The sequence below is a fragment of the Halorubrum sp. GN12_10-3_MGM genome, from assembly GCF_005435235.1.
In the GTDB taxonomy this organism is placed as follows: domain Archaea; phylum Halobacteriota; class Halobacteria; order Halobacteriales; family Haloferacaceae; genus Halorubrum; species Halorubrum ezzemoulense.
This window is the reverse complement of record NZ_SGUB01000007.1, coordinates 1-108,819: the sequence shown is the minus strand read 5'-3', so window position 1 is coordinate 108,819 and position 108,819 is coordinate 1. Positions and strand designations below refer to the sequence as shown.

115 protein-coding genes, 3 tRNA genes and 2 pseudogenes (1 of these 120 only partly in view) are annotated in these 108,819 nt (G+C 70.9%); 56 read left to right on the top strand and 64 right to left on the bottom strand.

What is annotated here, in order from left to right:
- A protein-coding gene (locus EXE47_RS07535) for a hypothetical protein (protein ID WP_049931677.1) crosses the window boundary here: on the bottom strand, window positions 1–83 show its 5' portion. It extends 481 nt beyond the left edge of the window; 83 of the gene's 564 nt are visible here — the first part of the coding sequence; it begins with the start codon at window positions 81–83; its stop codon lies off the left edge, out of view.
- Window positions 84–162: 79 nt separating this feature from the next.
- On the opposite strand from EXE47_RS07535, the gene EXE47_RS07530 reads away from it, so the two are divergent.
- On the top strand, window positions 163–816 hold the full coding sequence (locus tag EXE47_RS07530; RefSeq protein WP_089308180.1) for an undecaprenyl diphosphate synthase family protein: 654 nt from the start codon (window positions 163–165) through the stop codon (window positions 814–816).
- Window positions 817–845: 29 nt separating this feature from the next.
- Here the strand turns inward: EXE47_RS07530 and EXE47_RS07525 are convergent, their stop codons facing one another.
- The 7 genes from EXE47_RS07525 to EXE47_RS07495 all read right to left on the bottom strand — a co-directional run bounded on the left by EXE47_RS07525 (window position 846) and on the right by EXE47_RS07495 (window position 8,518).
- Entirely contained in the window at window positions 846–2,012 is a 1,167-nt protein-coding gene (locus EXE47_RS07525) for an inorganic phosphate transporter (protein WP_049931675.1), read from the bottom strand.
- 116 nt (window positions 2,013–2,128) lie between these two features.
- Window positions 2,129–2,950: an ABC transporter ATP-binding protein gene (locus tag EXE47_RS07520; RefSeq protein WP_176450659.1), complete on the bottom strand. Its 822-nt coding sequence runs from the start codon at window positions 2,948–2,950 to the stop codon at window positions 2,129–2,131.
- On the bottom strand, window positions 2,947–3,900 hold the full coding sequence (locus tag EXE47_RS07515) for an ABC transporter ATP-binding protein (RefSeq protein WP_089308179.1): 954 nt from the start codon (window positions 3,898–3,900) through the stop codon (window positions 2,947–2,949). The genes EXE47_RS07520 and EXE47_RS07515 overlap by 4 nt, the downstream gene beginning before the upstream one ends.
- Window positions 3,893–5,242, bottom strand: a complete 1,350-nt coding sequence (locus EXE47_RS07510) for a branched-chain amino acid ABC transporter permease (protein ID WP_049931673.1) — start codon at window positions 5,240–5,242, stop codon at window positions 3,893–3,895. Before EXE47_RS07510 ends, EXE47_RS07515 begins: the two co-directional genes overlap by 8 nt.
- Window positions 5,239–6,360 carry a branched-chain amino acid ABC transporter permease gene (locus tag EXE47_RS07505; RefSeq protein ID WP_049931671.1) on the bottom strand — a complete coding sequence of 374 codons (1,122 nt, stop codon included), beginning with the start codon at window positions 6,358–6,360 and terminating at the stop codon, window positions 5,239–5,241. The genes EXE47_RS07510 and EXE47_RS07505 overlap by 4 nt, the downstream gene beginning before the upstream one ends.
- 121 nt (window positions 6,361–6,481) lie before the next feature.
- Window positions 6,482–7,420, bottom strand: a complete 939-nt coding sequence (lipA, locus tag EXE47_RS07500) for a lipoyl synthase (protein WP_089308178.1) — start codon at window positions 7,418–7,420, stop codon at window positions 6,482–6,484.
- Window positions 7,421–7,516: 96 nt separating this feature from the next.
- A complete protein-coding gene (locus EXE47_RS07495; RefSeq protein WP_089308177.1) occupies window positions 7,517–8,518 on the bottom strand; it encodes a hypothetical protein in 1,002 nt (333 codons plus the stop codon).
- A gap of 148 nt (window positions 8,519–8,666) precedes the next feature.
- Between EXE47_RS07495 and EXE47_RS07490 the strand changes: the two genes are divergently transcribed.
- Entirely contained in the window at window positions 8,667–9,083 is a 417-nt protein-coding gene (locus tag EXE47_RS07490; RefSeq protein ID WP_089308176.1) for a dual specificity protein phosphatase, read from the top strand.
- A 19-nt stretch (window positions 9,084–9,102) separates the two neighbouring features.
- Here the strand turns inward: EXE47_RS07490 and EXE47_RS07485 are convergent.
- Window positions 9,103–9,174, bottom strand: a tRNA-Thr gene (locus EXE47_RS07485).
- Between the two features lie 98 nt (window positions 9,175–9,272).
- The gene (locus EXE47_RS07480) at window positions 9,273–9,935 is read right to left on the bottom strand and encodes a hypothetical protein (protein ID WP_049931667.1); all 663 of its coding nucleotides are present in this window, start codon (window positions 9,933–9,935) and stop codon (window positions 9,273–9,275) included.
- 59 nt (window positions 9,936–9,994) lie between these two features.
- Between EXE47_RS07480 and EXE47_RS07475 the strand changes: the two genes are divergently transcribed.
- Together EXE47_RS07475 and EXE47_RS07470 are read left to right on the top strand one after the other, a co-directional pair.
- A complete protein-coding gene (locus EXE47_RS07475) occupies window positions 9,995–10,702 on the top strand; it encodes an enoyl-CoA hydratase/isomerase family protein (RefSeq protein ID WP_089308175.1) in 708 nt (235 codons plus the stop codon).
- A 98-nt stretch (window positions 10,703–10,800) separates the two neighbouring features.
- Window positions 10,801–10,871 (top strand) — tRNA-Gly (locus EXE47_RS07470).
- Between the two features lie 190 nt (window positions 10,872–11,061).
- Here EXE47_RS07470 and EXE47_RS07465 read toward each other — a convergent pair.
- Together EXE47_RS07465 and EXE47_RS07460 are read right to left on the bottom strand one after the other, a co-directional pair.
- Complete coding sequence (locus EXE47_RS07465; protein WP_089308174.1) at window positions 11,062–12,453, bottom strand: ABC transporter substrate-binding protein; 1,392 nt, start codon at window positions 12,451–12,453, stop codon at window positions 11,062–11,064.
- Window positions 12,454–12,728: 275 nt separating this feature from the next.
- Window positions 12,729–14,387 carry a gamma-glutamyltransferase family protein gene (locus tag EXE47_RS07460; RefSeq protein ID WP_089308173.1) on the bottom strand — a complete coding sequence of 553 codons (1,659 nt, stop codon included), beginning with the start codon at window positions 14,385–14,387 and terminating at the stop codon, window positions 12,729–12,731.
- 232 nt (window positions 14,388–14,619) lie between these two features.
- Between EXE47_RS07460 and EXE47_RS07455 the strand changes: the two genes are divergently transcribed.
- The 6 genes from EXE47_RS07455 (at window position 14,620) to EXE47_RS07430 (ending at window position 21,405) form a co-directional block, all read left to right on the top strand.
- Complete coding sequence (locus EXE47_RS07455; protein WP_089308172.1) at window positions 14,620–16,311, top strand: ABC transporter substrate-binding protein; 1,692 nt, start codon at window positions 14,620–14,622, stop codon at window positions 16,309–16,311.
- A gap of 38 nt (window positions 16,312–16,349) precedes the next feature.
- Window positions 16,350–17,300 carry an ABC transporter permease gene (locus EXE47_RS07450; protein ID WP_049931661.1) on the top strand — a complete coding sequence of 317 codons (951 nt, stop codon included), beginning with the start codon at window positions 16,350–16,352 and terminating at the stop codon, window positions 17,298–17,300.
- Between the two features lie 3 nt (window positions 17,301–17,303).
- Window positions 17,304–18,389: an ABC transporter permease gene (locus tag EXE47_RS07445; protein ID WP_049931660.1), complete on the top strand. Its 1,086-nt coding sequence runs from the start codon at window positions 17,304–17,306 to the stop codon at window positions 18,387–18,389.
- Window positions 18,389–19,480, top strand: coding sequence for an ABC transporter ATP-binding protein (locus tag EXE47_RS07440; RefSeq protein WP_049931659.1), 1,092 nt, complete (start codon window positions 18,389–18,391; stop codon window positions 19,478–19,480). The genes EXE47_RS07445 and EXE47_RS07440 overlap by 1 nt, the downstream gene beginning before the upstream one ends.
- Complete coding sequence (locus EXE47_RS07435) at window positions 19,477–20,796, top strand: ABC transporter ATP-binding protein (protein WP_089308171.1); 1,320 nt, start codon at window positions 19,477–19,479, stop codon at window positions 20,794–20,796. Before EXE47_RS07440 ends, EXE47_RS07435 begins: the two co-directional genes overlap by 4 nt.
- A gap of 75 nt (window positions 20,797–20,871) precedes the next feature.
- A complete protein-coding gene (locus EXE47_RS07430) occupies window positions 20,872–21,405 on the top strand; it encodes a hypothetical protein (RefSeq protein ID WP_049931658.1) in 534 nt (177 codons plus the stop codon).
- 25 nt (window positions 21,406–21,430) lie between these two features.
- On the opposite strand, the gene EXE47_RS07425 is transcribed toward EXE47_RS07430, so the two are convergent.
- Both EXE47_RS07425 and EXE47_RS07420 read right to left on the bottom strand, forming a co-directional pair.
- Window positions 21,431–21,787, bottom strand: a complete 357-nt coding sequence (locus EXE47_RS07425; protein WP_049931657.1) for a GntR family transcriptional regulator — start codon at window positions 21,785–21,787, stop codon at window positions 21,431–21,433.
- 74 nt (window positions 21,788–21,861) lie between these two features.
- The gene (locus tag EXE47_RS07420; protein WP_049931656.1) at window positions 21,862–22,065 is read right to left on the bottom strand and encodes a hypothetical protein; all 204 of its coding nucleotides are present in this window, start codon (window positions 22,063–22,065) and stop codon (window positions 21,862–21,864) included.
- 132 nt (window positions 22,066–22,197) lie between these two features.
- Between EXE47_RS07420 and EXE47_RS19350 the strand changes: the two genes are divergently transcribed.
- Window positions 22,198–22,365, top strand: coding sequence for a hypothetical protein (locus EXE47_RS19350; RefSeq protein ID WP_241988244.1), 168 nt, complete (start codon window positions 22,198–22,200; stop codon window positions 22,363–22,365).
- A gap of 30 nt (window positions 22,366–22,395) precedes the next feature.
- Entirely contained in the window at window positions 22,396–22,926 is a 531-nt protein-coding gene (locus tag EXE47_RS07415) for a hypothetical protein (protein ID WP_241988245.1), read from the top strand.
- Window positions 22,927–23,585: 659 nt separating this feature from the next.
- On the opposite strand, the gene EXE47_RS07410 is transcribed toward EXE47_RS07415, so the two are convergent.
- Window positions 23,586–24,242 carry an HVO_0476 family zinc finger protein gene (locus EXE47_RS07410; RefSeq protein WP_089308170.1) on the bottom strand — a complete coding sequence of 219 codons (657 nt, stop codon included), beginning with the start codon at window positions 24,240–24,242 and terminating at the stop codon, window positions 23,586–23,588.
- Window positions 24,243–24,369: 127 nt separating this feature from the next.
- Between EXE47_RS07410 and prs the strand changes: the two genes are divergently transcribed.
- Window positions 24,370–25,224, top strand: coding sequence for a ribose-phosphate diphosphokinase (gene prs / locus EXE47_RS07405; RefSeq protein WP_049931651.1), 855 nt, complete (start codon window positions 24,370–24,372; stop codon window positions 25,222–25,224).
- A gap of 13 nt (window positions 25,225–25,237) precedes the next feature.
- Here prs and EXE47_RS07400 read toward each other — a convergent pair whose 3' ends face one another.
- From EXE47_RS07400 to EXE47_RS07375, 6 genes are all read right to left on the bottom strand, one after another.
- Window positions 25,238–25,801, bottom strand: coding sequence for a maltose acetyltransferase domain-containing protein (locus tag EXE47_RS07400; protein WP_049931649.1), 564 nt, complete (start codon window positions 25,799–25,801; stop codon window positions 25,238–25,240).
- Window positions 25,802–25,888: 87 nt separating this feature from the next.
- Entirely contained in the window at window positions 25,889–27,028 is a 1,140-nt protein-coding gene (locus tag EXE47_RS07395; protein WP_089308169.1) for an ATP-NAD kinase family protein, read from the bottom strand.
- Between the two features lie 488 nt (window positions 27,029–27,516).
- The gene (locus EXE47_RS07390) at window positions 27,517–28,215 is read right to left on the bottom strand and encodes a molybdopterin-binding protein (RefSeq protein ID WP_089308168.1); all 699 of its coding nucleotides are present in this window, start codon (window positions 28,213–28,215) and stop codon (window positions 27,517–27,519) included.
- Window positions 28,216–28,293: 78 nt separating this feature from the next.
- Window positions 28,294–29,076: a DUF5803 family protein gene (locus EXE47_RS07385; protein WP_086215454.1), complete on the bottom strand. Its 783-nt coding sequence runs from the start codon at window positions 29,074–29,076 to the stop codon at window positions 28,294–28,296.
- Between the two features lie 11 nt (window positions 29,077–29,087).
- Entirely contained in the window at window positions 29,088–29,783 is a 696-nt protein-coding gene (locus EXE47_RS07380; protein WP_049931645.1) for a DUF2110 family protein, read from the bottom strand.
- Complete coding sequence (locus EXE47_RS07375; protein WP_049931644.1) at window positions 29,783–30,307, bottom strand: transcription factor; 525 nt, start codon at window positions 30,305–30,307, stop codon at window positions 29,783–29,785. The genes EXE47_RS07380 and EXE47_RS07375 overlap by 1 nt, the downstream gene beginning before the upstream one ends.
- 149 nt (window positions 30,308–30,456) lie before the next feature.
- Here EXE47_RS07375 and EXE47_RS07370 point away from each other — a divergent pair, with 149 nt between their 5' ends.
- Window positions 30,457–31,422: a hypothetical protein gene (locus tag EXE47_RS07370; RefSeq protein WP_089308167.1), complete on the top strand. Its 966-nt coding sequence runs from the start codon at window positions 30,457–30,459 to the stop codon at window positions 31,420–31,422.
- Window positions 31,423–31,449: 27 nt separating this feature from the next.
- Here the strand turns inward: EXE47_RS07370 and EXE47_RS07365 are convergent, their stop codons facing one another.
- The gene (locus EXE47_RS07365; protein WP_089308166.1) at window positions 31,450–32,955 is read right to left on the bottom strand and encodes a PAS domain-containing protein; all 1,506 of its coding nucleotides are present in this window, start codon (window positions 32,953–32,955) and stop codon (window positions 31,450–31,452) included.
- Window positions 32,956–33,028: 73 nt separating this feature from the next.
- Here EXE47_RS07365 and EXE47_RS07360 point away from each other — a divergent pair, with 73 nt between their 5' ends.
- Window positions 33,029–34,507, top strand: a complete 1,479-nt coding sequence (locus EXE47_RS07360; RefSeq protein ID WP_086215450.1) for an ATPase domain-containing protein — start codon at window positions 33,029–33,031, stop codon at window positions 34,505–34,507.
- Window positions 34,508–34,512: 5 nt separating this feature from the next.
- Here the strand turns inward: EXE47_RS07360 and EXE47_RS07355 are convergent, their stop codons facing one another.
- A complete protein-coding gene (locus EXE47_RS07355; protein WP_089308400.1) occupies window positions 34,513–35,163 on the bottom strand; it encodes a tRNA (cytidine(56)-2'-O)-methyltransferase in 651 nt (216 codons plus the stop codon).
- A gap of 168 nt (window positions 35,164–35,331) precedes the next feature.
- On the opposite strand from EXE47_RS07355, the gene EXE47_RS07350 reads away from it, so the two are divergent.
- Together EXE47_RS07350 and EXE47_RS07345 are read left to right on the top strand one after the other, a co-directional pair.
- Window positions 35,332–36,393 carry a phosphoribosylaminoimidazolesuccinocarboxamide synthase gene (locus EXE47_RS07350; RefSeq protein ID WP_086215449.1) on the top strand — a complete coding sequence of 354 codons (1,062 nt, stop codon included), beginning with the start codon at window positions 35,332–35,334 and terminating at the stop codon, window positions 36,391–36,393.
- Between the two features lie 106 nt (window positions 36,394–36,499).
- Window positions 36,500–37,204 carry a DUF47 domain-containing protein gene (locus EXE47_RS07345; RefSeq protein WP_089308165.1) on the top strand — a complete coding sequence of 235 codons (705 nt, stop codon included), beginning with the start codon at window positions 36,500–36,502 and terminating at the stop codon, window positions 37,202–37,204.
- Window positions 37,205–37,213: 9 nt separating this feature from the next.
- On the opposite strand, the gene EXE47_RS07340 is transcribed toward EXE47_RS07345, so the two are convergent.
- The 5 genes from EXE47_RS07340 to EXE47_RS07320 all read right to left on the bottom strand — a co-directional run bounded on the left by EXE47_RS07340 (window position 37,214) and on the right by EXE47_RS07320 (window position 43,393).
- Window positions 37,214–39,934 carry an AAA domain-containing protein gene (locus EXE47_RS07340; protein WP_089308164.1) on the bottom strand — a complete coding sequence of 907 codons (2,721 nt, stop codon included), beginning with the start codon at window positions 39,932–39,934 and terminating at the stop codon, window positions 37,214–37,216.
- Window positions 39,935–40,008: 74 nt separating this feature from the next.
- Window positions 40,009–40,830: a fumarylacetoacetate hydrolase family protein gene (locus EXE47_RS07335; protein WP_089308163.1), complete on the bottom strand. Its 822-nt coding sequence runs from the start codon at window positions 40,828–40,830 to the stop codon at window positions 40,009–40,011.
- Window positions 40,831–40,851: 21 nt separating this feature from the next.
- A complete protein-coding gene (locus tag EXE47_RS07330; protein ID WP_089308162.1) occupies window positions 40,852–41,199 on the bottom strand; it encodes a cupin domain-containing protein in 348 nt (115 codons plus the stop codon).
- A complete protein-coding gene (locus EXE47_RS07325; RefSeq protein WP_089308161.1) occupies window positions 41,196–41,984 on the bottom strand; it encodes an SDR family oxidoreductase in 789 nt (262 codons plus the stop codon). The genes EXE47_RS07330 and EXE47_RS07325 overlap by 4 nt, the downstream gene beginning before the upstream one ends.
- Before the next feature lie 89 nt (window positions 41,985–42,073).
- Window positions 42,074–43,393: a DUF362 domain-containing protein gene (locus EXE47_RS07320; RefSeq protein ID WP_089308160.1), complete on the bottom strand. Its 1,320-nt coding sequence runs from the start codon at window positions 43,391–43,393 to the stop codon at window positions 42,074–42,076.
- 234 nt (window positions 43,394–43,627) lie between these two features.
- Here EXE47_RS07320 and EXE47_RS07315 point away from each other — a divergent pair, with 234 nt between their 5' ends.
- The 3 genes from EXE47_RS07315 to EXE47_RS18700 all read left to right on the top strand — a co-directional run bounded on the left by EXE47_RS07315 (window position 43,628) and on the right by EXE47_RS18700 (window position 45,711).
- The gene (locus EXE47_RS07315; protein ID WP_089308159.1) at window positions 43,628–44,788 is read left to right on the top strand and encodes an acyl-CoA dehydrogenase family protein; all 1,161 of its coding nucleotides are present in this window, start codon (window positions 43,628–43,630) and stop codon (window positions 44,786–44,788) included.
- A 103-nt stretch (window positions 44,789–44,891) separates the two neighbouring features.
- Window positions 44,892–45,443: a hypothetical protein gene (locus EXE47_RS07310; RefSeq protein WP_049931633.1), complete on the top strand. Its 552-nt coding sequence runs from the start codon at window positions 44,892–44,894 to the stop codon at window positions 45,441–45,443.
- 100 nt (window positions 45,444–45,543) lie between these two features.
- Window positions 45,544–45,711, top strand: a complete 168-nt coding sequence (locus EXE47_RS18700; protein WP_167373073.1) for a hypothetical protein — start codon at window positions 45,544–45,546, stop codon at window positions 45,709–45,711.
- 72 nt (window positions 45,712–45,783) lie between these two features.
- On the opposite strand, the gene EXE47_RS07305 is transcribed toward EXE47_RS18700, so the two are convergent.
- The 6 genes from EXE47_RS07305 to EXE47_RS07280 all read right to left on the bottom strand — a co-directional run bounded on the left by EXE47_RS07305 (window position 45,784) and on the right by EXE47_RS07280 (window position 50,824).
- The gene (locus tag EXE47_RS07305) at window positions 45,784–46,182 is read right to left on the bottom strand and encodes a hypothetical protein (protein WP_086215441.1); all 399 of its coding nucleotides are present in this window, start codon (window positions 46,180–46,182) and stop codon (window positions 45,784–45,786) included.
- Window positions 46,183–46,255: 73 nt separating this feature from the next.
- Window positions 46,256–47,431, bottom strand: a complete 1,176-nt coding sequence (locus tag EXE47_RS07300; RefSeq protein WP_137703723.1) for a hypothetical protein — start codon at window positions 47,429–47,431, stop codon at window positions 46,256–46,258.
- 3 nt (window positions 47,432–47,434) lie between these two features.
- Window positions 47,435–47,818, bottom strand: a complete 384-nt coding sequence (hisI, locus tag EXE47_RS07295) for a phosphoribosyl-AMP cyclohydrolase (RefSeq protein ID WP_049931630.1) — start codon at window positions 47,816–47,818, stop codon at window positions 47,435–47,437.
- 73 nt (window positions 47,819–47,891) lie between these two features.
- The gene (locus EXE47_RS07290; protein WP_049931629.1) at window positions 47,892–48,359 is read right to left on the bottom strand and encodes an N-acetyltransferase; all 468 of its coding nucleotides are present in this window, start codon (window positions 48,357–48,359) and stop codon (window positions 47,892–47,894) included.
- A 1-nt stretch (window position 48,360) separates the two neighbouring features.
- Window positions 48,361–49,695, bottom strand: coding sequence for a DUF92 domain-containing protein (locus EXE47_RS07285; protein WP_089308157.1), 1,335 nt, complete (start codon window positions 49,693–49,695; stop codon window positions 48,361–48,363).
- Between the two features lie 349 nt (window positions 49,696–50,044).
- The gene (locus EXE47_RS07280; RefSeq protein WP_089308156.1) at window positions 50,045–50,824 is read right to left on the bottom strand and encodes an HAD-IIA family hydrolase; all 780 of its coding nucleotides are present in this window, start codon (window positions 50,822–50,824) and stop codon (window positions 50,045–50,047) included.
- A 150-nt stretch (window positions 50,825–50,974) separates the two neighbouring features.
- Between EXE47_RS07280 and EXE47_RS07275 the strand changes: the two genes are divergently transcribed.
- The 5 genes from EXE47_RS07275 to EXE47_RS07255 all read left to right on the top strand — a co-directional run bounded on the left by EXE47_RS07275 (window position 50,975) and on the right by EXE47_RS07255 (window position 54,336).
- Complete coding sequence (locus EXE47_RS07275; RefSeq protein ID WP_049931625.1) at window positions 50,975–51,748, top strand: GTP cyclohydrolase III; 774 nt, start codon at window positions 50,975–50,977, stop codon at window positions 51,746–51,748.
- Window positions 51,749–51,849: 101 nt separating this feature from the next.
- Complete coding sequence (locus tag EXE47_RS07270) at window positions 51,850–52,089, top strand: hypothetical protein (RefSeq protein ID WP_137708103.1); 240 nt, start codon at window positions 51,850–51,852, stop codon at window positions 52,087–52,089.
- A 196-nt stretch (window positions 52,090–52,285) separates the two neighbouring features.
- Window positions 52,286–53,197: a 1,4-dihydroxy-2-naphthoyl-CoA synthase gene (locus EXE47_RS07265; protein WP_049931623.1), complete on the top strand. Its 912-nt coding sequence runs from the start codon at window positions 52,286–52,288 to the stop codon at window positions 53,195–53,197.
- Between the two features lie 122 nt (window positions 53,198–53,319).
- Window positions 53,320–53,763 carry a CBS domain-containing protein gene (locus EXE47_RS07260; RefSeq protein WP_049931622.1) on the top strand — a complete coding sequence of 148 codons (444 nt, stop codon included), beginning with the start codon at window positions 53,320–53,322 and terminating at the stop codon, window positions 53,761–53,763.
- Window positions 53,764–53,883: 120 nt separating this feature from the next.
- Window positions 53,884–54,336, top strand: a complete 453-nt coding sequence (locus EXE47_RS07255) for a MoaD/ThiS family protein (protein ID WP_089308155.1) — start codon at window positions 53,884–53,886, stop codon at window positions 54,334–54,336.
- Between the two features lie 171 nt (window positions 54,337–54,507).
- Here the strand turns inward: EXE47_RS07255 and EXE47_RS07250 are convergent, their stop codons facing one another.
- The 5 genes from EXE47_RS07250 to EXE47_RS07230 all read right to left on the bottom strand — a co-directional run bounded on the left by EXE47_RS07250 (window position 54,508) and on the right by EXE47_RS07230 (window position 57,289).
- Complete coding sequence (locus tag EXE47_RS07250) at window positions 54,508–55,638, bottom strand: ATP-binding protein (protein ID WP_089308154.1); 1,131 nt, start codon at window positions 55,636–55,638, stop codon at window positions 54,508–54,510.
- Window positions 55,639–55,993: 355 nt separating this feature from the next.
- Window positions 55,994–56,078, bottom strand: a tRNA-Leu gene (locus EXE47_RS07245).
- Window positions 56,079–56,129: 51 nt separating this feature from the next.
- A complete protein-coding gene (locus EXE47_RS07240; protein ID WP_089308153.1) occupies window positions 56,130–56,486 on the bottom strand; it encodes a ferredoxin in 357 nt (118 codons plus the stop codon).
- A 79-nt stretch (window positions 56,487–56,565) separates the two neighbouring features.
- Window positions 56,566–56,805 (bottom strand): hypothetical protein, encoded by a 240-nt coding sequence (locus EXE47_RS07235; protein WP_049931617.1) that lies wholly within the window; start codon window positions 56,803–56,805, stop codon window positions 56,566–56,568.
- Between the two features lie 25 nt (window positions 56,806–56,830).
- Complete coding sequence (locus EXE47_RS07230) at window positions 56,831–57,289, bottom strand: DUF5796 family protein (RefSeq protein ID WP_049931616.1); 459 nt, start codon at window positions 57,287–57,289, stop codon at window positions 56,831–56,833.
- Window positions 57,290–57,446: 157 nt separating this feature from the next.
- Between EXE47_RS07230 and EXE47_RS07225 the strand changes: the two genes are divergently transcribed.
- The 5 genes from EXE47_RS07225 (at window position 57,447) to EXE47_RS07205 (ending at window position 61,302) form a co-directional block, all read left to right on the top strand.
- A complete protein-coding gene (locus tag EXE47_RS07225; protein WP_089308152.1) occupies window positions 57,447–58,829 on the top strand; it encodes a hypothetical protein in 1,383 nt (460 codons plus the stop codon).
- On the top strand, window positions 58,826–59,287 hold the full coding sequence (locus tag EXE47_RS07220; protein WP_049931614.1) for a hypothetical protein: 462 nt from the start codon (window positions 58,826–58,828) through the stop codon (window positions 59,285–59,287). Before EXE47_RS07225 ends, EXE47_RS07220 begins: the two co-directional genes overlap by 4 nt.
- Window positions 59,284–59,895: a hypothetical protein gene (locus EXE47_RS07215; protein ID WP_089308151.1), complete on the top strand. Its 612-nt coding sequence runs from the start codon at window positions 59,284–59,286 to the stop codon at window positions 59,893–59,895. Before EXE47_RS07220 ends, EXE47_RS07215 begins: the two co-directional genes overlap by 4 nt.
- A gap of 88 nt (window positions 59,896–59,983) precedes the next feature.
- Window positions 59,984–60,976, top strand: coding sequence for a shikimate kinase (locus EXE47_RS07210; protein ID WP_089308150.1), 993 nt, complete (start codon window positions 59,984–59,986; stop codon window positions 60,974–60,976).
- Between the two features lie 32 nt (window positions 60,977–61,008).
- Window positions 61,009–61,302 carry a chorismate mutase gene (locus EXE47_RS07205; RefSeq protein WP_049931610.1) on the top strand — a complete coding sequence of 98 codons (294 nt, stop codon included), beginning with the start codon at window positions 61,009–61,011 and terminating at the stop codon, window positions 61,300–61,302.
- On the opposite strand, the pseudogene EXE47_RS07200 reads toward EXE47_RS07205, so the two are convergent.
- Together EXE47_RS07200 and EXE47_RS07195 are read right to left on the bottom strand one after the other, a co-directional pair.
- Window positions 61,299–61,649: pseudogene (locus EXE47_RS07200) on the bottom strand (type II toxin-antitoxin system PemK/MazF family toxin); the annotation flags it as partial. The gene EXE47_RS07205 and the pseudogene EXE47_RS07200 overlap by 4 nt on opposite strands.
- Before the next feature lie 31 nt (window positions 61,650–61,680).
- Window positions 61,681–62,076 (bottom strand): CopG family ribbon-helix-helix protein, encoded by a 396-nt coding sequence (locus EXE47_RS07195; RefSeq protein WP_089308148.1) that lies wholly within the window; start codon window positions 62,074–62,076, stop codon window positions 61,681–61,683.
- Between the two features lie 100 nt (window positions 62,077–62,176).
- Here EXE47_RS07195 and EXE47_RS07190 point away from each other — a divergent pair, with 100 nt between their 5' ends.
- Entirely contained in the window at window positions 62,177–62,989 is an 813-nt protein-coding gene (locus EXE47_RS07190) for a hypothetical protein (RefSeq protein WP_049931608.1), read from the top strand.
- A gap of 82 nt (window positions 62,990–63,071) precedes the next feature.
- The gene (locus EXE47_RS07185; protein ID WP_089308147.1) at window positions 63,072–63,974 is read left to right on the top strand and encodes an MOSC domain-containing protein; all 903 of its coding nucleotides are present in this window, start codon (window positions 63,072–63,074) and stop codon (window positions 63,972–63,974) included.
- Window positions 63,975–64,092: 118 nt separating this feature from the next.
- On the opposite strand, the gene EXE47_RS07180 is transcribed toward EXE47_RS07185, so the two are convergent.
- Together EXE47_RS07180 and EXE47_RS07175 are read right to left on the bottom strand one after the other, a co-directional pair.
- Window positions 64,093–65,007, bottom strand: coding sequence for a hypothetical protein (locus tag EXE47_RS07180; protein WP_049931606.1), 915 nt, complete (start codon window positions 65,005–65,007; stop codon window positions 64,093–64,095).
- A 79-nt stretch (window positions 65,008–65,086) separates the two neighbouring features.
- Window positions 65,087–65,956, bottom strand: a complete 870-nt coding sequence (locus tag EXE47_RS07175; RefSeq protein ID WP_049931605.1) for a CheF family chemotaxis protein — start codon at window positions 65,954–65,956, stop codon at window positions 65,087–65,089.
- 264 nt (window positions 65,957–66,220) lie between these two features.
- Between EXE47_RS07175 and fer the strand changes: the two genes are divergently transcribed.
- The 3 genes from fer to EXE47_RS07160 all read left to right on the top strand — a co-directional run bounded on the left by fer (window position 66,221) and on the right by EXE47_RS07160 (window position 68,453).
- Window positions 66,221–66,610, top strand: coding sequence for a ferredoxin Fer (fer, locus tag EXE47_RS07170; RefSeq protein WP_049931604.1), 390 nt, complete (start codon window positions 66,221–66,223; stop codon window positions 66,608–66,610).
- 215 nt (window positions 66,611–66,825) lie between these two features.
- The gene (locus tag EXE47_RS07165; protein ID WP_089308146.1) at window positions 66,826–67,221 is read left to right on the top strand and encodes an Htur_1727 family rSAM-partnered candidate RiPP; all 396 of its coding nucleotides are present in this window, start codon (window positions 66,826–66,828) and stop codon (window positions 67,219–67,221) included.
- Window positions 67,218–68,453 carry a TIGR04347 family pseudo-SAM/SPASM protein gene (locus tag EXE47_RS07160; protein WP_089308145.1) on the top strand — a complete coding sequence of 412 codons (1,236 nt, stop codon included), beginning with the start codon at window positions 67,218–67,220 and terminating at the stop codon, window positions 68,451–68,453. The genes EXE47_RS07165 and EXE47_RS07160 overlap by 4 nt, the downstream gene beginning before the upstream one ends.
- A gap of 21 nt (window positions 68,454–68,474) precedes the next feature.
- Here EXE47_RS07160 and EXE47_RS18415 read toward each other — a convergent pair whose 3' ends face one another.
- Both EXE47_RS18415 and EXE47_RS07155 read right to left on the bottom strand, forming a co-directional pair.
- Window positions 68,475–68,633 (bottom strand): hypothetical protein, encoded by a 159-nt coding sequence (locus EXE47_RS18415; protein ID WP_155120037.1) that lies wholly within the window; start codon window positions 68,631–68,633, stop codon window positions 68,475–68,477.
- A 70-nt stretch (window positions 68,634–68,703) separates the two neighbouring features.
- Window positions 68,704–69,309, bottom strand: a complete 606-nt coding sequence (locus EXE47_RS07155; RefSeq protein WP_089308144.1) for a helix-turn-helix domain-containing protein — start codon at window positions 69,307–69,309, stop codon at window positions 68,704–68,706.
- Window positions 69,310–69,447: 138 nt separating this feature from the next.
- Between EXE47_RS07155 and EXE47_RS07150 the strand changes: the two genes are divergently transcribed.
- On the top strand, window positions 69,448–70,281 hold the full coding sequence (locus EXE47_RS07150) for a geranylgeranylglycerol-phosphate geranylgeranyltransferase (protein WP_089308143.1): 834 nt from the start codon (window positions 69,448–69,450) through the stop codon (window positions 70,279–70,281).
- A gap of 119 nt (window positions 70,282–70,400) precedes the next feature.
- Here EXE47_RS07150 and yciH read toward each other — a convergent pair whose 3' ends face one another.
- The 5 genes from yciH to EXE47_RS07125 form a co-directional block, all read right to left on the bottom strand.
- A complete protein-coding gene (yciH, locus tag EXE47_RS07145; RefSeq protein WP_004596695.1) occupies window positions 70,401–70,694 on the bottom strand; it encodes a stress response translation initiation inhibitor YciH in 294 nt (97 codons plus the stop codon).
- 54 nt (window positions 70,695–70,748) lie between these two features.
- Entirely contained in the window at window positions 70,749–73,025 is a 2,277-nt protein-coding gene (locus tag EXE47_RS07140; RefSeq protein ID WP_089308142.1) for a transglutaminase domain-containing protein, read from the bottom strand.
- Window positions 73,022–74,164, bottom strand: a complete 1,143-nt coding sequence (locus EXE47_RS07135) for a DUF58 domain-containing protein (protein WP_089308141.1) — start codon at window positions 74,162–74,164, stop codon at window positions 73,022–73,024. The genes EXE47_RS07140 and EXE47_RS07135 overlap by 4 nt, the downstream gene beginning before the upstream one ends.
- Window positions 74,165–74,191: 27 nt before the next feature.
- Window positions 74,192–75,232 (bottom strand): MoxR family ATPase, encoded by a 1,041-nt coding sequence (locus tag EXE47_RS07130; protein ID WP_137708102.1) that lies wholly within the window; start codon window positions 75,230–75,232, stop codon window positions 74,192–74,194.
- A gap of 215 nt (window positions 75,233–75,447) precedes the next feature.
- Window positions 75,448–76,815, bottom strand: a complete 1,368-nt coding sequence (locus tag EXE47_RS07125; protein WP_089308139.1) for a dihydroorotase — start codon at window positions 76,813–76,815, stop codon at window positions 75,448–75,450.
- A 127-nt stretch (window positions 76,816–76,942) separates the two neighbouring features.
- Between EXE47_RS07125 and EXE47_RS07120 the strand changes: the two genes are divergently transcribed.
- The 3 genes from EXE47_RS07120 to serS all read left to right on the top strand — a co-directional run bounded on the left by EXE47_RS07120 (window position 76,943) and on the right by serS (window position 79,253).
- Entirely contained in the window at window positions 76,943–77,464 is a 522-nt protein-coding gene (locus EXE47_RS07120) for a hypothetical protein (protein ID WP_089308138.1), read from the top strand.
- Window positions 77,465–77,551: 87 nt separating this feature from the next.
- Window positions 77,552–77,791, top strand: coding sequence for a hypothetical protein (locus tag EXE47_RS07115; RefSeq protein WP_049931593.1), 240 nt, complete (start codon window positions 77,552–77,554; stop codon window positions 77,789–77,791).
- 91 nt (window positions 77,792–77,882) lie between these two features.
- A complete protein-coding gene (gene serS, locus EXE47_RS07110; protein WP_089308137.1) occupies window positions 77,883–79,253 on the top strand; it encodes a serine--tRNA ligase in 1,371 nt (456 codons plus the stop codon).
- A 27-nt stretch (window positions 79,254–79,280) separates the two neighbouring features.
- On the opposite strand, the gene EXE47_RS07105 is transcribed toward serS, so the two are convergent.
- Window positions 79,281–79,883: a hypothetical protein gene (locus EXE47_RS07105; RefSeq protein WP_086215414.1), complete on the bottom strand. Its 603-nt coding sequence runs from the start codon at window positions 79,881–79,883 to the stop codon at window positions 79,281–79,283.
- A 130-nt stretch (window positions 79,884–80,013) separates the two neighbouring features.
- Here EXE47_RS07105 and EXE47_RS07100 point away from each other — a divergent pair, with 130 nt between their 5' ends.
- Window positions 80,014–80,505, top strand: a complete 492-nt coding sequence (locus EXE47_RS07100) for a hypothetical protein (protein ID WP_089308136.1) — start codon at window positions 80,014–80,016, stop codon at window positions 80,503–80,505.
- Between the two features lie 17 nt (window positions 80,506–80,522).
- On the opposite strand, the pseudogene EXE47_RS07095 reads toward EXE47_RS07100, so the two are convergent.
- Window positions 80,523–81,057 (bottom strand): annotated as a pseudogene (locus EXE47_RS07095) (P-loop NTPase); the annotation flags it as partial.
- Between the two features lie 12 nt (window positions 81,058–81,069).
- On the opposite strand from EXE47_RS07095, the gene EXE47_RS07090 reads away from it, so the two are divergent.
- Entirely contained in the window at window positions 81,070–81,237 is a 168-nt protein-coding gene (locus tag EXE47_RS07090; RefSeq protein ID WP_394334811.1) for a helix-turn-helix domain-containing protein, read from the top strand.
- A 96-nt stretch (window positions 81,238–81,333) separates the two neighbouring features.
- Here EXE47_RS07090 and endA read toward each other — a convergent pair whose 3' ends face one another.
- The gene (endA, locus tag EXE47_RS07085) at window positions 81,334–82,497 is read right to left on the bottom strand and encodes a tRNA-intron lyase (RefSeq protein WP_089308135.1); all 1,164 of its coding nucleotides are present in this window, start codon (window positions 82,495–82,497) and stop codon (window positions 81,334–81,336) included.
- Between the two features lie 55 nt (window positions 82,498–82,552).
- A complete protein-coding gene (locus EXE47_RS07080) occupies window positions 82,553–84,220 on the bottom strand; it encodes an HTTM domain-containing protein (protein ID WP_089308399.1) in 1,668 nt (555 codons plus the stop codon).
- A gap of 214 nt (window positions 84,221–84,434) precedes the next feature.
- On the opposite strand from EXE47_RS07080, the gene EXE47_RS07075 reads away from it, so the two are divergent.
- Window positions 84,435–84,851: a thiol-disulfide oxidoreductase DCC family protein gene (locus tag EXE47_RS07075; protein ID WP_086215411.1), complete on the top strand. Its 417-nt coding sequence runs from the start codon at window positions 84,435–84,437 to the stop codon at window positions 84,849–84,851.
- Between the two features lie 23 nt (window positions 84,852–84,874).
- Here EXE47_RS07075 and EXE47_RS07070 read toward each other — a convergent pair whose 3' ends face one another.
- The 3 genes from EXE47_RS07070 to EXE47_RS07060 all read right to left on the bottom strand — a co-directional run bounded on the left by EXE47_RS07070 (window position 84,875) and on the right by EXE47_RS07060 (window position 87,130).
- Window positions 84,875–85,408: a dihydrofolate reductase gene (locus EXE47_RS07070; RefSeq protein WP_089308134.1), complete on the bottom strand. Its 534-nt coding sequence runs from the start codon at window positions 85,406–85,408 to the stop codon at window positions 84,875–84,877.
- Window positions 85,408–86,436: a thymidylate synthase gene (thyA, locus tag EXE47_RS07065; protein WP_049931586.1), complete on the bottom strand. Its 1,029-nt coding sequence runs from the start codon at window positions 86,434–86,436 to the stop codon at window positions 85,408–85,410. Before thyA ends, EXE47_RS07070 begins: the two co-directional genes overlap by 1 nt.
- Before the next feature lie 97 nt (window positions 86,437–86,533).
- Window positions 86,534–87,130, bottom strand: coding sequence for a metal-dependent hydrolase (locus EXE47_RS07060; protein ID WP_176450665.1), 597 nt, complete (start codon window positions 87,128–87,130; stop codon window positions 86,534–86,536).
- A 144-nt stretch (window positions 87,131–87,274) separates the two neighbouring features.
- Between EXE47_RS07060 and EXE47_RS07055 the strand changes: the two genes are divergently transcribed.
- Together EXE47_RS07055 and EXE47_RS07050 are read left to right on the top strand one after the other, a co-directional pair.
- On the top strand, window positions 87,275–88,357 hold the full coding sequence (locus tag EXE47_RS07055) for an alanine--glyoxylate aminotransferase family protein (RefSeq protein ID WP_086215408.1): 1,083 nt from the start codon (window positions 87,275–87,277) through the stop codon (window positions 88,355–88,357).
- 65 nt (window positions 88,358–88,422) lie between these two features.
- A complete protein-coding gene (locus tag EXE47_RS07050; protein WP_089308133.1) occupies window positions 88,423–88,845 on the top strand; it encodes a hypothetical protein in 423 nt (140 codons plus the stop codon).
- Here EXE47_RS07050 and EXE47_RS07045 read toward each other — a convergent pair.
- Window positions 88,805–89,032, bottom strand: a complete 228-nt coding sequence (locus tag EXE47_RS07045) for a hypothetical protein (RefSeq protein WP_233127177.1) — start codon at window positions 89,030–89,032, stop codon at window positions 88,805–88,807. The two genes, EXE47_RS07050 and EXE47_RS07045, sit on opposite strands and share 41 nt — an antisense overlap.
- Window positions 89,033–89,123: 91 nt before the next feature.
- Here EXE47_RS07045 and EXE47_RS07040 point away from each other — a divergent pair, with 91 nt between their 5' ends.
- The 3 genes from EXE47_RS07040 to EXE47_RS07030 all read left to right on the top strand — a co-directional run bounded on the left by EXE47_RS07040 (window position 89,124) and on the right by EXE47_RS07030 (window position 92,738).
- Window positions 89,124–90,110 carry an aldo/keto reductase gene (locus EXE47_RS07040; protein WP_089308132.1) on the top strand — a complete coding sequence of 329 codons (987 nt, stop codon included), beginning with the start codon at window positions 89,124–89,126 and terminating at the stop codon, window positions 90,108–90,110.
- A 91-nt stretch (window positions 90,111–90,201) separates the two neighbouring features.
- Window positions 90,202–91,773: a lipopolysaccharide biosynthesis protein gene (locus EXE47_RS07035; RefSeq protein ID WP_137703724.1), complete on the top strand. Its 1,572-nt coding sequence runs from the start codon at window positions 90,202–90,204 to the stop codon at window positions 91,771–91,773.
- A gap of 56 nt (window positions 91,774–91,829) precedes the next feature.
- Window positions 91,830–92,738: a succinylglutamate desuccinylase/aspartoacylase family protein gene (locus EXE47_RS07030; protein WP_049931580.1), complete on the top strand. Its 909-nt coding sequence runs from the start codon at window positions 91,830–91,832 to the stop codon at window positions 92,736–92,738.
- A gap of 29 nt (window positions 92,739–92,767) precedes the next feature.
- On the opposite strand, the gene EXE47_RS07025 is transcribed toward EXE47_RS07030, so the two are convergent.
- The 3 genes from EXE47_RS07025 to EXE47_RS07015 all read right to left on the bottom strand — a co-directional run bounded on the left by EXE47_RS07025 (window position 92,768) and on the right by EXE47_RS07015 (window position 95,444).
- Window positions 92,768–93,145, bottom strand: a complete 378-nt coding sequence (locus EXE47_RS07025; RefSeq protein ID WP_089308130.1) for a DUF5811 family protein — start codon at window positions 93,143–93,145, stop codon at window positions 92,768–92,770.
- 91 nt (window positions 93,146–93,236) lie between these two features.
- Window positions 93,237–93,782: a pyruvoyl-dependent arginine decarboxylase gene (locus EXE47_RS07020; protein ID WP_049931579.1), complete on the bottom strand. Its 546-nt coding sequence runs from the start codon at window positions 93,780–93,782 to the stop codon at window positions 93,237–93,239.
- A 438-nt stretch (window positions 93,783–94,220) separates the two neighbouring features.
- Window positions 94,221–95,444 (bottom strand): proteasome-activating nucleotidase, encoded by a 1,224-nt coding sequence (locus EXE47_RS07015; protein WP_086216599.1) that lies wholly within the window; start codon window positions 95,442–95,444, stop codon window positions 94,221–94,223.
- A gap of 260 nt (window positions 95,445–95,704) precedes the next feature.
- On the opposite strand from EXE47_RS07015, the gene EXE47_RS07010 reads away from it, so the two are divergent.
- A complete protein-coding gene (locus EXE47_RS07010) occupies window positions 95,705–96,262 on the top strand; it encodes a response regulator (protein WP_089308129.1) in 558 nt (185 codons plus the stop codon).
- Window positions 96,263–96,376: 114 nt separating this feature from the next.
- On the opposite strand, the gene EXE47_RS07005 is transcribed toward EXE47_RS07010, so the two are convergent.
- Entirely contained in the window at window positions 96,377–96,661 is a 285-nt protein-coding gene (locus EXE47_RS07005; RefSeq protein WP_089308128.1) for an amphi-Trp domain-containing protein, read from the bottom strand.
- 111 nt (window positions 96,662–96,772) lie between these two features.
- On the opposite strand from EXE47_RS07005, the gene EXE47_RS07000 reads away from it, so the two are divergent.
- Window positions 96,773–97,165 (top strand): hypothetical protein, encoded by a 393-nt coding sequence (locus EXE47_RS07000; protein ID WP_089308127.1) that lies wholly within the window; start codon window positions 96,773–96,775, stop codon window positions 97,163–97,165.
- A gap of 37 nt (window positions 97,166–97,202) precedes the next feature.
- Here EXE47_RS07000 and EXE47_RS06995 read toward each other — a convergent pair whose 3' ends face one another.
- The gene (locus tag EXE47_RS06995; RefSeq protein ID WP_089308126.1) at window positions 97,203–98,282 is read right to left on the bottom strand and encodes an aminopeptidase; all 1,080 of its coding nucleotides are present in this window, start codon (window positions 98,280–98,282) and stop codon (window positions 97,203–97,205) included.
- Window positions 98,283–98,451: 169 nt separating this feature from the next.
- Here EXE47_RS06995 and EXE47_RS06990 point away from each other — a divergent pair, with 169 nt between their 5' ends.
- Entirely contained in the window at window positions 98,452–99,438 is a 987-nt protein-coding gene (locus EXE47_RS06990) for a M48 family metallopeptidase (protein ID WP_089308125.1), read from the top strand.
- A gap of 155 nt (window positions 99,439–99,593) precedes the next feature.
- Here EXE47_RS06990 and EXE47_RS06985 read toward each other — a convergent pair whose 3' ends face one another.
- Window positions 99,594–100,901 carry an acetamidase/formamidase family protein gene (locus EXE47_RS06985; protein WP_089308124.1) on the bottom strand — a complete coding sequence of 436 codons (1,308 nt, stop codon included), beginning with the start codon at window positions 100,899–100,901 and terminating at the stop codon, window positions 99,594–99,596.
- Window positions 100,902–101,242: 341 nt separating this feature from the next.
- Here EXE47_RS06985 and nadA point away from each other — a divergent pair, with 341 nt between their 5' ends.
- The 6 genes from nadA to EXE47_RS06955 all read left to right on the top strand — a co-directional run bounded on the left by nadA (window position 101,243) and on the right by EXE47_RS06955 (window position 108,661).
- Complete coding sequence (gene nadA, locus EXE47_RS06980) at window positions 101,243–102,373, top strand: quinolinate synthase NadA (protein ID WP_049931571.1); 1,131 nt, start codon at window positions 101,243–101,245, stop codon at window positions 102,371–102,373.
- Window position 102,374: 1 nt separating this feature from the next.
- Window positions 102,375–103,922: an L-aspartate oxidase gene (locus EXE47_RS06975; protein WP_089308123.1), complete on the top strand. Its 1,548-nt coding sequence runs from the start codon at window positions 102,375–102,377 to the stop codon at window positions 103,920–103,922.
- A complete protein-coding gene (nadC, locus tag EXE47_RS06970; RefSeq protein WP_049931569.1) occupies window positions 103,922–104,746 on the top strand; it encodes a carboxylating nicotinate-nucleotide diphosphorylase in 825 nt (274 codons plus the stop codon). The genes EXE47_RS06975 and nadC overlap by 1 nt, the downstream gene beginning before the upstream one ends.
- A 109-nt stretch (window positions 104,747–104,855) precedes the next feature.
- A complete protein-coding gene (locus EXE47_RS06965; RefSeq protein ID WP_049931568.1) occupies window positions 104,856–105,809 on the top strand; it encodes a DUF6293 family protein in 954 nt (317 codons plus the stop codon).
- Window positions 105,810–105,931: 122 nt separating this feature from the next.
- Window positions 105,932–107,455 (top strand): 2,3-bisphosphoglycerate-independent phosphoglycerate mutase, encoded by a 1,524-nt coding sequence (gene gpmI, locus EXE47_RS06960; RefSeq protein WP_089308122.1) that lies wholly within the window; start codon window positions 105,932–105,934, stop codon window positions 107,453–107,455.
- Between the two features lie 63 nt (window positions 107,456–107,518).
- Window positions 107,519–108,661: a thiolase family protein gene (locus tag EXE47_RS06955; RefSeq protein ID WP_089308121.1), complete on the top strand. Its 1,143-nt coding sequence runs from the start codon at window positions 107,519–107,521 to the stop codon at window positions 108,659–108,661.
- The last annotated feature ends 158 nt before the right edge of the window (window positions 108,662–108,819 follow it).

The window sequence follows — 108,819 nt, the reverse complement described above, 5'->3', positions numbered from 1 at the left end:
GCGTACGCCCGCATCGTCCAGGACTCGGTCGCGCGGAACGCGTACGGGATCGCGCCGAACACCCCGCGGTAGGCGTCTGCCATCGACTCCGATAGGGGCGTCAGCGAATTAAACCCCTCGTCGTCGGGAAACCATTTATACGCGCGACCGGATCCCCCTGACGTGGGTCTCTACGACACGTATCTCGCGACGCGCCACCGTCTCCACGACGCCGAGCCGCCGGCGCACGTCGCCCTCGTCCTCACGGAGCGGGACCTCCTCGCCGACGGCGCGTTCGACACGCTGTCGTCGGCCATCGGCTGGGCGTTCGAGTACGGTGCGGAGCGCGTCACTGTCTCCGTCTCCGTCCTCGACGGGGCCGTGGCTCCGACGCTGATCCGCGAGCTCCGCCGGCTCGATGTCCCCGCGGAGACGGTGGTCCGCGGCCCAGACGCCGACGCGCCGGGGGAAGCGGGAAGCGACCTCGGCGGCGACTCCGCCGCGGGCGACGCCGACGCGCCGGTCCGGATACTGGTCGGCCTCGGCGGTAAGGCGGAGTTCGCCGGCGCCGTCCGCGAACTGGCGAACGACGTCGCGGCCGGCGAGATCACGCCGGACGCCATCGACGAGGCCGACGTCTCGGAGCGGCTGCTATTCCCCGAAGAGCCCGACTTGGTCATCAAGACGGGCGCCGAGCGGCTCTCCGACTTCGCAATCTGGCAGTCCGTGTACGCCGAGCTCTACTTCACCGACGTGAACTGGCGCGACTTCCGCAGGCGGGAGTATCTCCGCGCGGTCTTGGACTTCCAGGACCGACAGCGCCGGTTCGGCCGCTGACGCGCTCGAACCGCGGCCGTCGAGTTCCGCTACCAGACGAACGCGAAGAGCGCGGTGAACGTCACCAGCGCGCCCACCGTCGAGAGGATCGGCACGACGTTCTGCATCAGCACGACGCGCGCGCTCGTTCCCGGGTTGAACAGGTCCGACGCCGAGGGGACGTCGCTCGCGTCGCCCTCCCCGATCGCCGGCATCTCGTCGGCCGTCAGCGCCCCGACGGAGACCGTCGGTTCCTTCTCGCCTTTGATCCCCTGTCGGACGGTCACCGTGCGGGTCGCGCGCCCCCAGCCGAGCCCGACGATCGACATGGTCGCGATGATGACGAACGACGCCGGAATGCCGACCGCGGAGAGGCTGATCACGATCCCGGAGGAGACGACCGCGACGACGATGGCGGCCGTCAGCGGGAGGTCGGTGATGTCGTTGCCGAGCGTGTCGAGCGTCCGTCGGGCGATGGTGAACGCGCCGACCGCGACGGCGGCGCTGCCGAGGAGGATCATCGGCGTCATCTCCACGCCGTCCAGCGCGACCAGCGGCGCGATGGCGTTCGCGATGTTCGAGGTGCCCGAGGAGAACGCCATCAGGCAGCCGATCGCGATGACGACGACTCCTCCCGTCAGCTCGCGTCGGGTCGTGTTCGGGCCGAGGGTCGGGCGCGGTATCGGCCCCGACCGGTCGAACTCGAACAGCGCACCCTCCGTGCTTTCGATCGCCACCCAGCGGTCGATCGCCGAGTAGAAGTAGCGGCCGACGACGCCCGAGACCCAGAACCCGATGATCGGCGCGACGAGCCACCAGATCGCGATCTCGCCCATCACCGCCCAGTCGAGGGTGTTCGTCGCGATCCCCAGCCCGGCGATGGAGCCGACCGCCGTCATCGACGTCGACGCCGGAACGCCGGCGAAGTTGCCGACGAACAGCGCGCCGCCGATGAAAAAGAGGACGATGATGCTCGTCTCCAGCGTAAACACGTTCGCCCCGGTGACGAGGTCCTCGCCGAGCGTCGTGACGACGCGCTGGCCCAGTGTCCCCGCCCCGACGAAGAAGAACACCGACATCAGCCCCGCCGCGCCGGCCTTCGATAGCACGTCCGCGCCGACCGCGGGCCCGAACGCCGGTCCCGTCGTCGCCCCGCCGATGTTGTATCCGACGAACGCCGCCACCGCGACGCCGACGAGAAGAAGAGCTTCGACCATATACGAGAACAGACGACGCACGCGCTGTTAAACGGACGGGGTCCGTCCGCGTCGGCACCGGCCCCCTGCCCTTGGGTCGCCGCCGACCCCTGACACGAGTGCGACGCGGCGGACGGCTACCCGCCCAGGAAGTCCTGTCGCACGCCCTCGTCCGCGAGCAGTACGTCGCCGCGGTCGGTGTAGCGGTTCTCGCCGTTCACCAGCACGTACCCGCGGTCGCAGCGGCGCAGCGCCTCTTTCGCGTTCTGCTCGACCATCAGCACCGCCGTCCCCCCATCGTTGATCCTGTCGATCCGGTCGAACATGTCGGAGACGAGGTCCGGGGCGAGGCCGGCCGAGGGCTCGTCGAGCAGCAGGAGGTCGGGGTCGAGCATGAGCGCTCGTCCCATCGCGACCATCTGCCGTTGCCCGCCGGAGAGGGTTCCGGCCTTCTGCTCGCTGCGCTCCCTGAGGATCGGGAAGCGGTCGTAGATCGTCTCGATCTGGTCTTCAGGCACCTCGTCGAGGATGTACGCGCCCATTTCGAGGTTCTCGCGGACGCTGAGTCCGGGAAAGACGTTGTCGTTCTGCGGGACGAAGCCGACCCCCTCGCGGATGATCTGTTCGGGCGCCAGCCCGTGGATCGGCTCCCCCTCGAACTCGACGGTCCCGCCCATGTGGGTCGTGAGCCCGAAGACGGTCTTCATCACCGTCGACTTCCCGGCGCCGTTCGGCCCGACGACGGTCACGTACTCCCCGTCGGCCACGTCGAGGACCACGTCGGAGAGGATCTGGAGGTCGCCGTACCCGGCGTCGAGGTCGCGCAGGCGTAGGATCGCGTCGCCGTCGATCGCGTGGTCGGTGCCGGCGGTGGCAGTCGCGTCCGAATCACCGACTTCGCTCGCTTCCGTCTCGGCGGCTGTCGTCTCCGCGTCGTCCGCCGCTGCGTCGGCCGTCATAGCTCCTCACCCAGGTACGCCTCGATGACCCGCTCGTCGTTCCGTATCTCGTCGCCGGTCCCCTCGGCGAGCACGCTGCCCTGATGCATGACGATGACGCGTTCGCAGTTCTCCATGATGATGTCCATGTCGTGCTCGACGAGTAGGAAGGTGTAGCCGTCCGCGCGCAGGTCGTGGATCCGGTCGAGGAGCTTCTCCTCTAAGGTCGGGTTGACCCCGGCGAGCGGCTCGTCGAGCAGCACCATCTCGGGGTCGGTCATCAGCGCCCGGGCCATCTCCAGCAGCTTCCGCTGTCCGCCGGAGAGGTTCCCCGCGTGTTCGTGCGCGAGGTGATCGATCTCGAAGAACTCCAGCGTCTCCCACGCCCGCTCGCGGAGCGCGGTCTCCTCCTCGACGACGGCGCCGCGGAGCCCGGGCGTCACCGCGCGGATCGCGGACTCGCCGAGCTGCCCCTGCGGCGCGAGCATGAGGTTCTCCAAGACGGTCATCTCGGAGAGCTCGCGGGCGATCTGGAACGTCCGGACCAGCCCCTCCCGCGCGATCTGGTGCGGTTTGAGGCCGGTGATCTCCTCGCCCTCGAAGTACACCGACCCGCCGGTCGGCTCGTGGACGCCGGTGATACAGTTGAATGTCGTTGACTTGCCTGCGCCGTTCGGCCCGATGAGCCCGGTCAGCGAGCCGGACTCGACCTCGAAGGAGGCGCCGTCGACGGCGGTGACGCCGCCGAAGCGCTTGACCAACCCCTCCACGCGGAGCGGGGGTGCCTCCGAGGGAGACCCCGGCGGGACGTGTTTCGCCGCCTCCTCCACCTCGCTGTCGTTCGCCTCGGGCTCGCCGATCGTTCCGTCCGCCGTCGCGGTGACGGGGTCGGTGGCGGCGACGTCTCCCGGGTTGGGCGCGTCCGCGTCGGTCTCGGCGGAGTCGCTCGGGTCGGGGGCGTCGCTACTCATCGCTCTCACCTCCGGCGGGCCGCTCGGAGAGGTCGACGGCCGCGGCCGTCTCGATCCGGTCGCCGAGGATCCCCTCGGGCCGTCGGTGGATGATGAACACCAGCACGAGCCCGAGGAAGACGAACTGGAGCGGCGCGACGTTCTCGGTCGCGTACGCGAGGAACGTCACCGGGTCCAGCGAGGCGACCGCGTCGGCGAACGACGGCGGCGTCTGCGCGTCGATGAGTCCCCGGACCGTCCCGCCGACGCGGCGGGGCCCCTCGAACAGTACCGCCGCGAAGACGATCCCGCCGAGGACGGAGCCGGTGTTCGACCCCGACCCGCCGATTATCACCGCGATGAACACGTAGAAGGTGAGGAGCGGCCGGAACTGCGGCGTCGGCGAGACGTTGCCCTGGCTGCCGAACCAGAGGATGCCAGCGAGCCCCATCAGCGCGCAGCCGATGACGAACACCTTGATCTTCACGAGGTTCACGTCCTTGCCGAGCGAGTCGGCGACGAGCTCGTCCTCCCGGATCGCCTTCATCGTCCGGCCGAACGGCGAGCGGCCGAGGCGTTCGAGCAGGAGGTAGAAGCCGACGAGGAAGGCGGCGAGGACGGCGATGTACCCCCACCCGATGAGGATCGGCTGCGAGATGCCGAGGCCATCGCTCCCGAAGACGCCGAAGACGAGGTCGCCGAACGCGGTCGGCGTCCCCGCCTGCCCGTCGACGAGGAACAGGTCGCGGACCGGGTTGTCCGGCATCCCCATCCCGCGACCCCCGCCCGTTCCGGCGCCGATCGTGTCGCGCAGGAAGTTGTCGAAGGCGCTCGACTGGAGCGACAGGCGGACGATTTCCGAGAGGCCGAGCGTCACGATGGCGAGGTAGTCGGCCTTGAGTCGCAGCGCCGGCAGGGCGGCGACCCCGCCAAGCAGCGCCGCCATGCCCATTCCGGCGACGATGCCGACCGGGAGCGGCAGTCCGAGCCCGGGCGGCCCGAAGGCGGGGTCCGGCGAACGGACGACCATTCCCATCGTGTACACGCCGACGGCCATGAACCCGGCGACGCCGATGTTGAAGAGGCCGGTGTACCCCCACTGGAGGTTCAACGCGAGCGCGGTGAGTGCGTAGACGAGCCCGAGGAACGTCAGCGTCTCTAGGAGTCCGACGACGCTGTTGAGCCCGTCGGTGAACGTCAGCAGCGTCGCCGCGGCGTAGATCGCGAGCAGCGTCCCGACCACGAGCCCGAGGTCGCTCTCGCGGGCGGCCTCGACCAGCGCCGCCGTCGCGCTCTCGGGCGCCTCCGACCCGCCCGCGGACGGCCCGGAGGCGGAGCCGCCGGGTGCGTCGGCGTCGCTCATGCGGTCGTCACCCCGCCGAACAGTCCCTCTGGGCGCAACAACAGCATCAGGATCATCACGGCGAACGCGGCGGCCTGGTTGAAGTCGGAGGGGATCCAGATCGTCGAGGTGGTGAACACGACGCCGATGACGAGGCCGCCGACGATGGCGCCGTACACCGAGCCGATCCCCCCGAGGATCACGGCCGCGAAGATGAGGAGCAGGAGGAGCCAGCCGAAGTCGAACTGGATCGTCCCGCGGAGCAGCACGTAGAGGTAGCCGGACGCCCCCGCGAGCCCGCCGCCGATGATCCACGTGGCGGTGACGACGCGCTCGGCCGGGATGCCGGTGATGAGCGCGAGGTCCTTGTTGTCGGCCATCGCCCGCATCGCGGTGCCGAGCTTCGTGTGCTGGAGCATGCCGTGCATCGCGAGCATCAGTCCGACCGCGGCCACGAGGATGGTGAGTTCGTGCGCGTTCACCGAGAGCCCGAGCGGGTCGAACGCGAGGTTCGACGCGTCGACGCTGGCGGTCACGCCGCGCCGGTCGGAGCCGTACCCGAACTGGAGCAGGTAACGGACGATGAGCGCCGCGCCGATAGAGGCGATGAGCAGGGAGATCCCGTCGCGATCCCGCATCGGCTTGTAGAACGCGCGGTCGAGCGCCACCGCGAGCAGCGCCGTGACGACGAACGCCGCGACCAGTCCGACGAGGATCGCGCCCGGCGTCGTGAGGATGTGCGCGCCGATGTCGCCCGGCGAGGCGTTCCCGGCGTCGCGGACTGTCAGGAGCGCGCGGACCGGGATGTCGCCGAGGCCGGCGATCAGGAACGCGACGCCCCACCCGGAGAACGCGCCGACGCTGACGAGGTCACCGTGCGAGAAGTTTGCGAACGAGAGGATGCTGTACGTCATCGAGAGGCCGATCCCCGCGAGCCCGATCACGAGGCCGATCACGACCCCGTTCCAGAGGTTCGAGCCGAGCCGGTCGACGGAGAGCGACCCTCCTATCGGGCCGAGGCCGACACCCGCGAGCTTCGCCGCGAGGTCGACGAGGAGCAGGCCCGCAAGGAGGACGACGAAGAGAAGCCCCGGCCGAGCCCGCGCCGCGTCGACGATCGACGAGTCAGTTGTTCCCATGTGTACGTCTCACTGACACAGGGTGGGTCACCGAGCGGTAAATAACTCGCTGTTCGGACAAACATCGATACCTCGAAAGCGCCTGACAGCTGTCACCCCCCACCGCGTCCCGAACGCGGCCTCAGTCGCCGCCCGCGGCCCGCGCCCGACGCCGCGCCGCCTCCGGCGAGCGGCCCTCGCGCAACAGCGCCTCGACGAACAGCTCGCCGGCCTTGTACGACGACCGGACCATCGCGCCCGACGCGCAGTAGAGGAAGTCGAACTCCTCCTCGGCGACCCGCCGCCACGTCTCGAAGACGTCGGGGTGGACGTACTCGAACACGTCGAGGTGCGAGCGCGAGGGCTGGAGGTACTGGCCGAAGGTGACCACGTCGACGCCGACCTCGCGGAGGTCGCCGAGCGTCCGGTACACCTCGTGGTCGTACTCGCCGACGCCGAGCATGAGGCTCGTCTTGGTGTGGATGTCGGACCTCTTGTCGACCCGATCGAGGACGGCGAGCGACTGCTCGTAGTTCGCGCGGCGGTCCCGGACCGGCCACTGGAGGCGCTCGACCGTCTCGACGTTGTGGGCGATCACGTCCGGCCCGGCGTCGATGATGCGATCGACCGCTTCCGGGTCGCCCTGGAAGTCCGGGATGAGCGTCTCGACGAGGATCTCGGGGTCGCGGCGCTTGATCGCCCGGATCGTCTCGGCGAAGTGCGCCGACCCGCCGTCGGCGAGGTCGTCGCGGTCGACGGACGTGAGGACGACGTAGTCTAACCCGATCTCCGCGACCGCGTCCGCGACGTTGGCGGGCTCGTCCGGGTCGAGCGGCTCCATCCCGCCCGTCTCGACGTCGCAGAAGTTACAGCCGCGCGAGCAGCGGTCGCCCATCAGCATGAACGTCGCCGTGCCCGGGCCGTCGCTCCCCGACCAGCACTCGCCCATGTTCGGGCAGTTCGCCTCCTCGCAGACCGTGTGGAGGTCGTGCTCGCGGAGGGTGGACTTGATCTCCGTGAACCGACTCCCGGACGGCGGGCGCGACTTCAGCCAGTCCGGCTTCCGGCGGCCGCGTGACATGGATGATCCTTAGCGTCCGAGCGCAAAAGGATGCGGGTCGCCGAGGCGGCCCGGGGTCTCGCCGACCGCGGGTTCACGCCTCGGGACCGCCCCGGCTCACGCCTCCGGGACAAACACGTTCATCGACGGCGTCTGGATCCCTTGGAACTTGTTCTTCCAGTTGTACGCGATGTTCAGCACGCGCCGCCGGTCGCCCGGCGGTCCCGTCACCACGCTCACGGAGGTCCCGTCTTCCGGGATCTCGACGCGGGTGTCCCGCCAGTCGAACCCGGCGAGCAGTTCCGAGGGGTTCTCGACCGACACCGTCCCGCTGTTCCTGTTCACCTCGTAGAGGCGGTAGGCGTCGGCTTCGAGCAGCCGCTTGATCTCTTCAAGATCGTCGTCGAGGTGTGCTTCGAGCGCGTCGGCGGTGTGGTAGCCGCAGACGATCAGGTGCGCGAACGTCTCGACGTTGCGCGGGTTCTGCTCGGCCTCGCGGAGGTGGTCGAAGTACGCGAGTTTCTCCTCGCGGTCGAGGTCGAGGATCGCGTTGACGATCCGGGCCGCCTCGCGCTCTCCCTCCGTCGCGTCCGAGTCCGCGAGGACCTCGTCCGCCCGCGACCCCGTGTTCTGCCCCCGCGAGACGTCGAGGACGTTCTTGAGGTGTTTCGCGCGGTCGTACACCGCCGACTTGTACGACCAGTCGCGGACGTCGTCCGGGTAGCCGTCGAACTCGCGAAGGAGCGCCTCGCGGTCCTCGGGGAACCCGATCTCCTCGCGGAAGTCGCTCCACGCCGTCGCGTCCTCGAAGAGCCCGAACTGCGTCAGCGTGTCCTGCCCGAGGTTCGCCCGCGTGCCGCCGCTCGCGACGAACTTGGCCTCGACGAACGTCTCCCCGTCGGGCGACTCGACGATCAGATCGCCCAGCGAGTCGTAGGAGTTGCCGGCGTGGCGAACCGCGGTCAGGTCGGGGAAGTCGCTCCGGAGCCGATCGGCGAGCGCCTCGCCGAGATCGGGTCGCCCCCGCTCTTCGAGGTCGGCGTCCGGCTCCGCGCCGTTCGCGAGCTGCGCCGTCAGCTTCTCCGTGGCCTCGACCCAGCCGCGCTCGTGTTTGCCCATGTGGCGTGTCGGTCGGCGACGGGAAATAAAGGAACCGCGTACGGGCGGCGAGCTCCCGACTGCCGTCGGTCGTCGGATAAACCGTGCCGCGAACGAGGTGCGTTTAATTCGGTCGCGTCCGAACGGCCGACCAACGGCGTGTGTAAAAATGGATGAGGTCGCCCCCGGGCTCCTCGTGGGGACGATGTCGGACGCCGACGACGAGTCGCTGCTCCGGCGCCGCGGCGTCGACGCCGTCGTGTCGCTGACGTACGACGACCCGGACACCGGCGCCGTCGCTCGCGTCGACGCGCCGATGACGGACGGGCCGCGAAACGAGTACGAGGCGTTCGCCGCCGCCGCGGAGACGGTCGTGGAGCGGCGCGAGGCCGGACAGCGCGTCCTGGTTCACTGCTCGGCCGGCGCCTCCCGCAGCCCGGCGGTCGCCGCGGCGGCGATGGCGCGACTGACGGACAGGGGCCTCGACGAGGCGTTCGAGCAGGTGCTCGCGCGGCGATCCGAAGTCGACCCGCACGACGCGCTGGTCCGGCGGGCGGCGACGTTCGTAACCGAAGGTAGCGAATGAGCGGCGAGGTCGCAGGAAGAGCCTAGGCCGAGATTTGAACTCGGGGTCTCGTCCTTACCAAGGACGCGCTTTACCGCTAAGCTACCCAGGCACGCACTCAGTCGTTGACCGGATTCGACTTTATGGGTTTCGATCCGCGGGCGCGACGTCCGGGAATCGGGACCGGTTCCGGCGTCGTCCCCGATCCGGTCACCGATCGGTCGCGCTGACGGCGCGATCCGAGATATCGGCGATACGGTCGGCGGTCGTCTCAGGTAGCGCCCGGCCCGCGGGCGGGAACTCGCCGTCGCAGTCGGCCGCGAGGTCGCGGGCGTACGCGAGGAGTTCCTCGGGCGGGTCGCCGCCGACCGCCGTGGTCCCGGCGACGACGGCGAGTTCCAGCGCGTCGACCTCCAGGTTGCGGTCGAGCCCGACCGCCGTCTCGGCGTCCGTCCCCTCGCGGTCGCGGAGCGTCTGGTCGCGGCCGAACGCGCGCACCACGTCGACCGCGGGGCGGGCGGCGTCGGTACACGCCAGGAGCGAGAAGCCGCGGGAGACGAGCACGTCGGCAGCGAGGATGTCCATGTCCGCGTCGATGTCGGCGGCGGTCGGCGCGGTCACCCACGGCTCCTCGCGGGCCACCGTACGGGTGAGCCGCAACCCCTCGTAGATGAGCTGTACGCCGGCGGCGCGATCGGTCACGTCGCCGAGCTCGACGTCGGGGTCGAGCGCGCGAGCGGTGACCAGCGCCAGCACGCCGGGGGTCACCGCCGCCTCGCCGATTCGCGCGTCGAGGGCCTCGCGGAGCTGTTCGGGCTCGACGTCCGCGAGCGCCTCGCGCGCGGCGTCACGCGCTCGCGCGGCATCGTCCATTGGTAACCGGTAGACGAGCGAAGGGCAAAGACCTTTGGAAACGAACGGGATTCCGTCCCGTGATCCGAACCCGAACCGACGGCGACGTGCGCGTCGTCACGCTCGACCGCCCCGAGGCGCGCAACGCGCTGCGCCCCGCCGACCTGACCGCCTTGCGCGAGGCCTTCGAACCGCCCGCGGCCGGCCCCCGGGCGCCGGTGACGTACCTCCGCGGCGCGGGCGACGCCTTCTGCGCCGGCGCCGACCTCGACGCGGTCGCGGCGCTCGACGACCCGGAGACGTTCGCGCGGCGGGGCCAGCGCGTGGCCGCCGCGATCGAGGACTCGCCGTCGGCCGTCGTCTGCGGGGTCGACGGTCCCGCCCGCGGCGGCGGCGTCGAACTGGCGCTGGCGGCGGACGTGCGCGTCGCGACGCCGCGGGCGACGTTCGCCGAGCCGGGGGTCTCCCTCGGTCTGTTCGGCGCGTGGGGCGGAACGGTGCGACTGCCGCGGGTGATGGGCGAAGGGGAGGCGCTCGACGTCGCGCTCTCGGGACGGGTACTCGACGCGGAGGCCGCCCTCCGGACCGGGCTCGTCTCGCGCGTCGTCGACGACCCCAGATCTGTGGCCGACGAGATAGCGGCGGGCGAGGCCGACGCGCTGGCGGCGATCAAGCGCCGGCTCCGCGACCGTCGGGACGACGGGGCGCAGGAGCGCGCGGAGGCCGCGGCGTTCGCCGACCTTCACGACGCCCACGCCGACGAGATCGCGCGACAGCGCGAGCGGTGAGGTGGCCGCCGCGGCGTCACCGCACCGTCCACGTCGCCCGGCAGTCTCGATCTCAAAGACTTAAGTGAGTCTCTAAACAAGAGACGAGTGCGAAGCACGCACCGGTAGTGTAGTGGTATCACGCAACCTTGCCATGGTTGCAACCCGAGTTCAAATCTCGGCCGGTGCACTTCCTGCGATCGTGCCCCGGCCTGACTCCCGCTCGCTTCACTCGCGGGAGTCCCGGCCGGTGTATTTTCTGAGCGAAGCGAGGAAACTACCGAGAGAGATTTGAATGCTATCAGTTGCGGTTCAACTCTCTCAGAACCGGCCGGCGCGGTTCACGTGCGAAAAACCGGAACGGGTCTCCGTCGAGGTTCCTACTGGTTCAGCACGCTCGACCACTGGCTGGTGTACGTCGCCTGGTTCGGCTCGAACGAGACGCGCTCGGTAATCGTCCCGTCGCGCTCCTCGAAGGCGTTCACGTACGACTCCTCCAGCGACTGGCCGTAGGCGTCGTTGAGGTACAGCGTCCCCGAACTCGCCGCGCCGACCGTGTCGCTGACGGCGAGGTCGGCCATCGCGGGCCCCTGAAGCAGGTCGGAGGGCGCGGTCCGGAAGATGTAGTCGTTGTCCTCCAGATCGGTCACGTTCGGGTCGGTCGAGGACGGCGAGATGCCGACGACGCCGTTCGGGATGAACACCTGGTCCGAGACCTGGAGGTTAACGTTCGACGACGCCGGGCCCACGACGGCGCCGTAGCCCGCGTTGACGATGGCGTTCGCGCCCGAGATACCGGCCTGCGGGTCCGTCTGCGTGTCCTCAACTCGGGTCTCGACGTCGACGTTGATCCCCGCGTCGTTGACCTGCGTCGCCGCGAGCAGGGCGCCGTCGCGGATCGGGACGCCGAGCGGACCGAGGTCACCCGTCTCCGGCATCAACACGCCGATTCGCGCGGTGAACGAGTCGACGCCGACCGGGTCCGCGGCGGTCGCGTTCCGGTCCTCCTCGGAGAGTTCGTTGCCGAACTCGACGGTGTCGAGGGTGACGAGTTCGCCGTCTTGGAAGTCGACGATGTCGTACGCGGCGGTGGCGATATCGCCGTTGACGTCGAAGTTGACGCCCGAGGACGCGCCCACGTAGTGGACCGGATCGCCGGCGGCGACCGTCTCGACGGCCTCGGGGAGGTCCGCGGGGCCGAACTCGTCGCCGCCGGGATTAGCGACGGTCCGGACGCGGTCGCGGATCGCCTCGCCGCTGTTCTCGCCCGCGGCGGTCGCCGCGAGGATCTCGACCGCCATCGCGTCGTACGCCTGCGCCGTGAACACGCCCGGCTCCTCGCCGTACTCCTCCTGATACGACTCGGTGAAGAACTCCGCGCCGGGACCGCCGGCCGAGGGCGCGGTGCCGATGACGTTGTTCATGTCGTTGTCGACCTCGCCGGGCAGGTCGCTGTCGATCAGCCCGTCGGGGACGATGATGTCGAGGTCGGGCGCGCTGTCGGCGAAGTCCGAGTAGAAGTCGCGGAACAGCTGGATACCGGACTGCGGGAACCCGACGACCATCACGGCGTCCGGGACGTTGCTCTGGTCGCCGCCGTCGGACCCGTCGGAGCCGTCGTCCCCGTCCATCCCGTCGCCGCCGTCGTCTCCGTCGGACCCGTCGCCGCCGTCGGACCCGTCGCCGCTCTCCGTCGAGCAGCCGGCGAGCCCCGCGATGCCGACCGCGCCGGCGCCCTTGAGTACGTCGCGTCGCTGGATTCTTCGCTTCATCCTGTGAGCGAATACCATGCGAGCCATTATAAGTGTATCCACGACCACAAATACCACACCCGCGAACTCCCCGGATTCAGACGGCTCCTCTCGCGGTCTGGGAGGCTTACGGTGCGTCTCGGGCCGGACCGGCGGCGACCGGAAACGCGGGTCGTTCCCGCTCGCTGATAGGTGGTCGGGGGCGCGTGACGGAACGCGAACGGGACGCCCCGTCGAACCGGGATCGGCCGCCGTGGCGACGGGGACTCGACCGCACCTCGCCGCCACCCGTCGGCTCAGTACCCCTGCGCGTTCCCGTCCTTCCGGGGTTCGGTGGCGGCCGAGAGGACCCCGTCGCGGTTGCGAGCGATCTGCGCGCCGCCGAACATGACCGGCGAGAGCGTCCGCACGTCGTGATCCTTCCGGACCAGTTTGGCTGCGGCGTCGTCGTCGAAGTGAGGTTCGAGCGCGAGTTCGCCGCCCTCGCGGTAGCGCCACCGCGGCTCGTCGAGCGCGCGCTGGAGGGGCATATCGTAGTCGACCAGATTCGAGATCACCTGGACGTGGCCCTGCGGCTGCATGTACCCGCCCATCACGCCGAACGCCGCCCAGTCGTCCTCGTCGAACCGGACCACGCCAGGGATGAGGGTGTGGAAGGGGCGCTTGCCTGGTTCGAGGCTGTTCGGGTGGTCCGGGTCGAGCGAGAAGGACGCGCCGCGGTTCTGGAGCGCGATGCCGGTGTCGCCCGCGACGAGCCCGGAGCCGAAGCCGGCGAACCGCGAGTTGATGTAGGAGACGACGTTCCCGGCGTCGTCGGCGACAGTGAGCAGCACGGTGTCGGCGTCCTCCGCGTTCGCGTTCGGCACCCCGAAGGAGACGTCGTGCGAGGCGGTCTCGCCGACGCGGGCGGCGCGCTCGGCGGCCCAGTCGGCCGACGCGAGCGGGGGGATCTCCTCGTACTCCGGGTCGGTGATGTAACGGTGGCCGTCGTGGAAGGCTCGCTTCAATGCCTCGGCGAAGTAGTGGACGCGCTCGGGGGAGTCGTAGTCGTGCTCGCCCGCGCCCAGTTCGGCGGCGACGTTGAGCGCCTCCAGCGCGATGAGCCCCTGATTGTTCGGCGGTAGCTCGTACACCTCGGCGCCGTTGTACGTCGTCGACACCGGCTCCGGCCACTCGACCTCGAACTCGGCGAGGTCGTCGACGGTCATGAACCCGCCCTGCGACTGGACCTCGTCGGCGATCGCCTCGGCGATCTCGCCCTCGTAGACGGCGTCCGCGCCCTCCTCTGCGATCGTCTCCATCGACTCGCCGAGCCGCGGGAGCGTCACCGTCTGGCCGACGGCCGGCGGCTCGCCGTCGAACAGGAACGCCTCGCGGGCGTGGTCGTCGGTGAACAGCGCGTCGGCGCTCGCCCAGTAGGAGGCGATCACCTCGGACACCGGGTACCCCTCGGTCGCGTACCGGATCGCCGGCGCGAGCGCGTCGGCGAGCGTGAGCCGACCCAGCTTCTCGACGGTCGCCTCCCAGCCGCGGGCCGTTCCCGGGACGGTGACCGCGTGCGGCCCGTAGAACGGCATCTCGGCCTCGCCGGCGTCGTCGACCGCGTAGCCGCCGTCGTCCGGGTAGTAGGAGTCGGCGTCGTCGTCCTCGGCGAGCGCCGCCCGCACACTTTCGATCGTCGCGTCGGCGGGCGCGCCGCCGCAGGAGCGCATCGCGCCGACCTCGCCGTCGGCGGTCCGGTACAGCGCGAACACGTCGCCGCCGAGCCCGGTCGAGGTCGGCTCGACGACGTTGAGCGCGGCGGCGGTCGCGACCGCCGCGTCGAACGCGTTGCCCCCCTCGCGTAACACCTCGATCCCCGCCTGGCTCGCGAGCGGCTGGCTTGTCGCCACCACGCCGCGCTCGCCGTACACGGTCGACCGCCGCGAGGTGAATCGGTCTAAGTCCGGATCCATACTCTCGATCCGGTCGCCCGGCACATAAACATCGATCCGGATCTATCCGGTCTGTTCGCTCCCGACCGAACGATCTGCCACCGGAAGGCGGGGCTCGGTCGCGCTTCGCCAGACAATAGTGAACGATCATGTCAATACGTCCAATTGTCACCGAATCGGTCAATTACTGTACGGATGACGACCTGATGTACTGAATAGAATAGTTTTTAACGACCGACGTGTACGTGTTGGTATGTCTCACTCTGACAACGGACAGACGAAATCGGCAGCGACTCGCCGACGGGTTCTCGCCGCAATGGGCGGTGCGAGCGTCGTCGGCCTCGCAGGTTGTGTCGGCGGCGACGGCGGCGACGGGTCCGACGGCGGCGACGGCACGAACGAGTTCGTCGCGTCGGCGGCCGCGAACCCGGGCACGTTCGACCCGACGATCATCACGGACGCGACCTCCAACTCCGTCGTCGGCACCATGGCCTACGAGCGGTTGGTCGCGCTGACGTTCGACTACTCCGAGTTCCGGGGCGAACTCGCCTCCAGCTACGAGCAGGTCGACGACACCACGTTCCGGTTCCAGCTCCGCGAGGGGGTCACGTTCCATAACGGCGACGAGTTCACCGCCGAGGACGTCCAGTTCTCCATCAACCGGACGAGCGGCACGACGAACGACGCCGACGTCTCCTTCATCGAGAACGTCGAGATACTCGGCGACTACGAGGTCGAAATCACCTCGACCGACCCGCACGCGCCGTTCTTGAACGACCTCGCCGCGGTCCCGATCCTCACGAGCAAGACCGACGCGATCAGCGAAAGCCCGGAACAGGACGACCACTCGTTCACCGAGCAGACCCTCGGTACCGGACCGTGGGAGCTGGAGGAGTTCTCGGCTGAGGACCGAGCCGTCCTCGTCCCCTACGACGACTACTGGTACGACGGCGACGACTACCCCGGCACGGCGCCGTGGGACCGGGTCACGATCCGGGTCATCCCGGAGCAGGTCTCGCAGGAGGAGGCGATGGCCGCCGGCGAGCTCGACATGATCGACAACGCGGCGCCCTTCGAGCTCGACCAGTGGGAGAACCAGACCGGCGAGGTCGTCACCGGCAGCGCCGTCGGGTTCGACTTCATCACCTATCCGGTCAACCAGAGCCCGTTCACCAACGAGAAGCTCCGCCGCGGGATGACCCGGCTACTCCCGAAGTCCGACGTCATCGAGGCCGTCTTCGGCGGCTATGCGACGGAGCTCGCCGGCCCGATCAGCCCCGGTCTCGGAGCGTTCTGGGACCCCGAGCACGAGCAGAACCTCCTCGACGAGTACGTCGGCCAGGACGAGGAGGAGGGCCTCCGGCTCATCGGCGAGGCGTTCGAGGAGGAGGGCATCGAGGCGCCGTTCGACGTCTCCTTCATCACCAACGTCAACCGGACCCGCGAGCGGTGGATGGAGATCATCCAGCAGACGATGGACGAGACCGAGTACTTCAACGCGGAGCTCGACGTCCGCGCCTTCGACGACCTCGTCCCGTTCCTGCTCGACCCCGAGGGCGCCGCGGCCAGCACCGACGTCGTCGGCATCGGCTGGACGGGCGGCTCCGACCCGGACGGCCACATCAACCAGCTGCTCCACTCCAGCCAGCACGTCCCCGACGGATTCAACTGGAACCTCTACGAGAACGAGGAGATGGACTCGCTGATCACCGAGGGGCAGACGACCCTCGGCGCCGAGGAGCGACTCCCGATCTACCAGGACATCCAAGAGCTCGTCGCGCAGGAGGTCCCGATGGCGAACATGTGGACCGGCGACGTGATCGACGTGCTCAACCCGGCCAACGTCGAGTCTGTCGACCAGTGGAGCCCGCACCCGAACGCGAGCAACCGGTACAACACGCTGTACAAGCCGCACCTCGACGAGATCGTGTACCCGGCGGAGTAACGGTCTCAAACATCCGATAGCGCCCTCAATTCACCCCGATGAGTCTCCAACGATTTGTCATTAAACGCAGCCTGATAACCATCCCGCTGCTGCTCGGGATATCCCTGCTCACCTTCGGGATGGTCCACGCCATTCCCGGCGACCCGATCGACTTCATCACGCTGTTCACGGAGCTCGATCCGCAGACGGAGATGGAGATCCGGGCCGAGTACGGCCTCGACCAGCCGGTGTACATCCAGTACATCGACTGGGTCACCAGCGCGGCGACCGGCGACTTCGGCCGGTCGATCATCACCCGCGACCCGGTGATAAACGAGATCATGGAGCGGCTCCCGTACACGCTCGTGATGGGGATCATGGCGTTCGGCGTCACGCTCGCCACGGCGATCCCGACCGGCGTGATCGCGGCGTACTACCGCAACACCAAGATCGATCAGGCCAGCCGCGTGTTCGCGCTGCTCGGGATCGCGATCCCGAACTTCCTGCTCGGCCTGCTGCTGCTCTTGATCTTCGCGAGCTGGCTCGACCTGTTCCCCATCCTGCCGCCCACCAGTAAGGGGATCCTCAGCTACGACATGCTGGTGTACACCCTGTTGCCGGCGATCACCATCGGGACCGGTTCCACGGCTCTGCTGATGCGACTGATGCGGTCCTCGATGGTGGAGGAACTCGACAAAGACTACGTCCGGACGGCGCGCGCGAAGGGGCTCCCGGAGCGGACGGTCGTCCGGAAACACGTCCTGCGGAACTCGCTGATCTCTGTCGTCACCGTGGCGGCGATCCAGGTCGCGTTCATCATCAGCGGCTCCGTCGTCGTCGAGATCGTCTTCTCGTATCCGGGTATCGGACGGCTGCTCGTCGATCGGGTGGGTAACCGCGACTTCCCGGTCATCCAGGCGATCGTCCTCCTGATCGGCGTCGCCGTGATACTCGCGAACTTCGTCGCCGACGTGCTCTACGCGTACCTCGATCCCAGAATCCGATACTAGATAATGTCAAGCGAAACCTCACAGCGGACGACGGAACGCGGACGAATACGGGTCTCCGGCTTCGACGTCGAGCGCGTCGACTCCCGGGACCCGCTCTCCTCGTGGCAGCCCGACCTCCAGTCGGAGGAGGGGCGTGGTCGCCTCGAGTACGCGTGGATGCGGTTCAAACGGAACCGCCTCGCGCTGTTCGGCGCGGCCACCATCGTCTTCATGGTGCTGCTCGCGGTGTTCTCCCGTCCGATCCAGCTCCCGACTAGCTTCCCGGTGCTGGCCGGAGAGACGGTCCAGCCGTTCTCGCTCGCGCCGGCCGACCCCGCGAACCAGGACGTGATCACCGGGTACCGGGAGCCCACCCTGGAGAACCTCCTCACTTGGCCGCCCACCGGACTCTACCTGTTCGGCGCCGACTGGGCCGGCCGCGACATCCTCTCGCGGGTGATGTACGGCGGGCGCTGGAGCCTCTCGATCGGCTTCATCGCCGTCGCCATGGCCCTCCTCGTCGGGATCCCGCTCGGCTCGATCGCGGGGTACTACGGCGGCAAGATCGACGAGATCATCATGCGCCTCGTCGACCTGCTGTACGCGTTCCCGTTTATCGTGCTCGCGATCGCGGTCATCGCCGTCCTCGGTCGCGGCTACTGGGAGATGATCCTCGCCCTGGTCGTCGTCGGGTGGCTCCCGTACGCCCGCATCATCCGCGGCGAGATCCTGAGCGTGAAGGAGAACGAGTACGTCACCGCGGCGAAGGCGCTCGGCTCCCGCGACCGCTCGATCATCGCGCGGCACATCCTCCCGAACGCCATGGCGCCGGTGATCGTTCAGGCGACGCTCAGCATCGGCACCACGGTGCTCGTCGCCGCGGCGCTCGGGTTCATCGGGCTCGGCCTGTCCCCGGCGAGCGCGGAGTGGGGCGTCATGCTCAACGTCGAGCAGGACGCGATCGCCCGCGGCCGCTGGTGGGCCGGGCTGTTCCCGGGCCTCGCCATCTTCGTCTTCGTGATGGCGATCAACCTCGTCGGCGACGGCGTCCGCGACGCGTTCGACCCGCAGGGCGACCAGACCGACACCGACACCGGGGGGCTCCGCTGATGGCGATGCTCGAAGTCGAGGACCTCAACGTGCGGTTCTACACCGACGACGGGGTCGTCAAGGCGACGAACGACCTCTCGTACCGGATCGAGGCCGGCGAGCGGTTCGGCGTCGTCGGCGAGAGCGGGGCCGGGAAGAGCGTCACGAGCCTCGCGCTGATGCGCCTCATCGACGAGCCGGGCGTCATCGAGAGCGGCGAGATCCGGTTCAAGGGCCAGAACATCTTGGAGATGGACGAAGAGGAGATGCGCGAACTCCGCGGCAACGAGATCGCGATGATCTTCCAGGACGCCGGGACCGCGCTGAACCCGTCGTACACGGTGGGCGAGCAGATCTCGGAGGCGATCCGGTACCACATCGGGCTCGACGAGGAAGCGGCGCGCGAGCGCGCCATCGAGACGCTGGAGTCGGTCGGGATCCCCTCGGCCGCCGAGCGGTACAGCGACTACCCGCACGAGTTCTCCGGCGGGATGCAACAGCGCGTCGTGATCGCGATCGCGCTGTCGTGCGACCCCGACCTGATCATCGCCGACGAGCCGACCACCGCGCTCGACGTCACCATCGAGGCGCAGATCCTCGAACTGCTGGAGGAGGTCGCGACCGAGTTCGACACCGCCATCCAGCTCATCACCCACGACCTCGGCGTCGTCGCCGAGTTCTGTGACCGGGTCATGGTGATGTACGCCGGCCACCCGGTGGAGATGGCGCCGGTCGAGGACGTGTACTACGACCCGCAACACCCGTACACCGTCGGGCTGATGAGCTCCATCCCGCGTATCGGCGACGAGCGCGACCGGCTCCAGACGATCCCGGGCCGGATGCCGGACCTGATCGAGATGCCGCCGGGCTGTAACTTCCACCCCCGGTGTCCGTACGCCGAGGAGTCGTGTACCCGCATGGAGCCCCAGCTCGTCGACGTCGAGACGGGAGAGCCCGCGGACCCGATCAACAGCGACGCGCAGAGCGCCGCGTGTCTCGCACACACCGGCGAACTCACCGGCGAACTCGACTACGAGGTGACCGTCCGCGGCGAGGACGACCCGGTCGGGTCGGGCGACGCGGCGAGCTCAGCGGGGGTGAGCGACCGATGAGCGGCTCCGAGCCGCTCCTCCGCGTCGAGGGGCTCGAGAAGTACTACGAGTCCGAGAGCGACTTCATCGACCGCCTCCTCGGCCGGCAGAAGAAGGTGAAGGCGGTCGACGGGGTCTCCTTCGAGATCGAAGCGGGAGAGACGCTGGGGCTGGTCGGCGAGAGCGGCTGCGGGAAGAGCAGCATCGGCCGGTCGATCCTCCAGCTCCGCGAGCCGACCGCCGGCTCGGTGTACTTTAAGGGCGAGGACATCACGACGTTCTCCGACAGGGAGCTCCGGGATCTGCGAAAAGAGATGCAGATAATCTTCCAGAACCCGCAGTCGAGCCTCAACCCGCGGCTGACGGTGAACGACATCATCGGAGAGGCGCTCGACATCCACGGGATCGAGGGGGGCGTCTCCCGCGACGCCCGGATCAAGGAACTGCTCGACCGCGTCGGGCTCAACGCGAGCCACGCCAACCGGTACCCGCACGAGTTCTCCGGCGGACAGCTCCAGCGGATCGGGATCGCCCGCGCGCTCGCCGTGGACCCCGACTTCATCGTCTGCGACGAGCCCGTCTCGGCGCTCGACGTGTCGGTCCAGGCCCAGATCCTCAACCTGTTGGAGGACCTCCAAGACGAGCTTGGGATCGCGTACCTGTTCATCGCGCACGACCTCTCCGTCGTCGAGCACATCGCCGACGAGATCGCCGTCATGTACCTCGGCAAGATGGCCGAGATCGGCACGCCAGAGGAGCTGTTCGCGCCGCCGCAACACCCGTACACCGAGGCGCTGCTGTCGGCGATCCCGGAGCCGGACCCGCTGTGGGAGGGGGACCGGATCCTGCTGGAGGGGTCGGTTCCCTCCCCGATCGATCCCCCGTCCGGCTGTAAGTTCCACACGCGGTGTCCCCGCGTCATCCCGCCCTCGGACTACGAGTTCGAGCAGGCGGAGTGGCGCGCGGTCATGTCGCTCCGCCACCGCGCCCGCGAGGAGGACATCGCCGTCGAGACGTTCGACGCCGGCGAGAGCGCGCTGATGGAGGCGCTCCGCGAGGAGCTCGACCTCCCATCGACGCTGTCGGACCCGGAGGCAGAGGAAGTGGTCCAAGAGGCGCTCCGGCTGGTCGCCGACGAAGAGTTCGAGCACGCCGAGCGGGTGCTCGACGAGACGTTCGACACGCCCTGCTCGACGGACGAACCGGTGCTCCGCCAGACCGACGCGGGGCGCGTCGCGTGTCACCTCTTCGACCCGGCTTACGAAGCCGGGCCGACCGAGGGGGCGGCGCCCGACGACGGTACCGCCCCCGGCTCGGCCGCGAGCGGCGACGACTGACCCCGGTCCGTCGTCCCTCCCGCCCGGGAGCGGCCCCGACGACACGCTTATTCCTCCCGGCGGGAACCTCCACGCATGCCTCGCTCACGTCGGCGGGACGGCGTCGACCGCTCCGACGACGACCCGTTCCGGCCGAACGAGTCCGTCGAACGCCACCGCCCTCGGGCCGCCAAGACGCTCCCGGCGGCGACGCTCGCACGGTGGCTGCTCCCGGCGCGGCTTCACCGCTGGGCCGTCTCCGTCAGCGTCGACACGCCGGCGACCGTGTACGAAGCGGGCGAGCCGATCCCGGTGGCGATCGAGCTCCGGAACCCGCTTCCGGTCCCGGTAACCGTTCGGACGCGGTCCCCGGTCCCGTGGACGTGGCACGTCGACGGGCACCGCGACGCGTCACAGGTGTCCGAACCGCTCCCGGAGTCGGAAGCGCGGTTCACGCTCGACCGCGGGGAGCGGCGACGGTTCACCCGGCGGTGGCAGCAGAGCTTCCAGGTCTCGGAGACGGAGTGGCGGCCCGCCGACCGCGGGGAACACACGATCGGCGCCGGGCTCGCCGTGGACGACCCCGCCGGAAAAGGCGTCTACGACGAGACGACCGTCCGGATCGAGTGACCCGCGTCCGGGGCGCCGCAGGGCCTCACTCGTCGTCGCTCGGGATGTCGATCTCTTCCTGATGGTAACGCTCGGTCGCGAGCTCCGCGACCGCCCGGAGCGCCTCGGTGAGATCGTCCGATTCGTCGAGCGCGTATCGGTCGGGGTCGCGCCCCTCGGTCCGATCGATCTCCAGGATTCCGAACCGTTCGAGTCCGTCGAGCGCCTCGTGGACGACAGTCCGGTCGACGCCCGCGCCCTCGGCGATCCGATCGACCGGCAGCGGCTCGGACGCGTAAAATAGCGCCGCGACGACCCGCGCCCGCACTCGGTTCGTGAACAGGAGCGCGAGCCCGTTCTCCGCCACGAGCCGCGTGTACTCGTCGGTCGATTGCTCGTCCATACCCGCCGTTCACGAGCGAGCGGCATGACGGCTTCGGAACGGGCGAGTCCGCGGCGGCGCCCGCCGACCCCGCGTCACTCCTCGAACTCGGCGTAGTGACGCACAAGCCCGCACTCCGGACACATCACGGTCGTCAGCTCCTTGCGCTCGTTCATGCCGAGCTTCCCGAGGAGCCCTGACCGTTTCTCGCCGGTCCTGACGTGCGCGTTCCACGCGTCGCCCATGCTGAACTCGACCTCCTCCATCGTGACGCCGCAGTCCGGACAGCGGTGGTCCATGGGGGTCGACTCGCGCGGCGACCTGAAAACGGTTCGTCCGCTCGGCGGCCGAGCGACGCTGTTCCCCGGGCGCCGAGCCACCCGGGTCGAGTGATCAGACTCTTTCGACGCCGGGGCGATCGGGCCGTAGGGATGACTCGCCGGGCCGACCTCGATCGCTTCTACGACCTGCTCGACGACCTCGCGCGCCGGGTCGGCGGACCGCGGAAGCTCAAGGAGTGTACCGGGTACATGGACTGGCCCGACCGGGGCATCTACTTCTTCCTCGCCCCGGGCGAAACGCGCGCTTCGACCGACTAGTCACGCGTCACCCGCGTGGGGACGCACGCGGTGTCCGCGGGGAGCAGCACGACCCTCTGGGACAGACTGAAACAGCACTACGGCACGGGCAGCGGAAGCTCAAACCATCCTCACGGCGGCGCTCACCGCGCGTCCGTATATCGCAAGCGCGTCGGTGAAGCGATCATCGAGAAGTACGGCCTCCGCGAGGACTACCCCGACTGGGACGAGCGGTGGTCGGGCGTCGACCGCGAGCGAGCGGCGGTCCGCGACGAGGAGTACGCCCTCGAACGGCGCGTGAGCGCGTTCGTCCGCGAACAGCCGTTCCTCTGGGTGCCCCTCGACGACGAACCCGGCGCGGATAGCGACCGGCGCGTTCTCGAACGGAACTCTATCGCCCTCCTGAGCAACTTCGATCGGGAGCCGGTCGATCCCCGGCGGACCGACTGGATCGGGCGACACAGCCGGAGCCGTGCGATCCGCGAGTCGGGACTCTGGAACGTGGATCACGCCGACGAACAGTACGACGGCGGCTTCCTCGGACTATTCGCGGACGCCGTCGACGACGCGACGCCGCCGTAGTCGGTCGTCAGGCTACTCCCGTCGTCATCGCGGCGCCGCACTCTCGGCGACTGTGAGCGTGGTTCACTCGCGGTCGTCTCCAGTCGAACTGTACGGACGGAAAGGCTGGCCTCGGCACTCATAGGGCTCGTCGTCGCCGGGTGCCGAGTCCGGCTCGGAGCGGTGATTCGTCATCGGCCGCTCGTCGGTAGTCGCGCCGTTGAATAAAAGGATCCGGCCGCGCCGTCAGTGCGACGACCCGGCGTACTCGTTCCAGCGGTCGGTCCCGTTCGCGATCCGCCGGGTGTCCGACGGGTCGAACGTCCCCGCCGCCTGCGCGACAGCCTCCGCGGCGGTCGGAAGGTCGTCCGGAGCGTCGGTTGCGGCCGAGTCAGCGGATGGACCCGATCGGTCGGTGGGCTGTTCGGTCGGCGTCGCCTCGCGCGTGCTCGGACCGCCGGGACCGGTCGTCGTCCCCGCCGTCGAGCGTGCGTCAGTCGTGTACTACGGGTGGCACGTCACAGGCAACGTGCGTATCCTTCATAATTGTTTATGTTAGTATGAGGATCGCCGCGGGGAGTGGTCGCGGCCGTCGGCGACTCAGCGATCGGCGATCAGTCTCGCCGAGCCGACGGTACGGTGATCGCCTCCTACCGGGCCGACGGTACGGTGATCGTCTCCTACCAGGCCGACCACGCGGCGAGCGTCTCGTCGCGGGCGTAGATCCGCTTGAGGTCCTTCGCGTAAGCGAGGTCGCCGGGGTGGTCGAGTTTCTCGTGGCGGTACTCGGGCGCGTCCTCGCGGATGTGGAGCCCCTCGACGGTGAACTCCTCCTCGCCGAACTCCACCGTCTCGTCGACGGTGAACTCGTAGTCGCCGGGGACGTTCACGCGCAGCGACCGGGTCTGGTCCGCGTCCCCGTCCTTCGGGTGGAGCGTGACCGGGACCGCGACGTTGTCGACCGCGCGGGTCCACAGCGTCTCCACGTCCGTGATGTCCGCTTCCTCGACGCGGTTCTCGGGGCCGAGTTCGATCCCCGTGATCCGCACCTGCATCAGCGCCTCGTCGGTGTCGACGACGAACTCCTCGCCGGTGCCCACGTCGCCTTCGGCGGGCACGTCCATCGTCGTGGTGAACGAGTCGCCGTCCTGCGAGACGACGACCGTCACGGCGACGGTCTCGTCCTCGGGGATCTCGGTCTTGTGGGTGTGGTCGCACTCGGTACAGCGCACGGTGGCCTGCCCGCCCGGGCTGAGGACCTCGTGGACGGTCGGCTCGGCGGGCGAACACGACGGGCAGGGGAGCCCGACGCGCGCGCCGGCTTCGGTGTCAGTCATTGGGCGCTCGTACCCGCCGCGCCCGTAAATATCCGCCCCTGTGGGGGCGGTGTGGGTCGCGCTCGCGTGGCGCGCGGCGTCGCGCGGTAAGGAAACTGGTTTACCGGAGTCCGCGGAACGGTCGCCCATGATCGTACCCGGGTCCAGCTCGCAGCAGCTCGCGGCGGCGCTCGCCGCGGAGACGGGCCGGGCGCTCGCGACCCCGACCTACGACCGGTTCCCGGATGGGGAGGGGCTCGCCGCGGTGCCCGACTTCGACGCCGACGAGGCCGTGATCGTCGCCGCGACCGACTCCGACGAGGCGTGGGTCGAACTGCTCCAGCTCCAGGACGCCGTCCGCGAGGCCGGCGCGACGGACGTGACCACCGTTGTCCCCTATATGGGGTACGCCCGCCAGGACGACTCCTTCGGCGACGGAGAACCCGTCTCCGCCCGCGCGATGGCGAAGGCGATCTCGACCGGGACCGACCGCGTCCGCCTCGTCAACCCCCACGAGTCGACCGTCGCCGACTTCTTCGACGTCCCTGTCGAGGCGGTCGACGCGGCCGGCGTCCTCGCCGACCCGCTCCCCGCCGACCTCGACGACCCGCTCTTCCTCGCGCCCGACGAGGGCGCCACCGACGTGGCCGCGGCCGTCCGCGACGCGTACGGTGCCGGCGAGACGGACTACTTCGAGAAGCACCGCGACCGCGAGACCGGTGCCGTCGCGGTGTCGCCCTCCGACGCGAGCGTCGCCGACCGCGACGTGGTCGTCGTCGACGACATCATCGCGACCGGGTCGACGATGAGCGAGTCGGTCGCCGTCCTCACCGACCGCGGTGCGGCGCGGGTGCTGACCGCCTGCGTCCACCCGGTGCTCGCCGCCAACGCGGTGACGAAGCTCCGCGCCGCCGGCGTCGACCGGATCCTCGGCAGCGACACCGTCGAGCGCGGCTGTAGCGTCGTCAGCGTCGCGCCGGCGCTGGCCGACGCGCTGGACTGACGCCGCGTAACGGTCACTCGTCGTCGATTTCTCGGATCTCCTCGGCCGGGTTGCCGCCGACCACCGTCCGCGCCGGCACGTCGTCGACGACGACGGCTCCCGCGGCGACGACCGCGCCGTCCCCGATCTCGACCCCGGGCGTGATCACCGCCCGTCCCCCGATCCAGGCGTCGTCGCCGACGGTCACGGGGTCGCCGAACTCGCGGCCCGCGGCGCGCTCCGCGGGGTCGATCGGGTGCGTCGCGGTGTACACGTGGACCCCCGGCCCGAGCAGGCAGTTCTTGCCGAACGCGACCGGCGCGACGTCTAGGACGACGCAGCCGTAGTTCGCGAAGAAGCCGTCGCCGACCCCGACGTTGTAGCCGTAGTCGCAGCGGAACGGCGGCACGACGGTCGCGTCGCCCTCGACGGCTCCGAACAGCTCGGAGAGCAGGCGGTCGCGGCGGTCGGCCTCCGTCGGCGCGGTGGCGTTGTACCGGCGACAGCGGTCCCGCGCGCGCTTACGATCGGCGACCAGCTCGGGAGCCGAGGGGTCGTACGCCTCGCCGGCCAACATCCGTTCCTTCTCGCGTCCCATACGGCCTCCGGCGCAGCCACCGACAAAGGGCTGTCCGTCTCCGCGGAGTCGAGCGCGGCCGGCGTTCGGCGACCCTCCGGGTGGAGTTCAGACGATCTTCATCATCCGCGTCTCGAACTTCCCGACGCGGACGCGAACCCACCCCGCCAGTTCCTCGTCGAGGTCGGGGTCGTCGGTGTCGACGCGGAGCGCGCGCACGTCGTCGAGCTTCGCGCGCGAGGCGACGATCCGGAGGTCGCAGCGCCGGATCACGGCCGGCGATACCTGCGGGTTGCCGCGGCCGAAGACGAACCCCTGCCCGCCGATCGGCGAGACGACGATCACGTTCTCCTCGCCGAGCGCGCCGAGGATCTCCGCCTCCGTGGCGTCCCGCACCACCACCTCGCCGTCGCGCCAGACGTCGACGCCGATCGGGGAGGGCTCGAAGCCGAGCTCGTCCTTGATCGCGCCGACGGTCGACCCCGGGCCGAGGACGAACGCGACGCCCTCGCCGTCGCGCTCGCGGATGTCGGCCGCGACCCCCTCCGCCAGCGACTCGACGGTCCCGCTCGCCGTCTGCTTGGAGGACTGGAGGTCGTCGGCGACCGGCACGTGCGCGACACCCCGCAGCTCCGGGTGGACCTCGCCCTCGCGGTAGGCGTCCTCGTCGATGTCCATCACCTCGCGGCGCTCGGTCCGCGAGAACGAGGCGGCGACCTCGGCGGCGTCCTCCGGCGACACCGCGAACACCGACGAGTACACCTTCACGCCGGCGGGGACGCCGAGCATCGGCACGTCGGTCCCCTCCAGCGCCGCCGCGACGTCTGCCGCGGTGCCGTCGCCGCCGACGAACAGGACGAGGTCGACGGGGTCGGCGGGGGCGGTCGCGTCGCCCCGAGCCCCGGTCCCTCCGCCTCCGTCGATCCCCGCGAACGCCCGGACGACCGCCGCGGTGTGCGCCGCGGTCGTCGCCGTCGACGCCGGCGGCTCGCCGTCGAACGGGTCGACGACGCGGGCCGGGTCGAAGCCCGCCCCGCGGACGACCGACTCGCCCATTGGGTCCGCGGCTACGGAGACGGCGGCGTCGGGTTCCACCGCGGCCAGTCGCTCCAGCATCCGCCGCGCCCGGTCCGGCGCCCGCGGCTCCGCGCCGCGCTCGACCGCCTCGGTCACCTTCCCGTCGGTCCCCTTCAGTCCGACGCGGCCGCCCATCCCGGCGACCGGGTTCACCGCGATCCCCACGTGCATGACAAATAGTTCGCCGCGCCGGCCCCTTAAGCGAGACGCGTCCGGGCCGGAGCGCGCGGGCGCCCGGAACCGTCGGTCGGACCGGCACATAAAGGCCCTCAACACCGGGACACGGCACTCAACACGTGTCCGCTCGTAGCTGTCACCGCCGGTGGAACGAGCCCGCCATCGGTAACCTGCTCGTCTCATCGGGACTGGATCCCTCCCGCGGTAGCTGCCACACGCCCACGTCTCCCGGTCCCGTTTTCGTACCCCTGCCGCGGTGCTCGTCCGTCGGTCTGCCCCCTCTCGTCCGAGAATCAATACTTAAGACGCCCCCAGAACAACGCCGAGATATGATCCTCGAAGCCGCCGTGACGGAGCCGCTGCCGATCAGCGCGACCGCGGGCGCGATCCTGCTCGCGAGCCTCGCCCTCGTCGTCGTGTGGATCGCGTACCTCTACCGGTAGCCCCGCCTCGGCCGCCGACCGTCTGCCCTCCCTACACGCTCAGGCGGACCGCTCCTCGACCGCGTCGGTCCGCTCGCGGATCCACGCCGCCGCGCGCTCGGCCTCCGCCTCGCTCTCGGCCGTGATCTTCACGGTCACGACCTCGCCCGGATACGAGCCGACCCGCACGTCGAACCGCTCGCGCAGCGACGCGAACCGGTCGAGCAGATCGCTCTCCGGCTCGTCGACGTCGACCGTGAGCACGTGGGTCGGCGTCCCCGCGAACTCGTCTTCGACCAGATCGAACATCGCTTTCATCTCGTCCGGGACTCCCGGAAGGACGTAGACGGACTCGACGACGGCGCCCGGCGCCACCCCGGCCTCGTTCGGCAGCGGTCGGCAGTCGGCCGGGAGGTGCGTCGTCTCGGCGGCGAGGTCGTCGCCGCTGTACCCGCGGTCGGCGAGCCACGCGGTCGCCTCCGCGTTCGCTTCGAGGCCGCGCCCGAACGCGGCCGCGACCGCCTCCATCGTCACGTCGTCGTGCGTCGGCCCGAGGCCGCCGGTGACGATCACCGCGTCGTACTCGGCGTGGTACTCGTTGACGACGCGCGCGATCTCGGCGACCTCGTCCGGGACGACGGTCACCCGCCGGACCGCGACGCCCCGGGCGTCGAGGCGGTCGCAGAGCCAGGTGGCGTTCGTGTTCTCGGTGTCGCCGACGAGGAGCTCGTCCCCGACGGTGACGACGGCGGCGTTCATACCAGTCTCAAGCGGCGCGTGGTAGAAAAGGACCGCGGCGCGGGCTGACGCCCCGACGACGGCGGCCGGTCGCGCCCGTTAGAGCAGGCCGTCATCGTCGTCGTCGTCCTCGTAGACGCCCAGTCCGAGGTCGCGGCGGCGCTGGCGGAGCGCCTCCAGCTGTCGCCGGAAGTAGAGCGTCCCGGCGACCGCGGCGACCGCGCCGATGACGAGGATGACGCCGAACACCACGAGGTCGCCCTCGCGGTACGACTGGACGACGATCGAGCCGCTCGTCACCTCCTCCCAGACGATCCGGTCGCGGTCGCCGACCGTCTCGACCGCGTGATCGCGCGGCGACACGTGGCCGACGATCGGCACCTCCGTGCTGAACTGCGGCGGCAGCGTCACCGCGTACGACCCCTCGACGTACGCGCGCATGCTGAACCGTCGCGGGGACCCGGCACCGGCGAAGGCCGCCTTCCCGCCGCTCATGTCGTCGGCGAAGCGGATCCAGGTCTCGTCGGTCGTGCGCTCGATCTCGCCGCCGCGGGCGCGGAACTCGCTGCCCGTGATCACTTCCCCGTCGGGGTACTGGTAGCGGAACGCCTCGAACTCCAGCGGCTGGTCGCCGGCGTACGGCGTCTGCCGGTACAGCCGGATCTCCTCCCGGTCGTCGACCGCGTACACGACGGTGTACCTGGCGTCCGTGGTGAGGTTGAACGCGGCGTCGCGGTCCGTGTCAAAGTCGTACCCGTGCGGCGGCTCGGCGTCGAGCGTCTCGTTCGTCACCTCGCCGCCGCCGGTCGCGTAGCCGAGACAGCCGGCGCTGACCGCGAGGAGAGCGATCGCCGCCACCGCGAGCGCGAAGCGTCTGTTCACGTGTGATCAGGTTAGACGACGCAGCGCATCTCGGCCGGGAGGTACGAGCCGATGGCGGCGAGCAGTCCCGGCGGGTCGGTCCCTTCCGCGCAGACGATGCTCTGTTCGAGGAGTCCCAACCGCTCGACGGTGACGATGTCCTGCGCGTGGCCCGCGCGGTTCACCGTCGCCCGCGTCTCGCCGCGGGTCGCCGAGTTGACGTTCACCCGGCCGTCGCCGCGCTGCCAGTCGTACAGCCGGTCGCGCTCGGCGTCGGCGAGCCGGCTCTGGTCCGCGTCCGGGTCGCCCGGATCGCCGCCGTAGACGAACCGCACCGGGAGGTGCTGGACGAGCCCGAACCGCTCGACGACCTGCTCCGGCGAGCCGACGCCGAGCCCCAGCTCGTCGGCGGGGACGAACACGTCGACGCCGGCATCGAGGGTGATACCCACGTCGTCCCACGATTCGAGGGTTCCGACGTACGTCTCGCCCGCTTCGAGGCCGCCGTCGTGGGCGACGACCTCGCCCCACGTCTCCCCGAGGACGTTGCGCGCGACCGGGGCGTCCTCCCCGGTCACGTCCACTTGGACGAACTCGTCGTCCCGAACGCCCACCTGCCAGTCGACGTCGAGTTCGCCGACGTCGTTGGCGACGAGCGAGTCCATGCCGTCGAGCGCGCGGTCGCGGGCGTCGCCCTCGACGTAGCACTTGGTTGCGAGGACGACCATCAGGCGGTCACGTCCGCGTTGAGCTCGTCGCGCAGCTCCTCGATGCGCCGGTCCATCGCCTCGCGGAGCCGGTCGTTCTCCATCGCCTCCAGCGGCGAGCCGCACTCGGGGCACTCGAAGCCGAAGTCCATCGCCTCGCCGAACTCGAAGCGGATCGAACACACCTCACAGAGGTAGAACTCGTGGGTGCGCTCGTACTCCTCGCGCTCCTCTAGGGCCTCGAGCAGTCGGTACATCTCTTCCTGGAGGTTCTCCGGGATGTTGTCGTAGTGGAACGTCCACAGGTACGTGAGCCAGCCGGAGTCCTCGTCGCGGACGCGGCGGTACGTCGCCAGGTCGTTCTCGTACAGGATGAACAGCGCGCGCCGCACGTCGTTGAGCTCCAAGCCGAGCTCCTCGGCCAGCTCCTCGTCGGTGACCTCGCCGTCGGGCGGCGCGGCCGCGACCGGCATCCCCGTCGGCCCCACCAGCTCGTGGAGGTACTTCTGGATGACGGGGTCGTTCAGTAGATCCTCAAAAGCCATTACGGGAAACTGGTGGTGGAATCCGGTTAAAACCTCCGAAAGGCGCGGTCGCGACGCGTCCCGCCCGCCCGAAAAGCGGGCCCTGCGCCGCCGCCGACGGACCCGCGGGTCCGGCAGAGCTTTACGCGCCGTCACTCACACTCGCCCGTATGGCGGACTCGGTCGACGGACGGGGGCGACGCGCGCTCGGCGCCCTGGCGCTCCTCGCGGTCCCGGTCGTGCTGGCGGCGGTCCCGCTGGTTCCGCTCGCCGCGCTGCTCGGCCCCGGCGGGCTCGGGACCGTCCCGCTCGGCGCGCCGGGCGGGCTGCTCGCGGCCGTCGCCGTCGGCCCCGCGCTCTCCGCGCTCCTCGGTCCCGCGCTCGTCGACAGGCGGATCGCGCGGCTCCCCCGTGCCGACCTAGACGACCGCCGCGCGGACTTCGTCGCCGACCGCGTCGAACACCTCGCGGGCGAGGTCGGCGTCGACGCGCCGCCGGTGACCGCGGTCCGCGCCGACGCCGCGAACGTCGCCGTCACGGACGGCTACCGCGGGGCGCGACTGGTGGTCTCCACGCGGCTGCTCGCCCTGCCGAAGGCGGACCGCGACGCGGCGTTGCGCCACGCGCTCGTCCGGCTCCGGACGCGGCGGGCCCTCCTCACCACCGCGACGCTGCCGGCGCTGGCGGCCGTCGAGACCGCGGCGCTGCTCGCGACGCTGCTCGTGGGACGCCGCGGCGACCGGACCGCCGCCGACCGGCGCGTCAACCGGATCCACGGGTACGAGCCGGACCGCGAGCGCATCCCGTCGTGGGCGTACGCGGCCGCCGGCGTCCTGTGTTGGCTGTTGCTCCTCCCGGCGTGGGTCCCCGCGACGGTCGGCGATCGGCTCTCCGTCGCCGGCGGGCGGCGGGCCGCGGACGCGCTGGTCGCCCGGGTCGGAAGCGAGGAGCGCGAGGGGCTCGCCAACGCGGTCGCGTTCGCCGGTGACGCCGCGGGCGCCGGCGACTGGCCCCCGCTCCTCGACCGGCTCTCCTTCGTCTCCATGGCCGACGCCGAGACGGGGCGGGTTCGCGGGACGAGCCGGCAGGAGGCCCGGACGCGGCTCGCGCGGCTCCGCTCGAAGCGGACACTGTAGGGGAAGCGGCTCGGTGTATCGGCCGACTCAGGGCCGCACCGGGACTTCCAGGCGGACCGTCGTCCCCTCACCGTCGGTGTCGATGTCGAACTCGCCGCCCGCCTTGGCGACGACCCAGTACATGAGCCATATGCCGAGCCGGTCCGCGTGGGTCAGCGAGGTCTCGCCAGCCTCCAGCACCTGCGTCTCGTGGTCCGGGATCCCCGGACCGTCGTCCTCGACTTCGATCGCGATCCACTCCGGCGGACGGCGCTCGACGCGCACCTCGACCGACGGCGTCGCCGCGTCGTTGTGCTTCACCGCGTTCTCGGCCGCCTCGGAGACGGCGACGGGCAGGCCCACGGCGGTCGTCTCTATCGGTCCGTCGTCGGGTAGCGATATGGTCACCGACGCGTCCGGGTAGCGGCTGCGGAGCCGGTCTCGGAGCTCGACCAGTTCGTCTCGGAGGTTGATCGGGGCGTCGAGCCCGGGCGGTGAGACCGTCTCGTCGACGGTCTGGACGGCGCCCGCGATCCCGGTGAGGTCCGAGGCCGTCTCGGCGATGACGTCCAGCGACCGACGCCGAGACTCCTCGTCGGGGTCGTCGCGGAGGAGGTCCGCGTACCCCTCGATGAGGTTCATCTTGTTCCGGAGGTTGTGGTTGAGCACTCGGGCCATCACCTCCAGCCGCCGCTCGCGGATCTTCCGCTCGGTGATGTCGGCCTGGAATCCGACGTAGCTCGTCACGTTCCCCTCCTTGTCGCGCAGCGGCGCGATGGAGAGCCGGTTCCAGAACTTCTGGCCGTTCGCCCGATAATTGAGGATGTCGACCTCGACCGGTCGGTCCTCGTCGAGCGCCCGCCGTATCCTCGCCCGGGATTCCTCGCCGGTGTCGGGGCCCTGAAGGAACCGACAGTCCTCGCCGAGGATCTCGTCGCCGTAGCCGGTCAGCTCCTCGAACTCCCGGTTGTGGTACACGAGCGGGCTGTCGTCGCCGTCGGTCGCCCGCGCGAGGGTGATCCCGACGGGCGCCTCGTCCATCGCCCGCTCTTTGCGCCGCAGGTCCGCGACGGTCCGCCGGAACCGGAGCGACGTCCGCCGCCGCTCGACCAGGTTCGAGACGCGCGTCACGAGCGCCCGGCGTCCGACCGGGAGTTCGATGACGTCGTCGACGCGCTCCCACGCGGCGTGGCCGAGCCCCGCCCGCGACCCTTCGCTCACCAGCAGTACGAACGGCAGGAACGCGGGCTCGGCGCGCTCGCGTCGAGCGTCGATCGCGTCCGCGGCGGCCTCGAAGGCGCCGGCGTCGAGGAGACAGCAGTCGAACTCGCCGTTCAGCGCGTCCGGCGACTCGGCGGTCCGAACGGCGTACCGGTCGGACAGCGCGTCGGACAGGAGCCCGCGGTCGCGGTCGGCGTCCATCAGGAGGAGGACCGTCGCGCGGTCGCCGTCGGGGGCCCGGGAGAGAGCGGGGCCGGCGTCGTCCCCGGCGGGGCGGTCCGGGGGCCCGCCGCCGTCATCGCCCCCGGACTCCGCGTCCGACTTCGAATCCATCTCGTCGTATCTGAGTCGGGGAGCCACTAAGAACTACCCCATATATATCACGGTCGGGGGCGAGTACCACGGTATGACAACGTCGCTATCCGAGCGGGCGTCGACCGGCGTCGACGGCCTCGACGAAGTGCTGTCGGGCGGGCTCGTCCCCACGCGGAGCTACATGGTCCGCGGACAGGCCGGGAGCGGGAAGACCATTCTGGGGTTCCACTTCCTCCAGCGGGGCGTGGACGAGGGGGAGACGGCGCTCTTCGTCAACCTCGAAGAGGACCTCCGCGACCTGAAGGCGAACGCTGACGCGCTCGGCTTCGACACCGATTCGATCGAGTTCCTCGACCTGAGCCCGGGCGCGGACGCGTTCGTCGAGGACGAGTCGTACGAGGTGTTCGCGCCCTCGGAGGTCGAGCGAGAGCCGCTGACCGAGCGGATCGTCGAGGGCGTGACGGCGGTCGACCCCGACCGGGTGGTGGTCGACCCGCTGACGCAGCTCCGGTTCCTCCTCTCGGACGACTACCAGTTCCGCAAGCAGGTGGTCGGATTCATGCGGTTCCTGAAAGACAGGGGGGCGACCGTGCTGTTCACCGTCCAGAACACGCGGTCGCTCCCGACAGACGACCTCGAGTTCATCACGGACGGGACGGTCCGGCTCGACGCGGGGGCGTACGGCAAGACGGTCAGCGTCCCCAAGTTCCGGGGGTCGTCGACGCAGAGCGGGGACCACGCCTACCGGATCACCGACGCGGGAATGGAGGTTTTTCCCGCGCTCCAGCCCGGCACGCGGGACGAGGAGCTGGCGTTCGAGCAGGTCTCGTCGGGGATCCCCGAGGTCGACGAGCTGCTCCACGGCGGGATCGAGCGCGGCACCGTCACCATCGTGAGCGGCCCGACCGGCGTGGGGAAGACGACGCTCAGCACCCAGTTCATGAAGGAGGCCGCGGGCCGCGGGGAACGCTCCGTGATCTACCTGTTCGAGGAGAACCGGGAGACGTTCCTCGCCCGGTCGCGCGCGGTCAACATCCCCGTCGACGAGATGCTGGCGAAGGGGACGCTTCAGGTGACGGAGGTGGAGGCGTTAGAGCGGTCGCCACAGGAGTTCGCCCGCATGGTCCGCGACGAGGTCGAGGAGGAGGGGGCCGACATCGTCATGATCGACGGCATCTCCGGGTATCGGCTGACCCTGCGCGGCGAGAAAGAGCAGATGCTCCAGCAGATGCACGCGCTCGGCCGCTATCTCAAGAACGCGGGCGTCACCGGCCTCTTCATCGACGAGACGCGGAACGTCACGGGGGAGTTCCGCGCGACCATGGAGAACATCAGCTACCTCGCCGACAACATCCTCTTCCTCCGGCACCTAGAGGTCGGCGGCGAGCTCCGCAAGGCGATCGGCGTGTTAAAGAAGCGGACGAGCGACTTCGAGCGGACGATCCGCGAGTTCAAGATCACGGAGCACGGGGTCACCGTCGGCGAGCCGATGTCGGGGCTCCGCGGCATCCTGAGCGGGACTCCGGAGGTCGTCGAGCGAGACGCCGAGCGCGGCGACGCGGGAGAGTAGCCGGGTCAGTCGCGGCGCTCGGACGCTCGGTCGTTCCCGGGGCTGTCGTCTCCGGCCTCGTCGTCCCCGGCGCTGTCGGTTTCGGTCCCCGCGTCGATCACCGTCTTCCCGGTCGCCTCCGGGACGACGCGCCGGTCGGCGTCGACCCACTCGCGGCCGAGTTCCGCCCCGTCGAACAGGCGGTCGAGGAAGACGGCGAGCCCCGCGACCTCCGAGTGCGGCTGGTTCGTCACGCCCACGTTGAAGTCGGCGCGCTCGTACAGCGCCCACGGCACCTTCTCGCCGCCGACGACGACGAGGAGGTCGCGCGGCGGCGACGACTCCTCGGGCGCTTCTGGTTCGTCGAGCCCGACCGCCTCCCGGACGGCCGCCTCCACGTCTTGGACGCGCTCGCCGTACATCGTGAGGTGGACCACGACCCCGTCGAACTCCCGGACGATCGCCTTCTGGTCGTCGCGCAGTTCGACGGCGAACGGCCCGCCGAACCGGCCGGTGATGTCGCGGACCGTCTCCGCCGACTGGCCCGCGTTGTCGGGGAAGATCACCCGGTCGGCCCCGAGCGCCCGCGCCGTGAGCCCGACGTGCGTCGTCATGCGGTCGTCGCGCCCCGGCCGGTGGCCGTACCGGAGGACGACGACCTCGCGCGCATCGTTCATGCCCCGGACTGGGGGGCGGATCCCGGTGTCGCTTTCGATGCGAGCGCGCGGGCGCCGGTCCACATCGCGACCGAGATACCGCACATATGTGGATCAAACCTCGGAAAACATGTCCGAGGTACGCACGTAACTGAAAGGTTCATGTGGGAGGCGGTCGCGGTGTGAGTCATGACGAGCGTCAAGGAATTCCGCGTCGACGAGCCGGCGACCGCCGACGGACTCGGCCGAGGTCGGTTCGCCTTCACCGACGCCTACTCGGTGTTCGACTGGGGACAGATGCCCGACGCGATCCCCCACAAGGGGGCGAGCCTCTGCGCGATGGGCGCGTTCAACTTCGAACTACTGGAGGACGCGGGCGTCCCGACCCACTACCGCGGGGTCGTGGACCCGGGTACCGTCGCGGACGACGGGACCGAGCCCGACCCCGTCCCCCTCGCCGAGGCGACCGCGCCGCCCACCGAGATGGCCATCGACCTGACGCAGGTGCCCGACCTGTCGTACGAGGGGCCCCACGCCGGCTACGACTACGAGGCATTCCACGCCGCGGGCGGGGGGAACTACCTCGTCCCGCTGGAGGTCGTCTTCCGCAACCGGGTCCCCGTCGGGTCCAGCCTGCGGAAGCGCGCCGAGCCCGCCGACCTCGGGCTCGACGACCTCGCCGACGGCGACTGGCCCGCCGAGCCGGTCGACCTCCCGGAGCCGGTCGTGGAGTTCTCGACGAAGTACGAGCAGCAGGACCGCTATCTCACCCGGGCGGAGGCCGACGAGATCGCGGGCGCCGCCGCCGTCGACGCTCTCGAATCGCTCGCGCGCGACGTGAACCGCGTCGTCACCGAGCGCGCCGAGGCGACCGGGTTCGTCCACGAGGACGGCAAGATCGAGTGCCTCTACGTCGACGGCGAACTCCGGGTCGCCGACGTGGTCGGCACTTTCGACGAGAACCGGTTCTCGTACGGCGGCCGCGGGATCTCGAAGGAGGTCGTCCGCCAGTGGTACAAGGCGAACGACCCCGACTGGGTCGCGGCCGTCGGCGAGGCGAAGGACGCGGTCGCCGACCGCGACATCGACGACTGGCGCGAGCTCTGCGACCCGGACCCCGACCCGCTCCCGCCGGCGGTCGTGGACGCGGTCTCGGACCTGTACGCGGCCGGCGCGAACGCGTACACCGACCGCGAGTGGTTCGACGCCCCGGAGGTCGAGGCGGCGCTCGACGCCGCCGCCGAGCTGTAGGACGCGGGTCCGCGGCACCGCCGATCCGCGGCGTGCGACCGCCTGACCCTCACGATCGACGACACGCGAGGGAACCTCTTTACCGCCGACGCGCGTGGGTTCGCACATGTCCACCGACGCCGACTTCGGGGAACGGCTCGAGACCCAAACGGTCGCGTACCTCGACCGGATCGACGACTGCGTCGCCCTCCTCCCGCGGGCGCTCGACGAGTACGCGAGCGAGGGCGCGTCCCGCGACACGGTCGACGAGATAGCCGCCGTCGAGAGCGAGTGCGACGACCTCGTCCGCGGGCTCACCGGGCTCATCACCGACGCCGGGCCGGACGACATCGGCCTGCTGAACACCCGGATCAACTTCAACGAGTCCGCGCTGCTCGACTTCTACAACGAGCTGGACGTGGTCGCGAACCACACCGAGCGGATCGTCCAGGAGGTTGCCATGATGCGCCCGGCCGCGGGCGTCGAGCCGTTCGCCGACATGCGCGAGATGGCCGCCCGGATCGCCGAGATGACCGAAGTCCTCGCCGAGGTCGTCGAGGGGTTCGTCAGGGGGCTCGCGCGCGCCGACGCCACCGAGACGCTCGCCGAGGGGATCGAGTCGATCCGCGCCCTCGAGAGCGAGTGCGACGAGCTGCGCAACGACGCCATCGAGACCGCGTTCGCCGACGACGCGATCGAGGAGCCGCTCGTCTACCGCGAGCTCGCGATCCTGTTGGACGAGCTCGCGAACACGATCGAGGACCTCACCGACCGGATCGTCGTGATCGCGAGCAAGGAGCCGGGGATCGTCACCGACGCGGACGAGTCGTAGGGTCGCTCCTCACCTCCGCGCCCAGTCGAGCATCCGGGCGTAGAAGGGGTCCGTGGCGAGGGCGTCGGCGTCGCCCACCAGCGTCAACTGCTTTTTCGCCCTGGTGAGCGCGACGTTCATCCGCCGGTGGTCCTCGAATATCGGCCCGTCGAGGTCGCCGGTCGCGACGAGCGAGACGAGTATCACCTCTTTCGAGGAGCCTTGGAAGCGGTCGACGGTGTCGACCGTCACGTCGGTCCGGCGGCCGATCTCCGCGACCTGCGCCCGGAAGGGGGCGATCACGCCGATGTCGTCGGGGTCGACGCCGGCGGCGACGTAGGCGTCGGCGATCGCGGCGACGCGCTCCGCCTCGCGGACGTTCCGGTTCCCGTCGCGCTCGCCGTCCGGGTCGACGAACCCGACGCCGCCGGTCAGGTCGGGCGCGAGCGCGTCGGGGTCGACGCCGAGGTCCGCGAGCGTCTGCCCGGCCACCTCGGGGGTCGCGGGGCGGAGCGCGCCGTCGTAGAACTCCGCGGAGGCGAACGCCTGGATCCGCTGGCTCATCCGGTACTGCCGGTCGAGCATCACGCTCGCGTCGGGGTACGTCTCGATGAGCCGCTGGAAGAGCGAGGTCCGGAGGTCGTTCTCCGCGCGGACGACCGGCGGGAGCTGCTCGTGGTCGCCGACGAGGACGAACCGGTCGGCGAGGTTGACGGCGGCGTGGGTCCCGGGCTCGGTGAGCTGGGAGGCCTCGTCGACGAGAGCCACGTCGAACTCGCACTCGCGCATGACGCGGGAACCGCAGGCCGCCGTCGTCGCGGCGACGACCGGCGCGTCCCGCAACTCGGCGGCCTTCGCGTTCGGCTCGCCGCGCTGGACGAGCCGCACGTCCCGCATGTCCTCGCGGACGCCGGTCTCGGTTCCCACTCGAAGCACGTCGTCGAACCCCTGGTCGCGGAGCGCCTCCAGCGCGTTGTCGACCGCGCGGTTCGTGAACGCGGAGAGCAGCACCCGGTTCCCCTCCGCGACCAGCGCGCGGATCGTCCGGGCGATTGTGTACGTCTTCCCCGTCCCCGGCGGGCCGTGGATCAGCGCGCAGTCCTCGGCGTCGACCGCGAGTTCGACCGCCTCGTTCTGCGCCGCGTTGTTGTCGATGTAGGCGTCGGGCGCGTCCGGGTCGTCGGCTCCGGGGCTGCCCGGTGGGCGCTCGGCCGGGTCCCGGAACGACGGGTTCCGCCGGCCGAATATCACGTCCTTGCGGTCGGGATCGCCCTTCAGGACGGCGTCGTGGAGCGCGGTCAGCGAGCGGTCGACGGAGATCTCGGAGGGGTAGACGTCGAGCCGCCGCAGCTCCACCGGCTCGTCCGTCTCGACGACGACCTCGTCGCTCCCGAGGGCTGTGATCCGGCCCAGTTCCGCGTGGCCGGAGACGGGGTCGCCGTCGCTCGCGAGCGCCACGTCGCCCTCGCGGAGCTTCGAGACGGCGTCGCCCGGCTTCTTCGCGCGAAGCTCCCACCGGGCGTCGTCGATCTCCGTCTGCGCGACCGGCTCCAAGCCGATCAGCGCGCGGTCGTCGGCCGCGCGCTCTTCGGGCGTCTGCTCCCACAGCTTCCGGTACTCCGCGTGAGTCTCGCGGCGCTCCTCTTCGAGGGCGACGTAGAACCGGTCGAAGTAGTCGCGCTCCTCCTCGGGCACCGGCGTCCCGATCTGGCCCGCCTTCGACTCCTGGTCGAGCCGGCCGGAGACGACCATACAGGCGTCCTGCTCGAAGCAGTAGCTGCAGGTCGCGTCGGCCTCGTACCCCGTCGGCACCGCGGGGCGCTCGCCGGCCTCGTTGAGCGCGCGCCACTCGGCGGCCGCGAGGGCGTTTCGCTCGCGGACGACGAACTCCAGGAACCCCCGGCCGACGGTGAACTCCTTGGCCGGCGCGAGGTCGCCCGACTCCTCGTTGCGGTCCAAGGCCGTGTTCTTCGTGTATAGCAGCGTCCCGATGTCCGGGTCGACGCCGCGCTCGTCGAGCATGAGCGCGTAGCAGGCCGCCTGCACCTTGTCGTGGAACCGCGGCTCCCGCTTGGTGTTCTTCCCCGTCTTCAGTTCGACCGGCGTGCCGCGCCGGAGCGCGTCCGCGCGCCCCTTCAGCCCGAACGTGGGCGAGATGAGGGAGAACTCCGAGCGCCACGTGTCCTCGTCGGCGAGCGTCCCCTGCGCGAGCCACCCCTCGACCGCGGCGGCGTTGCGCCGCACCTCGTCTTCCACCTCCGCGGTCTCGTAGCCGAGGAGGCCAAGTTCGAGGCCCGCCTCGGCCACGCGCTCCGCGACCGACTCGTCGAGGTCCATCCCGCGGAGCAGGTCGCCGAACACCTCGTGGACGATGGTCCCCTTGACGACGGGGTAGTTGAGCGGAATCCCCGACAGTTTGTTCAGGTAGTACATCCGCGGGCACTGGACCCACGACCGGATGCCAGTCACGTCGACGAGGAAGTCGGGTTCGAGGACGACCCACGACTCGTCGGTCGTCGCGTACCCCGTCTCCCCGCGGTACTCGTCCTCCTCGGGGTCGGTGACGAGCAGTTCCATCCCCGGCTCCGCGTGTTCGGCGACCTCTGTCCACTTCCCCCACAGCGTCACGTCGACCGGGTCGCCCGCGCCGCGGTCGGGCCGGACCCGCACCTCGCGGAGGTCGCGCTCGCCGTACGACGTCGACACCGTCCGCGCCTCCCCGACGGAGACGATCGGCCCCCGAACGTTCACGTCCCCGCTCGGCGGCGCCGTCGAAAAACGCTGTCGGTGAGCCGGGATCGCGTCCGCGTCGGGTCGGCGCTCGCCTACCGGGTCACCGGCGCGGTGACGGACCCGATCGACTCGACGACCGCCCGCACCTCGTCGCCGGGGGCGATCGGCGCCGCGCCGGGCGTCCCCGTGCTGAACAGGTCCCCCGGTTCCAGCGTCATCGCGTCGGCGTGGAACGAGACGATCTCCGCCGGCGGGAACAGCATGTTACGGATCTCGTTTTCGGCCCGCACCTCCCCGTTGACCTCGGTGCGCACCGAGAGCCCGTCGAGGTCGAGCGGCCCCTCCAGCACCGCGATCGCGGCGCCGGGCACGAGGAACGTGTCGTAGCTCTTTGCCCGGGTGAGGAACCGGGGGTTCTGCTGGAGCACGTCCTCCGCGGTCATGTCGATCACGGGCAGAAAGCCGGCGATCACGTCGCTCACCTCGCCCTCGTCGACGCCCCGGCACGTCCGGCCCATCACGACGGCCAGCTCCGCCTCGGCGGTCACCCGTTCGCTCTGCGACCGCGGCGGCAGGCGGATCGGGCCGTCCGGCCCGGTCAGGGCCGACAACGGTTTCATGAAGCTCGCCGGCTCCGTCGGGCGCTCCTCGTCGAGATCGCCGGCGTGTTCCGCGTAGTTCAGGCCGATCCCCCACAGCTTCCCGAACGACGCCAGCGGCGCGCCGAACGACAGGTCGGCCGCCGGGACGGGGTCGGCCGTCGCGCTGGCGACGCTGCCGAGCGTCCCCGCGGCAGCTCGGGGGAGCGCGTCGCGGACCGTCTCGAGGTCGGGCTCGACGGCGCCGAGCGGGACGTACCCCGTCTCGTCGCCGAGCAGGGGGTTGCCGGTCGCCGTGCGCGCGAGGTACTTCATCTCGTCCTCGGTCCACTCATCTCACTCCTCGCGGTCGGTCCAGAAGTCGAACGAGCGTCCGGGCGCGAACACGTCGAGGCCGACGGCGAGCTCGTCGCCCGTGTTCTCGACGCGGTGGGGCTCGTTGGGCGCTAAGAGGACGGAGTCGTTCTTCTGAAGCGTCACCTCGTCGTCCTCGGTCGCGACGGTCAGCTCGCCCTCCAGACAGAGGCACACCTGCTCGTTCTCGTGGTCGTGCATCGGCGAGCTGTGGCCCGGCGGCTTCTCGAACCACTCGAAGGAGAACCGGTCGCTGCCCGCCATCGACACGCGCCGCCAGCCCTCCTCCGGCTCGTACGTCTCCGCCTCGTCGAACGCAACCGGCTTCATAGGTTCGCTCCGGTGGAGCCGCCGTCGATCGGGAGCGCGGTACCGTTGACGTAGCCGGACTTCGGCGACGAGAGGAACGCGACCGTGTTGCCGAGCTCCATCGGGTCGCCGATGCGTTCGAGGGGGTTCCCCGCCCAGTCGTCGAGCCCCTCCTCGTAGGAGTCGTACTCGCCCCGCTCGACGGCGGCCTCGACGAGGTCCCGGATCCGGGTCGTCTCGTGGGGGCCCGGCAGGACCGCGTTCGCGCGCACCTCCGGAGCGAACTCCTTCGAGAGGGTCTTCTCCAGCCCGATGACGCCCATCCGGACCGCGTTCGACAGCACGAGGCTGTCGATGGCTTCCTTCACGCTGCGGGAGGTGATGTTCACGATGGTGCCGCCGTCGCCCTCCCTGAGGTGGGGATACGACTCCCGCGCCAGCCGGACGACGCTCATCACGAGCAGGTCGTAGGCGTGCTGCCAGTCCTCGTCGTCGGTGTCGAGGAACGAGCCGGAAGGAGGGCCGCCGGCGCTCGTCACGAGGTGGTCGACAGTGCCGAACTCGTCGACGGTCGCCTCCACGAGTGCGGTGACCTCGGCGGCGTCCGTCAGGTCGGCCGGCTGTGCGACGACCTCGCCGGTCGCGACCGCCTCGATCTCCTCTTTCGCGGCCGCCAGTCGCTCCTCGTCACGGCCGTTGATGACGACGTCGACGCCCTCCCGCGCCAGCGCCTTCGCCGATGCCTTGCCGAGCCCGCTGGACGATGCGGTGACGAGCGCCGCGTTCCCGTCGATCTGTAGGTCCATGTCTCTCCTATCCCGCGTACGCCGTGAAAACATTTTCTTGCAGGCAAGCGGCGGAGCGACCGACACGCTCGACGCGGCCGTACTGGGCGTCAGGCGCCCGATGCGTCGCCGCCCGCCGCCTCGAACCGCGCCGTCCCGTCCTCGAACGCGACCGTCTCGCGGCCGACCACGTCAGCCCCTTCCGGGAGGTCGTCGACCACGGCGTCGGAGACGCGGTACTCGCCGAGGTCCTGCGTGTTTCGGATCCAGACGATCCGGGCGGTCTCGGGGTCGTACGCCCCCAACGCAGCCGCCGCGGTCCGGAGCCCGAACTCGTCGTCGGGCGCCACGACGGGGAGCTTCGACTTCGCGAGCGACCCGCTCGTGAGCGCGTTCACGTACGACTTCTTCAGGTCCAGTTGGTCGACGGCCGACCGCCGGGTGAGGTCCGCGAGCCCGATCCCGTTGCCGTTCCCCTTCGTCGCCTCGGTGAGCCCGCGGACGTAGATGAGGTCGACGTCGGGCGTCTCCGGGTCGGGCGCGTTGAGGACGCGGTACCGCCCGATGACGTTCGTGTCCATCCCCGCCCCTGATATCTCCTTCCCGATCTCGTCGACGACCAGGAGGTCCACGTCGTCGACGGGGAGCGTCGGCATCTCGTCGTTCGCGCGCTCCAACAGCTCCGGTTCCCGGGCGAGGAACGACCCCGCCGGGACGGCCTCCAGGTGACCGATCTCCTCCTCGAAGTTCTCGACGAGCGCGATTCCCCCGACGAGGGGAGTCTCCTCCTCGATCACGTCGAGCGCGGCCGTCAGCGTCTCGACGTACCCCTCGGCGAGCGCCGTCGAGTGGAACGACTTCGCCCCGCGCTGCTTACCGAGCCCGACGACCGTCATCTTCGTCAGCCCGCTCTCGATCTCCCCCGTGAAGTTGGTGTGAGCCTTCACCCGGTTCACCACGATGACGGCGTCGGCCGCGAGCGCCGCCTCGGAGAAGTACACCGGCAGGTCGGCGTCGCCGACGCCCGCCGTCGCCAGCCGCTCGGCTCCCATCCGCGCGTCGATGGGCGCGCCGACGCGCTCCTCGGTGACTCCGAGCGCCGCCAGCACCTCTCGTTGCCCCTCCGGAGTCGCGCCGCCGTGGCTCCCCATCGCCGGCACCACCACGGGCTCGAAGCCGCGCTCGGCGATCCGCTCGACGACCGCCGCCGCGACCTCGTCGATCCGGTCGATCCCGCGGCTGCCGACCCCGACGGCCACGGTGGCGCCCGAGTCGAGGCCGTCGAGCGCGAGTTCGTCCAGCTCTTCGCGCGCCGTCTCCGCGACCCCGTCAAGGCGCTCGGCCCGCGGCTCGTACCGGACCCGCGCGAACTCCGGCAGGGGCTGCGGATCGATGAGCCCGTCGACCTCGGAACGGTCGGGAAACTCCATGGGGAACCCCTCGTAACCGCGATACAAAACTACGGGTGGGAGACCCGCAGATCGGGCGGGCTCCACGTCCGCGTGCGGCTACTCGTGCCACGCGGACGCGTGACCGGTGCCGAACCGTTCCCGATAGGCCTCTCGCCGGGGTCGCCCGTCTCTCCCTGACCACCGCTGCCCGCGGCTCCGGTCGGGTGGCGGACACAACTATGGTTATTTATTCTTGGGTTCGATAGCGATGGTATGCTGGATTACTTCGACATGGAGTCGACCCTGTCCGAGGAGGAGCGCCTGCTCGTCGACTCCGCGCGCTCGTTCGTCGACGGGGAGGTCCCGGACATGGGCGACCACTGGATCGAGGGGACGTTCCCCACGGACCTCATCCCGAAAATGGGTGAGATGGGCTTTTACGCGCCGAACCTCGACGGGTACGGCTTACCCGATGTCAGCGAGACTGCGTACGGCCTGCTGATGCGCGAGCTGGAGGCGTGCGACTCCGGACTCCGCTCGATGGCGAGCGTTCAGGGGGCCCTCGTGATGTACCCAATCCACGCGTTCGGCAGCGACGAGCAGAAAGAGGAGTGGCTCCCGCGGCTCGGCACCGGCGATGCGGTCGGCTGTTTCGGGCTCACGGAGCCGGAACACGGGTCGAACCCCTCCGCGATGGAGACGATGGCCGAGCCCGACGGCGACGAGTACGTCCTGAACGGCTCGAAGACGTGGATCACGAACTCCCCGATCGCGGACGTCGCGGTCGTGTGGGCGAAGGACCACGGCGAGGAGGAGACGCCCGTCCGCGGGTTCCTCGTCGAGACCGACCGCGACGGCGTCACGACGAACAAGATCGACGAGAAGCTCAGCCTCCGGGCGTCGATCACGGGCGAGATCAGCCTCCAGAACGTCCGCGTGCCCGCCGAGAACCGCCTCCCCGGCGTCGATGGGATGAAGGGACCGCTGTCGTGTCTGACACAGGCCCGCTACGGCATCGCGTGGGGCGCCGTCGGCGCCGCGCAGGACTGCTTCGAGACCGCCCGGGAGTACGCCACGGACCGCGAGCAGTTCGGCAAGCCGATCGGCGGCTTCCAGATGCAACAGGAGAAGCTCGCGGAGATGGCGACGCAGATCACGCTCGCGCAGCTGCTCGCCCACCGGCTCGCCGACCTCAAGGAGGCGGGGGAGCTGCGGCCACAGCACGTCTCGATGGCCAAGCGCAACAACGTGCGGACGGCGCGCGACCAGTCGCGGATCGCCCGCGAGATGCTCGGCGGCAACGGGATCACGGCCGACTACTCCCCGATGCGCCACATGGCGAACATGGAGACCGTCTACACCTACGAGGGGACCCACGACATCCACACCCTGATCCTCGGCGAGGACCTCACCGGGATTCAGGCGTACCAGTAGTCCCGCCGACCGCCCTCGTTCCACGCGCCCTGACGACCCGCTCCGGCGCGCGCCGCCGCCACCGACACGCTCTTGCGCCCGCGTTTCCGTACTGTCGACCGACATGCGCGTGCGAGACTGGGACGACATCCTCGCGGACGTCGCGAGCGACTCGACCGACCCCGACGGCTGGCGCGCGGTCGCCGGCTCCCGCCGCGGCGGCCTCGGAGAGGACCTCTACTTCGGTCACCCGAGCGTCGGCCTCTACCACCTGAAGACGTACGCGAAGAACCCTCGCGACCTCCGCGGCGTCGGAGCGCAGGTCGCCCGCAAGGTCGACGACGGGCTGGACCCGCTCCTGCCCGACGCCGACAGCGACGGGCGGTTCGCGGTCCGGACGGCGCCCGAGGACGAGGACCACGCCGAGGAGATGGCGACGCGGCTCACCGAGACGCTGAGAGTCCACGCCGAGGCGCCGACCGACCCGGACCACCTCTTTGAGGACGTGATGGAAGCGGTCGACTCCCCCGCCTTCGGCCCGATGGAGTACGAGTTCGACGGACGGCCCGACGAGCTCGACGAACTCTCCGACACCTTCGAGGAGGCCGAGGAGCTGCTCACCGCCGAGCTCGACGACCTGATCGAGGACGACGACGTCGACCGCGGGTTCCACTGAGCGGCGGTGAGGGCGCTAGCGCGACCGCGCCGACTCGCCGCGGTGCGGACGAGACCGGACCCGCCGCATCGGTTTTGTCGCTCCGCCGCCAACGGGGGGTATGGGAGTCAAAGAAGACACGGCGAACGGCCTGATCTCGCTCGGCATCGGCGTCGCGGTCACCTGGTTCGCGGCCGACGACGGCGACCACGACACGACCGACCTCCTCCTCGCGGTCGCGATCAGCTCTTTCCTCTCGGGCTACTTCACGAGCTACTTCGCGAAGTGACCCGCGGTCGGTGACGTTCGGGTCGGCCGGTAACGCCCGGCCGGTCGGTGACGCCTTTGCCGATCGCCCGCGTCAGATCGCCGTCACCCACGCCCGGTACTCGGCGTCGAGCTCGTACACCTCTCGGAAGGCGCGCTCGACGAACCCGGCGACGCGGTTCGCGTCCGAGCGCGCCGTGACGACCGCGTTCGTCCCCTCGGCCTCCTCCGGGCTGACGAGCTCGTCGATGCGGAACTCCGGGAACTCCGAGAGCAGGGCCTTCAGCCGCTCCAGCTCCTCGTCGGTACAGTCGAGAATTAGCTCCGTGCCCGCGAGCTGGATCCACGGCGGGACCTCGCCGCCGTTGGTGTCGTCGCTGTCGGGGTCGACGTCGACGGTCATCACGTCGCCGGAGCGCGCGCGGTGCGCGGCCGCGGCGTCGGCGAACAGCTTCAGCCGCTCGTCCTCGGTCGCGGCGTCGAATCGGGTCATACCCGTGCTCCGCCGCGACGAGGCTTAAAAATCCGCACTCGACGGCGGGGGATCCGGTCGCCGCCCGCGCCGCTCACCGCTCCGTCTCGCTCAACACGTCGTCGACGACCGAGCGCGTCCGCTCGGCCTCGGCGAGCCGCTCGTCGGCCTCGCCGCGCTCGATCAGGGCGAGGTCCCCGTCGTCGAGCGCGTGGCGCACCTCCGCCGCGCGGCGGAGGCGCCCGTACTCGTCGCTCCGCGCGAGCTCGCGGACCGAGCGCAGGGTCGCGACCGCGTCGTCGTCGGCGATCCGCCCGACGAGCGGGACCAGCTCGTCGATCTCGTAGGCGAGCTCGTCGCCCGGCTTCGGCGGCCAGTCGAGCGTCAGCGGCTCGCCGTCGAGCCGTTCGAGGTACGTCCGGTGGACCGCGACCGCCGTGCGGAGCGCGCCCGGGTCGTCGACGTAGTGGTCGAGCTTCGAGTTCGTGTAGTCGGCGTACTCCAGCAGCGTCGCGGGCGGCTCCTCGCCGGCCGCGTGCGTCTCGACGTACTCCGCGAGGTCGGTCGGCGGCACGTCGACGTCGACGAAGGGAGTCGCGTCCGCGCGGTCGAGGAAGTCGAACACCTCGCGGGCGGACGCCGACTTGAAGAACTCCCGGAACGCCTCCATCACCGCCTCATCGTACGAATCGATCGGCCCGCGGAGGCGGTCGAGGTCCGCGTCGAGGTCCGCGTCGGCCATGTCGGCGACCTCACGGAGCTCCTCCACCCGCGACTCCAGCCGCTTGCGGGCCTCTTTGGCCGCTTTCCGGCCCGCCCGGTAGTCGTCGACCGCGTCGTCGTACGCCTCCAGGAGGTCGACGAACTCCCCCGCCGGCTCCAGCGCCTCGCGGGCGGTCGCGAAGTCCTCGTCGGAGAGGCGCCGCTTGTCGACCGCCTCGTCCGCCGCCTCGAACGCCTCGGCGGCCGGCAGGTCGTCGTCGACGTCGACCGCGTCCCCGAACTCGCCGCGGAACCGGACGTACGACTCGAAGTCGCCGGAGCCGACCGCGTCCTCCTCGTATCGGTCGAGGATCCGGTGCGCGTGGCGGTACGCGTCGGCCGCCGCCTCGACCCGGTCCCGCCCGTGGTCGTCGATCCGCGACTCGATCCGGCGGAGTTCGTCGTAGCGCTCCCGGAGCCGCGCGGCCGCCTCGCCGGCCCCGCGGACGGGGTCGTCCTCGTCGCCCTCGGCGCCTCCCGACGTGGCGCCGGCGGTTTCCCCCGACATCGGTCAGTACACCTCGTCCGGGTCGAAGACGCGCTCGCCGACGTTCTCGCCGTCGACCGTCCGGTGGAAACAGGAGCGGTGGCCGGTGTGGCAGGCGCCGCCGGCCTGGTCGACGAGGTACAGCAGCGCGTCGGCGTCGCAGTCGACCCGGACCTCCCGGACCGACTGGGTATGGCCCGAGGTATCTCCCTTGTGCCAGATCTCTTCGCGGGACCGGGAGTAGTAGTGCGCCTCGCCGGTCTCGCGGGTACGCGCCAGCGCCTCCGGCGAGACGTACGCGAGCATCAACACCTCGCCGGAGTCGGCGTCCTGGGCGACCGCCGGCACCAGCCCGTCCTCGCCGAAGTCGACCTCGATCGACCCCGTCTCCGCGTCGGCGTCACTCATGGCTGTCCGGAGGCGTGGCGCTCGAATAGTCCTTGTGCCTGCGGTCCCCGCATACGAGCGCGCCGCCGACCCCTTACGAGACGTATCGCAGCACGAGCGCGTCGCCGTCGGCGTACGCGTCCGGTCGGCGGTCGACGACCTCGAAGCCGAGCGACTCGTACAGCGAGCGGGCGGCGTCGTTGTCGGGGTGGGCCTGGAGCGTGACGGGGCCGTCGGCGTCCGCGATCGCCGCGTCGAGGAGCCCGCGGGCGCGCCCCTCGCGCCGGAAGCCGGGCGCGACGACGAGCTCCGCGACGTGGAGCCCCGGGCGGTTCGGCGCGTCCACGGGGAGGAGGTAGCCGACGACGCGTCCCTCGGCGACGCTCACGCGGGCGGCGCCAACCGCGAGGCCGTACTCCAGGAGGTCCGGGCTCGGCTGCCTGAGGTGCGACTGGAGCCCGCGGATCCGGTCGGCGTCGGCGGGTCGGCCGGGGCGCACTCGTGGGTCGGGATCGCCGGAGGCGTCGGGTTTCCGCCCGGCGCCGTCGCCGTCGCCCGTCATCTCACACCACCGCCCAGAGCGCGACGGCGACGACGGCGCCGGCGAGCGTCGCGAGGAAGTTCACCGACTGGTTCCCGACGCGATCCCCCTCGATCAGGGCGCCGAGGAGGCTGTCGACGGTCATCCCGGTGACGCCGGCCGCGACGACGGCCCCGCCCGCCGCGACGCCGCCGGCGACCACCGGGCTGATCAGCGGCGACCCGCCGGCGGCGAGGGCGCCGACGAGCAGCGCGCCGGCGAGGCCGGCCAGTTCGCCCTGCCAGGTGATCGCGCCGTCGGTCCCGGGCTCGACGCGGCGGAGCGTCGTCACCAGCCGCGGGCCGTCGTAGAGGCCGCCGATCTCCGAGGAGAGCGTGTCGGCCATCGCGGTCGCGGTCGCGCCCGCGAACGCGAAGCCGAAGGGCGCGGCCGGGACGGCGAGGTGCGGCGCGACCGCGTAGCCGACCACCGCCGCGAGCGCGACCGCCGAGTTCGCGAGCACGTTCCCGGTGCCGCGGGCCCCCTCGTTCTCCTGGGCGACCCCGCGGGCCGCCTTCTCGTCGAACCGGTACTTCGAGGCGAGCCCCCCGAACGCGTAGAAGGACATGAGGGTAAGGAACCAGCCGACGCCGCCGAGGACGACCGCGAGCAGCGCCGAGACGACCCCGGTGAGCATCCCCGCGACCGAGGCGGTGCCGATGGCGAAGGAGACGTACCCGAGCGCGCCGGTCACCGCGAGGCCGGCGACGACGAGGGGGGCGTCGACGGTCGGATCCAGGGCGATGAACCCCCACGTCACGAACGCGACGAGGATCGTCGTGATGTGAGCGTCCCGCGAGAACACCAGCGAGCGGACGAGCGCGGCCGTCAGCGCCGCGGCCGCCGCGAAGAACACCGCGACCGGGAGCGTCGCGCCGTCGACCGGCGCCCCGGTCTGAAGGCGCACCGCGATCTGTCCGGCGAGGGCGGCGGCCGTGCCGGCGACCACGTAGCCAGCGACGAGCGGGAACTCGTCCGCGGTCCGGCGGGAGACGAGCGTCCGGCCGAGGCGGCCGGCGCCGACCGCGAGCGTCGCGGCCGCGAACGCCTCGTACGGCAGCGGCGCGCGCGGCAGCGACGCGAACAGCGCGAGGCCCGCGCCGGCGAGCGCGAAGGAGACGAGGCCGTAGAGGCGCTCCGCCTCGCGGTCGCCCGGCAGCGCGAGCGTCTCGAACCACTCGCCGTCGCGGACGCCGAAGAACGCCGCCCCGGCGACGGCGAAGAAGGGGACGGCTGCGGCGGTGTCGAGCGCCGGCGCGAGGACCGCGATCGCGGCCACCGCGGCGAAGGTACTCGCGCGTCGGAGCCTCGGTATCACACCCTCGGCTACCCGCGACGACCACTTAACGGTCCCGACAGCCGTCGGGCGGTCGGTCGCGGCCCGCGCGGACGCCGGCGCCGGCCGTCAGGACAGCGCGGACACCGATCCAGGCGTCACAACCGCATTCCCTCGCCCGTCAGGCCCGAACGCGCTCGCCCGTCAGTACCGGTACTCGTTGAACTGGACCGCGTGTCCCTCCACCACGCGGACGGACTCCTCGGGGTCCTCCTCGTCGTCTCCGGTCCGGTCCTCGTGTGAGTCAACCACTCCCATGCGAGAACGGTACGCTCGACCGCACATAACTGTTTCCCACGCGGCGAACGGGTACCGACCGCTTCGGGGTTCCTCAGCCGACGACTCGGTCGATCTGACCGAGGTGGTCGAGCACGTGGTCCGGCTCGATCTCGGACGCCGCGAGGTCGGCGTCGTCGGTGACGCCCGACCGGACGAGGACGGTCGTCATCCCGGCGCGCTCGCCGAGCGCGATGTCGGTGTCGAGCCGGTCGCCGACGACGAGACACTCCTTGGCGGGGTGGGGGAGCCGCTCGCGCACCATCTCGATCGCGGTGTCCGAGGGCTTGCCGAGGACGGCGTCGGGGTCGCGCTCCGCGACGCCGGCGATCGCGTTGATCACGGCGCCGGAGCCGGGCACGTCGCGCTCCGGGGCCGGGATCACCACGTCTGGGTCGGTACCGATGAAGGGGATGTCGCGCTCTAGGGCCCAGAGCGCGGTACAGAGGTCCTCGTAGTCGAACTCGCGGTCGATGGAGGCGACCAGCGCGTCGGCGGCGTCCACGTCGTCGGTCGTCGAGAGCCCAGCCTCGGCGAACTGGTCGAGCAGTCCGGGGTCGGCGATACAGAGCAGGTCGTCGTCGCGGTGGTGCTCCCGCAGGTACCGCGTCGTCACGCTGCCCGCGGTGAAGACGCGGTCCGCGTCGATGTCGTACCCCGCCCCACCGAGCCGGTCGACGTACGCCCGCGGCGCCTTCGTCGGGTTGTTCGAGACGAACAGCGTCTCGACGCCGGCCTCCCGGAGGCGGCGGTACCCAGCGGGGGCGCCCGGAATCGGATCGTCGCCCCGCACGACCGTGCCGTCGACGTCGAGGACGGCGCCGCTGAAATCCATATTCGTGGTGGGGGCGCCACGGTCCTAGGAGTTGCGCTCGCGTCCGCGAACGGACCGCTGCCGCCGCCGCGCCGATCACGAACTCGGTACCGATCCCACCTTCGGGATAACGGAAGGGTAAAGCGGCCGGGTTCCGTACCGACGTTCACTGTGACGACGACTCAGGTGACCCTCGTCCAGATCGACAACTACGGGCCGTGGACGACGACGCCGGAGCCGCGCCGTGAGATGGATCTCCAGACGCTCCAGTCGCGGCTCTTCGCCGACGTGGCCCAGTTCCTCGGCCACCGCGACGCCTACGTCTTTTTCACTCGCTTCGACAACATGATCGCGGTGACCAACGGCGTCGACGGCGCGGCCCACGCGACCCTCCAAGAGTCGATCGGCAACCGCTACCCGGTCAGTATCAGCCTCGGGACCGCCGTCGCCGAGCGCCCGGTCGACGCGCTCGAAGCGGCGAACCGGCGGCTCCAGACCGCGGGCAGCGCGCAGGACGAGAGTCGGACCGAGGTGCTCGCGGGCGAGTACCTCTCGGAGACGGAGCGGTCGGACCTCCAGATCGCGCACTTCGACGTCGTCAACGCGACCGGCAAGTACACCGACCGGCTCAACGAGTTCGACACGTTCATCAACATCGAACGGGCGTACGGCTCGCTGATGCGCCACCTCCGCGAGGCGCACGGCGCCCTCTCCTTCTTCGTCGGCGGCGACAACGTCGTGGCCGTCTGTCCCGACCTCCCGGAGGCGGCGTTCTCGTCGGCGGTCACCCACGTACAGGACGACGTGGACATCGAGCTCCAGGTCGGCGTCGGCCGCGGCCCGTCCGCCCATGAGGCCGGATTCGCGGCCAAGCACGCCCTCGAGGACTGCCGACACGACGGGACGAGCGTCGAGCTGTTCGGCGCGCCCGCCGCGGGAGACTGACCCTCCGCCGCGCCGTCGGTCCGCCTCGGACACAGCCCATAATCAATTCTGATAATTTTGGTGCGGGGTTTTTGTACACCGACCCGGAAGCCACGGTTAGCATGTCAGAGGAGATAGTGTTCGTCTGTACGGCGGACGGCTGTGACGAGGGCCCGTGGGAGGGCTCGCACGACGCGATGGCACACTGCTCCGAGCATCCCGACCACGGGTACACCGGGATGCCGCGGTCCGAGATCGACCCGTCCCGCGAGGTCATCCCCGCGACGGCGACGCGGAAGCGCGACAACCGCAACCTCCAGCACAAGGGCCACCCGAAGGGCGCGAACGCGCAGAACGACTGACGGGTCCCGACGGGCGAGTCGCGGCTCCCGCGTCCCCCTCGGACTCCGGAGCCGGCTCCCGCTTCCGGCCGTGCGGCGCACCGAGCGCGCACCGTTCTGAGCCGAACGGCTTCACTTCACCCCGGTCCGGGCGCGGTCGCGTTCTCCGTCCGTCGATCCGACGCCGTTTATCAACGGTCCGGACGTACGATCCGGCATGGTCTCGGAGATCTTCGATCCCGACGCGTGGGAGCCCGTCACCGACGAGTTCGACGACATCACCTATCACCGCGCCGTCGACGTCCCCGCGGTCCGGATCGCCTTCGACCGCCCCGCGGTCCGCAACGCATTCCGGCCGGGCACGGTCGACGAGTTGTACGCTGCGCTCGACCACGCGCGCAAGCAGGCCGAGGTCGGCTGCGTCCTCCTCACCGGCAACGGCCCGTCCGAGAAGGACGGCGGCTGGGCGTTCTGCTCGGGGGGCGACCAGTCCGTCCGGGGCGGCTCCGGCTACGAGTACCGCGACGACGACGAGGCGGGCGACGACGACGACGACCTCGTCCGCGAGGCGCGGGCGGGGCGGCTCCACATCCTCGAAGTCCAGCGCTTGATCCGGTTCATGCCGAAGCCCGTCGTCGCGGTCGTCCCCGGCTGGGCGGTCGGCGGCGGTCATTCGCTCCACGTCGTCTGCGACATGACGCTCGCCAGCGAGGAGCACGGGCAGTTCCTCCAGACCGACCCCGACGTGGGCTCGTTCGACGGCGGGTTCGGCTCCGCCTACCTCGCGAAGCAGATCGGCCAGAAGAAGGCCCGCGAGGTGTTCTTCCGCGGGAAGACCTACTCCGCCGAGGAGGCGGCGGACATGGGCATGGTCAACGAGGTCGTCCCGCACGAGGACTTGGAAGAGGTGGCCCTAGAGTGGGCCGACGAGATGACTCGGAAGTCGCCGACGGCGATGCGGATGCTGAAGTACGCGTTCAACATGGCCGACGACGGGATGGTCGGCCAGCAGGTGTTCGCGGGCGAGGCGACGCGGCTCGCGTACATGACAGAGGAAGCCCAAGAGGGCCGCGACGCGTTCCTTGAGGGCCGGGAGCCGCGGTTCCGCGAGTACCCCTGGCACTACTGAGCGGCGGCGGCCGCGCCGCGCGGGGCCGAGCCCCGGTTCCGCGCCGCGCCCGGTTCCGCGCCGCGCCCGGTTTCGCGCCCCGCGAAGACACCTACAAGTACGCCGACGCGGTACCCCAGTGTATGCTCGTCGAGGAGGTGATGACGACGGACCTCGTGACCTGCGGGGCCGACGCCGCGGTCCGAGACGCCACGGAGCGGATGCTCCGCAACCGGGTCGGCAGCGTCGTCGTCACCGACGACGGGACGCCGGCCGGGATCCTGACGGAGAGCGACGTGCTCCGCGCCGGCTACGCGACCGATGACCCGCTGTCGGCGATTCCGGTCCGGAAGGCGGCGAGCGCTCCCCTCGTCACGGTCCGACCGAGCGCGACGCTCCGGACGGCGACGAAGCGGATGCGGTCGGAGGGCGTCAAGAAGCTCGTCGTCGTCGACGGGACGACGCCGGAGGGGATCGTCACCACGCAGGACATCGTCGACAACTACGCGGGGATCCGGAAGGAGGTCCACGACCTCGCGACGGACGCGACCGGGTGGTCGGAGCGTTCCGACCGGCTCGACGAGTGAGGCGGGCGGCTCGACCCGCGCGCAGAGGGCGACGGCCGACGGTGCCCGCGTCCCGTCGGCACTATCCCGGCGAACATGTTCGCACTCTGTCTTACCCGAGGCGGCGGCGTACGCCGACACATGACTCAGACCAGCGAACTGGCGGAGTCGCCCCCGACAGCGGCGGACGGCACGGACCCGGAGGATGCGCCGACCGCCGCGACCGAGGCGGAGACGACGGTCACCGTCCGGTGTACCGGCCACGTCCGCACGGAGCTCGACGAGCACGAGTTCGAGTACGCGTTCGAGGGCGACACGCTCCGGGCGTTCCTCGACGAGTTGTTCGAGGAGTATCCGCAGCTCCAGGAGACGCTCATCGCGGAGACCGAGGCGGACGCGACTCACAGCGGTTGGGCGCCGGCGCCGGACGAGCCGCCGGGGACGTGGACGGAGAACCCGGTCGGCGAGCAGACGACGACGTACGCCCGGATCCTCGTGAACGGCCACTTCAACGAGAACGAGAACGGGTTCGACACGGAGCTCGAGGCGGGCGACCGCGTCGCCCTGGTCTACCCGTTCGTGTTCTGCTGTTAGCGCGACCGCCCCACTCCGCCCCGCCGTTGCCGCCGGCGTCGCCCGCCGCGGTCGCGAGCACGGGGCCGCGCGTGCGACTCCCTCCGAATCCGGCACCCGATGGCGGCGCGCCGATCCGCTGACCGAGCGGCGAGAGCAGTCGTCGAACGCAGAGACGGCTCTCGGCGACCGCTACACGGCGGGCGCGGCGGTGTCCGATCCCCCGACGGACCGCGCGCCGCCGTCGGCCCGCGCCAGTCGCAGGCAGACGACGCTGCCCTCGGGATCGTTCTCCTCGAAGCGGACCTCTCCGCCCGAGCGCGCCACGATCCAGCTGACGAGCCAGAGGCCGAGCCCGCTCGTGTGTTCGAGGTCCGTCTCGTAGCCGCGCTTCAACACCTCGATCTCGCTCTCGGCGATCCCCGGCCCGTTGTCGGCGACTCGCAGTTCGACGTAGTCGGTCCCATTCCGCGAGACGGGCTCGGTCTCGACGCGGACGCGCGGCGTCTCCTTGTCGTTGTGTTCGACCGCGTTCTCGATGACGTTCGCCAGCGCCGAGTCGATCAGCCGGTGCGCGACGACGGGCACCGTCGGCGGCAGCGAGACGTCGATCTCCGCCGACGGATTGTCGCGCCGGACTCGCTCGCAGCACGCCTCGACGGTGGGGGTGAGCTCCTGTGACTCTCGGTCGACCTCCTCCGTGGTCAGGATCTGCTCGACGCTCCGGGCCTGTTTCCCCAGTTTCACCAGATCGGTCGCCTGTTGTCGGATCGTGTCGGCCTTCTCGTCGGTGTCGACCGACTCCTCGGTCAGGAGACTCGCGTTCCCCTGAATGACGTTGGCGTTGGTACGGATGTCGTGACGGAGGACGCGGTTGAGGACGGTTAGCTGCCGGGTGAGTCGGGTCGCTCTCTCCTCCGCTCTCCGCTGCCGGATGTCGTACACGCCGACGATGAATCCGAGGAGGGCTCCGCCCGACGCGGCGTTGACGACGACGAACGCCTGCTCGTCCATCACCACGCCGTACTGCTGCTGATACAGTATCACGAGGACCCCACCGACGGCCAGGACGGCGGCTCCGACCGCGGACCAACTCCCGACTCTGAGCGCGTACTCGCCGTCCGTGTCCCGCCTCCACAGCCAGACGCCGCCGCCTACGACGCCGGCGGCGAAGAGCATGGGAGCGACGATACCCAACAGGAACGTCGCGGCGCTCTCTTCCTCGCCGATCGCGTGCCACACGTGCGTCGCGAACAACCCCCCGCCGATCCCGACGAGTAACGGCACGCCGGCGTGTTCCCGGACGGTGGGCGGAACTTCCATGTCCCCTGCTCCGACCGCCCTCACAAAACTGTGCGGGAGAGATTATCGAATCTGATAGCTTTAGGCTCGGGCGACCGCTTCCGGTCCTCCGAGGTCGGTCGTTCGGGCCGTGACGCGGGTCCCACCAGTATCGACATTCGGAATCGGGAGCGGAGATCTGCTCGCCGAGCAGGTGGACGGTGCCAGTTAATTCGCGGGCCGCTCGCGAAGTGCTCGCCCCAGGAGTGCGGGGGAAGGGATTCGAACTCCAGTCGCTCCCGTTCGCTCGCCGCGTCGCGGCTCGCTCACCTCCCGCTCCCTAGTTCGAACCGTTCCTTGTCTCCACCCGCGGCTCGCGAAGTGCTCGCCGCAGGAGTGCGGGGGAAGGGATTCGAACCCTCGAACCTCTACAGGAGCGGATCTTAAGTCCGCCGCTTTTGGCCAGGCTCAGCCACCCCCGCGCGGATTCGGCTACCGGCGGCGGGGTGAAACCCCTTTCGGAAGCCCGGGCCCTACCAGTCGACCGAGAGCGTCCCGTCGCTGTGCGGGTCCGGCGCGATCTCCTCGTCGGTCCGCCGGTCGACGACGTGGATCACACCCGCGTCCTTCTTCGCGGGACACGCCTCTGCCGCGCTGACGTTCTCGGCTAGGTCCTCCTCGCCGATGTAGTACGCCTCCGGCTTCGCCATCCCGCTCGCCACGTCCATCACCCAGTTGTCCGCGACCTCGGCGCACTTCCCCGCTCCGAAGCACTTGTTCGCCTCGAAGACGATCTTGTACGGCTTCTCCTCGATCGGCGGCCCCTCGCCGCCGATGTCGCTGGCGCGGAGCACCTCGTCGCCGCCGTCGGTCTCGGCCTCGTCGCTCATGTCGCCTCCTCGGCGGCCGCGGGCCTTTCGTCTGTCGGTCGTTCCCGGTCGGTCGGGACGGGCGGACCGGACGAGTGGGTCACTCCTCGACGTGGTCCGCGAGCAGCCGCTCGGCGTGGTCGGGCGAGTCGGCGAGCTCCCACCGAACCGTCGCGGCGTCGCCGTACGCGAGCGCCTCCTTCAGCTCGTCGCGGAGGACGCCCGTGCCGAACCCGACCGTGTCGCCGTCGGCATCGCCGAGTTCGTAGAGTGCGTAGCGATCGGGCGCGCTCCCGACGGTCGAGCGGTCGAGTTCGCGCCAGGGTTTCGCGAGGCTCATCAGAAGGGTCCCGTCGGCGTCGGGGTCACCGGTGCGCGTCGAGCCCGTCCTCCGGGCCCTCGACGATCTCGTAGCTCCCCTCGGTCCAACCGTCCTCGACGAAGACGAACACGCGCCCGCCGGCGACCTCGGGATCGGCGACGACCTCGTTGCGCTTACCGTCCCGGCCGACGATCACGCCGGGGAACACCTCGTCGCGATCGCCGTCCTCGACGATGACGCGACCGACGCCGGACTCCTCGAGGATCTCGTCGTCGGTCTTGTAATCGTTCACGTACGTCATCACGCCCTCCGTCTCCGTCGGGTCGGTGACGAGCACGTGCGTCTCCTTGCCGGGACCGGCGGTGACCGACCCCTCGGCGGAGTCGGGGGCGCCCCGGTAGAGGGTCGTTCGGCCGTCGAGGTACTCGACGACGACGCCCTCCTCGCGGAGGTCGACGCCGATCGAGGTCGGCGGCACGTCGCTGCGTGATGGCGCGGACATACGCGACGCTCGGGGTGCCGGCCTCAAAAGGGACGCGCTCGGCCCTCGGCCCCAACGCGTCGCTCGGCTGCCGGTCGGACCGCCGGACTGCGGGCGCGCCCTCAACAGCGAGAATCGGCGTACCACATTTAAGTTCCTGCCGCGGGGAGTGCGTGTCATGCAACGGACGCGACGGGCGCTCTTAGGCGTCGGCGCCGCCCTCGTCGGGACCGCCGGGTGCCTCGGCGTCGAGGGCGTCGAGTATCCCGACGCGCCCGAGGCCGCCGACGCGCCGGGCGACGGGGGAGACGGGGGCGACGCCGACGACCCGCCAGAGGACCCCCCCTCCGACGACCCGGCGGACGCCGACGGCAACCCGCCGGTGACGAACGCCGCGCTCGCGGACGCGACGCGCGAGGTCGTCGACGACGCGGTGTGGTTCGCGACCGAGTACCCGGACGCGGTCGCGACCTACCGCGACGCTGTCGCCGAGGCGGTCTCGACGGTCCGGTCGGTCCGGGCGACCGTCGACGAGGAGGCGGCGATCGCGACCGAACAGGTCGACGCGGTCGCCGCCGCGGGGGAGACCGCGGCGTCCCGCGCGGCCGAGGCCCTCGAACCGCACTTCTCGCCCGGGTCCCGGATCCGCGACCGAGTCGACCGCCACGTCGAGGTCTTACGCGAGTTCGCGCCCCGCGGCGACGTGGACCGCGCCCTCGAAGAACTCGACCGGTTGCGCACCGGGCTGGCGGGCATGGGAACCTCCCTCTACGTCGAGGCACAGTTCTCGCGGAACCCGATCCACAACCGCCTGTTCCGGAGGCTGCTGGCGCCGCTCCCGCCGGACAATCCCGAGCGGGGTCGCGTCACGACCGGGACGCTCGTCGAACTCGCCGTCGCGAGCCGCGGCTTCTCGACGTTCGCGCACCGGCCGTACGACCGAGATGAGATCGACCGCGACCGCGTCCCGCGCATCTACGGCGACGCCCTTAGTGCCGATCGCCGGCGCGAACTGCGTGCCCGCCTCGGCCCGATCCCGCGGCCCGCCGACCGCGTCGAGGAGCTGTTCTTCTCGTTCGCCCGCCGCCCGCCGGCGGGGAATCGGCCCGAAGAGACGTTCCGCGGTTGGGCCCGCGAACTGGACGGGGTCCCGGTGTACGTCCAGCGGTACCCGGACGCGGAGACCGCCGACGCGCGGCTCTCGACCGCCCTCGACGAGGGCGCCACGGAGGGGCGCGCGCCGATCGACCCGGAGGCGACGCTCGCCGGTTCCGACTTCAGCGGGAACAGTTCGGCGACCGGGAACGGCTCGGCGACCGAGAACGGCACGGCCGCCGCCGGGGGAATTGGGGACGACGGCGGCCCGACCCCCTGGTACCGCTTCTATCACCGCGAGGCGGAGGGAGAGCGGTACGGCTTCGACGAGCACGCCGGCGTCCAGTACGGCTACCTCGTCCGAGCGGGCGAGTTCCTACTCGCCACCGGCTTCTCCGGCGACGCGTGGGAGGAGCGGACGGGCTGGCACGGCCGACTACGGCACGGGTGGGTGACCGGCGCGTGAACGCGAACGAGATCGGCCTCGTGGCCGCGGCGTTCGCCCTCGTCGGCGCCGGCGCCGGCATCGTCGGCGCGGCCGCGACGGGCTGGGCGGAGGCGGCGCTGGCGACCGCCGCGACCGGCGAGACCGCGCGCTTCGGACCCGTGTTCGTCGCCCAGTCGTACCTCGCCGTGACCGCGGCGGTCCTCGTCGGCGCGGTCCCGCTGGCCGGCGTCCTCGGCGTCCTCGTCGGGTCCCGTGCCCGCGGCGTCACCGCCGCGGCTGTGACATGCGGGCTCGGGACGGGACTCGGCGCGCTGGCGTACGGCCTGGTCGCGGTCACCATGATCGTCGTCTCGCAGGGCGACGCCGCCGCGCAGGCGCACGGGCTGGCGGACGCGTTCGTGCCGACGGTCGCGACGGCGTTCGTCGCCGCGGCCGTCGGCGCGTCGACCGGGGTCCTCGGGACGGTGATGCGATGACCCGTTCCGCGGACGGGGCGGACGGCCGGGACGCCGACCGACCCGTCCGGCGAGCGTCGCGGCGGGGCGTCGTCGCGGTCGGCGTCGCCGGGCTGCTCGCCGGCTGTCTGGTGACCTCGGAGGAGGGCGGCTCGACCCCTCGGCAGACCGAGAACGGGACGACCGGCGGCTCGGACGCGAACGACGGAGGCGGGTCCGACGGCGACGGAGGCGGGTCCGACGGCGGCGCCGAGGAAGCGACGCCCGACGAGGTCAACCCCGACGGGTCAGGGCTCGTCGTCACCGACGCGACGGTCCGCGACGTGACGCAGGGCGGCGGCTGGACGCGGGTCAGGGCCCGCTTGACCGTCGAGAACGCGGGGCGGTTCGAGTACGGAACGATCGAGTTCCGGGCCGACGCGTACGCCGTCCCGCGGGGCTCAGACGAGCGCGAGGCGGTCGGGTTCGCGTACGTCACGCGACGCTTCCCCCGCGACGACCGGTTCGACGGGACGAGATCGCGGTCGTTCGAGGTGACGATCCGGTTCGAGACCGGCGGGACGCCCGTCCGACCCGACGCCGAGCGGTACGCGGTCGACGCGGCCGTCAGGCGCGCGGAACCGCTCTGATACCCCGGAACCGGTGCGGCCGGCCTCCCTGACAGAGAGACTCGCCGTGATCGCTACCTCTTTGTCCGCGCTCGCGAGCCGTGAACCCATGGAAGGACGGGCGGCGGCGCTCGGCGCCGGGACCGTGTTGAACGCGCTCGCGACCGGCACGGGCGCCGCCTTCGGCATCGACGTCGAGACGCGCGCGGCGGTCGACCTCGACCCCGCGGCCGACGGCGTCGCGGGCGAGATCGCCGAGGACCCCGACGCCGACACCGACCTGATCGAGCGCTGCGTGAGCCTCGCGACCGACCGCTGGGGCGACGGCGAGGGCGGCACCGTCCGGACCGACAGCGACGTGCCGCTTGCGGCGGGGCTGAAAAGCTCCAGCGCGGCCGCCAACGCGACCGTCCTCGCGACCTGCGACGCGCTCGGGCTCGTGGTCGGCGACGGCGGCCGCGCAAGTGGCGACGCGGTCGGCGACGACGGCCGCGCAAGTGACGACGCGGTCGGCGACGGCGGCCGCGCAAGTGACGACGCGGTCGGCGACGACCCGGACGACCCCGCGGTCGACGTGACCCGCCTGGAGGCCTGTCGACTTGGCGTGCGAGCGGCCCGCGAGGTCGGCGTCACGGTCACCGGCGCGTTCGACGACGCGACCGCGTCGATGCTCGGTGGCGTCACCGTCACCGACAACGACGCCGACGAACTCCGCGCCCGCGAGACAGTCGACTGGGACGTTCTCGTCTGGACGCCGCCCGAGCGCGCCTACAGCGCGGACGCCGACGTGGCGCGCTGCGAGGCCGTCGCGCCCATGGCTGACCTCGTCACCGACCTCGTGCTCGACGGGCGGTACGGCGAGGCGATGACGGTGAACGGACTGGCGTTCTCCGCCGCGCTCGGCTTCGACGCCGACCCCGCGGTCGAGGCGATGCCGCACGCGACCGCGGTGTCGCTGTCGGGGACCGGCCCGAGCGTCGTCGCCGTCGCGGACCCGGCCGATCCCGAGACCGACCTCGACGCGGTCGCCGACGCCTGGGCCGACCGTCCCGGAACGCTGCGGCGAACGACGACGAGAGCCGACGGCGCGACCGTCGAGTGAGCGCCCGCGACAGATCACTGACCCTACTACCAATGAGCGACACACCCAACGCGGAGGACCGGAGCCTCGACGAACTGCGACACGAGATAGAGGACATCGACCGCGAGATAGTCGAGCTGATCGCCCGCCGGACGTACGTCGCCGACACCGTCGCGGCAGTGAAGGAGGAGCGCGACCTCCCGACCACCGACGAGGGGCAGGAGGAGCGCGTGATGGAGCGCGCCGGGGAGAACGCCGAGCGCTTCGACGTGGACGCGAACCTCGTGAAGGCAATCTTCCGGCTGTTGATCGAATTGAACAAGGTCGAACAGCGAGAGAATCGCTAGGGATCGATCAGGCCGAGGCCATACCTGAGCGCCTCGTCGACTTCCTTCGTTCGAGATTCCGGGACGGAACCACTGCTGTTGGTAATGCGGTGTTCGATAGGCACCGTGCGAATTTGACTACAGAGCGCGACCGAATCCTCCCGAAGCGGCGACTCCGCGACCGGAATACGCATCTCGAAGGGACACAGTTCGTCTCCCCGTGATGTCGTGATCGGAACGACGATGGTCGTCGGATCGTTCTCGTTCCCGATATCGTTCTGGACGACTACGCAGGGCCGTGTCCCTCTCTGCTCCGAGCCCTCCGTCGGATCGAACTCGACGATGACGACATCGCCGCGGCGAACGTTCCTCGATTACCACTCGGGAACCTCGTCCCGGTCAGTCGGGGCCGTCCCGAATCAGCATCACCTTCACTCGACGGACGGCGTCGAAGTCGCGGAGCCGGTACGTGAGCTGTCGGACGCGCTCGGCGTCGCCGCGGCAGAACAGCGACTCCAGACACCACTCGCCCTGGTGGGTGTGACTCGTGTTGAGGATCACGTCCTGATACTCGTGTTGCGCGCCGTGGAGCTCCCGGATGACCTCGTGGTGGCGGTAGTCGAAGCCGACGAGCGCGACCACCTCGCCGGTCGTGTCTTCGAGCCGCGAGTGCGACTCCACGAACTCGCGCATCGCCTCGCGGACCGCCCGCGACCGGTTCTCGATCTCCTCCTCCCGCCACGTCCGATCGAACTCGTCGACGAGGTCGTCCGGGACGTTGAAGCTCGTTCGCATTGTGCCGTCGTGGATCCCGCGAGTACAAGAGGTTCGTTATGACGATTCACCCGGTTCGGTACTAACAACCGCTAAACCCCGCCCGCTCGGAGCGCCGCGTATGCTCTCAAGTGAACTGTTCGGGCCGCTCGCGGGCGCGGTCCTCCTCGGCGCGGTCCACGGCGTCGAACCGGGCCACGGCTGGCCGGTCGCCGCCTCCTACGCCCTCGACCAGACCAACAAGTGGCTGTACGGGTTCGCGGCGAGCGCCATCATCGGCCTCGGCCACCTCGTGAGCAGCATCGCGATGGTCGTCGTCTTCTTCTACGCGAAGAGCTACTTCGATCTCACGCAGGTCAACGAGCCGATCACGGTGCTCGGCGGCGTCCAGATCGGTGGGCCGGTCAGCCTCGTCGCCGGCGCGCTGCTGATCGGGCTCGGCGTCCGCGAGTACGTCCACGGGCACTCTCACGGCTCTCTTGAGGCGTCGGACGATCACGACGCTCACGCCCACGGCCACGATCGCGACCACAGCCACGACCACGACCACAGCCACGACCACGATGACGACGACGGACGCCTCGCTCGATTGAAGCGGCTTCTCCCGTTCGTCGGCGGCCACTCGCACGGCGGCTTCGACGAGGGGGCCGACCGCGGCCTGCTCGGAATCGCGTGGTTCGCGTTCGTCCTCGGGTTCGCCCACGAGGAGGAGTTCGAGATCATCGCGCTCTGTGCCGGGTCGAACTACTGTCTCGAACTGATGAGCGCCTACGCGCTCACCGTCATCGCGGGTATCGTCGGACTCACGTTGCTGCTGATCGCCGGCTACCACCGCTCTCGGGAGCGCGTCGAGCGGTACACCCCGTACCTGCCCGCGTTCTCCGCGGCGGTCCTCGTCGTCATGGGCGTCGGGTTCATCGCCGGGCTGTTCTGACCCGTCGTCGCGCGCGACCACCGTCCGGCGGGGACGCCCCCGTCGGCCGATCGCTTTTTATCCGGCCCGTCGAACTCGCGGTATGACACGCGTCGCCGAACTCCTCGCGTATCCCCTGAAGTCCTGTGACGGCGTCGCCGTCGACCGCGCCGCGATCGGCCCCGAGGGCGCGCTCCGCGGCGACCGCACGTACGCGCTCGTCGAAGCCGGCGTCGACCCGGAGCGCGCCTCCGTCAGCGGTGGCGGCGGCTACGTTAACGGGAAGAGCGAGCCGGCGATCCACGGGCTCAGCGCCGAGTACGAACTCGCCGGCCCGCCCGACGCCACGCCGACGGCCGTGACGCTCTCGCGACCGGCGACGGAACGCGCCCCGGCCGACGAGCGCACCTTCCCGCTCCCCGACGAAGGCGACGCGCTGGCCGACTGGGTCGGCGAGTACCTCGGGTACGCGGTCGACCTCGTGCGAGACGACGCGGGCGGCTTCCCCGACGACCGCGCCGCGCGCGGGCCGACGGTGGTTTCGCGGGCGACGCTGGCGACCGTCGCCTCGTGGTTCGAGGACGTGGCGGACGCGACGGAGATGCGCCGGCGGCTCCGCCCGAACGTCGTGTTGGACGACTGCCCGGCGTTCTTCGAGGACCGGCTGTTCGCCGACCACGGGGAGGGCGTCCGCGTCGCGGTCGGCGACACGGCGCTGATCGGCGTCAACCCGTGTCAGCGCTGCGTCGTCCCCTCTCGCGACCCGGACACGGGGGCCGAGATCGACGGGTTCCGCGAGCGGTTCGTCCGGAAGCGCCGCGAGACGCTGCCCGAGTGGACCGCGAGCGACCGCTTCGACCACGACTTCCGGCTGATGGTCAACACCGTCGTCGAGGAGCGATCGTGGGGCGACGTCCTCGCCGTCGGCGACGAGGTCACCGTCGACGGCGTCGTGACCGTCGACGAGAGCGGGACGCCCGTCGCGGGCGCGGACGCGGCGGAGTGACTCTCCGGAAGCGACGCACGAACGGTAAAAGGCGAGCGGGCGGGTCAGCGAGCGGAATCGGAAACGGTCGAGAGCGGGATCAGCGCGCGAGCGTAAAAGTGACGACCGCCGTGACGCGTCAGCGCCCGCCGTCGGTCATCGCGACCGGTTCGTCCGCGTCGGCGTCGGCCGGCTCCGCGGCGGACTCGCCGCGCGACGCGGGATCGACCGCGGTGTCCGTGACGCCGAACTGCGTCCAGAAGGTCGCGACGACGACCGCGTACGCGACCAGGTCGTAGTGGACCGCGCCCTCCAGCCCGGTGAACGCGGTGAGCGTGCTGTAGCCGTAGAGGGCGGCGACCCCCCCGACGAACGCGACCTCGTTGGTGAACTCACCGTCGCGCACCGCCGCGGCCGCGCGACGGATCGTCGGGCCGCAGGCGACGAGGAACGCGAGCCCCGAGAGCGCGCCGAGGTTGATGAAGAAGTGCGTCGTCATCTGCGAGTCGAGGATCGACTGAAGGTACTGGACGGTCACCGGGTCGTAGAACAGCCACTCGACCCGGGTCGGGTACAGCACCGCGATGTACGGCGTCGCGACCATCAGGCCGAACAGGGTCGCGACCGCGACGCGCGCCGACGCGAACTGCGAGGCGCGCCGGGACTCGAACGCCTCGTCGCCGGGCGCGACGACGAGGCCGCAGGATTCGAGCTCCCCGCGGAGCGCGTCCCGCGAGAGCGACGGGTCGTGGTGGACGCCGACGGTCCCGTTGCGCCGCGTTGCCGAGGCGGCGCTGACGCCGTCGACGTCGCGCAGGACCGTCTCCAGTAACCCCTCGCGGCGGTCGGTCTCGATCCCCTCGACAGAGAACGTGTCGTGGGTGTGGCTCTCCGGCACGCGGGCGACTCGCGGCCCCGAACCGCCGGCGTCGCCCGGACACGTCGAGTCCCCGGTCGGATCGGGCTTCCCCGCCCCGTCGGGCGCGTCGAGTCCCCGTTCGCGGACCACGGCGTCGAGCGGCGACTCGCCGCCGGGGTGGTTGCTGTCTCGCATGAGAGATATCTACGGGTACACGACTATGAAACTTCCCCCGAGCGCGCGCCGCGTCCGGCCCAAACTCCGCGTGCGGCGCTCAGGCGTTGACGGATTCGAGGTACGAGCTCACGATCATCTGTCCCTTGCGGGTGAGCGTGGTCCCGCTGTCGCCGTCGGCGACGAGGTCCTCCTCTCGGAGCGTGTCGAGGATCATCGACGTCTGGGCGACGTCTCCGGTGACGACGTCCGCGATGTTCGCCTCGCCGCCCGCGGAGTAGATAGAGACGAGGATCTCCAGCTGCTCTTCGGTCGGGTCGAAGGACTCCAAGTCCTCCATCGCCTCGTCGTACTCGATCTTGATGTACCGGCCGAGGATGTTGAGCGCGCGCTCGTTCGGCACGGTCGTGATCGACGTGACCGTCTGGTCGTCGACGACGTGTTCGAAGACGAGCGCGGGGCGCTTCTTCCCGCCGAGGGTGCGGTCCGTCCGCTCGTAGTCGATCACCGAAGAGAGGTCGACCGTGAACGGGTCCGGACAGTTGTTGAACCGTATCTCGCCCGGCGACACCGACACCGAGGCGCGGTGGTCGGTCGCGTCCGTGACGCGGCCGCCGACCTTCGCTGGGTGTCGCACCGTCACGGTGACGTTCCGCAACAGGGACGTGAACAGCAGCCTGACGAACTTGTCCATGTCGTCGGGTTCGCCTTCCACGAGCGCCGAGCGCCGCGACCCGTCGCGCTCGTACGCGACGGTGACGCTGTCGTTGAAGAACGAGCGCAGGTCGCCGGGGACGCTCCCGACGACGACGTCGAACACCCGCGAGAGGGGGATCGTCTCCTTGCCGTCGTCGGTCGCGAGGACCAGCCGTCGCTGGCTCAACAGGACGCGACCGGTCGCCGGCTCGTCGGCGGACAGGCTCGCCGCGTGAACGCGGCCCACGAAGTCGGCGACGACGGACTCCTCCATCGGTACGTCCTGCGCGTCGTACGCTATTTATTGTTACTCACCTCGTATCAGTCGCGATAACGCGCAGTCACGCGATCGGACGGAGGTCGCCGGCGGTGAGGAACCCGGCCGATCGACGACGCCCCGATCCCCGGACGAGGCGACGGAACGTGCCGAACTCGTTCGGCCGCGGAAGCGAACTCGTTCGGTCGTCGGGCTCTCGTCTCGGCGGCGGCGGACGGGGAACAGCAAAGCCTAATGAGGTGGGCACCAAACCGTCAGGTGATGCCCACAGTAGAATACCTCAACTACGAAGTGCTCGACGACCACGGCTGGTCGATGGACGACGATAATCTCTTCGAGGAGGCCGCAGACGCCGGCCTCGACGAAGAGGACTACGGCACCCTCGAAGTGAACCAGGGCGAATACATCCTCGAATCGGCCGAGGCGCAGGGCTACGACTGGCCCTTCTCGTGCCGCGCCGGCGCGTGCGCGAACTGCGCGTCCATCGTCAAGGAAGGTGACATCGAGATGGACATGCAGCAGATCCTCTCCGACGAGGAGGTCGAGGAGAAGAACGTCCGGCTCACCTGTATCGGGAGCCCGGCCACCGACGAGGTCAAGATCGTCTACAACGCGAAACACCTCGACTACCTGCAGAACCGCGTCATCTGATCGGGTTTCTCCTTCGGTAACGGCCGCTCTCACACGGGATCGCGGCGTACGCGGTCCTCGATCCTCTCGGAGCCGGGAGCGGCAGGTCTGCCGCCGTCGCTCGACTCGGACGGCGACCCCTCCGCGTTACCGTCTCGCCCGAACCCGTTCGGTCGAATTTCGCGGCCGTGGGAACGCGCGAAACCCCGTTCGGGGAACCGTCCGTACGGTGGGGTATGGTCGAGAAGCCGGACCGAAGCGAGGGCGCGAACGGGCCGCGGTCGGCCGACGGTCGCCGCTTCGAGGTGTTCGTCCGCGAGGCGGAGTCGGACCCGCTCCGCCACGTCGGAACCGTCGCCGCCCCGACGCCGGACGCCGCCCACGAGGAGGCGAGCAAGCTCTTCGCGTGGTACGCCCGCGACGTGTGGGTGTGCCCGGCCGCAGAGGTTTCCCGGTTTTCCGCCGGGTCGCTCGCGGACGACGGGACGGAGGCCGGAGAGAGCGACGATGGCGACGGGGACGCCGACGAACCGCGCGTTTACGAGGAGACGGAGGGGACGCCGACCGTCTCCTGCGGCGGCGCGCCCCCGGCCGACGCGGTCGACGCCGACGACGCGGGGGACCAGCGATGATATCCGTCAGCAAGCTGCTCTGCGGGCTCGACGCCGAGAGCGACGGGCTCCGCTACGACGCGGCCGACGGCTCGAAGAAGCCGCAGATCACCGAGGAGGTACAGCAGCGTCCGGTCGTCGTCTGGAACACCACGAAGCGGTGTAACCTCTACTGCGAGCACTGCTACGCCGGCGCCGACGAGGCGGGCGCGCCGAACGAGCTCTCCACCGCGGAGGGGAAGGCGCTCGTCGACGACCTCGCCGAGTTCGGCGTCCCGGTCCTCCTCTTCTCCGGCGGCGAGCCCCTCGTCCGCGAGGACCTCACCGAGCTGGTCGCGTACGCCGACAACAGCGGAATCCGGCCGGTGCTCTCGACGAACGGCACGCTCTTCACCCGGGAGCGCGCCCGCGAACTGAAGGAGGCCGGCCTCAAGTACGCCGGCGTCTCGGTCGACGGACTCCCCGAGCGCAACGACCGCATCCGGGGCGAGGAGGGCGCGTTCGACGCCGCCGTGCGCGGGATCGAGGCCTGCCTCGACGTGGGGCTCAAGACCGGACTGCGGTACACGATCACCGAGCACAACGTCGACGACCTCGCGGGCGTCGTCGACCTGCTCGCCGACGTGGGCGTCGACCGCTTCTGCTTCTACCACCTCGATTACGGCGGCCGCGGCGCCGACATCTCCGACGTCGACCTCTCCCCGGAGGCCACTCGGAAGGCGGTCACCGACCTCTGTGACCTCACCCGCGAGTACCACGACCGAGGCGAGGAGATAGAGACCCTGCTCGTCGGCAACTACGCCGATGCGGGCCACCTGGTCGAGTACGCCGACCGCGAGATGGGGGAGGATCGCGCCCGGCTCATCTACCGGTACCTCGAACGCAACGGGGGCGACCCGACCGGCGAGCGCGTCGCCGACGTCGACCCCGTCGGCAACGTCCACCTGACGCAGTTCTGGCAGGGGTACTCGCCCGGGAACGTCCGTGACCGCTCGTTCGGCGCGATCTGGTCCGACGAGTCGAACCCGCTCCTCTCCGGGCTCCGCGAGCGGGAGGAACACCTCTCCGGGCGGTGCGCCGACTGCGCGTACCAGTCGATCTGTCGCGGCGGCTCGCGGCTCCGGGCGCTCTCCGCGCACGGCGACCCGTTCGCGCCCGACCCGAAGTGCTACCTCACGGAGTCGGAGCGCGCCGGCGAGGAGGCCCTCGCACGGATCGACGGCCCCGACCGGTCCGCGCCCGCGGACGACTGAGTCGCCGTCCGGCGGCGGGCCTCACTCCGGGCCGCCGTCCGACTCGATCCCCGTGCCGTACTTCGTCGAGAACCGCTCCGCGGGCACCTCGCCGCGCGCGACGCCGATGGCGTCGCGCACGAGTTCGACGGTGGCGTCGTCTCGGGCCGGTTCGGGAACCGGCGGCTCGTCGTCGGTCATACCCGGCCCGACGCGTCGACGCCACCTCCGCGTCCCGCTTCACGTGTGTATCCCTTCAAGAGGACCGCGCTCACCCTTCGACGCCGTCGAAGACGTCGGTCACCAGCTTCGCCTGCGCGGTGCGGAGCCGCTGTGAGAGCGCCGACTTGCTGATCCCGAGCTCGTCCGCGAGGTCGCTCAGGCGCACGTCGCGGTCGTCGTCGAAGTAGCCGCGGACGACCGCGAGTTCGAGGCCGCGGCGCTGTTTCGGCGTCAGCGCGGAGAGGTCGAAGGTGACCTGCTCGGTCGCGTCGGGGCCCTCCACGACCGCGAGCCGGACGAGCCGCACCCGGTCGACGACCTCGCGGAGCTCCTCGACCAGTCGGCGGACGGCGTCGCGGTCGTCGACGTACGCGGTCACGAGGATCGTCCCGTCCTCGACGCGCCGGAAGTGCGGGGCGTAGCCGAGCCGGGAGAAGGCGTGACAGAGGCAATCCTCGCCCACTTCGCCTGTCCCACGGCGCACGTCGCCGTCGGGCGTCGTCACGTCGACGACGCACTCCTCGCCGACGGCGTTGACAGCCACCCCGGCGGCCTCGGTGGCTTCGGTGACGATCGGACACCCGCTGTCGTCGACGAGGTCGACGTCGAGGTCGACCCGCAGGCGGCGGTCCCCGCTGACGGCGGCGTCGGACATGACAGCCGGTACGGGCAGCGCCGGTTTTACTTTTCGGCGGATTCCCGCGGACCGGTTGGACGACCCGAGCCGGGCCGGCGGCGCAGCGCGACCGATCCCGCACCGTTTATTCCTCGCGGGCGGGAGTAGGCGGACGACGTGCGAGACGCGCTCCGCGGTATCGTCGAGCTCGCGCGCCTCGGCAACTGCGTCGCCGCCGGGGGGCTCACGGCCACCGGCGCGTTCGTCGCGGGCGCGGGCGGCGCCGTCCTCCCGACCGCGCTGGCGGCCGCGACGACCGTCTTCGCGGTCGCCGCGGGCAACGCGATCAACGACTACTTCGACCGCGAGATCGACGCCGTCAACAGCCCCGGCCGGCCGATCCCCCGCGGCGCCGTCTCGCCGCGGACCGCGCTGGCGACCGCCGCGCTCTGGTTCGCGGTCGCGGTCGCGTTCGCGGTCCGACTCCCGACCCTCGCGATCGGCATCGCCGCGGTGAACCTCGTCGCGCTCGTCACCTACACGAGCGTCTTCAAGGGTACGCCCGGGCTCGGCAACGCTCTGGTCGCCTACCTCGTCGGCTCGACGTTCCTGTTCGGCGGCGCCGCGGTCGGGAACCCGCGCGCGGTCCTTGTCCTCGCCGCGCTCGCCGGTCTCTCGACGTTCACCCGCGAGGTGATCAAAGACGTCGAGGACGTGGCGGGCGACCGCGAGGAGGGGCTCGCGACGCTCCCCATCGCGGTCGGCGAGCGCCGCGCGCTGTGGATCGGCGCGGCCGCGCTCGGCGTTGCCGTGACCGTCAGCCCGCTACCGTACCTCTCCGGGACGCTCGGCGCGGCGTACCTCGCGGTCGTTGCGGTCGCCGACGCGGTCATGCTGTACGCCGCCTACGAGGGCTTCGCCGACCCGGCCGCCGCGCAGCGCCGATTTAAGTACGGAACCTTCCTCGCGGCGGTGGCGTTCGTCGTCGGCCGCGCCGCGGTAGTCGCCTGAGACGGTCCGTTCCGGCCGCGTGAGTCGACGGTGCCGTCGCTCCCGGACGCGACTCATGGTAAAAACGAGAGCCGACTGCGGTTCGAACCGACGCTCGACGGCGGACGGTCAGGTGACGGTCACGCGACGTTGAAGCCCTTGTCGCGGAGGAAGTCCTCCACGCGACCCGAGTGGTTCCCCTGGAGTTCGATGGCGCCGTCTTCGACGGTGCCCCCGCAGGCGAACTTCGACTTGAGATCCGACGAGAGGGAACTCAGGTCCACGTCCTTCGGGTCGAATCCTTCGATGACCGTTACCTCCTTACCGTACCTGCGCTCGTCGATGCGGATGCTGATCTGCTGGGACTCTTTCGCGACGTCCTCGCAGACGCAGAGTTCCTGGGGCAGTCCGCACGTCGAGCAGACTTCCGACATTACAGCCTGAGTCTACAGGATGCCCATATTAAATAGTGTCGGGAAGCCCCCCGTTCAGCGGACGAACCGCCCGACGAGCGGCAGCCGTTCGAGCGCGAGCCGGCGCACGGCCCGCCGGGCCTCGTCGGCCTCGGCGCGCGTCACCGACCCGGCGTACGCGGCGCGCTCGTACGCGGCGGCGACGGTCTCGACGCGCTCGTCCGCGCCGAGCGTCCGGACCGCGTCGACGTAGCTCCGCGGCGTCTCCCCCGGGCGCCGCTCGCGGTAGCGCCCGGCCAACAGCCGTTCGAGGTCCCCGAACGCGCGCTCGGCGTCCGCCCTCGGATCGCGCCGCCGCCGCGGGAGCGCCGGACCGATCCGACGGTGAACTCGTCCCGCGAGCCCCGTCCGGCGGACCCCCGCGACGCCGAGCCCCGCGACGAGCAGCCAGTAGAGCGCGGTCTCCGGGTCGGGGAGCGACCCGAGCGGGCCGCCGTCGCTCCCGTCCGCCTCGGATCCCCTCGCCGACCGCGTGGCCGCCGCCGGAATGGTTCCGGTCCGGGTCCCGTCGAGCCGCGCGATGTCGGTGGGACCGACCGCGCCGCCGCCGCTCGCGTTCCCGACCGTCGAGTCGTTCGTCCCCCCGCTCGGCGCGTCGTCGGTCGTCTCCGCGTCGGTCTGGTTCGGTTCGGGGTCCGGCGTCCGGTCCGGGACGGACGCGTCCGTGTCGACGTTCTCCGCCCCGTCGGCGCGCGCCTCCGCGAGCCGGGTCGCCCGCGTCTCGTCGCGCGGCCCGGACGGGGTCGGGTCGAACGCCACCCAGCCGTGGTCCGGCACGTAGATCGACACCCACGCGTGGGCGTTCTGTCCCCGGACGACGTACTCGTCGTCGCCCACCCGCTGGCCCGGGGTGTAGCCGGTCTCGAAGCGCGTCGGGATCCCCTGCGACCGGAGCATCGCCGCCATCGTCGTCGCGAAGTACACGCAGTACCCGGCGTCCATCTCGAAGAGGAACGCGTCCGCCACGTCTCCCTCGGGCTCCTCGACGGTCAGCGTGTACTCGTACTCCGAGCGGAGGTACGCCTCGACCGCGGCCGCCTGTTCGTACGGCGACTCCGCGCCCGCGGCAGCGACGATCTCCTCTGTTCGGTCGCCGACCCGCCCGGGCGTGCTCTCGGGCAGCTGCGTGTACCGCTCCTCGATGGCCGTCGGGTAGTCGTCGCTGGCGTTCCGGAGCGCCGCGGGGTCTGCGTCGAGCACGCGGCTCCGGACGACCGCCCCGTCGCCCGGTTCGAGCGGCTCCGCGAGCCGGAGGCTCCCCCGCTCGTCGACCTCGACCGCGCCGCCGCCCAGAGCCGAGACCGGCTTCCACGGCGCCGGCAGCGCGGTCGACTCGGCCTCCGAGGTGATCCGCGTCTCGACGAGGTCGCTCGCGCCCGGCGGGCCCGACAGCGAGCCGTTGACCGCTGACCGCTCGCCGCTCCGCACCCACCCATCGCCGGTGTAGGTGTCGTACGCGCCGGTGTGCCAGTTCCGCTCGACCGGGCTCTCGATCGTGTACCGCACCTCCGGCGAGAGCCGCGTCGATCCGACGACGTCCAGCTCGTCGTCGCCGCTCAGGCTCGACTCTAACGTCGTCGTCCCGCGGTCGAGCCCCAGCGGGGCCGCCGCCCCCGCCGGGATCACGGTGACGGTCGCGCTCGCGACGACCATCGCGGCGACCACCACGGCGAACGTCCCCGCGTGGCCGCGGCGCCGGCTCGGCGTCGAGAGCGTCGCGAGGCCGACGGCGAGCGCCAGGCCGACGACCCCGGCGACCGCGGCTCCCGTCTCGGCGTCGCCGGTCAACACGAGGAAGCCGAGCGTCCCTCCCGCGACCGACGCGGCCGCGACGTGTCGCCCGCGCCCGGCGAAGTAGCCGACGAGGAACGTCGGCACCGGCGCCACCGCGAGCACCCAGACGTCCGCGAGCGCCAGCCGCAACACGGAGAGCCCGGTCGACAGCGCGAGGAGGTCCAAGGCGACGCTCCGCGCCGTGAACAGCGCTCGCCGGCTCTCGGGGATCGCGAGGACGTAGGCGGCGAGCCCCGCGGCGAGGAGGAGGCCGGCCAGCCACAGCGCGGTCCGCTCGCCGACGGCCCGCGCCAGCGCGACGCCGCCGAGGCCGGCGAGCGCGACGACGCCGGCGGTCCGTCCCGTCCCGCCGACGACGTTCGTTATTTGGAAGAACACGGCGAGGTACGCCGCGGTGACGACCGCGACGCCGACGACCGCCGGGTCGGCGAGCCGCCCGTCGCCGTCGGTCGGCTCGCCCGGTGAACGGGGTTCCCGGAGCGACGAACCGCGGCTCACGGCGACGCCACCTCCCCGGGGTCCGCCGCGCTCTCGGCTCGGCGCGGGCCGTGGGCTCCGGTCGGCGTGCCCTCCTCCTCGGCCTCGCGGCGCAGGTCCGCGAAGGAGACCGCCCGGTCGCCCGTGCGGAACCGGGCGCCGTCCGCCCCGGCGACGACCGTCACGTCGGCCTCGTCGTCGGCCACAGCTCCCGGGCTGGTCACCGCCGCCAGCTCCAGCACCTCTCGTCGACCGCGGCCGCCCGGTGCCGCCGAGACGCGACCGCCGGGGAGCCGCACGTCGACCGGGACCCCGTCGTCGAGCAGCGCCAGCGCGAGACTCACCGTCGCCCGGGCGAGCTCGTCGGCCGCGACCGCGCTCGCGGCCCGGTCGGTGTCGCCGTGGTCGATACCGGCAAACACCGGTCGTTCCTTCCCGCTGCCGACGTCTGTCCCGCCCGCGATCGTCACCCGGTTCCGCGCGGTCTCGGCCGCGAACTCCTTGACGACGATCTCGTCTCGCTTGGCGGTCGTCGCCCAGTGGACGTCGCGGACCGCGTCGCCACGGGTGTACTCGCGGAGCCGGTCGAACTCCTCCCGTTGCCGGCTCACGTCGACCGCGTCGGCCGCGTACAGCGCCCGCCGGAACCGCGTCGGTATCGGGTCGCGGGGCGGGTACACCGTCACGGCGTCGGTCTCGTCGACGACCAGTTCGCGCTCGAAGAGGCCGAACACGTCGGTCACGGTGAGGTCGATCGGTCCGAGGGTCCGCTCGCCGCGCTCGCGGTACGTCACGCGGTACGACACCGGCTCAGTGCCGACGGACGCTCGGATCGGCGCCGTCGGCCCGTCGAGCCCCTCGTCTACCCGGACAGACACGTCGGCGAGGAACGACGGGGAGGCGTCGCCGCCCCCGACCGCGTCGGGTCCGAACTCCAGGCGGACCTCCCGCGTCTCCCCGACGAATCCGTCGGCGGGCGCCACGTGGCGGACCGCGGGCACGTCGACCCGCAACACTTGGACGTAGCCGGCCGCGAGCGCGATGGCGACCGGGATCACGATCGCGTCTAAGGCGCGGCCGCCTGCTGCGAACGCGCTGGCGGCTGCGACGAGGCCGACGACGCCGGCGACGCGCCCTCGTCGGGTGAGCGCTGGCGTCATCGGCGCGAGGGGGGCGTCATGGGCGGGTCACTCCACGCGAATCCGGTCGAGCGCGTCGCTGACGACGTCCGCGCCGTCGGTCCCGCCCGACTCGGTCCGGACCCGATGCGAGAGCACCGTCGGCGCCTCGGTCTGAACGTCGTCCGGGATCACGTACCCGCGGCCGTCGAGCGCGGCGCGGGCCTGCGACGCGCGGATCAGCGCGAGGCTCCCGCGCGGGCTCGCCCCGAGCTTCGCGTTCCGCCGGGTGAACACCGCGAGCCGGGCCACGTACTCCCGGACCGCCTCCGAGGCCTCGACCTCGCCGACGACCCGGCGGGCCGCCCGCACGTCCGCGATCGTCGCGACCGGCTCGACCGAGTCGACCGGGTGGTCGCCGGTGAGCCGCCCGAGGATCGCGGCCTCCTCCTCGGTGTCCGGGTAGCCGAGCCGGATCTTCTTCGTGAACCGGTCGACCTCCGCGACCGGAAGCTCGTACGTCTGTCCCGGCTCCACGTCGTTCTGGGTCGCGATCACGCAGAACGGGTCCGGCAGCTCGCGGGTGGTCCCGCCGGTCGTCACCTGGTTCTCCTCCATCGCCTCCAAGAGCGCCGACTGCGTCTTCGGCGGGGCGCGGTTGATCTCGTCGCCCAGCACGACGTTCGCGAACACCGGACCGGGCTGGAAGTCGAACTCGTCGGTGCGGCGGTTGAACACGTTGACGCCGGTGACGTCGGAGGGAAGGAGGTCGGGGGTGAACTGGACGCGCTTGAACGAGCCGTCGATCGAGCGCGCGACCGACTTCGCGAGCGTCGTTTTCCCGACGCCCGGCACGTCCTCCACGAGCAGGTGGCCGCGCGCCAGCACGGTGACGAGGACGTGTTCGACCGCGCCTCGCTTGCCGACGATCACGTCCTCGACCTCCTCGACGATGCGGTCCGCGAGCGTGGCGACGTCCGCGGGGGTCTCCGGTCCGCTCCCCGCGCCGGCCCTGGTCGTCGCTCCCGCGGCCTCGGCGTCGCTCGATTCCGCGTCGGCCGACCCCGCGGGACCCGTCCCGACCGGCCCCGACTCTCCGGGGTCGGTCATGTCCGGCCGACCTCGTCCGGGTCGGGCTCCCGCCCCGAGGCGACCGTGCGAATGCTCCCCGTGGTCATCGATATACACCGGCTAAGGCGAGCAACGGCATATGCGTTCCGCCGCCCCCGATCCGTCGTCGCGGCCGATTTCGGCGTCTCGGCCGTCGATCGCCCGGACGCGCGGTTTCCGCACAGCGCTCCGCGATTCCCTTCGGTTCCCCGCGATTACGACTCCCTGACGTTCCGCCCGACGGGCTCGCCGAACGACGCCGCCCCCGTCGCCGGGTCGCGTTCGTAGACGACCTCGCCGCGGACGAGCGTCACCTCGGGGAAGACCCCGCGGAGCCCCTCGAATGGGGTCCACGCGGGGGCGCTGTGGAGCGCGGCGGCCTCGATCTCGCGGGGGTCGGCGATGTCGACGAGGACGAGGTCGGCGTCGCGCCCCGCCGCGACCCGCCCCTTCCGGTCGAGGCCGAATATCTCGGCCGGGTTCGCGGCGACCACGTTCCGGACGCGTTCGAGCGACAGTTCGCCCGTCCGCGCCGACTCCAGGAGCAGGGGGTACAGCGTCTCCACGCCCGGCACGCCGCTCGGCGCGTCGACGAGTCCCCGCCGCTTCTCCTCGACCGTGTGAGGCGCGTGGTCGGTCGCGACCACGTCGACGTCGCCCGCGGCGAGGCGGGCGAACAGCGCCTCGCGGCGCTCCTCGGACCGTAGCGGCGGGTTCATCCGCCCGAACGTGCCGAGCGACCGCGCCCGCTCGCGGGAGAGGTAGAGGTGGTGCGGCGTCACCTCGCAGGTGACGCGTGCGGCGTCGGTACTAGCGTCGCCGTCGCCCTCTCCCGACTCGCTTTCGCGGGCCTCGACGACGGCGTCGACCGCCTCCGGCGTCGAGGTGTGCGCGACGTGGAGCTGGGCGTCGCGCTCCGCGGCCGTCGCGAGCGCGCGCTCGACCGCGGCGACCTCGGCGTCGGCCGTCCGATAGGCGGACCACGCGTTGGCGGTCGCGGCCGTGCCGACCCCGCCGAGGTCGCCGTTGAGCGCGCCGTCGTCGAACAGCGTCGCGTCCTCGGCGTGGACCGTGACCGGCACGTCGCGGGCGCTCGCCTCGTCGAGCGCGTCGGCGAACAGGTCGGCGTCGATCCCCATGTCGCCGGTCGAGTCCGCGAGGAACACCTCGCCGAGCGCGAAGAGGCGCCGATCGAACAGCTCCTCGGGGTCCCAGTCGGGGGTCACGCCGCCGTTGATCCCGTAGTCGACGAGCGAGTCGGCCGCGAGCGCGGACTTCTCGTCGAACGCCGCGCCGTCGACCGTCGGGGGCGAGGTGTTCGGCTGGTCGACGACGGTCGTGACCCCGCCGGCGGCCGCGCTCTCGGACCCGGAGGTCCACGTCTCCTTGTGCCCCCCGCCGGGCTCCCGGAAGTGGACGTGGACATCGACAGCGCCCGGCAGGAGGTGCCTCCCGCGGGCTTCGAGGACGCGCTCGCCGCCGTCGGCGCCGAGCCCCTCGGCGACCGCGTCGATCCGTCCGTCGTCGCCGATACGCACGTCTCGCACCCGGCCGTCGGCCAGCGTCGCGCCCGTGATGAGCATCGTTGTCGGCCGGTCGCGGCGAGCGGGATAAACGCTGGTGGTTCCGGGCGGCCGCCGGCCGACCGCGACGGCGACGCCTCGCAGGTCACCACAAGAGGTTTGCCGCCCGCGGCGGCTCGTCTCGCGCATGGTCTCGCCCGTCCCCGCTCCGTCGGTTCCGACCTCCCTCGCTCCCGCGGTCGTCGATTCGGTCGTCGGCTGGCTGTGGACGCTCGCGCTGCTGGGCTTCCCCGGGCTCGTCGCCGCGGGACTGTGCGCGCCGTTCCTCGCGGCGTCGCGCCTCCGGGCGCTGTTCGAGGCGCTTCCCCCGGCGGGGCGGGTCCTCCCCTCGTACCTTGCGGTCGCGGTCGGGCTCTCCGTCCCGTACCTCGTCGGGGTCGGCCTCACGGTGGCGCGCGCCGGCGAGGCGGGGCCCGCGTGGAGTTCGGGGTTCCTCTCAACGGCGCTTCTCGGCGGCGTCCTCGTCGGCCTCGTCGCCCCCGCGGCCGCGGTCGCCGGGCTGCCGCGGTTCGGGGTCGACTGGGACCCGACGGGATACGGCGTCGGGACGTGGCTCCTCCTCGGCGCCGCCGGCCTCTGGTACGCGGTCGTCGCCGCCGTGCCGCTCGCCGCGCTCGCCGTCGGGATGGCGTTACCGGGCGGGTACTGACGGCGACGCGCGAACCGGGCGCCCCGACTCCGCGGGACCTCCCGATTCCATAACACTTTGTTGCCTCGCGTCGAGACTCCCCCGCGCATGCTCCCCGCACCATTCCGGCTGTTCTTCGTTGCCGTCCCCCTCCTCGTTAGCGCCGGCGCGCTGGCGATGGCGGCGTTCCCGCGAAAGATGACGAGCTGGCAGACCCGCTCGCCAGACGGATCGACGGGGCGGATCGAACCGAGCGACACGCGGATCCTGATGATGCGCGTGATGGGCGTCGTCGTCGCCGCGCTCGCCCTCCTGATGGCGTTCGGTACGTTCTCGTTCATCCCCTGAGGCCCGCGGTTCCGCGCTCCGGCCCGAATCCTTGTCACGCGGTGACGACGCTCCGATACGGTTTTGGGTCGCCCCGCGGAACTCCCGACAAATGCTGTCTCGACAGTTCGTCCGGGAGAACCCCGAGGTCGTCCGCGAGGCGCTCGACAACAAGGGCGTCGACGTCGACCTCGACCGGATACTCGACGTCGACGAGGAGTGGCGAAAGCTGAAACAGCGCGGCGACGACCTGCGCCACGAGCGCAACGAGGTCTCCTCGACGATCGGCGAGCTGAAAGCCGCCGGCGAGGAGGAGGCGGCCCAGGAGGCGATCGAGCGCTCCCAGGAGCTCAAGTCGGAGCTCCAGGAGGTCGAGGCGCGCGCCGACGAACTGGAGCGCGAACTGGAGGCGTCGCTGCTCGAACTGCCCCAGATCCCCCAAGACTCCGTGCCGGTCGGCGCGGACGAGTCGGAGAACGTCGAGGTGCGCCGCGAGGGGTTCGACGACCACCGCGAGGTCCCCGCCGACGTGGAGCCGCACTACGACCTCGGTGAGGACCTCGAGATCCTCGACTTCGAGCGCGGCGCGAAGGTCGCCGGCGGCGGGTTCTACGTCGCGAAGGGCGACGGCGCGCGCCTCGAACACGCCCTGATCCAGTTCATGCTCGACGTCCACCGCGAGCAGGGGTACGAGGACGTGTTCCCGCCGATCCCCGTCAACTCCGAGTCGATGCGCGGCACCGGGCAACTCCCGAAGTTCACCGAGGACGCCTACCGCGTCGAAGGGTCGAACGAGGACGACTACGACGACGACGACCTCTGGCTGCTCCCGACCGCGGAGGTGCCGGTCACGAACCTCCACCGCGACGAGATCCTCCTCGGCGAGGACCTCCCGCTGAAGTACCAGGCGTACACGCCCAACTTCCGACAGGAGGCGGGCGAACACGGCACCGAGACGCGCGGTATCGTCCGCGTCCACCAGTTCAACAAGGTGGAGATGGTGAACTTCGTCCGGCCCGAGGAGAGCGACGAGCGCTTCGAGGGGCTCGTCGACGAGGCCGAGGAGGTGCTCCGCCGCCTGGAACTGCCCTACCGCATCCTCGAGATGTGTACCGGCGACCTCGGGTTCACGCAGGCGAAAAAGTACGACGTCGAGGTGTGGGCACCCGCGGACGACATGGACGAGGGCCCGGAGCAGGGAGGCCGCTGGCTGGAGGTCTCCTCGGTCTCCAACTTCGAGGATTTTCAGGCGCGCCGCGCTGGGATCCAGTACCGCGAGGAGCACCACGAGTCGGCGGAGTACCTCCACACCCTGAACGGCTCGGGGCTCGCGGTCCCGCGGATTGTCGTCGCGATCCTAGAGTACTACCAGAACGACGACGGCACCGTCACCGTCCCGGAGGCGCTCCGCCCGTACATGGGCGGCACCGAGGTCATCGACGGTCACGACGCGGTCGGCGAGTCGAAGCTGGGCGGGGAGTAGCCGGCGCCGTCCCCTCGGTCGCGGCCGCTACTTGTTCTCTAGGGCGTCGAGGATACACGCGGCGGCGATCACCGCCTCCTTCGGCACGCCGCTCGCGTCGTCGATGGTGACCGTGTAGGCGTCGCGCATCGAGAACTGCCCCGCGATGTCGCCGACGTGGCCGCCGTCGGCGTCGAATATCTCGTACTTGTTCGGGATCAGGTTCGCGGGGCCGACGAGGTGCCGGAGCGCGGACAGCACCTTGTTTTTCGACCGGATCGTCGCCAGCGCCTCGCCGGTGTCGGGGTCGCGAATCGTCCAGTTCTCGACGAGAAGCGAGAGGTCCTCGTCCAAGACGACGACCTCCTCGCCGGTGCCCGCGTCGGTGATCGCGTAGTTGCCCGCGACGTCCATGATGCCGCCGGCCTTCACCGAGAAGGCGTCCTCGCCGTCGGCCGTGACGAACGGGAACTCCTCTTTCAGCTTGAACATCTTCTGTTTCCCGCGCAGGACGACATCGCCGGCGCTGTCGGTGACGGCGTACTTGTTGCGGACCAGCGACTGCGTGACCTCGTATCGGTCGTCGCTGAGGTCCACCGTTGAGATGTCGTACGCGCTCGACTCGGCGGGGAACGTGGAGGGGTCGACCATGGGTGTCGACGCGCGTCACCGCCGGAAAAAGCTTCCTGCTCTCTCCGCGGCGCCCGCGGCCGGTCGGTAGCTCAAGCGATCGTCGTAGCCTCCGAGACCCCCTTTGAAACGGCGCACCGTCGTGACGGTAATGTCTCGACTCGCCCTCGTCGCGGTCGCGTGTCTCGTCGTCCTCGCCGGCTGCCTGTCGGGCGGCGCTCCGGGCTGCCCCGCGATAGGACCGGACGGCGAACGGGTCGACGATCCGGTGTGTCCCGACCAGCGGACGGGCGGGCTCTCGCTGTCCCTCGATCGGGACGGGGAGACCGTCCGCGTCGTCGCCACGAACGTGGGCGACGAGCCGGTCCCGATCAATCCGGACCGGTGGGTCGTCTTCCGGAACGCCGCCGACTCGGGGGCGCCCGAGTGGCGGGCGGCGGCGAACGCGCCGGCGGGAACGTACAATCTGACCGTGATCGAACTGGCCCCCGACGAGACGCGGACGTGGACGCTCCGCTACGACCCGACCGCGTCGGACGCGTCCGACCGGCGCGACGCGGTGCTCGACCGGCCGGGCGAGTACGTCTTCTCGCTCGGGTCGAACAACAGGACCTACGTGATCCCCTTCGAGATCGAGGCGTGAACGGCGGCGCGCGCCGCTCAGACCGCCTCCTCGCTCTTCCGCTGTCGGTGGTGACGCCGGAGGACGCCGACCTTGTTCGCGACCGCGGCCGCCAGGTCCCGGAACGCCGCCGCGGCCTCGCCGTCGCCGTCGGAGACGATCGGCTCACCGTCGTCGCCTCCCGCGCGGACGGCCGGGTCCAGCGGCAGCGATTTGAGGTACGGGACGTCGACCGACTCGGCGAGCGTCCGCCCCCCCGTCCTCGCCGAATATCTCGTGTCTGTCCCCGCAGCTCGGGCAGACGAACCCGCTCATGTTCTCGACGACGCCCAACACGTTCGTCCGGTACTCCCCGAACATCTGAACGCCTCGACGGGTGTCGCCCACGGCGACGGACTGCGGCGTCGTGACGACGACCGTCCCCGTCACGGGGAGGTTCTGAAGCACCGTCAACTGGACGTCGCCCGTCCCCGGCGGCAGGTCCACCACGAGGTAGTCGAGCTGCCCCCACGACACGTCCTCGAAGAGGTCGGTGAGCGTGTTCTGCGCGACCGGTCCGAGCTGACCGACCGGCAGCGCGAAGCGGTGCGCACCGCGCACTTCGCCGGGTTCTTCGAGTGGCCCCGCGAGCACACCGGAGAGGAGGTGGCGTCGATGATGGATATCTCGCAGACGACGTTCACGCAGCACCTCCGCGCGGCCGAAAACAAGCTGTTCGCCGCGCTGTTCGACGACACTGTGACGGTGTCGTGAACGGCCCGCGGAGCGGTGACCGGTCGGCCACGGGGCGGTGATCGGTCGGCCGCGAGACGGTCGGCTGCGGTATCCCTCAACTCCGGTGCCGGTCGGCTACGGCGTCAGTCGGTCGACCGAGACCCACTCCACGTCGGCGGCGCGGACCCAGTCCGCCGCGCGCGCGCCGCGTCCGCCGCCGACCGACGTCACCGCGAACACCATCTCCTTGCGGACGCCGCCGGCGAGCCGCACGTCGAGCGAGAGCTCGCGCGGCGAGAACCGGTGGTCGGCCTCGACGACGCGCACCAGGTGTTCGGAGTGGGGCAGGTCCTCGACCGTCTCCACGTCGAGGTACGTCCGGAAGTCGGCGCCGAACTTGAAGCCGGTCTTCGGCACCGCGTCGGCACCGCGGAGGCGCTCGTACACCGCGAGCCGGCGGTCGAAGCGGTCCCCCTCCACCTCGCGGCCGCGGGCAACGATCCGGGCGGCGTCGTCGCCGGCAACACCCCCCTCGTCTCCGACCGACGTGGACAGCGCCAGCCGGCCGTCCGCGACCAGCGACGCGGCCTCGACGAGGGAGAGCTGGAGCGCGCCCTCGACGTCTGCGGCCCGTCCGGTGAGCGGGCGGCCGTAGAAGCCGCGCTCGTACAGCCCCTCGGGGGCGTCCCAGACGACGACGCGGTCGGCGAGGAGGACGCCGCTCAGGTCGGCGGGGGGCTCGTAGTCGGTCGCGCCGTCGACCGCGCCGCCCTCGGCCGCGAAGTATGTGATGTCGGACTCCTCGTCGACGACCGCGAGGGTGCGGCCCGCGAGCCCCGCGGCCGCGACGGACTCCCGCTCGCCGACGACCCGAATGGGGTACTTGACCTTGCCCGTGTCGGGCGTCTCGCCGCGCTCGTAGGCGACGAAGTCGACCGCGTCTCCCGGCGCGTCGCTCCCCCCGGGCCACGGCTCGCGGGCGGGCGAGAGGTAGAAGCCGCGGTCGCGGAGGTCGGAGTAGACGAGGAACCGCACCGCGAAGCGGTCGGCGGCGGCCGCGCTCGCGACGAAGAAGCGCTCGAAGCCGACGGGGTCGCCGCCCGACACGCCCGCCGCGTCGCCCCCGAGTTCGATCCCGGAGAGGTCGCCGCGGAACAGGAGGTGGGCGGCCTCGACCCGCGAGAGCGCGATCTCGTTGCCGTCGAGCGGCCGCCCGTACCCCCGGGCGTCGTAGAAGCGCTGGCGGGCGTCCCCGCCCACGCGGACCGCGTCGCCCCGCAGGTGTCCCGTCGGTTGCATACCCGTCACGGCGGCCGGGCGAGGGAAGGGGGTTGCGGTCGGCGGTCGGGGCCGGTCACTCGTCTTGGATGAACTCGCCCGAGCAGTCGTACTCGATCAGCTCGAACCCGTTCGCGGCCACCACGCTCCCGTTGTAGGGGTCGGTCCGCTCGTACTGCTGGTGGATCGTGACGTTTTCCACGGCCGTCTCGCGGGTCCGGTTCCAGTCCTCACAGAGGTAGTTCGCGAGGTACGACCGGTGGTTCTCGTTGTCCGTCGACGCGACGTTGCCGAGGTACTTCCGCCAGCGCGCGCTCCGGTAGGTGGCCTCCGCGCGCGGCGGCCGGTCGAACTCCACGGGCGAGTCGCGCAACACGTCTCGCTCGGTCCCGTCGGCGAGGGTGCCGACCGTCACGAACCACCGGGTCGTGCGGGTGGGATCCGGTGCGAACATCCGCCAGTGTTGGTCCATCTCGACGGTTTCGAGGGCGTTTTCGGCCGGGTCTGGCGTCTCGGCGTAGCCGACTGCCTGGGCGCTCGAGAGGACGATCAGCACGAGGAAGACGTACGGCACGACCGTCGAGAGGAGCGGTCGTCCGCGTCCGACTCGCGCGCGGAGGCCGGCGAGGGCGCCGCTCGGCGTCGGTCGGGGTATCGACGCGTCGAGCGAGGCGAGCGCGTCTCCGACGGACTCGAGGCGCGCGCGCCACCGTTCGAGGGCCGCCGGCGGGCCGAACCGATCCACGGCGCGCTCCGCGGCGTCCCAGACCGGGGTCTGGAAGAACGGCACGAAGCCGACGACGACGACGATGGGGAAGAGGCCGATCGGCATCGTGACCGCCATGCCGAGGTGCATCCCGACGAACAGCGAGGCGATCGCGGCGCGCGGGATCCCCGTGAGCAGGATCAGCAGCGGGGAGGCGAACAGGAGCGCGATCCACAGGACCGTGAGACCGCGGAGCAGGCCGGTGAACTCGGCGAGGTGGTTCCCCAGCAGGTAGGTGAAGTGGTCCGCCTGCATGATGTACGCGACCGCCTCGCCGTCCATCCAGAGGTCGCTCCCGCGCTTGTGGATGCCGTTCGTCACGTACATCAACAGCACCTGTATCAGGACCGCCATCGTGGCGACGGTCGCCACGGCGGACCCGGACGGCCCGGCTGTCGCGGACTCATCGCCGTCGTCCGCCCCGGGATCTCTCTCGGAGCCGCCCGCGCCAGCGGCGGCGTCCGCGTCGGTCCCCGCGCCTGCCCGCCTGAGGGCGTCGACCGACCAGCGGGCGCCGAGCGGGAGGAAGACGCTCCAGAAGAGCAGCATGCGGAGCAGGCTGTCGCCCGAGTTCAACACCATCGGGTTCCGGGCGTGGAGCGAGAGCAGCAGCAGCCACGAGGCGAGCGCCGCGAGCCGCGTCCGATAGCCGGCGAGCAGCGCGAGGGCGAACGCGCCCGCGAGCGCGAACAGCAGGGCCACGGCCCACGGCTCACCGACGAGCGCGTGGACGGAGTACACCTCCCCGTAGTCGGCGAACAGCGCGCTCCGCGGGAGCACGCCGTCGTCCGTGTAGAAGGCGGACAGCGAGCGCGACCGCCGGATCAGGTCGGCGATCACCAGCGCACCGAGGCCGATCCGGAAGGCGGCGAGCGCGCGCAGGTCCACCGAACACCGCGCGGCGAGCGCCGCCGAAAGCCGTCGCACGACGGTCCGGAACCGCGATCGGGCGGTCGCGACGGAGGAACTTCGAGCCATGATGTCGGACTCCAACTTGTTGGAGAGGCCGAGGGACCTGTATAAGTTTTCCGTGCGCGGGACGGACCGCGTCCGCCTCGGCGCCCGCCGGGGTACCCGGCAACCGGTATCCCCCTTCTGCGCTCGCCGCAATCTTCCGCTCCGCCGCCACCGCAACCCCGGCTCCGGGTCCACCGCAATCCTGAACTGCGGCGGCGACATAGGTTCGCGAGTGATGGACGGGGATATCCCCGACGATGAGGCCGTCATCCTCTTCGACGGCGTCTGTAACCTCTGTAGCGGGTTCGTACAGTTCGTCGTCCCCCGCGACGCGGAGGGGAAGTACCGCTTCGCCTCGCTCCAGTCCGACGTGGGACAGGCGCTGCTGGCCGAACACGACCTTGCGAGCGACGACCTCGACTCGGTCGTCCTGATCGAGGACGGCGAGAGCTACGTGAAGTCGTCGGCGATCATCGAGATCGCGTCGGGGCTCGGCGGCCGCTACCGGCTGCTCTCGCCGTTCCGCTACGTCCCGAAGTCGGTTCGCGACCGAGTCTACGACTTCGTCGCCGACAACCGATACCGGTGGTTCGGGAAGAAGGACCGGTGTATGATGCCCACCGGCGACGTGGAGTCGCGGTTCATCGAGTGAGCGAGGCGTTACCCCCGGCTCGCTCACTTCGCGTCGCGCCGCTCGTAGGTGACGAACGCGAGGTCGTCGTCGGTCTCGCGGGCGCGCTCGACCCACGTCTCCCGGTCCCAGTCCGGAAACCGCGTGTCGCCGTCGGGGCGCTCGGGGATCTCGGTGATCTCCATCCGGTCGGCGCGGTCGAGGTACGCCTCGTACACCGTCGCGCCGCCGATGACGTACACGTCGTCGACGCCGCGGTCGGCGGCGTTCGCTCCCGCCCGCGCGAGCGCCGACTCGACGTCGTGCGCGACGACCGCGCCGTCGGGGAAGTCGCCGTCGTCGACGGGGCGGGTCGTCAACACGACGCTCGTCCGCTCGGGGAGCGGGCCGCCGACGCGCTCGGCGATGCGTTCGTACGTCTTCCGACCGACGATCACCGGGTGGCCGGTCGTGAGGCGCTTGAACCGTGCCAGGTCCGATGGGTAGTGCCACGGCATCGCGTCGCCGTCGCCGATCACGCGGTTCTCGGCGACGGCGGCGACGAGGACGAGGTCCGGGTTCGAATCCATGCCCGCCATCACTCCGCGACCGCGAACGAGATGCCGTCCGCGGAGTCGTAGTCGACGACCTCGACGTCCTCGTAGGTCAGCTCGTCCAGCGGCTTGTCCGCGATCTCGATCCGCGGGCGGTCGCGGGGCGTCCGCGACAGCTGTTCGAGCAGGCCGGGCACGTGGTCGTACCCCTCCTGCCCGTTCGGCTCGTCGGGGGCGGTGCGCTCGACCCAGCTTTTCACGTCGAGGTAGTCCTCCTTGCTCTCGACGTTCGCGAGCCGCTCTTGGACGTAGCGGAGATTGTTCGCGTACCACTTCCCGCGCTCGCCGCGGCCGCAGTAGACGTGCGCGTCGACGACCGTGTGGCCGAACTCCCCGACCTCGAAGCCGGTCCGCTGCGCGAGCGCGTTCGCAAGCAGCGCGTACGCCGCGATGTTGAACGGGACGCCGAGCGCGATGTCGCCCGACCGCTGCGTCAGGTGGAGGTTGAGCCGGCCGTCTTGGACGTTCACCACGAAGGTGTAGTGGCAGGGCGGTAGCGTCGAGACGGCGGCGTTCGCCGGGTGCCACGCGTTCACGACCATCCGGCGGGAGTGGGGGTTCTCTTCGAGCGTGTCGAGGACGTACTGAATCTGGTCGAACGTGCGCCGCCGCGTCCCGTCGTCGTCCTCCTCCACGGTGACCCAGCGGTCCGCGTCGTCGGGCCACGTCTCGCCGGGGAGTTCGGCCGCCGCCTCCGGGACGGGGTACCGCCGCCAGAACCGACCGTACGCGGTGTCGAGCTTCCCCTCCTCGTCGGCCCACGCGTCCCAGATCTTCGTCTCCTCGCGGAGGTTCCGGATGTGCTCCTCGCCGGAGAGGTACCACAGCACCTCGTGGATGAGCGAGTTCCACCGGTAGCCGTCCATCTTCTTCGTCGTCAGGAGGGGGAACCCCTCCGCGAGGTCGACGGTGTACTGCCCGCTGAACGTCGCGATGGTGTCGACGCCGGTCCGGTTCGGCTTGTACGTGCCCGTCGAGAGCGCGTCGTCGACGAGATCGAGGTACTGTTGCATGGTGGGGTGGACGCGCCGGGACGGCCGTCGCCGGCGCGGGCTGATATCGGATGAAACGGGGCGGGGAACCTAATAACGTTGATCGAACCCGCCGCAGTCACCGGTACCGCTCGGGGACGTACGGGTCCAACACCGCCGGCAGCAGCGGGAAGAACACTGCGGCGGCGTCCGCGAGACGCCGGCGAAGGACCGCGTACACGGCGGCGACGATCACCGTGGCGACGACGAGCCGTCGGAGCGGCCCGTCGAGCAGGAGGTACAGCGGCACCGACATCGCGACGGAGAGCGCGAGGTCCTCCACCGCGCCGTCGTAGCGGACGCCGCGGCGCGGCGGGATCCACCGATCCCGGTGGTGGTCGTACACCGCCTTGTCGGAGTTCCCCTCCCACGGGCGGAGCTCCAGCCCGCCGCCGTACATGTCGGTGACGCTGTGGAACGCCGCCCCGAGGAGGAAGAACGCGGCGCCGACGGTGACGGGTGACGGCGCCAGCGCCGCCGCGAGCAGCGCCGGCACCGCGATCACCGGGTAGTACACCGGGTAGTGGAGCGTCCGCCGGTGACCGACGTACATGTCCAGATCCGGCGTGAGGCCGCCGAGAAAGCCGGCGACGAACCCGATCGGCGCCAGCTCCGGCGCCACGAGCGCCAGCGGGGTCGCGAGCAGCATCCCCGCCAGCACGTGGGTCGGGAGCATCATTGTGATCGTACTCAGGCGACAGAAATATATGAGTATGTCGCCCGGCCGTTTCCGTCGCCGACCGTCTCGATCGCTCGACCGCGGCGCCGACGGTCGCGCTTCGCGCGGACGGTTTATATACGGGCGGTCAAACCGGGACGTATGCTCATGACGCCGGGGCCGACCGCGGTCCCAGAGCCCGTGCGCGACGCGATGTCCCGCGAGCTGATACACCCCGACGTAGACCCGCGGTTCCGGGAGATATACGACCGGCTCACCGACCGGCTCGCGAGGGTCTACGGCGTCGACACCGACGCACCCGGAGGGGACGCCCGCGATGTCGTCGCCCTCGGCGGCGAGGGGATCCTCGGGCTGGAGGCGGCGGTCGCGTCGCTCGTCGAGCCCGGCACAGAGGTGCTGTGTCTGTCGAACGGGCTCTACGGCGAGGGGTTCGCCGACTTCGTGGAGTCGTACGGGGGGACCCCGACCCTGGTCGCCGCCGACCACGACGAGCCGCTCCCGGTCGACGCGCTCGACGAGGCGCTGGCGGGGGACGAGGCCGACTTCGACATCGCGACGATGGTCCACTGCGAAACGCCGACCGGCGCGCTCAACGACGTTACGGCGGCGCTCGACCGGATCGAGGCCGCAGACGCGGAGGTCCTCACGGTCGTCGACGCCGTCTCGTCGCTCGGCGGCGTCTCGGTCCCGACAGACCGGATCGACGTGTGCCTCGGGGCCTCACAGAAGTGCTTCAGCGCGCCGCCCGGGCTCGCGACCGCCGCGGTGAGCGAGCGCGCGTGGGCCGCGATGGAGGAGCGGGACCCGCACTCGCTGTACGCGAACTTCCTCCCGTTCCGCGACGTGAGCGACGGGTTCCCGTACACGCACCTGACGACCGAGGTCGTCGCGCTCGACGCGGCGCTCGGGCTGCTGCTGGACGAGGGCCTCGACGCGGTCCGAGAGCGACACGAGGCGGCCGCGGCCCGGTGCCGCGAGCGCGGTGCGGAGCTGGGACTGGAGCCGGTTCCCGACCCGGAGCGCAGTTCGCCGACGGTGACCGCCTTCGAGGTCCCCGGTCGGGCCGAGGCGCTTCAGGAGCGGCTGCGCGAGGAGCACGACGTGATTCTCGCGACCGGACTGGGCGAAGACGCCGGAGACGTACTCCGCGTCGGCCACATGGGTCACAACGCGCGAGTCGAGCGCGTCGACGAGACGATGGACGCGCTGGCGGCGGTGTTATGAACGGGGGGTGAGACGGGCCCACAAACCGCCGATATCTTCATCTCAGACGCGGCGGGCATCCGGTTATGCCGTCGCCACGCGAGGCGATCCGGGAGCACGGCTGGACGGTCGAACACGTCCCCCACGAGAGGATCGCGAAGTACAACGCCTGTTACCGCGTCGAACTCGACGGGGAGCTGATCTACCCGCCAGCGGCCGACGACCTAGGCATCCCGAGGAACGAGGTCTGGATCTCCGAGAAGTGGTCGAGGTACGACCGGTTCATCCTGTATCATGAGCTCAGAGAGATCCTCTACCGGGCGAACGGCCACGACAAGTCCACGGCGCATCGGCTCGCCGAACGCGACGAACTGTCGCTGTGGCGGGACAACCCCCGCTGGCGGGTGATGAACGCCGAGTGGGACCAGGGACGGGCGCACCTCCCGTTCCCGCACGAGGGAGGCGGCCTCAGTCGGCGGACCGCCGCAGCAACAGCGCGATCCCGGTGAGCGACACCGACATCCCGAACAGGATCACGCCGAGGTAGCCGACCGCGATCGACCCGATGTCCTGAATGTGCGAGTGGTACTCGTCGGTCACGTGCGCGTACAGCAGGAGGGTGCCGACCGCGCTGAGCAGGAGACCGACCGCGTTCACTACCAGCCCGAGCTTCGCCATGTCTCTCGTGTCGTCCACACTCCAGGTAAAAGTGAGCGGTGGAATGGAACGTCGCGGCCTCGCCGCCTCCGGAACGCCCTTGCCCCCGCCGCGATCAGTAGCGGACAGTATGAACCACCGCGAACTCGGCGATGTCGGCGAGGTCAGCGAGGTCGGCTACGGCGCGTGGGAGATCGGGAGCGACTGGGGCGAGGTCACGGAGGACGAGGCGGTCGCGGCGGTCGAGACTGCGCGCGACGCCGGGATCGACTTCTTCGACACCGCCGACGTGTACGGCGACGGTCGCTCTGAGCGGATCCTCGGCGAGACGCTCGCCGACGAGATCGCGGCCGGCGACGTGACCGTCGCGACCAAGGCCGGTCGCCGACTCGACCCCCACGAGCCCGACGGGTACACGGAGGCGAACCTCCGCCGATTCGTCGACCGCTCGCGGGAGAACCTTGGCGTCGAGACGCTTGACTTGGTCCAACTCCACTGCCCGCCGACGGACGTGTACTACCGGCCGGAGACGTTCGACGCGCTCGCGACGCTCGAATCCGAAGGTCGGATCGACGCCTACGGCGTCAGCGTCGAGCGCGTCGAGGAGGGGCTGAAGGCGATCGAGTATCCCGGCGTCGAGAGCGTCCAGATCGTCTTCAACCCGTTCCGGCAGCGGCCCGCGGAGCTGTTCCTCGACGAGGCCGCCGCGCGCGACGTGGGCGTGATCTGCCGGGTGCCCTTCGCCTCGGGGCTGCTGACGGGCACGCTCTCCCGCGACGACGAGTTCCCCGAGGACGACCACCGGAACTACAACCGCGACGGCGACGCCTTCGACGTGGGCGAGACGTTCGCCGGCGTCCCCTTCGAGGCGGGCCTCGACGCGGCCGACGCGCTCGACGAGCGCCTGCCGGACGACCGGCCGCTCTCGGAGTTCGCGCTGCGCTGGATCCTCGACCACGACGCCGTCTCGACCGCGATCCCGGGCTCGACGACCCCAGACCACATCCGGGCGAACGCGGCCGCGAGCGTGGCCGCCGCGCTCTCCGACGCCGAGCGCGAGGCCGCGGCGGCGGTGTACGACGAACACGTGCGCGAACACGTCCACCAGCGCTGGTAGGTCGCGGCCGCGGGACCGCGAGTCCGGTCGGGCCGGCTGCGAAACGCGTTCCTTTTTTTGCGCGACCGCGACCGGATCGGCAGAGACGACCGTGGAGAGCGAACGCGAGGCGGCGGCGACCGAGCCCGACGACGAGCGCGAGCGCGGCGAGATCCCCGACGACGAGCGCGAGGCGTTAGAGACGATCGCGCACGGCGCCGTGCTCACCTCCGGCGGGGTCGCCGGCCAGCGCGCGCTGATCGCGGCGGCCGAGTTCGCGCTGACCCGCGGGCTCGGCCCGACCGCCTACGGCGTGTACGCGCTGGCGTGGCGGATCGCTCAGCTCTGCTCCCGGCTCGTGACGTTCGGCAGCGTCCCCGCGATCCAGCGGTACCTCCCGGAGTACGCGGACGACGCGGGCCGGCAGGGCGCCGTCGCCGGTCTCGCGTACGGGACGACGATCGGGTTCGGGGTCGCGATCGCGGTCGGCGTCTGGCTCGCGGCGCCGGAGATAAACGCCGGCACCGTCACCGAGCCGGCGTTCACGGGAACGATGCGCGCGTTCGGCGGCCTCGTCGGGCTGCTCGGGGTCGTGATGGTCGCGTCCGCGCTCTTCCGCGCGGTGGGGTCCGCCCGCGGCGAGGTCCTGTTCAACAAGCTGTTGCGCCCGGGCGTCCGGCTGGTCGGCGCCGTCGGCGCGCTCGCGCTCGGCTACTCGGTCGTCGGCGTCGCCGGCGCCATCGTCGCCGCGACGGGACTGCTCGCCGCGGCCGCCGTCCCCCTCTCGGCGTCCGTCACCGGTGTTCGCCCGACGCTCCGCGGTGCTCGCGCGGAGGCGCGCCGCTTCTACGACCACGCCGCGCCCGTCGCGATGAGCAGCCTCGGGAAGGTGTTCCAGAACCGCGTCGACGTGCTGCTCGTCGGCGCGCTGCTGACGGCGACCGCGGCGGGCGTGTACAACGTCGTCCTCGTGGTGATCGCGGTCGCGTGGATCCCGCTCTTATCTTTCAACCAACTGCTCCCGCCGGTCGCCTCGGAGCTGTACGCGGACGACCGGACGGCGACGCTCAACGAGGTGTACGGCTCCGTCACGCGGCAGATCGTCACGGCCGTCGTCCCGATACTCGCCGCGCTCGTGGTGTACGGCCGGGAGATACTCGGCCTGTTCGGCGAGGCGTACGTCGCCGGGTACCTCCCGCTCGTCGTCTACCTCGGCGGCGTCTTCGTCGGGAGCGCGGTCGGCGCGACCGGTTGGCTGCTGATGATGACGGACCACCAGTACGCGCGGATGGCGCTCGACTGGCTGCTCGCGGTCCTCAACGTCGGCCTGACGTACGCGTTCGTCGTCCGCTACGGGCTCGTCGGCGCCGCGCTCGGCACGTCGCTCGCCATCGCGGTCCAGAACGGGATCCAGGTCGTCCTCCTCCGCCGCTTCGAGGGGCTGTGGCCGTTCGACCGGACGTTCCTCACCCCGCTCGCGGCCGGCGGCGTCGCGGCCGCCGCGATGTTCGCGGTCCGGGCGCTGCTGACCGGTCTCCCGGTGGTCCTCGGGGGGAGCGTGATCGGGCTCGCGGCGTACGCGGCCGCGCTCCGACTCCTCGGCGTGGACCCACGCGACCGGTTCGTCGCGCGGCGGCTGGCGCGCCGGTACCGCGCCGCGATCGCGGAGCGGTTCGACCGCTGAGGATCCCCGCGCGCGGATCGCGACGATTTATTGGCCGACCGCGTCGTACCCACGGTATGCAAACGATCGACCGCGGGTCGGCGGGGTCGGCCCGCGTCGCGATCGTCGGCGGGATCCACGGCGACGAGCCCGCCGGCGTCCGGATAGTGGAGCGGCTCGCCGAGGAACTCCCACCCCTCGACCCGAACGACGACCGCGTGGAGTCCGACGGACTCGTCCGGCTGATACTCGCCAACGAACCGGCGATCGCGGCCGAGACGCGCTACACGGACGCGGACCTGAACCGGGCCTTCCCGGGCGACGCCGACAGCGACGAGTACGAGCGGGCGCTGGCGCCGCGGCTCGCCGCCGAGTTGGAGGAGTTCGACGCCGTGCTCGCGCTCCACACCTCCCACAGCGCCCCGCCGCCGTTCGCCATCTTCAGCGACCTCACGGAGTCCGTCCGCCGCACCGTCACCGGGCTCCCGGTCGACCACGTCGTCGACGCGAGCGGCCTGCGGTCGACGACGCTCGACTCCACGATCCCGCACACCGTCTCGATCGAGGTGGGCCGACAGGGGAGCGAGGCGGCCGTCGAGTTCGGCCACGAGGCGTGTCGAGCGTTCCTCCGCGTTCACGGCGCGATCGCGGACGAGCCGCCGACGTTCTCGGAGACGGTCGTGGTGAAAGGCGACGAGGAGGTGCCGAAGGGCGGCGGCGAGCCGCGCGTCCACTTCGCGAACTTCGAGGCGATCCCGGAGGGCGCCGTGTTCGCGGAGGACGACGTGTACACCCACCGCGTCGAGGAGCCGGGGCTGGTCCCGATCCTCGCGAGCGAGGAGGGATACGACGACATCTTCGGCATGTACGGCCGCGTCACGGGCGCGTTGAGGCCGCCGGGCGAGGGCGACCTGCGGGTGTACCCGCGCGACGACTCGGAGGGCACGGGAGAAAGCGACGGAGCGCGGAACGGCGCGGACCGGTAAGAACGGTCGGACTGCGTGTTAGCCGGAGCTCACTTCGCGGTCGGCGTGATGTCGCCGACCGCGTCCATCACCTGAACCGCCGCGCTGGCGGCGAGGCCGCGGGCGACCTCGTCGGTGTCGGACTCGGCGATGCCGGCGTCCAAGTCCTCCGGGTCGGGGGTGAAGCCGGCCGAGACGGGGTGGCCGGCCGGGGGGTTGACGGCGACCGTCGCCTGCGGACCGTTCGCGCCGACGGACAGCTCGGAGCCGACGGCGTAGCTGTCGGGCAGATACGATTCCGTGCGCGATACGATTCCGGCGACCGCGCGCCGGAGCTGCCGTTCCTGGTCCGGAGAGAGGTCGACGGCCGCGGGCGGGCCCGCGTCCGTCACACCCGGTGCCCCGGCGTACGGGTTGTTGCCGTTCATTCGAAGACACGACAAGTACGCGGAGCCGAGTCAAAAAGGCGTCGGCGGCGGCGACCGCGGTTTCGACCCGACGCCGGACCGCTCGTGCCGGCTACAGGATGGGCTCGGACTCGCCGTACGCCGCGACCACGACCGCGGTCGCGTACCGGTCCGGCTCGGCGGCGACCGTCTCGACGCGCGTCTCGCGGTCCGGGAGGTCCCAGTCGCGGAGGTCGCCCCCGGCGTCGAGCCCCGCGTGGATCCGGTCGCGGACGCCCTCGGGATCTTCCCCCGTCACCTCGTAGAAGAGTCCCGGTCCCGGGCCGGTCGCCCAGCCCAGCCCCGCGACCGCGTCGGGATGTCGGCGGGGCGCGCGCTTCGACTCGGCGCCCTCGGCGCCCGCGCGACCGCCCTCGCGGAAGTCGACCTCGTCCCCGGGACCGATCGTCCGGCGCGCCTCGACGACCGTGAGCCGGTTTCCAGCGGGACCCAGATCCGGCGCCTCCGACACCGCTTCGACGGTCGCCTCGGCGGGGACGACCGAGGAGACCGCCACGAGGTTGTAGTTGTGGAGGTTCGCGTCCGCGAGCGCGGCGTCGTAGGAGGCCATCGCCGTGTCGGCGACGCCGACGCCGCCGGCGACGTGGATGGTGTTCATTACCGGCGAATCGGCGGCGAGCGCGGTAAGGGGTTACGAACCCGCCCGCCGGCGCGGAGAGTATCACACTCATAAAAAGGCGGTGGCGCGTGCCTGCGAGCGGCCGGTAGGCCGCGAGCAGCACGCGCGAGGGAGTCGCGAGCGCAGCGAGCGACGAGGTTGGGGAGGCGTGAGGTGCGGTGCTGCGCGGTGCGGGCGGGACTCAAAGGGGCAGCCGTGAGGCGGGCGCACGCTCGTTGCGCCCCTCGCTCGTTGCGCTCCGCTCACTCGCTGCGGTGCTTACATCGCCTGCGCCCGCCTCACGGCTGGGGCTTTGGCGGTGGTCGCCGCCGATCCACAGTCAACTATTTATAAACGAACCGCTGGAATTTCAGCCGAAGAAACGGGCGCAACAGCACCTCGCAAAAACCGAACTTCAATCACGTAGTCGCAGTCGCCTCAGTACTGGTAGTTGATGACCTGCTCGTCCTCTGTATCCGCGTCCTGAAGCTTATCGCGGGCCTGCTCGAAGTCCGCCTGCGTCACCTCGGTGCGGCCGTCGCGAATGGCAAACATCCCGGCCTCGGTCGCCAGCGAGGCGATGTCCGCGCCGCTGTACCCGTCGAGGTCGCGGGCGACGACGCCGAGATCGACGCCGTCGGCGACGTTCATGTCCGCGGTGTGGATTTCGAGGATGCGCTCGCGGCCCTCCGGACCGGGCTCGGGCACCTCGATGAGGCGGTCGAAACGGCCGGGACGCAGGATCGCCTCGTCGAGCATGTCGAAGCGGTTGGTCGCGGCCATGATCCGGACCTCGCCGCGGTCGTCGAAGCCGTCCATCTCGGAGAGCAGCTGCATCATCGTGCGCTGGACCTCGGCGTCGCCCGAGGTCTTCGAGTCCGTCCGCTTGGCGGCGACCGCGTCGATCTCGTCGATGAAGATGACGGCGGGCTCGCGCTCGGCGGCGAGCTCGAAGAGGTCGCGGACGAGCCGCGCGCCCTCGCCGATGAACTTCCGGACGAGCTCGGAGCCGGCCATCTTGATGAACGTCGCGTCGGACTCGTTGGCGACCGCCTTCGCGAGCATCGTCTTCCCGGTGCCCGGCGGGCCGTGGAGCAGGACGCCGCTCGGGGGTTCGACGCCCACCGTCTCGAACTGCTCGGGGTTCTCGAGGGGGTCCTCGACGGCCTCGCGAACCTCCCGAATCTGGTCGTCGATGCCGCCGATGTCGGCGTACTCGACCTCCGGGGACTCGGTGACCTCCATCGCCTGCGCCCGGGAGTCGGTCTCGTCGTCGAGCACCTGCTGGACCGCGAACGAGTCGTTGATCGCGACGCGGTCGCCGGGACGGAGGTTCTCGTCGAGCCGCGTCGCGGCCTGCGTGAGGACCTCCTGGTTGTTGCCGTGCTGTTTGATCACGACGCCGTCGTCGGTGATCTCTTCGACGGAGGCGATGTACAGCGAGGAGGTCTTCAGGACCTCGTTCTCGCGTTTCAGCTGCTCGACGTCGTCCTTCAGCTCGCCGCGGCGCCCTTCTGCGTCGGCGAGCCGATCTTCCAGTTCATCGTTCACCTGAACGATCCGCCGGTAGTGCTGGCGGATCGCCTCCAGCCGCTCCGCGTCGCTCATCTCGGGGTCGAGCTCCAACCGCGGGCGGTCGGGGAGTGACGGGCTGTGAGACATTCGTTATCCGGAATAGGATGCGGGCGTAAATGTGCCTTTGGGTCACGGAGAGACCGTTGGATCGGCGAGACGAGCGCGACCGCCGGGCCCCCGGAGCGGGGGTGAACGCCGTCAGCCTCCTGCGGTATCAAATACGATAATTAGGAGTCAACGTTTTAGACGGAGGTGAGCTAACACCCGCGTATGGACGCACGAACGGCGGGCAGACGCGCCGGTCCGGCGCTCGCGAACCGCGAGGGACGGACCGGGAGGTCCCGCCAATGACGGGCGATCCGGACGCGACCGTCCTCGCGGTCGACGACGAGCCGGACCTCGCGGAACTGTATCGGGTGTACCTCGACCCGTCCTACGACGTCCGGATCGCGACCGGCGGCGAGGAGGCGCTCGACGTGATGGACGACGCGGTCGACGTGGTCCTCCTGGACCGACGGATGCCCGACATGTCGGGCCATGAGGTGTTAGACGCGATCCGCGACGAGGGGTACGACGCCCGCGTGGCGATGCTGACCGCCGTCGAGCCGGACGTCGACATCGTCGAGATGCCGTTCGACGACTACAAGACGAAGCCGGTGACCAAGGAGGACTTGGTCACGCTCGTCGAGGTGCTGCTCCACCGCGCCGCGTTCGACGAGCGCAGCCAGGAGTTCTTCGCGCTCGCCTCCAAGAAGGCGGCGCTGGAGGCCGCGGGCACGACGAACTCCGACGAGTACGAGGAGCTCCTCGACCGGATGGAGTCGGTCCGCGTCGAGGTCGACGACACGCTCGATCACCTCTCCGCACGCGACGCGTTCGTCGAGGTCCCCGGCGAAGTCCCGTAGCGCGACACGCGCGACGCGGTCGATATACGAACGGCGGGCGGTCGACGGCGAACGGGGGACTGTCGGCGGCGAACGAGACGCACCCTTCTCGTCGCCGACCCCGGAACAGTCCGACTACTCGATCTCTAGCTCACCGTCCGCGCTCTCCTCGCCGCCGTTCTCGTCCCACTCTAGCTCGAATTCGACGCTCAGCTCGCCCGGCCCTTCCGCGGGCCCCTCGCGCTCCGCCTTCACCTCGAAGGTCGGTCTCGCGGGGGGGTCCAGCGTCGTCGACTCCTCGCCGCGTCTGAGCGTGATCGCGCTCCCGTCGTCGAGCGAGTCCGCGACCGTCCGCAGGTACGCGGCAATCTCCTCGCGGCTCCGCCGGCTCTCGGACTCGAAGATGACTTCCTCGGGCATACCGGTCCGTACGCGTCCTCGCGATATAAATGTCGCCGCGGTGTCCGCGGGAACGCGCGGGCGGCGGGACGCCCCGGACCGTTTTGTGCCACCCGCCCGAACGCTCACGCCATGTCCGTCCCCGACCCGCTCCGCAGGGCCGTCGCCGTCGTCGTCTACTGGACGGCGATCGCGCTCGGCGGGAGCGTTCTTCTCCCCGACCCGACCGGCCCGCTCGTCGCGCTCCCGGTCCTCGGCGGCGGCGCGGTCGTCGCGCACGCGGCACGCACGGACCGACTGGTCCCGCTCGGGTACGCCGTCGGAACGATGTGGCTCGCCGTGCTCGCGCTGTCGGTTGGCACCGGCGTCGTCGACGTGTTCGGGACGCCTGAGGGGGAGATCGCGCCGCTCGCCGACTACCCGGTCCCCGCCGCGCTCGGCACCGTCGGGCTGTTCGGCGTCCTCCTCGTCGCGTACGCGGCGTTCGGTCGCCGGAGGGCGGAGCGAGCCGCCGAGTCGGCGTGAGCGGCGCGCGGCGACGGCGCTCGATACGCCGGCCGCCTCAGAACCCGTCCTCGAAGACGAACGTTCCGTTCCGCTGGACGACCTCGCCGTCGACCTCGATAACCGAGTCCTCGCTCATGTCGACGATCATGTCGACGTGTTCGGCGGACTCGTTGACCGCGTTCTCCTCGCCGACCGTCTCCGGGTAAGCCGACCCGACCGCCATGTGGACCGTGTCGCCCATCTTCTCGTCGAACAGCATGTTGTAGGTGAACCGGTCGATCTGGCGGTTCATCCCGATGCCGAGCTCGCCGAGGCGACGCGAGCCCTCGTCGGTGTCGAGGATGCCGGAGAGGAGATCCTCGTTGCGCTCGGCGGAGTGGGAGACGACCTCGCCGTCCTCGAACCGGAGCCGGACCCCGTCGATCTCGCGGCCGTAGCGGTAGAGGGGCAGGTCGAAGTGGACCTCGCCGTCGACGCCGTCGCGCGTCGGCGCGGTGAACACCTCGCCGCCGGGGAGGTTCGCCTCGCCGTAGTCGTTGAGCGTGGAGTTCCCCGACACGTCGAGCGTGAGGTCGGTCTCCTCGCCGGACACGATCCGAACCTCGTCCGCCTCGTCCAGGATATCGACCATGTTCGACTGGAACTCGCGCTGTTCGTCCCAGTCGAGCGAGACGGCGTCCCACACGAAGTTCTCGTACGCCTCGGTGCTCATCCCGGCGAGCTGGGCGTGGCTCGCGGTCGGGTACTGCGTGAGACACCACGTCTTCGAGAGGCGGGTCCGCTTGACGTCCTCCATCGCGCGGTTGTACGCGGCGTTGGTCTCGGGGTCGATGTCGGCGTCCTCGGTGGCGTTCGCGCCGCCGCGCGCGATGACGAACACGTCGGCCTCCTCGTAGAGCGCCCGGCGGTGACTCGGCTCGGTGAACTCCTCCGAGGAGCGCTTGAAGGCGCGCTGGGCGCGCTTCGAGTAGTTGAGGTAGATCGGGTTCGCCCCGCGGTCGCCGCAGACCTCGTGGAGCGCGACGGCGAGGTCCTCGGCCTCCTTGGGCATCTGGATGACCACGTCGTCGCCCGACTCGATGCCGGTGGCGTGGTCGGCGATTATCTCGGCGTGCTCGCGGACGCGTGCGTCCATGACAGCCGGTTTCGCCGCCGGGGAATTACCGCTTTTCCTTCCGGCGTGGCGGGTGGGTGAGGTCGGGACGCCGAGAGCCCGGGCGGCGAGCCGTCGCGACGCGGCGACGGCGACCGCCGCGACCGCCCCGGCCGCAACGCGTTTGCCCCGCCGTCGCGTAGCTCCGGCCATGTCTCGGCTCGCGTTTCGCGCGGCCGCGGCGGTCGTCGGTGTCGCCCTGCTCGCCGTCTACCTGACCGCGGCGCTGTTCGTCGCCGACCTGCTGCGCGCGGTCTGGGCCGCCCGCCCTGAGCTCCTGGTCCTCCTCGCGCTGCTGGCGGCCGCCGCGCTCGGGTCGGCGTACCTCAGCTACCGGCTCGGTACCGCGCAGATCCTCGCGAACCTGGAGGGGGACCGCGTCCCCCGGGAGCGGGCGCCGGACCTCCACCGCCGGGTCGACTCGCTCGCGGCGCGGATGGACGTCGCGCGCCCAAAGCTGTACGTCACCGACGCCCGCGCGCCGAACGCGTTCGCGGTCGGGGGCGGGGCGGACGGCGGCGCGCTGGTGATCGACCGGTCGCTGTTCCGGCTGCTCGCCCCCCGCGAGATCGAGGCAATCTTCGCGCACGAGCTGGCGCACTTGGAGGGGAACGACGGCTTCGCGATCGCGATGGCCGACGGGATCGGGCGCTCGCTGGTCGGGATCGCCACCGTGGTGGCCCTCCCGGCGCTGCTCGCGCTGTCGGGGCTCGCCGCCGCGTCGGCGTGGATCCGCGGGCGACCGGGCGACCGGTCCGGCTCCTTCGCGCGGCTCCACCGGGCGCTCGCAGGCGCGCTGTTCGCCGGATTCGTCCTCGCGACGCTCGTCGCTCGCTCGCGGTCGCGCAAGCGGGAGTTCGCGGCCGACGACCGCGCGGCCGAGGTGACCGGCGACCCGGTGGCGCTCGCGCGGGCGCTCCGCCGGATCGAGCGCGCGACCGATCCGACGTGGTCGTTCGCCCCGTTCTCGACGCACAAGCGGACCGACGGGGCGGCCGAGCGCTGGCTATCGACGCACCCGTCGACCGACGAGCGCGTCGAGCGCCTGCGAGAGAGGGCGGAGGCACAGGGGCCGACGCGCCGGATCCCGGCGGGGCCGTCGCGGACGACCGCCGGGCGCGGGCGGGCGCGGCGGTGAGAGGCGTGGGACACGAGGCCGGAGGATATTGCGGTGGTCGTCACCGCTCGGCCAGCAGTCACCTATCGGCGAGCGACCGGGGCTCTGCCGGTGCGTGCCGTCGGTCCGCCGGCAGCAATAGCGAGGCGATCGACCGCGGCGACGGACGCTCCGACTTACAGCCCGTACTGTTCGCGCGTCACGTCGCCGAGGCCGGACTCCTCCAGCACGTCCGCGGGCACGAGCATGTCGAGCTGGACGACGCCCGGCAGCCGGCCGATCTGGACGCCCCCAGTGAACGTACATCGGGCGCGGACCTCGCCCTCGCTCATGCCGAGCAGCGTCCCGGCGCGGTCGAAGGCGTTCTGCGTGGCGTCGTTGGCGGTCGCGCCCGAGCCGATCACCTGTATCGGGGCGGCGTCGGTGTCGATGTCGACGCCGTGTTCGTCTCCGAGGTCGTCGCCCGCCTCGATCTCCTCGTCGCTGTAGGGCGCGCTGATGAAGGGGAGGTCCTCCTCGTTCGGCAGGAGGACGGGGCCGTCGAGGTCGGCGTCCTCGATCACCTCCACGTCCATCGTGACGGTCCCGCTCACGTCGGTGGTATGGAGGGAGAGCTCGCCGTCACCTTGGTTCGCGTGGAGGTCGCCGACGTAGACCCCGCCGCCGTCGACGACGACGGGGCAGATCAGCGTGGCGCCCGCGCGGACCTCGGGCACGTCCATGTGGCCGTCGGTGCGCAGGTCGAGGTCGTCCTCTGTCTCGACGCCGTAGTCGTGGTCGGCGCCGATCAGGTTCTGCCCGAAGTCGCCGGCGTTGTGCGAGTCGGGCATGGTGACCGGCGGCGTGGTGCCGATGTTCCCGATGAACGGGCGGAGGCGACCCAGCGTTCCGGGCATCCCGTCCGGCTCGTACAGCAGGATCGGGTGTTGGCGGGCGTTCTCGGGAATGTCCATCACGCGCTCCGCGTCGGTCGCGAGCTCGTGGGCCCCGTCCTTGTCGAGGGTGATCCCGACCGCGTTCTCGTGGTCGAACGCGACGGTGTACCCGTACTCGAAGCCGAACGAGGAGGCGTTGGCGCCGCACTCCGCGCAGCGGATCGCGTCCTCGCCGGTGCCCTCGACGACGGAGTCGGGCCACGTCGTCCCGCACTCGGGACAGCGGTGGTCAACGAAGGGGTCGTCGCCGAACGCCTCGTCCCGCTCCGCCATCGAGCCCGTGCTGGTCGCCATGCTCGTCACCTCCACGTCGCGGATGTGGATCGCGACCGCGTCGCCGACCTCGGCGCCCTCGACGCGGATCGGGCGCGTCACCTCGTGGCCGCCGCGGAACGACGGCGTCACCATCGGCCCCCAACAGCCCGGCGGCGTGTACGTCGTCACCCGGCCGCCGTCGGCGACCGTCCCGGCCCACTCCTGGTCGGGCCCGACGAGGCCGAGCGTGTACTGGTCGACGTACAGTTCCTCTTTGACCTCTGTTTGCGCCATACCGTATAGTGGTACGGTATGACACGTCATAACCGTAAGGGAGGCGGCACTCGCGCGGCGAATCCCGAGGGCCGCGAATCCCGGGAATCACGAGGCGCGCTCGCTCGGCGGATCGCCCGCGGCGGGGAGCTCCTACCGCACTCGGGGTCTGTCGGGCTCGCGGCCCCCGGGGAGTGGTCACCGGCCCGCGCTCCCGAGATCGCTGGCGAGACCGCCCGAGCTGTTTGAAAATAGCGCACCTGAACGAACTCAAAGAGCTTGTAATCAGTCGAACAAGGTTATTGAAGACAAAATCTTTTCACTATACGAGTCTGTGAGAAAGCACGCGACGAAAATACACTATGACAGCAATGGAAACCGCTGAGTTCGATACCGAACTCAGTCTCTTCAAGTACGATAATCTCGAACAGCTTCCGCCTGAATACCGCGACTTCGACGAGGCCGAGCGAACGCGACGGATCGAGGGGGCGCTGGACGCGCTCGGCGACGACGTGGTAATCCTCGGCCACAACTACCAGCGACGCGAGATCGTCGAGCACGCGGACTTCGTCGGCGACTCCTACCAGCTGAGCAAGGAGGCCGCCGCGGCCGACGCGGAGTACGTCGTCTTCGGCGGGGTCACGTTCATGGCCGAGTCCGCCGACATCATCACCGACGACGACCAGACGGTCGTCCTCCCGAGCATGGAGGCGTCGTGCCCGATGGCGGGGATGGCCGAGGCGCTCCAGGTCGACGCGGCCTGGGCGGAGCTGACGGCCGCGACCGACGCGGACGTCGTACCGGTCACCTACATGAACAGCTACGCCGACCTCAAGGCGTTCTGCGCCGAGCACGGCGGCTTGGTGTGTACCTCCTCGAACGCCCACCGCGCCTTCGAGTACGCCCTCGACGAGGGCGACAAAGTGCTGTTCCTCCCCGACAAGCACCTGGGGGAGAACACCGCCCACCGGCTCGGGCTCGAAGAGGAGATCGCCGAGTGGGACCCGTGGGACGCCGCCTCCGCCGACGCGGCGGCGGTCGTCGACAACGACGTGATCCTCTGGGACGGCTACTGTCAGGTTCACGAACGGTTCAGCCCGTCGCACGTCGAGCAGGTCCGGGCGGACCACGAGGACGCGCGAGTCGTCGTCCACCCCGAGTGCCGCCGGGAGGTCGTCGAGGCGGCGGACGTGGTCGGCTCCACCGCGACGATCCGCGAGACCGTCGCCGAGGCCGACCCCGGCGAGACGTGGGCGATCGGCACCGAGGTCCACCTGACCCGCCACCTCCAGCGGTGGCACCCGGAGGTGAACGTCGTCCCGCTGTGCGGCGAGGCGTGTATGGACTGTAACGCGATGCGCCAGATCGACCCGAACTACCTCGCGTGGGTGCTCGAAGAGCTGGCCGCCGGACGCGAGCGCAACGTCGTCGAGGTCGCGCCCGAGGAGAAGGAGCTCGCGCGCGTCGCGCTCGACCGCATGCTGGAGGTGTGAGATGACGGGCCACGAGACCGCAGACGTGCTGGTCGTCGGCTCGGGGATCGCCGGCCTGACGGCCGCGCTCGCCGCAGCGCGCGAGGGACGCGAAGTGACGGTGGCGACGAAGGCCACGCGCCCCGCGGACGCCGCGTCGTGGTGGGCGCAGGGCGGGATCGCCGTCGCCCGCGACCGACCGGAGCGGTTCAAGCGCGACGTGCTGGCGGCCTCGGACGGGACGGCCGACCCGGACGCGGTCGACGTGCTCGTCGAGAACGCCGACGGCGCCGTCCGGGACGTGCTCGTCGACACGCTCGGCGTCGAGTTCGACCGCGAGGCGGGCGCCGACGCGTTCGACTACGGCCGCGAGGCCGCCCACAGCGAGGACCGGATCCTCCACGTGGGCGCGGCGACGGGCGAGCACGTCCACGTCCCGCTGTTGAACCACCTCGACGGACGCGACGGCGTCGAGGTCGTCGGCGACGCGGCCGCGCTGGAGTTGATCACGCGCGAGGGGCGGGTCCACGGGGCCGTCGTGGCGTCGGACGACGGTCGCGTCCCGATGTACGCGAACGCGACCGTGCTCGCGACCGGCGGAGTCGGCGACCTGTTCCCGCGCTCGACGAACCCGCGCGGCGCCACCGGCGACGGGGTCGCGATGGCCGCGCTCGCGGGCGCCGACGTGACCGACATGGAGTTCGTCCAGTTCCACCCGACGGCGTACGACGCGGGCTCGAACGAGGAGGGGTTCCTGGTCAGCGAGGCGGTCCGCGGTGAGGGCGCGCTACTGCGCAACGGCGACGGCGAGCGGTTCATGCCGGGGTACCACGACGACGCCGAACTCGCGCCGCGCGACGTGGTCTCGCGGGCCGTGGCCGCCGAGCGCGACGCCACGGGCGAGGTTCGCCTCGACGTGGGAGCGCTCGACTTCGCGGGCGCGTTCCCCGGGCTCGCCGAGAAGTGCGCCGACCGCGGCGTCGATCCCGACGAGGGGATCCCCGTCGCGCCCGCCGAACACTTCCTCTGCGGCGGCGTCGCCGTCGACGACCGCGGGCGGACGACCCTCGACCGACTCTACGCGGTCGGCGAGTGCGCGCGGACCGGCGTCCACGGCGCGAACCGCCTCGCCTCCACGAGCCTCCTCGAAGGGCTCGTCTGGGGGCTCCGGGCGGGCGCCGACGCGGCCGAGGCGGCAGGTTCCGACGGGGCGCCGGCGGACCCAGAGCGGGTCGCGCCCCCGGACCTACTGGACCGCGACCCCGACCTCCCGTCAGCGTTCGCCCGCGAGAAGTCCCGCCGACTCCGCCGAGTGATGGGAGAGCACGTCGGGATCGAGCGCGACCCCGCTGACCTCCGACGGGCGCTCGACGTCCTGCGGCGGCTCAAGGGCGAGGTCGACGCCTACGTCCGGACGCGGACCTCGCGCTCGCTGTACGAGCTCCGCAACGCGACCGTGACGGCGCTGTTGGTGACGCGACAGGCGCTGGCGAACGACGAGAGCGTCGGGACGCACTACGTCGCGGACGACGCCGAGCCCGCCGAACCCGGGCCGGCGGCCGACGACTGATGCTCACCGACGCCGACGTGGAGCGCTGGCTCCGCGAGGACGTGGGGCACCACGACGTGACGAACGACGTGCCGGGCGAGACGAGCGGCCGGCTCGTCGCGAAAGAGTCCGGCGTCGCGGCCGGCGTCGACGCCGCGAGCGCCGTGTTCGACTACCTCGACGCGACCGTGACCGAGCGCGTCGCGGACGGGACCGCGGTCGAGCCCGGCGACGCGCTGCTGCGGGTCGCGGGACCGGCACAGGCGGTCCTCCGCGGCGAGCGCGTCGCCGTGAACGTCGCGGCACACGCCTCGGGAGTGGCGACGCGGACCGACGCCGCGGTCGCGGCCGCCCGCGAGGTCGACGACGACGTTCGGGTCGCGGCGACCCGCAAGACAACGCCCGGGCTCCGCGGCGTCGAGAAGCGCGCCGTCGCGGCCGCCGGCGGCGACACCCACCGCCTTGACCTCTCGCACATGGTCATGGTCAAGGACAACCACGTCGCGGAGCTGGGGCTGACGGAGGCGATCGAGCGCTTCCGCGAGCGCGCCTCCTTCGCGACGGGCGTCGAGGTCGAGGTCGAGGGCCCGGACGCCGCCGCGCGCGCCGCCGCGGCCGGCGCCGACGTCGTCCTACTCGACAACATGGCGCCCCCGGAGACGACGGCGGCGGCTGAGCGCGTGGCCGCCGCGGACGGAGACGCGCTGACCGAAGCGTCGGGCGGGATCACGGTCGAGACCGTCCCGGACTACGCCGCGACCGGGGTGGACGTGATCTCGATGGGCGGGCTCACCCACTCCGCGCCGGCGCTCGACCTGTCGTTCCGGACGGGAAGCGACGGGTAGCTCGCCGGCGGCGAGACGGGCGCCGGCGGCGAGGTCGGCTCCGTTCGCGACCGCTCGCGTCGCGGAGTGATCTGGTGGTTTTTATGAATCCCACACCCACGGTCAGGGTATGCAGACCCACGTCGTGCCCGTCGGGTTCGACTACGACCGGATGATCGCCCCCCTCATCCGGGACCAGTTCGACGTCGACCGGGTGATCCTCTTGGAGGGGACGGTCGGCAGCGAGGCCAACGTCGAGTACTCGCGCAACATCGCGCGCAAACTGGAACAGGACTTCCAGAACCTGCTCGGCGCGGAGACGGTCCGCGAGCAGTTGGACGACGTGTACGACTACGACGCCGCCTTCGAGCGCGCCTTCGACCTGATCAACGCTGAACTCGATCGCGAGGAGGGAGTCGACGAGTCCGACGAGCGCGAGGTGTGGGTGAACCTCTGTTCGATGCCCCGGCCCGTCTCCTTCGCGTTCGCGACCGCGGCCCACTCGATAATGGTCGAGCGGCAGGCGGACCGCGACCGCATCCACACCTACTACACCGCCCCCGAGAAGTACCTCGAAACCGAGTTGGCGGAGGAACTCCGCGCGACTCGCGACCTCCTGCGCGACCTCGACCAGGGGAGCGACGCCGACGCGCTCGCGGACGCGGGCGTCGATCCCGACCGCGTCGCCGATCGGCTCGCGAGCACCACGGACCTCCTCGCGGAGTTCGACGAGCGCGGCACCACCATCGGCGCGAAGCGGATCGGCGACCGCCACGTGATCGAGCTGCCGGTCGCCTCTTTCCAGAACGTCAAGCCGTTCGAGGAGCTGGTGCTGTTCACGCTCGGCGAGCACGGCGAGTTTGAGTCCGTCTCCGAGCTGGCGGAGACGCTCGCGGCCGAGCTCAACGAGGAGTACACGGACTCGTTCCGCTCGAAGGTGATCTACAACGTCGACCGGCTCGGTCCCGGCGGGAAGGGGTACATCGAACGCGAGGAGCACGGGAAGTCCTACCGGACGAGCCTCTCGCGGATCGGGGAGCTGTGGGTCCGCTCGCACGCCGACGAGGATCGGGACGTGGCGTGAACAGCTGGGACGTGAGGTAAACCCTCGGGACGCGGAGCGAACGACCGGGACGTGACGCGAGCGGCGGCGAGCGAGATGCCGCCCATCGAAGGGTAGTTAGCCTCCGGGCGGCACGCTGCGGTATGGAGACGGCACTCGTCATCCTCGACGGCTGGGGGCTCGGCGACCACGACCGCCGCGACGCCGTGAAGGCGGCCGACACGCCGACGTTCGACGCGGCGACGGAGCGCGGGGCCGACGGCCGCCTCGTGGTTCACGGGCGGCGCGTTGGGCTCCCGGAGGGACAGATGGGCAACTCCGAGGTCGGCCACCTCAACATCGGCGCGGGGCGGGTGGTCAAGCAGGCGTACACCCGGATCACGGACGCGCTGGGGGAGGGGTCGCTCTCGGACAACGACGCGGTCGCGGCCGCGCTCGACCACGCGGACTCGACCGGCGGCCGCGTCCACTTCATGGGGCTCGTCTCCGACGGCGGCGTCCACTCGGACGTGGAACACCTGCTCGCGCTGATCGACGCCGCGGCCGACGCGGGCGTGCCCGCCACGAGCCACGCGTTCACCGACGGCCGCGACACGGCCCCGGAGATCGCCGACGAGTTCCTCGCCGACGTGACCGCGAAGGCCGACGAGCGCGGCACCGGTCACGTCGCGACCGTGACGGGGCGCTACCACGCGATGGACCGCGACGAGAACTGGGGGCGGACGAAGAAGGCGTACGACGCCATCGTCGGTCGCGAGGCCCCGAACGAGGCCGAGAGCGCGGTTGCGGCCGCCCGCGAGGCACACGCCCGTGGGGAGACGGACGAGTTTGTCGAGCCGACGCTCGTCGCCGACGAGCCCGCCCTCGCCGACGGCGACGCGGTGATATTCTTCAACTTCCGCGCCGACCGCGCCCGACAGCTGGTCCGGATGCTGACCGACACGCGGCCCGAGTGGGAGTTCGACCTCGGCCAGCCCGAGGTCCGCATGACGACGATGACCGAGTACGACGAGACGTTTGAGTTCCCGGTTGCGTTCCCGCCGGAGATCCCCGCGAACACGATCGGCGAGGTCGTCGCGGACGCCGGCGGCACGCAGCTCCGGATCGCGGAGTCGGAGAAGTACCCTCACGTCACCTACTTCCTCAACGGCGGCCGAGAGGTGGAGTTCCCGGGCGAGATCCGGACGATCGTCGAGAGCCCGGACGTGCCGACGTACGATCAGCAACCGGAGATGTCCGCGCCCGAGGTGACCGACGAGGCCGTCGAGACCATCGCGTCGGACGACCCCGACCTGCTCGTGTTGAACTACGCGAACCCCGACATGGTTGGCCACACCGGCGACTTCGAGGCGGCCGTCGAGGCGGTCGAGGCCGTCGACGCCCAGCTCGACCGCCTGCTCTCCGCGATCGCCGACGCCGGCGCGCACGCGGTCGTCACCGCGGACCACGGCAACGCCGACGACATGGGTACCGCGGACGACCCCCACACCGCCCACACGTACAACCCGGTCCCGTTCGTCTACCTGACGCCCGACGGCGACGACGGCGCGAAGCGGGTCCGCGAGGCCGGGTCGCTGTGCGACATCGCCCCGACGCTGCTCGACCTGATGGAGCGCGACCGCCCCGATGAGATGACCGGCGAGAGCCTGCTAGAGCGTAAACGATAAACTTCGGATCGATTCTCGCTCGTTCCACGGCGTTTTAATACGTCGTCGGGCTTGTGATCGTTCATGACAGACGAGACCACGCCCGTGATCGCGGCCGCCTACCGAACACCGCAGGGGAAAGACGGCGGCGTCTACGAGGACGTCCGCAGCGAGGACCTCTCGACGACGCTCATCGACCATGCGCTCGACGAGACGGGGCTGACGAGCGACCACGTCGACGACCTGATGTGGGGGGTCGCACAGCAGCGCACCGAGCAGGACAACAACGTCGCGCGCGTCATCGCCCTCCTCTCGGAGCTGGGTGAGTCGGTGCCCGCCACCTCGATCAACCGCTGGTGCGCCTCCTCGATGCAGGCGATCATCTCGGCGTCGGACGCCATCGCCGCCGGGAACCGCGAGTGTATCATCGCGGGCGGGGTCGAGAACATGAGCCGCGTCCCGATGGACGGCGACTCCTACGAACACCTCCACCCGGAGCTGTCTGAACAGTACAACATCTTCCAGCTCCAGATGGGGATGACCGCAGAGAAGGTCGCCGAGGAGTACGAGGTGAGCCGCGAGGCCCAAGACGAGTACGCCGCCCGTAGCCACCAGCGCGCCGCCGAGGCGACCGAGTCGGGCCGCTTCGACGACGAGATCGTCCCCGTCGAGACGGACGACGGGCTCGTCGAGGCGGACGAGGGGATCCGCCCGGACACGACCGCCGAGAAGCTCGCCGACCTGCCGCCCGCCTTCACCGGCGACGGCAGCGTCACCGCGGGGAACTCCTCGCAGATCTCCGACGGCGCGTCGCTGACCGTCGTCACGAGCAAGGCGTTCGCGGAGGAGCACGGGCTCGACGTGCTCGCCGAGGTCGGCACGAACGCGGTCGCCGGCGTCGACCCCACCGTGATGGGGATCGGCCCGGTGCCCGCCACCCGGAGCCTGCTCGACCGCGCGGGCACGGACATCGACGACTACGACCTCGTCGAACTCAACGAGGCGTTCGCCTCCCAGTGCGAGTACTCGCGGCGCGAGCTCGGCATCGATGAGGACCAGTACAACGTCAACGGCGGGGCCATCGCCCTCGGCCACCCGCTCGGCGCCTCGGGCGCGCGCCTCCCCGTGACGCTGCTCCACGAGATGCAAAAACAGGACGCCGACCGCGGGCTCGCGACGCTCTGCGTCGGCTTCGGGCAGGGCGCCGCGATCGAGTTCCTGCGATAGGCGACGCAGACCTCGAAAATCTTCTGCGGTGGCGCGTGCCGACGAGCGGCCGTCATCGGCGGCCGCGAGACAGCACCGCGCGAGGGAGTCAGTCGCCGGAGCGAAGCGGAGGCGACTGACGAGGCTGGGGAGGCGCGAGGTGCGGGGCTGTGCGGGGC

Coding starts and splice junctions, on each gene's coding strand:
- EXE47_RS07525 (WP_049931675.1), bottom strand. CDS start 2,012: ATGGTCGAAGCTCTTCTTCTCGTCGGCGTCGCGGTGGCGGCGTTCGTC.
- EXE47_RS07520 (WP_176450659.1), bottom strand. CDS start 2,950: ATGACGGCCGACGCAGCGGCGGACGACGCGGAGACGACAGCCGCCGAG.
- EXE47_RS07515 (WP_089308179.1), bottom strand. CDS start 3,900: ATGAGTAGCGACGCCCCCGACCCGAGCGACTCCGCCGAGACCGACGCG.
- EXE47_RS07510 (WP_049931673.1), bottom strand. CDS start 5,242: ATGAGCGACGCCGACGCACCCGGCGGCTCCGCCTCCGGGCCGTCCGCG.
- EXE47_RS07505 (WP_049931671.1), bottom strand. CDS start 6,360: ATGGGAACAACTGACTCGTCGATCGTCGACGCGGCGCGGGCTCGGCCG.
- lipA (WP_089308178.1), bottom strand. CDS start 7,420: ATGTCACGCGGCCGCCGGAAGCCGGACTGGCTGAAGTCGCGCCCGCCG.
- EXE47_RS07495 (WP_089308177.1), bottom strand. CDS start 8,518: ATGGGCAAACACGAGCGCGGCTGGGTCGAGGCCACGGAGAAGCTGACG.
- EXE47_RS07490 (WP_089308176.1), top strand. CDS start 8,667: ATGGATGAGGTCGCCCCCGGGCTCCTCGTGGGGACGATGTCGGACGCC.
- EXE47_RS07480 (WP_049931667.1), bottom strand. CDS start 9,935: ATGGACGATGCCGCGCGAGCGCGTGACGCCGCGCGCGAGGCGCTCGCG.
- EXE47_RS07465 (WP_089308174.1), bottom strand. CDS start 12,453: ATGAAGCGAAGAATCCAGCGACGCGACGTACTCAAGGGCGCCGGCGCG.
- EXE47_RS07460 (WP_089308173.1), bottom strand. CDS start 14,387: ATGGATCCGGACTTAGACCGATTCACCTCGCGGCGGTCGACCGTGTAC.
- EXE47_RS07455 (WP_089308172.1), top strand. CDS start 14,620: ATGTCTCACTCTGACAACGGACAGACGAAATCGGCAGCGACTCGCCGA.
- EXE47_RS07450 (WP_049931661.1), top strand. CDS start 16,350: ATGAGTCTCCAACGATTTGTCATTAAACGCAGCCTGATAACCATCCCG.
- EXE47_RS07445 (WP_049931660.1), top strand. CDS start 17,304: ATGTCAAGCGAAACCTCACAGCGGACGACGGAACGCGGACGAATACGG.
- EXE47_RS07440 (WP_049931659.1), top strand. CDS start 18,389: ATGGCGATGCTCGAAGTCGAGGACCTCAACGTGCGGTTCTACACCGAC.
- EXE47_RS07435 (WP_089308171.1), top strand. CDS start 19,477: ATGAGCGGCTCCGAGCCGCTCCTCCGCGTCGAGGGGCTCGAGAAGTAC.
- EXE47_RS07430 (WP_049931658.1), top strand. CDS start 20,872: ATGCCTCGCTCACGTCGGCGGGACGGCGTCGACCGCTCCGACGACGAC.
- EXE47_RS07425 (WP_049931657.1), bottom strand. CDS start 21,787: ATGGACGAGCAATCGACCGACGAGTACACGCGGCTCGTGGCGGAGAAC.
- EXE47_RS07420 (WP_049931656.1), bottom strand. CDS start 22,065: ATGGACCACCGCTGTCCGGACTGCGGCGTCACGATGGAGGAGGTCGAG.
- EXE47_RS19350 (WP_241988244.1), top strand. CDS start 22,198: ATGACTCGCCGGGCCGACCTCGATCGCTTCTACGACCTGCTCGACGAC.
- EXE47_RS07410 (WP_089308170.1), bottom strand. CDS start 24,242: ATGACTGACACCGAAGCCGGCGCGCGCGTCGGGCTCCCCTGCCCGTCG.
- prs (WP_049931651.1), top strand. CDS start 24,370: ATGATCGTACCCGGGTCCAGCTCGCAGCAGCTCGCGGCGGCGCTCGCC.
- EXE47_RS07400 (WP_049931649.1), bottom strand. CDS start 25,801: ATGGGACGCGAGAAGGAACGGATGTTGGCCGGCGAGGCGTACGACCCC.
- EXE47_RS07395 (WP_089308169.1), bottom strand. CDS start 27,028: ATGCACGTGGGGATCGCGGTGAACCCGGTCGCCGGGATGGGCGGCCGC.
- EXE47_RS07390 (WP_089308168.1), bottom strand. CDS start 28,215: ATGAACGCCGCCGTCGTCACCGTCGGGGACGAGCTCCTCGTCGGCGAC.
- EXE47_RS07380 (WP_049931645.1), bottom strand. CDS start 29,783: ATGGTCGTCCTCGCAACCAAGTGCTACGTCGAGGGCGACGCCCGCGAC.
- EXE47_RS07375 (WP_049931644.1), bottom strand. CDS start 30,307: ATGGCTTTTGAGGATCTACTGAACGACCCCGTCATCCAGAAGTACCTC.
- EXE47_RS07370 (WP_089308167.1), top strand. CDS start 30,457: ATGGCGGACTCGGTCGACGGACGGGGGCGACGCGCGCTCGGCGCCCTG.
- EXE47_RS07365 (WP_089308166.1), bottom strand. CDS start 32,955: ATGGATTCGAAGTCGGACGCGGAGTCCGGGGGCGATGACGGCGGCGGG.
- EXE47_RS07360 (WP_086215450.1), top strand. CDS start 33,029: ATGACAACGTCGCTATCCGAGCGGGCGTCGACCGGCGTCGACGGCCTC.
- EXE47_RS07355 (WP_089308400.1), bottom strand. CDS start 35,163: ATGAACGATGCGCGCGAGGTCGTCGTCCTCCGGTACGGCCACCGGCCG.
- EXE47_RS07350 (WP_086215449.1), top strand. CDS start 35,332: ATGACGAGCGTCAAGGAATTCCGCGTCGACGAGCCGGCGACCGCCGAC.
- EXE47_RS07345 (WP_089308165.1), top strand. CDS start 36,500: ATGTCCACCGACGCCGACTTCGGGGAACGGCTCGAGACCCAAACGGTC.
- EXE47_RS07335 (WP_089308163.1), bottom strand. CDS start 40,830: ATGAAGTACCTCGCGCGCACGGCGACCGGCAACCCCCTGCTCGGCGAC.
- EXE47_RS07330 (WP_089308162.1), bottom strand. CDS start 41,199: ATGAAGCCGGTTGCGTTCGACGAGGCGGAGACGTACGAGCCGGAGGAG.
- EXE47_RS07325 (WP_089308161.1), bottom strand. CDS start 41,984: ATGGACCTACAGATCGACGGGAACGCGGCGCTCGTCACCGCATCGTCC.
- EXE47_RS07320 (WP_089308160.1), bottom strand. CDS start 43,393: ATGGAGTTTCCCGACCGTTCCGAGGTCGACGGGCTCATCGATCCGCAG.
- EXE47_RS07315 (WP_089308159.1), top strand. CDS start 43,628: ATGCTGGATTACTTCGACATGGAGTCGACCCTGTCCGAGGAGGAGCGC.
- EXE47_RS07310 (WP_049931633.1), top strand. CDS start 44,892: ATGCGCGTGCGAGACTGGGACGACATCCTCGCGGACGTCGCGAGCGAC.
- EXE47_RS18700 (WP_167373073.1), top strand. CDS start 45,544: ATGGGAGTCAAAGAAGACACGGCGAACGGCCTGATCTCGCTCGGCATC.
- EXE47_RS07305 (WP_086215441.1), bottom strand. CDS start 46,182: ATGACCCGATTCGACGCCGCGACCGAGGACGAGCGGCTGAAGCTGTTC.
- EXE47_RS07300 (WP_137703723.1), bottom strand. CDS start 47,431: ATGTCGGGGGAAACCGCCGGCGCCACGTCGGGAGGCGCCGAGGGCGAC.
- hisI (WP_049931630.1), bottom strand. CDS start 47,818: ATGAGTGACGCCGACGCGGAGACGGGGTCGATCGAGGTCGACTTCGGC.
- EXE47_RS07290 (WP_049931629.1), bottom strand. CDS start 48,359: ATGACGGGCGACGGCGACGGCGCCGGGCGGAAACCCGACGCCTCCGGC.
- EXE47_RS07280 (WP_089308156.1), bottom strand. CDS start 50,824: ATGGATTTCAGCGGCGCCGTCCTCGACGTCGACGGCACGGTCGTGCGG.
- EXE47_RS07270 (WP_137708103.1), top strand. CDS start 51,850: ATGTCAGAGGAGATAGTGTTCGTCTGTACGGCGGACGGCTGTGACGAG.
- EXE47_RS07265 (WP_049931623.1), top strand. CDS start 52,286: ATGGTCTCGGAGATCTTCGATCCCGACGCGTGGGAGCCCGTCACCGAC.
- EXE47_RS07260 (WP_049931622.1), top strand. CDS start 53,320: ATGCTCGTCGAGGAGGTGATGACGACGGACCTCGTGACCTGCGGGGCC.
- EXE47_RS07255 (WP_089308155.1), top strand. CDS start 53,884: ATGACTCAGACCAGCGAACTGGCGGAGTCGCCCCCGACAGCGGCGGAC.
- EXE47_RS07250 (WP_089308154.1), bottom strand. CDS start 55,638: ATGGAAGTTCCGCCCACCGTCCGGGAACACGCCGGCGTGCCGTTACTC.
- EXE47_RS07240 (WP_089308153.1), bottom strand. CDS start 56,486: ATGAGCGACGAGGCCGAGACCGACGGCGGCGACGAGGTGCTCCGCGCC.
- EXE47_RS07235 (WP_049931617.1), bottom strand. CDS start 56,805: ATGAGCCTCGCGAAACCCTGGCGCGAACTCGACCGCTCGACCGTCGGG.
- EXE47_RS07230 (WP_049931616.1), bottom strand. CDS start 57,289: ATGTCCGCGCCATCACGCAGCGACGTGCCGCCGACCTCGATCGGCGTC.
- EXE47_RS07225 (WP_089308152.1), top strand. CDS start 57,447: ATGCAACGGACGCGACGGGCGCTCTTAGGCGTCGGCGCCGCCCTCGTC.
- EXE47_RS07215 (WP_089308151.1), top strand. CDS start 59,284: ATGACCCGTTCCGCGGACGGGGCGGACGGCCGGGACGCCGACCGACCC.
- EXE47_RS07210 (WP_089308150.1), top strand. CDS start 59,984: ATGGAAGGACGGGCGGCGGCGCTCGGCGCCGGGACCGTGTTGAACGCG.
- EXE47_RS07205 (WP_049931610.1), top strand. CDS start 61,009: ATGAGCGACACACCCAACGCGGAGGACCGGAGCCTCGACGAACTGCGA.
- EXE47_RS07195 (WP_089308148.1), bottom strand. CDS start 62,076: ATGCGAACGAGCTTCAACGTCCCGGACGACCTCGTCGACGAGTTCGAT.
- EXE47_RS07190 (WP_049931608.1), top strand. CDS start 62,177: ATGCTCTCAAGTGAACTGTTCGGGCCGCTCGCGGGCGCGGTCCTCCTC.
- EXE47_RS07185 (WP_089308147.1), top strand. CDS start 63,072: ATGACACGCGTCGCCGAACTCCTCGCGTATCCCCTGAAGTCCTGTGAC.
- EXE47_RS07180 (WP_049931606.1), bottom strand. CDS start 65,007: ATGCGAGACAGCAACCACCCCGGCGGCGAGTCGCCGCTCGACGCCGTG.
- EXE47_RS07175 (WP_049931605.1), bottom strand. CDS start 65,956: ATGGAGGAGTCCGTCGTCGCCGACTTCGTGGGCCGCGTTCACGCGGCG.
- fer (WP_049931604.1), top strand. CDS start 66,221: ATGCCCACAGTAGAATACCTCAACTACGAAGTGCTCGACGACCACGGC.
- EXE47_RS07165 (WP_089308146.1), top strand. CDS start 66,826: ATGGTCGAGAAGCCGGACCGAAGCGAGGGCGCGAACGGGCCGCGGTCG.
- EXE47_RS07160 (WP_089308145.1), top strand. CDS start 67,218: ATGATATCCGTCAGCAAGCTGCTCTGCGGGCTCGACGCCGAGAGCGAC.
- EXE47_RS18415 (WP_155120037.1), bottom strand. CDS start 68,633: ATGACCGACGACGAGCCGCCGGTTCCCGAACCGGCCCGAGACGACGCC.
- EXE47_RS07155 (WP_089308144.1), bottom strand. CDS start 69,309: ATGTCCGACGCCGCCGTCAGCGGGGACCGCCGCCTGCGGGTCGACCTC.
- yciH (WP_004596695.1), bottom strand. CDS start 70,694: ATGTCGGAAGTCTGCTCGACGTGCGGACTGCCCCAGGAACTCTGCGTC.
- EXE47_RS07135 (WP_089308141.1), bottom strand. CDS start 74,164: ATGACGCCAGCGCTCACCCGACGAGGGCGCGTCGCCGGCGTCGTCGGC.
- EXE47_RS07130 (WP_137708102.1), bottom strand. CDS start 75,232: ATGACCGACCCCGGAGAGTCGGGGCCGGTCGGGACGGGTCCCGCGGGG.
- EXE47_RS07125 (WP_089308139.1), bottom strand. CDS start 76,815: ATGCTCATCACGGGCGCGACGCTGGCCGACGGCCGGGTGCGAGACGTG.
- EXE47_RS07120 (WP_089308138.1), top strand. CDS start 76,943: ATGGTCTCGCCCGTCCCCGCTCCGTCGGTTCCGACCTCCCTCGCTCCC.
- EXE47_RS07115 (WP_049931593.1), top strand. CDS start 77,552: ATGCTCCCCGCACCATTCCGGCTGTTCTTCGTTGCCGTCCCCCTCCTC.
- serS (WP_089308137.1), top strand. CDS start 77,883: ATGCTGTCTCGACAGTTCGTCCGGGAGAACCCCGAGGTCGTCCGCGAG.
- EXE47_RS07105 (WP_086215414.1), bottom strand. CDS start 79,883: ATGGTCGACCCCTCCACGTTCCCCGCCGAGTCGAGCGCGTACGACATC.
- EXE47_RS07100 (WP_089308136.1), top strand. CDS start 80,014: ATGTCTCGACTCGCCCTCGTCGCGGTCGCGTGTCTCGTCGTCCTCGCC.
- endA (WP_089308135.1), bottom strand. CDS start 82,497: ATGCAACCGACGGGACACCTGCGGGGCGACGCGGTCCGCGTGGGCGGG.
- EXE47_RS07080 (WP_089308399.1), bottom strand. CDS start 84,220: ATGGCTCGAAGTTCCTCCGTCGCGACCGCCCGATCGCGGTTCCGGACC.
- EXE47_RS07075 (WP_086215411.1), top strand. CDS start 84,435: ATGGACGGGGATATCCCCGACGATGAGGCCGTCATCCTCTTCGACGGC.
- EXE47_RS07070 (WP_089308134.1), bottom strand. CDS start 85,408: ATGGCGGGCATGGATTCGAACCCGGACCTCGTCCTCGTCGCCGCCGTC.
- thyA (WP_049931586.1), bottom strand. CDS start 86,436: ATGCAACAGTACCTCGATCTCGTCGACGACGCGCTCTCGACGGGCACG.
- EXE47_RS07060 (WP_176450665.1), bottom strand. CDS start 87,130: ATGCTCCCGACCCACGTGCTGGCGGGGATGCTGCTCGCGACCCCGCTG.
- EXE47_RS07055 (WP_086215408.1), top strand. CDS start 87,275: ATGCTCATGACGCCGGGGCCGACCGCGGTCCCAGAGCCCGTGCGCGAC.
- EXE47_RS07050 (WP_089308133.1), top strand. CDS start 88,423: ATGCCGTCGCCACGCGAGGCGATCCGGGAGCACGGCTGGACGGTCGAA.
- EXE47_RS07040 (WP_089308132.1), top strand. CDS start 89,124: ATGAACCACCGCGAACTCGGCGATGTCGGCGAGGTCAGCGAGGTCGGC.
- EXE47_RS07030 (WP_049931580.1), top strand. CDS start 91,830: ATGCAAACGATCGACCGCGGGTCGGCGGGGTCGGCCCGCGTCGCGATC.
- EXE47_RS07025 (WP_089308130.1), bottom strand. CDS start 93,145: ATGAACGGCAACAACCCGTACGCCGGGGCACCGGGTGTGACGGACGCG.
- EXE47_RS07020 (WP_049931579.1), bottom strand. CDS start 93,782: ATGAACACCATCCACGTCGCCGGCGGCGTCGGCGTCGCCGACACGGCG.
- EXE47_RS07015 (WP_086216599.1), bottom strand. CDS start 95,444: ATGTCTCACAGCCCGTCACTCCCCGACCGCCCGCGGTTGGAGCTCGAC.
- EXE47_RS07010 (WP_089308129.1), top strand. CDS start 95,705: ATGACGGGCGATCCGGACGCGACCGTCCTCGCGGTCGACGACGAGCCG.
- EXE47_RS07005 (WP_089308128.1), bottom strand. CDS start 96,661: ATGCCCGAGGAAGTCATCTTCGAGTCCGAGAGCCGGCGGAGCCGCGAG.
- EXE47_RS07000 (WP_089308127.1), top strand. CDS start 96,773: ATGTCCGTCCCCGACCCGCTCCGCAGGGCCGTCGCCGTCGTCGTCTAC.
- EXE47_RS06995 (WP_089308126.1), bottom strand. CDS start 98,282: ATGGACGCACGCGTCCGCGAGCACGCCGAGATAATCGCCGACCACGCC.
- EXE47_RS06990 (WP_089308125.1), top strand. CDS start 98,452: ATGTCTCGGCTCGCGTTTCGCGCGGCCGCGGCGGTCGTCGGTGTCGCC.
- EXE47_RS06985 (WP_089308124.1), bottom strand. CDS start 100,901: ATGGCGCAAACAGAGGTCAAAGAGGAACTGTACGTCGACCAGTACACG.
- nadA (WP_049931571.1), top strand. CDS start 101,243: ATGACAGCAATGGAAACCGCTGAGTTCGATACCGAACTCAGTCTCTTC.
- EXE47_RS06975 (WP_089308123.1), top strand. CDS start 102,375: ATGACGGGCCACGAGACCGCAGACGTGCTGGTCGTCGGCTCGGGGATC.
- nadC (WP_049931569.1), top strand. CDS start 103,922: ATGCTCACCGACGCCGACGTGGAGCGCTGGCTCCGCGAGGACGTGGGG.
- EXE47_RS06965 (WP_049931568.1), top strand. CDS start 104,856: ATGCAGACCCACGTCGTGCCCGTCGGGTTCGACTACGACCGGATGATC.
- gpmI (WP_089308122.1), top strand. CDS start 105,932: ATGGAGACGGCACTCGTCATCCTCGACGGCTGGGGGCTCGGCGACCAC.
- EXE47_RS06955 (WP_089308121.1), top strand. CDS start 107,519: ATGACAGACGAGACCACGCCCGTGATCGCGGCCGCCTACCGAACACCG.